This is a genomic window from Rhizobium sp. BK661 (genome assembly GCF_024808825.1).
Classification (GTDB): domain Bacteria; phylum Pseudomonadota; class Alphaproteobacteria; order Rhizobiales; family Rhizobiaceae; genus Rhizobium.
Map to the genome: position 1 here is coordinate 1 of NZ_JANTYT010000016.1, position 100,753 is coordinate 100,753.

Genomic DNA, 100,753 nt, shown 5'->3' on the forward strand with positions numbered 1-100,753 from the left:
CAGAACCTCCTCAAGGACAACAAGCTCATCCCCGGAATGCCCGTCGAGGTCTTCGTCCAGACCGCCGAGCGAACCGCCCTCTCATACCTCCTCAAACCATTCACAGACCAAATGATGAAGGCATTCAGAGAGGAATAGGGGCAAGCGCTGGCGTGACAACACAACACGGCTGAGTTGACCGGACCCCGCCGGTTCGACGTCCCAAATTCCGTTTCGGGGACCGGTACGCTTCAAGCGCAAGAGCTGGTTGCTCTGTGCAGTCTCCATATCGCGTCTGTATATACTCCTATCGGGGTAGGGTCCGGCAGAGATTGGCGATTTTGCAACGGTGCGGCGAGTGCTATTATTAGAGAGCTCTAAGGAATAGTCTCGACAGGCTACGGCATTCTTCGGGTTTTGGGTATACGCGTTGCCGCTGTCTCCATTGGCGTAAAACTTCGATTTTACGAAACGTCGTCTCAACCATTTCTAACGGATGGAAATGGTGTTCTTCGAGATAGCGCATATTTACTTCTGAAACATAATTTGTAGGAAGTGACACTATCCAGTAGTGCGCTAACTTAACTATTACTTAAGTATTAACTTCAAAATTGCATTGCGATGGGCTAGGGTAGTACTTGCAACGGGAGGGACTGGCATGGCGATTTCAGTAGCGTTCGTCGATGATCATCCTATACTACTCGAGGGATTGGTCAGTCTTTACTCGAACAAGGAAGATTTGGCGATCGTCGGCAAGGGCGAAAATGCCGTCGATGCGCTAAAGCTGGTCGAAGAACTTGATCCTGATGTGGTCGTGGTCGACCTGAGCATGCCGGGCGATGCGATTGCCGCAATCGAGATCATGTTGCAGCGCTACAAGCGCACCCGGATCATCGTATTCACGGCCAGCTCGAGCATCGAGACGGCAATTCAGGTCCTGGGTCTGGGGGTTTCCGGTTACGTGTTGAAAGGTAGCTCTGCCTCCGATCTGCACGAGGCCATCCGAACCGTCTACTCCGGCAACACCTTCATCACACCAGGATTTGCCACCAAGGTGATCATGTCGATGAAGACCGAGGCGCTGCGCCGCAAGACGCAGGTGCATCTCCGGCTGAGCGCCCGCGAGGAGCAAATTGTCGGCTATCTGATGCGCGGCAACACCAACCGTGAAATCGCGACCGGTCTGGATATCAGCGAGAAGACGGTCAAGCATTACATGACGGTCCTCATGCAGAAGCTTGATGCGCGAAACCGGCTCGAGGTGGTCTTGGCCGCTCAAAAGCTCAGCATGGCGCACGAGGCTAGCGCTCCGGCCTACAACTGACCAGGTCAGTGATGGGGACAGCTATGCCGTCAGGCGGCGCGTCGACAGGATCTGCCGACGCTCCCACCACACAAGCGTAAGGCTGGAGGCGACGATCAGCACGGCTCCTGTCACGACATTTGTGGTCGGGACCTCCGACCAGATGAGATATCCATAGAGAAACGCCCAGACGAGGCCGCTGTATTCCATCGGCGCAAGCGTCGAGGCCGGCGCATGGCGGAAGCCCTCATAGAGGAGATACTGCCCTGCAGCAGCGACGAAGCCGAGCCCGATCATAAGCACCCACCCGAAAAGATCCGGCGTTTTCCATAACCAGGGCAGCATCGCCCCGCAGGCGACAACGAACAGAAAGCTTGTCGCCAACATCTGATTGAGCGTGCTTTCAGTGCGGCTGACCAGGCGGACGAGCACGGTGCTCCACGCCCAGCAGAAACCCGCGAAGATCACCATGGCCGCAGGCGCGAGGCTTGGCGCTTCAGCAGGATTGGCGGCAAGAAGAACGCCCGCGAAGCCTCCCATGCATGCCAGCCAGCGCATCGGTCCGACGTTTTCCTTAAGCACCAGGATGGACAGAAACACCACCATGATGGGGGCCGAGAAATACATCGTTGTAATCTCGGCAAGGCCGAGATGGCGCGCCGCCGAATAATAGGCCATCCAGGCGGCAAGCATCAGCCCTGCGCGCAGCAGCAGCGATTTCCGGTGCGGACTCTTCAGTATCGAGGGATGCCGCAGCCGGCGCACCAGGATGCCGGAAATCGCAACGATCATGATGCTGCGCATCAACAGGATCTGCGGAACGGCGTAGTCTGCGACCAGCCACTTCACGATGGCATCCTGTATGGCAAAAAGCGAATAGCCGGCGCAGGCAAGTGCAATGCCGAGGAGCGGGCTTGTGGATGGGTCGGAGGATCTTGATTGCATCGACTTGCGAGGGTACAGGGTGTGACTGACGGCGACGCCTATCAGGAAGCAGGCTGGGTTACAATTACGATATCTGACGTTGCAAAATCGCGCTTCACGGCATCGGACCACTTGGCCCAGCGTTTCAAGGCTTGGGCCCGGATACACCATATCCTGCGTGTGACCATCTGACACAAAGTTCCCTTTGGCCCTTGGCGGATGGCGAAATTTGCGATGTAACATGCGCTTCAGATTTTGAGAGTCAGGGTGACTTGAGATGACTGAGGGCAAGTCGCAGCTATACATCGCGACGTCATGGGCTCTTTGGCCATGGCTTTTTGTCGGGGGACTGGTCGGGGCCGGATGGGCCTTTTCGACAGGCGCTCCGTTGTTGTGGTTCAACGTGGTCTATCTCACGATCGTCGCCCTCATCGCCGGCTTCGAGCGGCTCATGCCCTATGAACGGCAATGGCTGAAGCGCGATGGCGAAGCCCTCAACGACATTGCCCACACCTTGCTCAGCAAAGGCGGCGTACAGATCGCAGCGGCGATCGGCGCATCGGCGCCAATGGCGGTTGCGACGGTGCTGCAACCGTCGCTGAGCTCTCCCCTGGCCATATGGCCGCATCAATGGCCCCTCGCCCTGCAGGTTGTGCTCGGATTGACGATCGCGGAATTCGGCCTCTACGTCGCCCATCGCGCCGCGCACGAAATTCTTTCCCTGTGGCGCTTCCATGCGCTCCATCACAGTGTCGAACGCCTGTGGGTCGTCAATACGGGCCGCTTTCATATCGTCGACTCGCTCTTCAAAATCGCGCTTAGCCAACTTCCGCTTTACCTGATGGGCGCTCCCTTACCGGTCTTTCTCTGGATCGGCGCGGTGACGGCGTTCATTGGCCTTCTGACCCACTGCAACATGGATGTGACCACTGGACCGCTAGACTGGGTCTTCAGCACGCCGCGCTTGCACCGCTGGCACCATTCGAAGGTGCTTGCCGAAGGAAATACGAACTACGGTGAGAACCTTGTCCTTTGGGATCAGATCTTCGGGACATACTTTAATCCGCCACGCAGACCGCCTGTGGACATCGGCATCAGTGGTCGCGTTGCCGAAGGATTTCTGGGGCAACTCGTCCAGCCGTTTTCGGCCAAGGGTTTCAGGCAGATATTGGGTCGTCGGCACGACCGGCCAGTCCCTGTCATGACTGCAAACGAGCAGCAGAGCCACAGTGAGGTTGGTAACGCGCCCTGATGGTTCCGGAGGGAGCGATGGTGGCGATGCTGCAGACGGCGGCAGTCTCGACTGCGCGCCATCTGTAGAGGTCTTACTGTTGATGTAGACAAAAACGAGCAGAAAAAGAGCTATTCGGCTGCGGTGCTCCAACGACCGTCGTTCTGGAACATGTCGTTGAGCTTGTAGGCGACTTCCGTCCGGTTGGTTGCCTTGAGCTTCTTCATGATGTTCCGGATGTGGACCTTCACCGTGCTCTCGCGCAGATTGAGTTCATAGGCGATGATCTTGTTCGCCTTGCCCTTGCGAAGCGCCTGCACGACCTCGGCTTGTCTCAGCGTAAAGATGCGCGTGAGCTCCTTCGGCCGCTGTGGTTCCGGCATCTTCTCGACACTCGCTGTGGCGACCGGCGCAGAAAACGCGTGACCGGCGAGAATGAAGGTGCCACCTGCGATCGCCAGGGCGATGGCCTCGACACATACCTCGATGCCGACTGAAGTCGGAATGAAGCCGCGTGCGCCGTACTCGAGCATTTTCAAGGTCTGGCTAAGGTCGTCACCATCGGCCAGAATGACCACCGGAGCCGGTGCCACTTCTTCGGTAATGTTTGCGATTTCTTCGGACAGTGCGGCGTCATTTGCCTTGCGCCCGGCGATATTGAGAAGTACAGCGCCAACGGGCCGGCAATGGTCCTTCTTCCTCCGCCAATCCGCGATCGAGCCAACGGCGACAGCGGCCATGCCCAGTCCATTCGCCATCAATGTCGTCGCAAGGCATTCACGCTCGAGTGTCCTTGCGTCGATGATCAGCAGGCACTTGTCGTCCTGCGCACCGGCTGACATTGCCGTTGTGGGCCGAAGGCCACTCAATGCTATTCTCCCATTCTCAAATTCCGGGTGTACGTAATTCATACTAGCCTCATACCCCTAGATGCGCGACATGGTTCGCAGCAAGTATTGAAATACTTGAACGGCAGTTACATGAACGCTTTGATGATCCCCAATAGTCAGTCTAAAAGTAGAAACTTGCCTCCAGCGCTATCACGGAACTGTGAATGCCGCATTTCTACTTTATTAAGAAACTACATACTCATTTACTAATACGCAATACAAAAATATTTCCAAAGGTTAACGGCAAAAATTCCAACAAATAAATTTCTACCTAGCAAGAGGTAATTCTGAAATTGCATTTCACTATACTCCCGCAATAGCAGTCTACGCCGAACGGCTAGCTAATCAACAGGAATAAAATTTCTGAAAAATGTTACGAGATCGTCCGCGAAGACATGAAGCTACGCCTAAAGATCGCGTTTTAAAGGCACCTATGCTTTCAGTTGCGGTCGAACGTTCTACAAAGAACGAAGTTGTTTCCGGATATACAGCAAGTCGGTCGACTTCATTATTGACCATAGGTCACCGCTTCCAGCGACATCAAGGTCCGGCAGTCCATCGCTCGTCGTGAGGCTTTTCTTGCATCGAAGTATTGTTTTCTCGCAGGAATGAAATGCCAAAGTCCTGGTAGGGAGATGGATCAGCGCACGAATCCCGTTAGAAGGTCAACCGGTCGGGCCGCCAGGTGCGGTGTTCGACCGGCACATTTGGGAGGAGACTGACATGGCGCAACTTCATTTCGCGCTCAATCACATGGTGGCGCCACAACTTTCTGTCCAGGATTTCTTTGGGCTCGCAACGTCGCTCGATGTCGATGCCGTCGAGATCCGCAATGACCTTGCCGGCAACGCCATTCTTGACGGCACGTCGCCAGACGCCGTTGCGAAGGCTGCGCGGGAGCATCGGCTGACGATCCTGTCGATCAACGCGCTGCAACGGTTCAACGACTGGAGCCTCGAGCGCAAGGACGAGGCGAAGGACCTGATCGGTTATGCCAGGGACTGCGGCGCCAGGGCACTGGTGCTCGTCCCGAAGAACGACGGAACCGGGCGGGCCGACGGCGAGCGCCAGGAGAATCTGCGCCGGTCGCTGATCGAATTGAAACCATTGCTTGATGCGGCTGAGATCATCGGGCTGGTCGAGCCGCTGGGTTTCGAGATTTGCTCACTCCGGTCAAAGGCGGAGGCGGCTGCTGTGATCGATGCGCTCGAGGCGCGATCGACGTTCCGGCTGGTCCATGACACGTTCCACCATCATCTCGCCGGCGAGGACAGGCTGTTTGCAGAGCTGACAGGCCTGGTGCACATTTCCGGCGTCATTGACCCCTCTGTTTCGCGGTCAGACATGCGCGATCCGCACCGTGTCCTGGTGGACGGGGAAGACCGGCTGGACAATCTGGGACAGATCAAGGCCCTGCTTGCAGCCGGCTACCAGGGACGATTTTCGTTCGAGCCCTTCGCGGCAGAAGTTCACGGGCTCGAGGACCCGTCGAGCTCGCTTCGCGCCAGCATGGACTTCCTCTCGTCGAGCGTTTGACGAGAGCCCCCTCCCCTACTCCCGACCGCGAAAGCGCCTTTGATACGAGACGTCATAGAGCGCGCTTTCGCGGAAGTCGGTGATGTCGAACGACGGACCGACGAAAATGATCGCCGTGCGTTCGACCGGGGTTTCAGCAAACTTTGCCTCGATGTCGCCGAGCGTGCCGCGGATGACCATTTCGTCGGGCCAGGATGCCTTGGCGACAATGGCGACGGGACAGGCGGCGCCATAAATCGGGGTCAGCTCTTTCACAACGCGATCAAGCGCGTGAATGGCGAGATGGATTGCGAGCGTGGCCCCGGTCGCCCCGAACTTCTCAAGGGTTTCTCCGGCCGGCATTGGCGATGCGCGTCCGGAGACGCGCGTCAGCACGAGGCTTTGCGCCAATGCCGGGATCGTCAGTTCTCGACCAAGTGTGGCGGCCGCGGCTGCAAAGGAAGGAACGCCCGGCGTCATTGTATAGTCGATCTCGTGTCTCTGCAGCCGACGGATCTGCTCGGCAACAGCACTCCATACGGATAGATCTCCCGAGTGCAGCCGAGCCACATCGTGGCCGGCCGCCGAGGCGGCAACGTACTCCGCTTCTATTTCATCCAGCGACATAGGGGCGGTATCGATGATGCGGGCGTCCGGCGGGCAATATTGCAGCAGCTCGGGCGAGACGATCGAACCGGCATAGAGACAGACCGCGCAGGATGCGATGAGATCGCGACCACGGACCGTGATCAGGTCGGCGGCGCCCGGTCCAGCGCCAATAAAATGAACCGTCATCTCTTTTTCCTTACTACTTTGTCCAGCGCCACTGCGTGACGGGCATGGCGGGCCGCCAGCCGTTCATTTCGCCGATCGGCGCTACGCGCGCGATATCGATCCGCGTCAGGCAACCGCCATGTTGCCTGTGGAGTGAAAGAAGCAGTGCCTCCATCTCCAGGGTGACCGCGTTGGCGACAAGCCGGCCGCCGGGTTTCAGAGCGCCGATCGCGGTCTCCATGACACCGGCCCCACTCCCTCCGCCGCCGACGAAAATCGCATCGGGTTCCGGCAGGCCCCCAAGCGCCACAGGTGCTGCGCCTTCGACGATCGACAGTCCCGGAACGCCGAAGGCAAGCGCATTGCGCGCAACCCTTGCCGCCCGTTCGGCAGACTGCTCGATAGCGATTGCCCGCAGCGACGGGTTGGCGAGCATCCACTCGATGCCGATCGAACCGGACCCTGCGCCAACGTCCCAAAGCAATTCGCCATGCCGTGGGGCAAGTGCTGACAGCGTGAGGGCCCGTACCTCCTTTTTGGTGATCTGGCCATCATGCTCGAAAAGGCTGTCGTCGAGACCAGGCGTGAAGGCAAGCTGCCGGGCCCCCTCCCCTGCCACCACCTCGATGGCACAGACGTTCAACGGGTTGACGTCAGAAAGATCGAAATCGTCGGCAATCACGCTCCGCTGCCGTTCATGCTGTCCACCAATCGCCTCGAGAAGATGAAGCCGCGACAGGCCGAAACCAAGATCGCGCAGCATCTTGGCCAGGCGGAGCGGCGTCTCGCCATCAGAGGTCAATGCGATGATCCGTCTGTCGTGATGGAGATGCGGCAAAAGCAGCTCCAAAGGGCGTCCATGCAGGGAAAGGCATGTGGCCCCCTGCAGCGGCCATCCGAGGCGGGCGGCAGCGAGGCTGAATGAGGACGGTGCGGGAATGGTTCGGATCTCGCCGGCGCCGATCGATCGGGACAGGGTTGCCCCTATCCCGTAAAGAAACGGATCTCCGGAGCCGAGGACGACAACTGGCATTCCACGGCGCGCGATGACCGCCTCGATTGACCGTTGGAATGGACTTTCCCAGGCCAGCTTAGTGCCGTTGATGATTGGCGAAGCCAGTTCAAGATGCCGTGTGCCGCCGAAGACGATGGTCGCAGCTGATATCAGCGTCTTTGCTTCGTCACCGAGCCCGGCTGGACCATCCTCGCCGATACCGATAATAGTCAGCCAGCGTTCAGCCGGAGCAAAAGACACGTCAGACATGGAAAAGGCCCGTATCCTGATACTGGGTGGCACGGGGGATGCGCGGATCCTGGCGCAGGCGCTTGCCGCGACCGGAGCATACGAGATTTTGCTGTCCTTGGCTGGCCGTACCGAGAAACCGGTGAGCCAGGCCGTACCTGTCCGCATGGGTGGCTTTGGTGGCGCGGAAGGATTGGCCAGCTTTCTCGCCACAGGTAAGTTTGATCTTTTGATCGACGCAACGCACCCCTTCGCCACGCGGATATCGAAGAACGCCGGTGAGGCGTCCAAGGCGGCCGGCATACCCGCTCTCGCTTTGCGTCGGCCGGAATGGAGCGAGGAACTCGACGACCGGTGGACACATGTTGCGTCTATCGCAGACGCGATCGATGCGCTTGGCCCCTCCCCTCGCCGTGCCTTTCTGGCTATTGGTCGCCAGGAGGCGCAGTTGGCGGAAGCAAAGCCCCATCATTTCTATCTCGTGAGAAGTGTCGATCCCGTTGATCCGCCGCTCGCCCTGCCTGCTGTCGAGCTGATCCTCGATCGCGGCCCCTACGTGGTGGAGGACGAGGTAGCGCTTCTGAAGGCCAACCGTATTGATGCGGTTGTCACCAAGAACAGCGGGGGATCGGCGACATACGCCAAGATCGTCGCCGCCCGTGCGCTCGGCATCGAGGTCATCATGGTCAGGCGGGCTGAGAGCGCTGACATGCAGGCGCTTGCCACGGTGGAACTGATGCTCTCGGCGGTCGATCACCTCTTTGCTCCTTCCAGGAAGCGGGGTGTGTAGACGAGATCCGGTCTGCCGTTGCGGGCGATGACACGGGTCTCCTGCGAGCCGATGATCACGCAGGTCGCCATGTCGGCGATGTCGGCGTTAGCGTCCTGAAGCGGTTGAACGGTGATGCTTTCATCGGGCCTGCCAGCTGCCCTTCCGAAAATCACCGGTGTCGTCGGCGGCAGGATGGGGCGGAGGAGCTCGAGCGCCCGGCCGAGCTGCCAGGGACGGGCTTTGCTAATCGGATTGTAGAGAGCGATGACGAAGCCTGCCCGCGCCACCGTTTCAAGCCTATTTTCTATTATATTCCAAGGCTTTAGATTATCAGACAGGGAGATCGCGCAAAAGTCGTGGCCAAGCGGCGCGCCGACGCGCGCGGCGACCGCTAGCATAGCTGTGATGCCCGGCAGGATGACAAGATCGATGTCGCGCCAGCTGGCCGGCCCATTGTCGACAGCCTCACAGACGGCGGCAGCCATTGCAAACACGCCGGGATCGCCGCCTGACACGACGCAGACGTTGGCGCCGTCGGCAGCGGCCTTCAGGGCCTCGGTGGCGCGGTCAAGTTCCTGACGATTGTCCGATGCGCGCCGACGCTGGTCCGGCCTCAGTTCAAGTCGATCGAGATAGGGACCATAGCCATAGAAATCCGTTGCCTCCGAAACGGCAGCGCGCGATTCCGGTGTCATCTGCTCGGGGTTGCCCGGGCCCGTGCCGATTACGAAAAGCTTGCCCGTCATCGCCGTGTTTCCCAACCCGGCACCAGCACCAGCGAAAAATACGGCGCTTCGCCGTCGGGCCGGTCTGCCAGTTTCGTCATTGCCGCATTGGCCATCGTCCCGCGTTCAACGTAGACCGCGTCCGGAAGGCGCCCGGACGCCTCCAACGCACGGCGGATCTTCGGAAGGTTCCGTCCGACCTTCATGATCACCGCCGCCTGGGTGTCAGAAAGCCTGCGCCGCAGCTCCCCCTCCTCCATTGTACCAGGCAGTACGGATAGCACGTCGTCCCCCTGCACGATCGGCAGGCCGGCAAGCGACCAGCATCCGGACATGGCGCTGATGCCGGGTATGACCTCTGTCGGGTAGCGGCTCGCGAGGCGGACGTGGAGATGCATGTAGGAGCCGTAAAACAGCGGGTCGCCCTCGCTAAGGACGGCAACGGTCCGACCGACGTCGAGATGATCGGCGACCGCGGCGGCCGACTCGTCATAGAAGGACGTGATCTGGTTGCGGTAGGACTCGTGCGAGGTCTCGATCTCGGTCGTGACCGGATAATAGAGAGGCAGCAGGATCTTGTCGCCAAGCAGGTGCTCGACGATGGCCTTGCCGTTGCCGCCCCTGCCCCGCTTGGCAAAATAGGCAACGACCTTGGCGGCATCGATCGCCTTGATGGCCTTGACGGTCAGAAGTTCGGGATCTCCCGGTCCGGTTCCGACACCGATGAGACGGCCAGTACCGGTCATAGGCCAGGCCTCGCCAGAGCGTTGATGGCAGCGGCAGTCATGGCGCTGCCGCCGAGGCGACCACGTACGATTGCAAAGGGCACGCCGTAGGCGTTATCGGCAAGTGCATCCTTCGATTCCGCGGCACCGACAAAACCAACGGGCATGCCGATGATCGCAGCCGGCTTAGGCGCGCCGTCTCGCAGCAATTCGAGGAGGTGGAACAGGGCCGTTGGAGCATTGCCGATCGCCACAACGCTGCCTGCGAGGCGGTCCAGCCAGAGGTGGAGTGCGGCGGCTGAACGCGTGTTACCGGTCTGGTTCGCAAGGCCTGGCGTTCGTGGATCATGCAATGTGCAGATCACATCGTTGTGGGCGGGCAGGCGGGTGCGGGTGATGCCATGGGCAACCATTTCGGCGTCGCAAAAGATCGGCGCCCCGTCCTGAAGGGCCATGCGTGCAGCCTTTACCACGCCAGGCGAGAACAGGAAGCTGTCGGCAGCCTGGACAAGGCCGCATGCGTGAATCATGCGAACGGCAACATCGGCCTCCTCTGTCGAGAACCGCGACAGGTCGGCTTCACTGCGAATGATTGCGAATGATCGCTCGTAGATGGTGTCGCCACTCTTAATGTAGTCGTAGTCTGGCATGTCTATTCCTGTCGCAACGCCCGGATGACGGCAGCCTTTCCTGCCCTTGAAAGGCAGGACCTAGCCGATTCGCCAGCACGTCTCTCGTTTTTGATGAAGCGAGCGATGTTCTCTATAGCGGATTCGGCGCCGCCGCTAGCGATCTGTGCGTCCGGGGCGTCGAGCGGGGTGCCATCAAGCATCAGGCGATAGCCGTCTTCGGAGCCGACAAGGGTGAGGGCGCGCGAACGAAGGGCGCATCCTTTGGCGCAGCCGGAGAAATGGACGACCATGGAGCCATCGAGGAGATCGGCCGACGTCGCAACGATCGCTTCGGCGAGCGTCCTTGTACTGTAATGGCCGCAGGCGCAGGCGCCGGCACCCGCGCAAGCAGCAATGTGGGAGGAGGGGTCATGGCTGTCGGCAGAAAGACCGTGATCTGCAGCGGAGCCGGCAATCGCCAGGGCTGCGTCAGCCCGAAGGCCGGTGAGGAGCAGGACCCGACCGGGGGCGAGCCTGACCTCGCCGGCACCGATCGCCTCCGCACGGCTAAAGAAGGCAAGCAGCTGATCGGCCCGGATCTGTCCAAAGCGTGGCCTGAGACCGACAGCGAGCGACCCGTCGGCAAGCGGAAAGCAGCCTGTCAGGGATATGTCGGATCTATCCCGGTCGACAAGATGCTGGGCAGGCATCAACGGGAACATCGACTGAAGCGTCAGCCGTGGAATGTCGCGACATCGCCTGTGGCGACCAAGAGAGATCAGCAGGTCAAGAAGATCGGCGACAGCACGCACGCAGGCCTCGGCATCGCCTGTCAGAAGCGGGATCGCGGTCTTGCCATTGCCGTCGATGGCAAGTTGCCAGTTGTCCGGCGAGACTGCCATAATCCTGATATCGGCGAACAGGGGTGAGATCCCGTCGCCACCGCCGCCGTCGAGCAGAACAGAGAGTTTCGGGGCGATTAGGGGTGAGGCGAGCTGCGCAGAAAGCCTTGCCCTCAGCATCGTCTCGACCGGAGCGGGATTTCCGATTTCTTTTGGCGCGAGCCCATGAAGTGGCGACAGCTCGATCGCCGGACCACCGGGGATCAGAAGGCCCGCAGCTTCGGCCTCGTTTGCAAATTGGGTGGCGGTTTCCCCGCGAAGGCCGCGCACCTGCAGGCTGCCGCGTGAGGTGATTTCCAGAAGACCGTTTCCAAGGCGTTCAGCCGCTTCGGCCAGGAGCGAGAACTGCCTCAACGAAAGGGTTCCTGCAACTGGCCTCAAACGAGCGAGCAGACCATCGCCGGTTTGCATCGGCTCGAAAAGCGTGGGGCAGGCGCCGCGCCGGATCCCATGCGGGTGCGCATTCCCGGGGCTTTCTTCCTCCAGCTGTCGGTGCGTCGTCATCATCATATTGCCTCGGCCACGTCCTTACATGATCGGACCGTGGAGCAAAACCGGGATCTGGTCAAAGATCGTCGAAGTCCTGCCCCTTGCGCAACAGATAGATGTCCATGATCCAGCCGTGGCGTGCACGCGCTTCTGCCCTGGACCTGACAATGTCGTCTGCGACATCCGCCAGTCGCCCGGCATGGGTGATTTCGTCGGGGGTTCCGAGGTAGGCGCCCCAGAAGATTTCGGCCTCCGGATCGTCGATCTTCGAGAAGGCAAGCTCGCCGTCGAGCATGACAACCGTGGTGTCCGCCTGGTTTCCGAACTGGGCGAGGCGGCGGCCGGTGGTGATTTCGACTGGCTTGCCGACAAGGTTGAGGGGGATGCGATGGCTGGCCGCGAGCGCCTGCATGCTGGTGATCCCCGGAATGACGGAGACATCGAATTCGACCGTCTGGAGCGAGTAGGCGCGCTCGAGAATGCGGATCGTGCTGTCGTAGAGACTTGGATCGCCCCAGACTAGAAATGCGCCGACAGCGGTTTGTGGCAACGCCGCGATCAGTTTGGTGTAGACCTCGGCGAGGGCTCCGTGCCAGTCGTCAACGCTCTCCAGATAGGCCTGCCCTGTGGTGAGCCGTTGGGGCACGGCAAATTCCACGATGGCGGTGGTGCCATTGGTGAGGTAGCGGCTGCAGATCTCGCGACGGACCGCGGCAAGCCCGTCCTTTGCGGCTCCCTTGGTGGGGATGAAGATCGTATGGGCACGGTTCATGGCGTTGATCGCCTGTACCGTCACATGCTCGGGGTTACCCGTTCCTATGCCGATGATCTCGATATGTCGCACGGCGCCTTCCTTTGCTGAACCAGGTCCTTCTGGCCGATTGCCAGGGCAACGGCAAGGGAGGAGGAGAAAAGTTGGCCGCGGCCAACTCGCATGCTGAGGCCTGATCGTATTGTTGCGATTCGCGAATCATGGCATCTTCGATACGCTTTCTAGCGCGATGTTGATAAAAAAGCGCATTGATAGGGATCGGGTGTTTTGGACAACATTAGCGTATCGACAACCGACGTGCGCATCGAGCGGCACGCCAGTCAGCTCTCGCGTCAACTGAAGCTTCTGCGTGAGAAGCTCTTTCCGCCCCTGTCGCAGAAGACCCTGCGCACATTCACCTCGGGTGAGGCGGCACAGATGATCGGTGTTTCCGATGGCTATCTCCGGCAGCTTTCACTCGACGGCAAGGGGCCGCAGCCGGATATCGCCATCAATGGCCGCCGATCCTACACACTGGCGCAAATCAATGAGCTGCGAAATCACATGGCGCGCATCAAGCCGAAGGATGCCCTGTCCTATCTGCCGCAGAGGCGCCCCGGCGAAAAACTGCAGACGCTGGCTGTGACGAACTTCAAGGGTGGCTCGGCCAAGACGACTACGACGCTCTACCTTGCCCAGTATCTGGCGTTGAATGGCTACCGGGTCCTGGCGATCGACCTCGACCCGCAGGCGTCGCTGTCGTCCATGCTTGGCGTGCAGCCGGAATTCGACCTTGCCGATGGCGATACGCTCTACGGAGCCATTCGCTATGACAGCAGCCGCCGTTCACTGAAGGACATTGTGCGGAAAACCTATTTCGACGGCCTGGATCTCGTCCCCGGCAATCTCGAGCTCATGGAGTTCGAGCATGAGACGCCGCGTGCCCTTGGCGACCGCCAGCGATCCGGAGAGCTTTTCTTTCGGCGCGTGGGCGTCGCCATATCGGAGGTCGAGGCTGACTACGACATCGTTGTCATCGATTGCCCTCCGCAGCTCGGCTACCTGACACTTGGCGCCGTCTGTGCCGCGACCTCGCTGCTGATCACGGTGCATCCACAGATGGTCGACGTCGCCTCCATGTCGCAATTCCTGCTGATGACGTCAGACCTGCTGTCGGTGGTTAGAAAGGCTGGCGGCGACCTGCAGCACGACTTCATCAAATACGTCGTCACCCGCCACGAGCCATTCGACGCACCGCAGTCTCAGATCGTCGCACTGCTGCGCAATCTCTTCGGGGAAGACGTGCTGACGGCGACCATCCTGAAGTCAACGGCAATTGCCGATGCCGGGCTGACCAAGCAGTCCCTCTATGAGATCGAGCGCGGCCAGGTACGACGCTCGACCTATGACCGGGCACTGGAATCCGTCAACGCGGCGAATGGCGAAGTGCTGGCAGGAATTCACAAGGCGTGGGGCCGCTCATGAGCAGACGCGATCGACTGAAGGGACTGTTCGACGATACGGCGCAGGAGTTGGCCGCGGCCAACCTGGATGACGACGCTTCCACCCGTGGGCCGGCTGGCCCGGTCCGTTCGATGGCATTGACGCTCGGACGGATGGAGGAGGAATGCCGGGCAATGCAGGAGGCCCTGCTATCCGGCGAGCGCGTTGTGGAGCTCGAACCCGATGCCATCGACATGTCCTTTGTCCGGGACCGACTGGCCGACATGCCCCGGGACCTCGACGACGAGCTGGTCCGTTCGATCGGGGAAAATGGCCAGGAGGTGCCCATCCTGGTTCGGGTGCATCCTGACGACGACCAGCGCTACCAGGTGGTCTATGGCCACCGTCGACTTCAGGCCGTCCGACTGCTCGGGCGAAAGGTCCAGGCCATCATCCGAAAGCTCGACGATGTCGATGTCGTCATCGCACAAGGGATCGAGAACTCCGCGCGGCGCAACCTCTCCTATGTCGAGCGCGCCGTCTTTGCATTCAATCTCGAGAGCAAGGGGTTCGAGCGACCCGTCATCATGAAGGCCTTGTCGACCGACAAGACGGAACTGTCGAAGCTCATCTCGGTCGCCAAGACCATTCCGATGGACGTCATCGTCGCCATCGGCGCTGCTCCCGCCGCCGGACGCCGCAAATGGCTTGCGCTGGCGCAAGGCTGGACAAGTGCGACAGCCTCGAGGCTGCGGACGTTGCTTGCGTCGGAGCAGTTCACCAGCGAGGGCACGGATCGTCGCTTTGATCTGGTGGTCGCAGAGCTCGCAAGGAAGTTGGAAAAGCAGGATGCGACGGAGTTCGAATGGACACCTCAGGACAGCAAGATCAGGGGGCGCATCCGCAAGACCGGAGATTCCTTCACGATTGCGCTGAAGACCGGCGATGCGGCTGATTTCGGCGACTACCTCTCTGGCCGGCTCGATGAACTCTACGACGCGTTCAAGAGCGCGAAGTAGCTTCAACCGACCAGATCAGTGGTTTATCCACTGCCGTTGCCTTTTCCCCCTGAAAGGCTCTGTTCAAGCGCCGCCAAATCATGTCATCCATGAGTGAAGTTAAGCGTGATTTGAGTTCCGTTGTGAGGAAATAGAAAAAGCTAACAATGCGCTATGAAATCGACAGTCCGCTGCTGATCAGCCTGTTGCCGGCCGTCGTTCAGGCCGAGGACAGTCTGGCGAGGCTGGACGAGCGCGCCGCGCGTGAATCCGTTTCCGACGGTTTTGGTGAACGCCGGCACTTTTTCGATGCCGTTGGGGCTCTCTGGGTGGCGGGGGAGCTCGTTCACGTCGAGGACCTGGTGCTGCACGACGCCCATATGGATTCACGCACGCCGAGCCATGAGCTGACGATCGCGCACGCGGTTCTGCGTTTGCGAAGGCGAGTCTGGTTCGCCGCACCTGACTGGGCCTTGAGTCCAGCCGGTCTCGCCGTCCTTGCCGGTGGCGTGGAAGGGGAGGGTGGGGGTGAAACGTCAAAGTTCGACGAGCCGGTCTCAGGCGAGGCGGAGGCGGACGACGAGGAGGACGCGCTTTCCGCCGAGCTGGCAGAGATCGATGCCATCCTGGAGCGCTCACAAAGGCTGCTGGACAGCCATAGGAACACCGCTGCACCGGCGCCAGCCGAACCGCGTGATGAGGCCCGCGAAAAGCGAATTGATGATCCGCTCGGCCTGTTCGACGACGAGGAATGGGATGAAGCGGCGCGGCTGCGCGCCTGGCGCAAGACTGTTGCCATTGCCGACGCGCTGCCCGTCACATTGGGTGCAGCCGTGATTTTCGAGGCCTGGGAGCGGATCGAGCCGCTGCGTCGCCAGCACTGGCTTGGCGGCCTGCTTGTCTCGAGCTACCTGCGCTCCCGCGGCAAGGTTACCTCGCATCTCTTTGCCTTCTATGCCGGCCTGAAGATGATACGGCACGAAAGACGAAGGTCGCGTGATCGGCTGACCAGGCTGCAGGCATTTCTGGAAGCGATGGTGGAGAGCGCTACCGCCGGCCTGAAGGAAATGGATCGTCTGGTTCTGGCGCGCACACAGATGGAAGTCCGCTTCAGGGACCGCCGTTCGAACAGCAGCCTGCCGCAGCTTGCCGATTTTGTCCTGTCACGACCAATGGTGTCGTCGGCAATGGTGGCGCGCGAGTTGCGGGTGACCAGCCGCGGGGCCCTCAATCTTCTGAACGACATCGGGATCCGCGAAATCACCGGGCGAGGGCGCTATCGCGCCTGGGGCATCATCTGATCAAAAGACAAAAAAACGGCCAGGTTTGAAGCCCGGCCGTTTTTCCAGGTGAGCACCCGGTCCGCGCATCCTGTCACAGAAGTGCGAACCGGGCGCAGAAGCGCTTCCATTGCCCCCAGAAGCGCTTGTCCCTTTATTCCCGCTCGCCCGTGAAATTGAGGAGGAGCTGGAAGATGTTGACGAAGTTCAGGTAGAGCGAGAGCGCGCCGAAGACGGCAAGCTTCTGGTTCGATTCCTGATCGTAGTTTTCGGAGTACTGTTCCTTGATGTTCTGCGTGTCGTAAGCCGTCAGGCCGACGAAGACGAGGATGCCGATGACGGAGATCGCGAACTGGAGGGCGCTCGAGCCGAGGAAGATGTTCACGATGCTCGCGATGATCACGCCGATCAGGCCCATCATCAGGAACGAGCCAAAGCGGGACAGATCCTTCTTGGTTGCGTATCCATAGAGGCTCGTCGCACCAAACATGGTTGCAGCGATGAAGAATGTCCGTGCGATGCTGGTGCCGGTGAATACCAGGAAGACCGATGCGAGCGACAGGCCCATGACTGCACAGAACGCCCAGAAGGTCATCTGTGCGGCGCTCGCCGACATCGTCTGGATCTTGAAGGAGAAGAAGAAGACAAATGCGAGCGGCGCAAGCATCACGACCCACTTCAGCGGGGACTGGAAGATCGGCACGTAGAGCGCCGGCGTGCTACCAACGACGAGTGCGACGATACCTGTGATGACGAGGCCAAGGCCCATGTAGTTGTAGACGCGCAGCATATGCTGGCGCAGTCCCTCATCGAACAGCGCCTGCGAGCCAGCGGCCGAGCCGTAGCCAAAACGCGGATTGGTCGGGTTCATACTGATCTCCTCGGTTGAACTAGCTAGTAGAGGGTGCGGGCGAGCTTGTCGGCTGCCGCATCCAGATTGATGTCACGGTCGCCGGCAACGAGCGCATAGGCGACGTCGCCGATCTGCCAGTAGGCGGCTTCCGCGCGATGAAGTGCGACATGGTGGACAGGCTGTACGGCAAATCCACCGGGCCGAACGGCAAACAGCGAGAGCGGTTTGCCTTGGGCAGTCTTGATGGCCATCTCGACGCTCGGCCCGAACTCGGACGGGAATATCTGCACGTCGGCGATCGCCCAATCATCAGGCAGTTGCGGCATGACGATCGCCGTTGCGGCGCGAATGTCCTCCGGCCTGTAGCTTGCCACCGTCTGTGACGGGACGGACTGGCGAAGCAGGGCGGTCTGATAGGCGCGCACCGCATCCTCGACATAGGCGGGCGCGGGAACCGAGGCGGCGACCTCGGTTGCGGTGAAGGCACCGAAGGAGGTGTGGGCGATCCACCCGGCCGCCACCAGGATACCAACGGCTGCGATCCGCTGCACCGAGTGCAGGATCCGGCCATAGGCAAGTCCACGCTCCAGGCGTCTCGCTGCGTCGCGCGTCTCCGGACGGCCAAAGGCGCTTCCGCTGGCAAGTGCCAGGCGCAATTCCCCGCGCATGCTGAGATCTGCCATGACCTTTGCCGCGATGGCGGGGTTTTCGGAGAGGAACGTCTCGACCTGGATGCGTCTTGCCACATCGAGTTGTCCGTCGACATAGGCGTCGAGATCAGCGTCGATGATAGGATCAATTGCCTTCATTGCCGTTCCCTCCGATCAGTCTCAAATGGGGCGCACGGGGTGTCTTTTCCTCGAATTCCCGCAGCTGGGCACGGGCGCGCGAAATACGCGACATCAACGTGCCGATCGGAATTCCGAGGGCAGCGGCCGCTTCCTGGTAGGACAGGTCCTCGATGGCCACCAGGTGAAGGGCCTCGCGCTGTTCCTCCTGAAGCTTGAAGAAGGCGTCTCGCACTTGCTGCAGGCGCACGGCGTGTTCCTGGCCGGCTTCTATCGACTGGTCCGCTTCAACCGCTGCCTCGTCGTGCCTGCGGGCAAGCGAGCGGTTCTGGCGCACCCGGTCGATATGGGCGTTATGCATGATCGAAAGCAGCCAGGTGCGGAGATTGCCGCCGCGACGGAAGCTCTGCTTTTTTTCATAGGCCCGCACCAGTGCGTCATGAACAAGATCTTCGGCGTCATCCGAATTGCGCACGAGCGAGCGCGCGTAGCGGCGAAGCGCTGCGAGCTGGCCAATGACATCGAATGAGCGTTCTTTCCGTTCCATGATTGAGTATACGGATGCCCGCGCCGATTTATTCCCGCAGCCAGAAAAAAAAGAAGGCTTCGCTCATGGAGCGCGCGAAAGGGGGCGACAGGGGTGAGGTCGAGGTTTGCCCAGACAGGTTTTATAGACCTTTCAGCCATTGGAAGGTCAAGGGGCATGTCGAGCAAAAATCACAGCAGGAACGCTTCAGAAAAAATAAGTGGCCCGCCGGAGGCAGGCCATAGTCCGTCGCCAAACAATTTAGCAGGTACTGAAATGATACCCGAAACAAATATCCCTCTTGCCAGAGTATAAAAGCACGACCAGGCGTTGATTGCACGTCAGGCAAAAGCGGTAGCATGCCTCACCTTTGCGCGTGAAAAAGTTCAGTTCGACCGCTGTCGTCCGTCGTCCTCAAGGCCGCCTTTTGCCTGGCGGAGAAGAAGCTTTCCCAGGGCCTTGGCAGACTCGCGGGGAAGGGCATAGTGCAACCAGCCATAGCGGGGATCGCGAATGTGGAGGAGCGATTCTTCCAGCAAGGCGTCGGGCTCCGAATACCACCGTGGATCGAGGACGGCGTCGACCATTTGACCTGCCTGCCAATCCTCGGAATGGGGCGTCGCCATCTTCGCCCTGACCTGGCCGGCACCCTCGATGAGTTCCGAAACAGCTGCCGCGTCGAGAACGAGTGCGACCGGTGGATCCGTCGGAAAGCTGATCGTCAATGTCGAGAGCTCTTCATCAAGCTCCCACAGCGGTTCGTCGTTTTCGTTCATGCTCACCTCTTTGGGGGCCGTGTGCCGGTCATGACGCAGGTGGAAACAGAACGCAAACAAGGGGACCCAGACGATTCCAACAATCAACCGATTAAGGTCGGTCTAATATAGCCAGAACACTTTTTCGTGACACGTACCTCCTTCGGCTTACCGCGGCGACAGCGCAGCCAAGGTATTGAATAAAAAGAGAAAATCAGACGGAGCGGTGAAATATCGGTCATTCTCGCCCAAAAATGGTTTCAGCAATTCGACTGACTGGAGGCCAGAGGTCCTGTCGGTTATCGTGCGCCGATGGATCGACTGATAAAGACAGCAGCGTGGCTGTGGCTTGGCGCTATTGTGTTCGTGACCGTTTCACCGATCGGGATGAGACCGCATGACGTGATGCCGGTCAATTATGATCGGGCCCTTGCCTTCACGCTGATGGCCGGGCTTTTCGTCATGGCTTATCCTCGCCAATTCCTGACCTGCGCGATCCTCGTGATAGCAGGGGCAGCGGCAATGGAACTGCTGCAATATTTGTCCGCCAGCCGTCATGCCAGGCTCGACGATGCTGCCGTGAAGGCTCTCGGTGCAACGATCGGTGTCGCTTTTGGCTATGCAGCCAACCGTCTACGCCGACTTCACCCGTTCAGTCGCTAGCTGGAGGTGTCACGTCCAGAGCAGGGGATTTCATCCTGCCTCCGACACCGAAATCTGGCCCCTGGTTGATCCAGGGGCGACCCTTCTCACTCGATATAGACGCCGACACTTGCTGCCCGACCCATGGAGTCGATCACGGTGAGTTTTGAATAGCCGGCACCGTCCGGGATCCACTGGTTGGTCCGCCGCTTCGACACATCCGGCAGCGGCTTGCCATTGGCTAACCACCGGAAGGGTGCCCGCCCGCCCTGCAGCTTCAGCATCAGCGGCGAGCCATCTCCGCGCCGTGCCCCAAGATCAACGTGCGCCCCCTCGGGCGGATACACGATCTGCGGTGCCTGCTCGCGGCCCGATATCGCAAGGAGGCCACCCGGATTGATGGCAAAGCGCCGTTGGCTGATCGGCAGGTCGGCCTGGGCAATGCGAACCGCTCCCGAGGGCGGGCGGGGAAGGGGCGTCGTCGCAATTCCTGATTTTGCAAAGGCTTCAAACAGGATGGGGGCAGCAGTTCCGTAGCCCGTCAAGCCCGGCACGGCACCATTGTCGGGTCGACCGACCCAGACGCCGAGCACGTAACGGCCATCATATCCGACGGACCAGGCATCACGATAGCCGTAGCTGGTGCCCGTCTTGTACGCGATGCCGCGTTTGTGAGCGCCAGCCGGCGGAATGACGCCCGAGAGGACGTCGGCGACATTCCAGGTGGCCACCGGATCCAGCATGCCCTCGCCATCGATCTTGCCCGGCTGGTCGTTGACGCCATCGCCGATGCGGACTGGCTGGCCGCGGTTTGCGAGGGCGGTGTAAAGCTGCACCAGATCCTTCAGCGTGATGCCGAGGCCCCCGAGCCCGATTGCGAGGCCAGGTGTTTCGTTCGGTGGCAACAGTGGCCGCACCTCGGCACGGCGAAAGCGGATCAGCAGCTTGGCCGGATTGATGGAATCGAGCAACTTGACCGTCGGAACGTTCAGCGACAATTGCAGCGCTTCGCGCACCGTGACATCGCCCTGATAGCTCATGTCGAAATTGCGCGGCCGGTAGCCGAAAAAATCGGCGGGGCGATCCTCGATGATCGTCTCCTGGCTGACAAGACCTTCCTCGAAGGCGAGGCCGTAGATGAATGGCTTCAGGGTGGAGCCCGGCGAACGGCTGAAGCGCGTCATGTCGATCCAGCCAGACCGACTGGCGTCGAAATAGTCGGCCGAGCCAACCTCACCGACGATGTCGCCGGTCTGCGCATCGGCCATGACCATGGCAATCGACAGTTTCGGGCCGAGTCTCGGGGCGGAGGCGCGGGCGACGGCTTCCAATCCGGCCTGCACCTGTTTCTTCAGGGTTGTCTGGTATCGCAGCGCCATTGGATCCGTGCGTCGTGCTGCTTCGCCAACATGGGCCGCAAGCGCCGGGAGCTGCATGCGTCCCGATGGCACGGGGACGACGTCCGCACGCGCCGTCTCACCTTCGCCGACAACGTCGGCAACGGCGACGCGCTCCAGCACCCGTTTGCGAGCCGTTTCGGCTGCCACCAGATTGCGGTCCGGCCGGCGCCTTTCCGGCAGCTGTGGCAGCGCGACAAGGAGAGCGGCCTGCGCAACAGTCAGCCGTCGCGGCTCCTTGCCAAAGTAAGCAAGGCTTGCGGCGCGCACTCCCTCGAGATTCCCGCCATAAGGCGCATGCGTCAGATAGAGATTGAGGATCTGTTCCTTGGAAAGCCGCCGCTCAATCTGGATGGCGCGCGCCATTTGCAGGAGTTTCGCCGACAGCGAGCGGCCCTGCCGCGGCTCGATGAGCCGGGCGACCTGCATTGACAGCGTCGATGCACCTGAGACGATGCGGCCATGGGTGACGAGTTGGAGAGCGGCACGTCCGATGGCCTGCAGGTCGATGCCCGCATGGGTGTAGAACCGCCGGTCCTCATAGGCGACCAGCATCTTGAGAAACCGCGGATCGACGTCGGCCACGGTCGTCTTCAGACGCCAGAGGCCCCCGGGAATTGCGAAGGCGCGCAGCAGCTGACCGTCCTGGTCGAGCACTTCGGCCGAGACCATGTCCGCCGTCGTGAGAGGCGGCGGATAGGTCCGGTCGGCGGCATCGAGCAAAACCAGTCCGGCACCGGCAAGGACGATGCCGGCAGCGCTTCCGATCGCAAGCTTTCTTCCAAGCCTCATTTCGACGCTGCGGTGACCTCCATCTTGCCGGTTGCTGTACGCGCAGACAGCTGCGGCCGATACATGTCCTCGACCACGGCCGCCGGATGATCGTAGGTGCCGGGGGTCACGGCACGCACGACATAGGCGACATTGATCTCACGATTGTCGTCCGCCGACCGATTGAATGCGGCCACGAAGCGGTCATTGCGAAATTCGGTATGGGCAGCCGTCACCTCGCCGATCCAGTCGAAGTTCGTCAGTTGGGCGCTGTCGACCAGGCTCGGATTGTCGATCTGGAAGCCGGCAGGCAGCAGGTCCGTCACGACGATCCGCGACGGCCAGTTGTTGCTTTCCGTGATGTGCAGGACAACGACATAGCGTTCGTTCTGCGTGGCCCCGGTGACATTCGCCTCCTCGCCATCCATCGTGTAGTAGTTACGCTCGATGGCAAAGCCATCACCACCCGCGGGCGGCGGCACGACGGGGGCTGCAACCGTCGTCACGACAGCCGATAGGGGTTCGCCGGTTTGGTTGATGAGCGCAAGGCTGTTGCCGAGCAAGGCGTCGCCTGTCATCTTTGCCATGTAGGCGCCATTGTGCAACGCGCCGTTGACATCGATCTTGATCGAATCATCACCGCCCTGGATGGCCCGCGCGGCAAGCAGCATCCAGGCTTGTTCCTGCGTGCTTGTGTACTTGCTGCGGTTCCATTCCTTGGCGACTGCTTTCGCCAGTTCCGGAACCACGGGTGGAACAGGACGGCTCTCGGCGGCAAGCGCCAGGATTGCAGCCCCATCCCGCAGGATCGAGCCGTAATCCGTCCTCGAAAGGTTGACGCGCGTTACCATCGACTGCTCAGACATCTGCAGGGCGTCGACGAAGATGTTTTTCGAACGGATCGCATCGCCGTAGAGGGCCAGTGCCGCAGCAATATGAGCCTTGGCTAGTGGCGTCGGGAAGTCGTTGATGGCAGTGTCGGCATAGTAGCGCAGGTCGCTGATCGCGGCTTTCTTGTTGCGGGCAAGAACATAGAGCGCATAGGCGATCTGGTCGCCCTGATCCTTGACATTGACGTCGTAGCTCAGCGCGTTCTGAAGGTTCTCAAGTGCCTGTGCGAAAGCACGCTCGGGGACATCATATCTCTGCTCGCGTGCGCGGGTCAGGAAGTCGGTGACATAGGAATCGAGCCAGAGGTCGCCGCTATCCGGTCCCCACAAGCCAAAACTTCCCGCCGAAGCCTGATAGGAAAGCACGCGGTAGATCGCATCCTGTACCCGTTTCTTGACATCCGCATCATCGTCCAGGCCAGCCTGTCCTGCCAGCTCGCTCAGATATAGGAGTGGCAAGGCCCGGCTGGTCGTCTGCTCGGCGCAACCGAACGGATAACGGTCGAGCGACATCAGCAAAGCCGGAATGTCGAAGGCGGCCGAACGAGTAACGCTGACGCTGACGGAGGCGCCTGGCAGTACGCTGTCTGCCAGCAATGCCTTGTCGACGGTCAGCTTGGTGGCCGGATTGAGCGCGAGCACGCGGCGTTCGGTGATCGGCAGGACAGCTGGTCGGACAGGGACGTCGACCGTCTGATCCAGCGACAGCCCGGCCGCGTCAGCGAGATTGATCGAAACGCTGCCATTGCCCGGCTGCTTGCCGACGACAGCCAGCGTGACGGCTGATTTGGCTCCCGCCTCCAGATGGATCGTCTGGGCGGCCTGATTGATCCCCACGCCCTCATTACCGACAACAGTCAGCTTGAAGTCGCCTGCTGGCGCATCCGTATTGCCAATATCGAGCCGAAGCTCGGACGTATCTCCAGGTGCCAGGAAGCGCGGGACGCTCGCCGTCACCACGACCGGATCTCGGATGACGACGTCCTTCGTTGCGTGGCCAACGCCGACTTTCGACCAGGCGACCGCCATCACGCGGGCCGTTCCGTTGAACTGCGGAATATCGAAGTTGACCGTCGCCTTGCCCTCGGCATCGAGTTTCACGGGGCCGGAGAAGAAGGCGACAAGCTTTTGCGTCGGCGGGCTTCCCTGAAGTGCCACGGCACCTCCGTCCCCACCCGTTCTCAGCTTGCCGGTAGCACCGAGCGAACCGTCAATCAGCCGTCCGTAGAGATCGCGGATCTCAAGCCCAAGCTGCCGCTGCCCGAAATACCAGTCTTCGGGGTTGGGCGGTTCGTAGCGGGTCAGATTGAGAATGCCGACATCGACCGCGGCAACGGTCACATAGGTGTCCTCGCTGGCGTTGGCACCGGCAACGGCAAGGGTGATCGGCAACGACGCGCGCGGGAGCATCTTTTCAGGCGCATCGATCGCAACCTGAAGTGCACGCTCCGCCGGATCAACCTTCAGCCATTTCACGCCGATCGAGCGCATCGGCATGTGGCTTTCCTGCGCATCACCCGGGCGAAACAGCGTCGCGGTCACGTAGGCACCGGCACCCCAGTCGGAGGTGATCGGAATATCGACTTCGCCGCCCTTCTCGCCGATTGACGCGTTCTGCACGGCCACGAGATTTTCCGTTCCTGCGGCGATCATCAATTCGCCGGCGTAGCGCGACGAGACCTTCAGCTTGGCCGTCTCACCAATCTTGTAGCTGTCCTTGTCGAGCGCGATCTCAAGGCCGTCGGGCGTTTCCGTCGATGTCGCCTGGACGAACCAGCCTGCGTCGAATTCCACGCTCGTCACAGGGCCATCGGTCTCGGTGCTTTCGACTTCGAGGCGGTAGCGCCCCCAGGCGACGGCCGACGATATTTTCGCACCATCAAGAGACGCATCGACATTGCCGTTGGAAACCTGCTCGGCAGTATAGATCGGCTCGTACTTCCAGGCTGTACCGTCGCGGTACCATTGATAGTCCCGGTTCAGCCTATAGAGCTTCCAGCGCAGCCCACTCATCGCCTGCTTCTGACCATCCGCATCGAGGCCGATAACGGTGAAATTCGCCATCGAATTTTCGCCAAGGTCGCCGGAGAATTCCGGCTTGATGCCGATCATTGGACCCTGGTTCTTGACGGGAAGAATGAGCGATCGCTCGATGGCGCGACCACCGGCTTCCTGCATCCTAATGTAGACGGTGGCGCTCAGAAGTTGCGTCGTCGCCGGCAGATCGCCGACCGTCAACTCGGTGATGGCTTCGCCGTTGTCGTCGAGGTCGGGCAGGCCTTCTATGGTCTGGCGTGTGTCTTCGGCGGCTTCCTCGTCGGCGAGGCCAAAGAAGTAGCCGGGGAAGGCCTCCGCCTGGCGGGTTGGCTTGATCACGACATCGCCTTCGAGAGACAGACCCGCCGCTGGGGCGCCATAGAGATACTTGCCGCTGATGTTGATAGTCGCCGAGGTCTCCGGACCGATGATTTTTGCATCGGTCCTGATCTCCATGTCGGTGCGATCGGGCACGAAATCATCGACAAGGAAGGTTTTTGTCGCGATCGGCGAGCCCTTTGGGTCGGTATGAATGTTCATCGTCCAGGTACCGCGCATGGCGCTTTCCTGAACGGGCAGGTCGACGGCATAGCCGCCGACATTGCTGGTCTGGCTGACGATCCGACGATCCTCGACACCATCGGGGCGCAGGAAGATGAAGGTTAGCGGCAGGTTCTCGATCGCCTTGCCATCGGTATCGCGGGCAAGAGCCGCGGCATGGACCGTCTCGCCGGCGCGGTAGATGCCGCGCTCGGTCCAACTCAAGACGTCGATTGCGCCAGGAGACGCGCGCCCTGTGACGCCCCGATCGGAGAGGTCAAATCCCGCTCGGGTCATGTCGAGGAAGACGTAATCTGCATCATTTTTTCTGGCGGTGATAACAGCAGGCGTCAGGGCAGCTGTCGCGCGCATCAGACCCGCGGTGAACTTTGCGCGGCCGTTCTCGTCCGTGGTCGCGGTGCCGAGCACCTCATTGTTCTTCGCCAGAAGCTGCAGCTCTACGCCAGCGATCGGTTTTGCCGAAGCCAGCGAGCGGGTGAAGACATTGAGGCCATCCGTACCTGCATATGTCGTGATGCCGATATCGGAAACGACAAACCATTGCGTCGCCTCGGCATTCCAGTCCTGGTTCGGGGCATTTGGCGCCGTTGCCGTCAGAACATAGACGCCCGGTTTGCGCTCTGGCAGCGCCTCGTCCACCGGGAAGCTGGTGACGACATCCTTGTTGAGATCATTGGCGACGTCGATCGAGCCTTGCCAGACCAGTTCGCCGCTTTCGTCCTCGATCCGCTGCGCGCTATAGCCATCGAGCTGAGTCAGGAACTGCGAGCTCGTCAAAAGCGGCGCGATACCGCGATCGCCAATGCGATAGAGCTTGAGGTTGGCGGAAGCCATGTTTACCGAAACGATCGGGATCCCGCGACGGACGGTCGAAGGCAGGACGAAACTGTCGCCCGTGAAGCGCACGCTTGCCGTGCGATCCTTGACATAGATATCGAGGCTGACCGGCGCCTCCAGGACCTCGTCCACGGAAGACGGAAGGCCAGTACGAAAGGTGATCTTGTAGTTCTCTCCGTGTGCCAGCCCCTCGATGCAGATCTGCTTGTCCTTGGTCTCGAGAGCCTTGGGCGCGGCGCCGTTCAAGGTCACGAAGGCGGTGTAGTCGATCGTCTTGACCAGCGTTTCGGAGAATGTCGCACAGGCGCGAGGGTTTGCACCGTCGGCATCGACAGTGTGCTCGGTCATGCGAAACCCTTGAGCCGCCTTCAGCTGCAGGAACGCCGCCTGGACATCCTTCGAGCCGACCAGTGCCAGGCTCGCCTTGTAGGCGTTGAGTGCGGCGCGATAATTTGCGTTCTTGTCGAGGGCGGCGGCAAGGACGGCCAGCGCCTCCGCACGGCTCGTCGTCGTCCGCGTCAGCTCATAGCCGTTGACGGCGGCAAGGACGGCCTGTCCGTAGAGGTCGCTGCCATTGTTGTCGTCGGTCTTGACGAAGCTGTCAGCCGCGCGGGCCGTCTCCAGCCACAGGGCGGCATCATCAGCGGAGAGAGCGAGCGCACTTCGAAAGGATTTCACGGCGTCGATGGCGTTGCCTGACGTCAGGTCGAGGCGACCATTGGCGATCAGGCTTTCGGCACTCTGGCCCTGCTGATCGTCAGCCACTTCAAGATTGGACTTGTCGTCGCGGGCCTGCTGGATAACGTCGCCGGACAGGAAGGTGAGGCGGGGAGCCGCACCAATATCCGGTTCCTTCTTAGCGGCCGAAGTCTCGACGATCTTGCCAGCGATGGCGCCGGGGAAAGCATTCATCGTCTTGAAGTCGGATTTCAGGAAGCACCATTTCACCTTCGGATTGTAGGTGAAGGCTTTGCAGGACTTGTCGCCTATGCAGGACGACTTGCACTGATCCAGGGTGAGGTTCTGTTCCGTGCGCAGGTCGAAGCCGAAGTAATCGGCATCCTGTATCGTCTGTATGGTACGTGTGGTCTCGGCAGCTGCTGCCGGTGAGCTGACCGAGATAAGGGTCGCGGCGACGACAAAAAGCGCGCGTACAAACATAGGTCCCCCAAGATGCTGGCGCTGATCAGGCCTGCACTCTCGGCACTCTCTATCCAGTTGTCAACACTGGCAAAACGCTGTCTGAGAGACATCCCACGGACCGCAAGCCTGCATAGCCGGCGCTCGTCCAATCCGACCGGTTTTGCAGCAACAGCTCTGCATACCCGGAACCATTTCGCCCTCGTCCCGTTTTTTGAAAGGCCTACCCAAGGCGGTCAAGTGGATGTGGATGTTTTGAGTTTAAAGGGGCACTTATGTTCGGCCGTGTGGAAAACAAGTTCACCGAAGACGGCGCACGCAAAGTCATGATTGTGGAAGACGAGTTCCTGATCGCGCTTGATCTGGAAGCGACCGTTACGGAAATGGGCCTCGATGTGGTTGGTCTCGCACGAGACACGGAGCAGGCTCTTTTGCTTGCGCCAAACGCCGACATTGCGTTTGTCGACGTCAACCTTGCAGACGGCGCGACGGGGCCTGATATCGGTCAGCGTCTTGTCGACGAGTTTGGCGTTACGGTTGTGTTCATGACAGGAAATCCTGAGATGGTAGAAGGTCGCATCCGCGGTGCTCTCGGTGTCGTCAAAAAACCGGCGACACCGTCAATCGTGCAGAGGTCCCTCCAGGAAGCACTCGAGGCGCGCCGCTTGATATAGAGCTCGGATTGGCCGGGATTATTGTCGCCGAATTGTCAGATAATTCCGGTGAGCAGGCCGAAACCGGCCAGTGCTGCAATGCTTCCGCCCGCGCGGGTGACAATATTCCCGTGAATATCGGTTGCTTTGGCTATTAACCCGCCCGTCAGCATTCCAAGCCCGTGCAGTGTTGCGGTTGCCACCAGGAACCCGACCGCATAGGCGGCGCTGCCTGCTTGATCAGGCATCTCAAGGCCATGGGCATGTCCATGAAAGACTGCAAATAAACCAACGACTCCCATTGCGACGGCAATAGGCGCGCGTATTCTGGTCGCAACAGCGGCACCAAGCACGATGACGGACAGGGCGATGCCGGTTTCAACAAAGGGAACCGAAATCTTCGTTACTCCAAGTGCGCCGCCGAGGGCCATCAACGACAGGAAGGCGGTCGGGACGGCGAATAGCGCACGACCGCCGAGCTGCCATGCGAGCGTGCCGACCAATACCATCGCGAGCACGTGATCAAGTCCCGCTACCGGATGAAGGAAGCCATGAAAAAACCCGATCGTTTGGCCATCGCCCGGATGGGCGAAGGCAAGCGAGGGAACAAGAACGCAAGCCGTGAGTGCGATGCTGAATCTTTTCGTCTTTGAAAACATGTGGGAACCCCTATCAATACAGCTTTGCCGGGAAAATGGCACGGTGAACGGCAAGGATAAAGTTAAAAATGCGCTGCCACCGTCATTTGACGTAGGTCTCTGGAGAAGCTCACGTCGGTTGCAACGTGCCGAAAACGGCAACCAGACCAAGGACAAGGAAGCCCAAAGCGATTTCGCAATGGAGGCCCACTTCAACCATCCCAGGGTCGCCCTCCGGCCGAGCCTTGGAACAAGGATATAGCGATTGCTGATCGCGATCCCGACCAGAAGGCAGACGATCAAGATCTTGATGCAGAGCAGACTTTGATAGTCTATCTGCCAGTCTATTGGAGGGGCTTTGACGACAAGGATGGTATTGGCGATACCTGTTGCGATCACCAGCCCGACGGCCACATGTCCCGCTGTCGAAAACCGTGTCAATGCAAGACGAGCGTCCCGCTGCCACATTGGTTCACGAAGTTTAGGCAGGATAACCACAACGGCGGGAAGCGTACCGATCCAGGCGCCTCCCGACAGGAGATGAAGACCGTCGTTGAGGCGGTGCAGGGGTCGTAGCCAGCCACTGTTCATGGCGGCATGACCGGTCATCGTCGCGCTGATCAAAAGCAGTGCTGCACCGACGGCTATCGCGCGTCGCCCAGCAAATGGCACCACGAATGACAGGAGCAGAAAGACGGTCGCGCAGGCCTGGCCAATCCAGGCCTGGCCAACGTTGGTCTCGCTGAGGATAGACTTAAGCATCTCCGGCTGAAACGTGTCGGCCCACCCCTCGCCAATCGTGGCAGCCTGCAGCGGAAGCGTCAGGGCGGTCGTGATGATGACCAGGAACAGTGCGAGCCGATACCAGGTGTGCAACTGCTGGCCCACCTGTGCAGACAATCCCGATGGAACGAACCAGCCGAGGTACGCGGACGCTCCCCACAAGAACATGGCAGAGCCATAAAGGGAAAAGCGGCACAGGATGAGCGCAGCGTCGGGCGTCACGGCTTGACCGTGAAGCTATAACTGCCGTTTGATTTGTGTCCGTCCGTCGAAAGAACGTGCCAGTCCACCGAGTAAGCCCCTGGACCTAGCGGCTCCGAAAGTGGGACCTTTAGCGTCTTGCCTTCGTCGAAGAGAACAGGATCGGCCGTTTTGACAGATGCCTTGCCAGGGCCGATGATCTTTACGCCCGAGAACTTGATGTTGAGTTCCTCGGAAAAATGCAAATCGATTTCCACGCTCGCTGCCGCGACAGTTGCCTTGTCGGCGGGGACGCTGTCAGTCAAATGGGCGTGTGCCAAGGCGCGGCCTGCAGTGCAAAGAAGCGCTACGAGCAACAGGGCTGTGAAACGAGAATGGGTCATTGAAATTCCCCTTGCTGAGACATTTTGAATCTCGCCGTCAAACACACTATTGCGGTTTTGACATATCCATTCCGCCCATATCGTGATGATCGTTCGGAGAAGTCGACTTTACACCTCCAGCGTTTCCGACAGTAAATTCTACGTCGACGGAACCGGCCTTTTCGAAGGTCAGGGTCGCCTTGATCGTTTCGCCCTCCTTGAAGGGTTTGGCAACATCCATGAACATGACGTGATAGGCGCCCGGCTTGAGTTCTACCGTTTTGCCGGCTGGTATCGTCAGTCCGTCAACAACCGGCCGCATTGTCATCACTCCATTGGCGATGCTCATCTGGTGGACCTCCGCCGTTGCCGCCCGTTCGGTCGTAATGCTAATTAGCCTGTCATCGGTGGAACCGGTGTTGGTGAGTACAAGGTAACCGCCACCCACCCTTGCTCCTGGCACCATGGCGCGGGCATGCGGGTGACCTATCTCGATGTCGCCTGCTTTGACGCTTTGAGCGGCCACAGCGGTGGCGAACAGGGCAGCGACCAGGAAGGCTGTCATGACTGAAATGAGTTTTTGCATAGTGTACTCCTGCAGGAGAAACTCCGGGCTCGCGAGCGGATTTTGCCGGCGAGGTTCTCGTGAAATAAATGGAATGCGCTGCGCGAGGGCGAGCGGCTGCCTCAATTGATTCTTTGCCCCAAATGCTTGCGGCGTCGGTCGTCTGTGAGAGGCTACGGCCGAGGAGGTGCCCGCGGTCCCATGTTGGGGGTTGGCGCTCGCCACGGGAACATTGCGCTGCCGAATTCGGGCGCAGCAGCGGCAAAGGCAAGGAGACGACTGCCACGGGAAGGGTCGGGGGCTGGCAACAGGAGTGAGGTGCTAAGACGACAGGCTTCGCATACTTGCGCGAACACCTTGTCAAGCTTTTGCATCCGCCCTGGGTCCGGACTACATAAAACGGGTAGCGTCCCGTCCGGCAAAATGAAGCGAGAGAACTCTGCAGGGGCGAGCGTCCCTTTGGCAAAGGATGGTGCTTGATGAGCAAAGCCGACAAGTAGGAGCACCATGGTACAGGTCATCTGCACCACCCATTGCCCGATTTTCACTTGCCTCGCTCTCAACGACATCCTCCCAGACAGTACGTCAGTATGGGAGCCTTCCATAGATCTCAATGCGGCAATTTGAAAGAGGTAGTTTGGGAACTGTTTGGGGCCAAGGAGTGGGGGACTATTGCGACCAACAGGTTGGACGGGGTTTTTGCGAAGCCGAAGTGCAACAACGGGCCGGAAAAAATGCAAGGCCGTTCCGCGTGTGGACAGTGTCTCAAATGCCGGATGGTCACGCCTTCCTGGAAGACGTCCCAGTCATGGATTGCGGATTCCAGCGACCGCTCAGCGTCGTCGCGTCAGTCGCGCCGCAGGCAAGAGAAAGCATTATGGCGGCTCTATAGCTTCGGATGAGAACAAGGCCCACAAAAGCTAGCCCGCGCGCTCTCCAACTATTCAATCGCTCTGAAACGCAGATCCGTCTTACTTCCGCGACGGGCGACAGCGTAAGAGCCGCCGCCCGCGCGATCCAGAGCAATCTCCATCCGCGGCGGCCTTTTACCCGGGCAAGATCGTGGGCGGTGTGTCGCTGCCACTTCAAAGCCAATTCCGAAAAACTCTTGCGGGCAGGATGGTAGGCAATCATATTCTCGCAATAGTGGGTCTGATAGCCGCTTTTTAGAGCGCGCTGACCCCAATCACGGTCCTCGGCAATATCGATACCGCCAAATTCACCGACCGCGGCAAAGACCTTTGCGCGAACTGCCAAGTTGCCAGTCCCCGTGAAACCCTGCTTCGCTATGTATTCCTTCATTCGATAAGCGAACACACTTTCATAGGCTTCCAAAAGCGTTGGGCGGTCTGGATTTTCGCACCCGATCCGTACGTCTCCGCCAAGGATTGACTTGTCGGCATCGAGCGAGAATTCGTGCTCGATCTGATTCAGCCACCCGCCCCCCGCGACACAGTCAGCGTCGATGAATGCAAGGGTATCTCCAGTAGCGTTTGCCACGCCGAGATTACGGGCCGGACCGGGGCCGGGCACAGGCTGCGATAAAAGTCTGACATTTCGAAAGGCAGAGCAGACCTCTACCGGCATCTGTTTCGAGCCGTTGTCGACCACGATGATTTCGACCGATAGCCGCGGGTCAGCGCCGTTGGCCAAAGACGACAGGCACCTGCGGAGCATTTCCGGCTGGTTAAGATGCGGGATAATGACGCTTATCATTGACGTCCAACCTCCTACGGAACACGGTGCGGTAGGCAGTCAAATAGCGACGCGCCTCGTTTGCCCACTGGAATTCTCGTTCGGCGACGGCTCGTCCAACTGCTGACATCTCCGTACAGCGCTGGGGATCATCTACAAGCGCTAGAATTCCGTCCGCGAGTGCTTTTGGCGAGTGCTCTTCAATAACAAAGGCCGCTTCGGCAGCATCACGGGTTGCTTGCCGGAGATTGAACTGGACGATGGGGAGGCCCAGCATCATGTATTCGAATACCTTGTTCATCGATAGCTTGTCATTGAACTCATTCGGCGGATCGGGAATGATTCCAATGTTGAGGGCAGACAAGTGAGCCATCAGCGGCTGACCACTCTGGTAGCCACTGAAGCGTACGACCTCGCCGAGGTTTAGGTCGGTCGCGAGCTTTTTCAGCCTACCAAGTTCTGGACCATCGCCAATGATGAGCGCATGGACGTCGTCTCGTTTTCGCACGTGAACAATCTCGTCGACGGCTCGGATCATGGTTTCCACACCATCCTGCTCGCCCATGATGCCGAGGTAGCCGATCAGGTGCTTGCCAGGGACAACGAGCGATTGGTCAGCATCGGTACGTCTGAACCGAGATGCTTCCGGGTAGCTCTTGACGACGACAACCCGATCAGGAGCCATGCCACCGCGCGAAATGGCAATGTCACGGAAGGTTTCGTTTGTCGCAATACTGACGTCCGCCATCCTGAAAGTCTGCCTCTCAAAAAAGCAGAGCAACCGATGAAATATGTCCTTGCGCCCGAACTTGGTGACATAGAGCTCGGGGCTTAGATCGTGATGGTCGAATACAAAGCGTGTGCCGAATAGCAATTTATGGACCAAGGCCACGAGGAACATCAGATCTGGAGGGTTGCACGCTTGAATAGCGTCGATCGATTGACGTCGGCGAACGCGGAAGGAAAGATAAGTCTGGTGAAAAAGCGCAAGGCAGTACTCTTTGAAGTATCCCGCCGCACTGGTGGCCTCCCGGAGCGTATGCCGGTATATATGGACACCATCGAGGAATTCGTAGCTTTTCTCGTACCCTTTTCCCTTGGGGCAAATGACGGACACTTCGTAGCCGGTCTCAATCAATGCCTTGGCTTCTTGCCATACCCTACGATCAAAAGGGACCGGCAGATTCTCGACCAGGATCAGAATGTGATGGTTGCTAGGAATGGCAGCCTCCCGCGTGTTGAAAACACATCAAGGCTCGATGATACGGTCCCGCCGCCGCGCCGTTCTAGTTATCAAACCGGTTAAAAAGGATGGCTTTTGGTTGATCCTTGGTTCAACCATATGGGTATCTATGAATCGAAACAGTAATATATGTAAAGATGTTTTGAGATTTGCTTGTTTACACGAGTAGCAAAAGGGAATGACATCAGTGCTGCAGGCTTTTCCCGAGAAAAAAGATGGAAGTACATTGCTTCGTCCGATTTCTTCTGGCGATGTGCAGCAAGTCGCAGAGTTCCTCCACGCCGAATTGAATGGGCGACTTTCGCCATCGACCTGGGCATCGGCAATCCGACCATCGTGGCAGGCAACATCCCCCAATCACGGCTACATGCTGATCAGTGGAGAGCGAATAGTCGGTGTGCATCTCGCCTTTTATTCGGAGCGACGCGTCAGGGACCGTGCAGAGAGGTTTTGCAACCTGGGGGCTTGGTGTGTCCTGGATGGGTATCGAGCCCATGGGTTGCGCCTTCTAAAAGCACTCCTTGACCAAGATGGTTGCACGTTCACCGATTTCTCGCCCAGTGGCAATGTCGTTCCCCTCAATCGTCGGCTCAAATTCCAGCAAATCAATACGGCCGCGAGCCTGGTGATAAATCTTCCTCGCCCGAGCTGGGGAAGCGGCATTTCGATTGTTACGGATCAACGTCTGATCGAAAGTCATCTCGACCAACGCAACCTCGATATTTACAGGGACCATGCGCGCGCTCCCGCCGCACATCATCTGGCCGTGATAAAGGGCAATCGCTGCTGCTACGTTATGTTCCGCAAAGATACCCGCAAAAGGCTACGGGTGTTTGCGTCGATCCTGCACGTAGGGGACCGCGATCTTTTCGCTGAGACTGCTCAGCAGGTCTACAGTTTTCTGCTGACGCGATTTGGAGCCGTGGCGACATTTGTCGAAGAACGCTTTGCTGTCGCGAACCCAAGACTTTCCATCTCGCTTCGTTCGCCGCGCCCAAAGATGTTCCTGAGCGACCGAGTGTCTCCGGGCGAGGTCGACTACCTCTACAGCGAACTTACCTGTGTGCCCTGGTAGTAAGGAGTTTGAAATTCAATGCAGCCGCCGATCAAGATAAATATCTCCGATTTGCTTCGCAACGGGGCAGCGTTGTTCGGCGACTCTCCTGCGCTGACATACAAAAGCATTACCAATAGCTATATTGGACTATGGAAAAGCACGTGCGGTTTTGCTTCAGCCCTTGGTGCATTGGACAGCAGTCCGGGCGACCGAGTGGCGGTTTTCCTCGATAAACGGGTGGAAACGATAGTCTCGATATTCGGTGTGGCAGCGGCACGTTGCGTGACGGTACCAATTAACCCCATACTGAGAGCACAACAGGTCGCCTACATACTGGCGGACTGCGATGTCCGGGTGTTGGTCACATCAACAGATCGCTTGGCTCAACTCCAGGATCACCTCGCCGACATTCCATCGTTGAAACATGTCGTTCTTGTCGACTGGCCGGGATCGGAGATTGAGGATGATAGTCGGTTTCCGGCCATCCATTCGTGGGTCGAAGTGGTTCCAGTGGAAGCTGACGAACCTCCCTCGGCAGGCGTCGACTGTGATGTTGCGGCGATCCTCTACACCTCCGGAAGCACGGGAAAGCCAAAGGGGGTGGTGCTCAGTCATCGCAACATGATCGTTGGCGCTGAGAGCGTTAGTCACTATCTCGGAAACGGTCCGCATGACACGATCCTGTCGGTCCTGCCGCTGAGTTTCGACGCGGGCTTCAGCCAGTTGACGACGGCGTTCAATTCCGGTGCCCATGTCGTACTTATGAACTACCTTCTGCCGCTTGACGTTGTGCGACTGTGCGAGAAGCACAAGGTGACCGGGATTACCGGCGTTCCACCTTTTTGGATTCAGGTCGCGGGCCTCAACTGGCCATCCGAAGTCGGCGCGCGAATGCGCTACTTTGCGAATACCGGCGGGAGGATGCCCAAGTCGACACTTGACCGACTGCGTTCTTCCTTTCCCGATGCACTTCCATATCTGATGTATGGACTAACGGAGGCTTTCCGATCCACCTATCTCGATCCATCTGAAATCGATCGTCGGCCGGACTCGATTGGAAAGGCGATTCCCAACGCAGAAGTCCTGGTTGTGCGGCCGGACGGGACACTCTGTGGTCCCGACGAACCCGGGGAGTTGGTCCACCGAGGTCCGCTTGTAGCGCTGGGCTATTGGAACGATCCCGCTCGCACTAGCGAGCGCTTTCGGCCGTGGCCAGGAACCGGCGCCACGTGGCGGCAACCAGAATTGGCTGTGTTTTCCGGAGACACGGTGGTCAGGGACGAAGACGGGTTCCTGTATTTCGTCGGCCGGCGCGACGAAATGATCAAGACGTCTGGGTATCGAGTCAGCCCAACCGAGATCGAGGAAGTGGCCTATGCCACGGGTCTGGCGCGCGACGCCGTTGCCATGGGAATAGATGACAAATCTCTCGGGCAGCGAATCGTCCTTATTGCGAGTCCGGTTGCCGAAACGCTGGACGTTGGCGCATTGCTGACAGCATTCAGACATCGATTGCCGCAATACATGGTGCCGTCAAAGGTAATCGAGATGGCGTCAATTCCCACCAACGCAAACGGCAAGTTCGACCGCGTACTCTTGAGGGAGCAATTAGGGCAGTGAGCGCACATCCTTCCATAGACATGTTCGACGTTGCTGAAGACTGCTTGGCTGTCGGCGGAGTCCGCCTGGACCGTCTCGCCGACCGTGTTGGAACGACACCCTTCTTCGCCTACGACCGTCGATTAATAACTGCGAGAGTGGCCTATATCCGCTCGGTTCTGCCGAAGGACGTCAAGCTCAGCTATGCCATCAAGGCGAACCCGATGCCGGCAGTAGTCCAGCACCTAGCGGGCCTTGTAGATTCATTGGATGTCGCTTCCGCTTTCGAAATGAAAACCGCACTGGATACGGTGGTACCTTCCTCCAGCATCAGTTTTGCCGGACCCGGCAAGACATCGACTGAGTTGGCGCAGGCTGTCGCTGCTGGCGTGACGATCGAGATGGAATCGGAGTCAGAGGCTTTGCGCATTATCGAAGCTGGCAATCGACTTGGTATTCGACCAAGGGTCGCCTTGCGAGTAAACCCGAATTTTCAGGTCAAGGGCTCGGGAATGAAGATGGGTGGCGGACCGCAGCAATTCGGCGTTGATGCCGAAGAGGTGCCGTCGCTGCTTGAAAAGCTGGCAAGCGCAGACCTGGATTTCCTCGGATTTCACGTATTCGCGGGCTCACAAAATCTCCACTCGGATATTCTCTGCGAAGCTCTGTCTCGGAACGTCGAACTGCTGCTGGATCTTTCGGGAAAGTATGGTCACTCCGTTCGCTACCTAAATCTCGGTGGAGGGTTCGGGATCCCGTACTTTGAAAAGGACTGTTCTCTCGATCTCGTTCCCGTAGGGACAAGGCTTGCTGAGCTGGTTGAAAACAAAATCCGCCCTGTATTGCTCGGTGCCAAAATTGTCATCGAGCTCGGCCGATACCTTGTCGGCGAGGCTGGGGTCTATGTCACAAGAGTGGTTGACCGCAAGGTTTCCCGAGGGCGGGTCTATCTAGTCGTTGACGGGGGGCTGCATCATCAACTGGCTGCATCAGGAAATTTTGGGCAGGTAATTCGTAGGAACTATCCCATCGTCATCGGCAACAAAATGAACAGTATCGAGCGGGAGGTCGTTTCGGTTGTCGGGTGCCTTTGCACCCCGCTGGATCTACTCGGGGACAATGTCTCTTTGCCGCCCGCAGACATAGGGGATCTCGTCGTTGTCTTCCAAGCCGGCGCTTATGGCTTGACGGCAAGTCCGACCGCATTTCTGGGGCATCCCATGCCGCCGGAGGTGCTCATTTGATCCGTCGTGAACAGCATTCGCAATCACTGGAGGCATCATGAATTCGTCAACACTCGAGTCCGTAAAGGATGTTATCGCCGAAACCCTCGAAATCGAGGACAGGGGCCGCATCGCCGACCCATCAACCCCATTGTTTGGAAATCTGCCGGAACTTGATTCATTCGCAGTGCTCAGCTTGGCGGCCGCTCTTGAAGCTCGGTTTGGGATTAAGATCGACGACGACGATTTTAGCGCTGAACTCTTCGAATCGGTTGGGTCGATTGCTTCATTCGTCGATCTGCATCGGCCAAAGGCCGACGTCGCCGTCGCCTAATGCGTTCCGAACGCGCGGAGGGTTTCGATGAGGCGCGAGCGACTGGGCAAACCGAACTGCGGGAGGCAGACATGAAATCGTTGGCGGACAATGTCCTCTACCCCTTTGGCCCTATTGCAGCCGCGAGCGTCGCCGTCGTCATCGTAACGTTCAACAGTGCCGATGCCTTGCCGGCGCTCCTGGATTCTCTTGTCGACGGCCTAGAGGGCGTGGATCGGTTTGAAGTCATTGTCGTCGATAACGATTCCAAAGACGGATCCGCAGAGATTGCTCAGCAGCATCCCCTGCGCCCAACAGTTATCCAAACGGGTCGAAACGCAGGCTACGCGGCGGCGATCAATATTGCTTCCCGCAAAGCAAACGTTGGTGCTCATCTTCTTATCTTAAACCCTGACCTTCGGCTCTATCCAGGCGCAGTCAAGCCGCTGGTCGAGGAGGTGGCAACATCGAAAGCGGGAGTGGTCGTTCCGCTGAATTATAAGGAGGATGGATCCATCGATCCCACTTTGAGACGCGAGCCCTCGATCATCACAGCTTGGGCGGATTCAATTTTAGGCGGCAAGCTGGCTGCACGCCTGGGGCTTGGCGAGATCGTTGGCGAGGTTGGCCAGTATGATCGCCGCCGTTCTGTCCAATGGGCGACAGGATCAGCGCTGCTAGTATCGTCAGAGGTCCGCAAAATTGTCGGCGCGTGGGACGAATCGTTTTTTCTCTACAGCGAAGAGGTGGATTACCAACGAAGAATCCGCGAGGCGGGATATGATATTGTCTATGAGCCAAGATCGAAGGTGGTGCATGCATGTGGGGGAAGCGGCACGGGACCCAGACTGTTCGCGTTGCTGACGGCCAACAGAATTCGTTACTACCGCCGTCACCACGGGGCACTGCGAACATCAGTTTTCAAACTGGGGGTGGCCATTGGACACGCGGCGCGGTCGTGGCGGGGAGCGTCGCATCGTGCAGCGTTGGTAAGCGCATTGGTTCCGATCCGGTCAGTTGCTGCATTTTTGGAAAGCACGCGGGGCTAGGATGGCGAGAGTTGGTGAGTACCGCATCGTTAATTTCCACGGGATTGGAACGCCGATGCGCGAGCTTGAGCCGGGCGAAGCCGACTATTGGATAAGTCGGGATCGCTTCGTGACGATTCTTGATCGGATTGCTTCTCATCCCGCACGCGAAAGAATATTGATCACGTTCGATGATGGAAATGCCTCTGATCTCGAGATTGCGGCACCCGAACTCCGCCAACGCGGCCTTTACGCGGAGTTCTTTGTCTTGACCGGCCGTATTGGGAAGGAGGGTTCTCTTTCCGCTGACGATATTCGTACGCTTTTTGCTTTGGACATGCGCATAGGCAGCCACGGCGTTGGCCATCGCGACTGGACGCGATTGACGACCAACGATCTAGTTCATGAACTGGAATCGTCAAAAGCTCACCTGGAACAAATATGTGGTTGCCCAGTCAATGCGGCTTCAATGCCGTTTGGCTGGTATAATAGCGCTGTTCTGCAGCAGATACGAAGTGCGGGATACAGGGCAGCGTACTCAAGCGGAGGAGGGAGCGCAAAAGTTGACGGGTTTCTCAAGCCTAGAAACTCGATCCGATCAGAGACCGCCGACCGTTGGCTGGACGATGTTCTGTCGGGACAGATCCCTTTCTGGAGAAAGATTCGTAGCGCAGCGCGGACGAAGCTTCGGGTGTAGGTATCGGCCCATCAGGGTTTGGAAAAGTCTTCGCCGAAGAGCGTTGATAGGGAGGGATAGACTGAGATGGCAAAGTTGCTCCTGGTGGCACCCACATGCAACGGTGAAGATGTTGGCGAGGCGTGGGTCGCATTTCAGTGGGCTCGGCGGCTCGGAGAACGCCACGATGTTACGTTGCTGACCTATCACAAGAAAGGCGCGACACCTGCCGCTCGGCAACTTAGCAACGTTGAGATCGTGGAATGGAGTGAGCCCCCGGTCCTTGGTCGGGCGGAGCGATTGAACAGCATCATGAAGCCTGGCTACATTCCGTTTTATTACCGTGCGCGACGTTGGATACGGCAAGCACTTACCGCTGGCATGAGGTTTGACATTGTGCATCAGCCCGTCCCAGTCGCGATGCGGTACCCATCGCCAGCGGCAAGTCTCGGTTTGCCGCTCGTCATCGGTCCAGTTGGAGGCGGCCTCAATACTCCTCCCGGGTTTGCAGGGGAGGATGCTTCCTCCCCTTGGTACACTCGGTTACGAAATTTGGATCGCCACCGTCTTCGTTGGGACCCACTTCTACGACGAACCTATGGAAGTGCCGACTGCGTCCTGGGTATAGCGGGATACGTTGAAGAACACTTGTCGGCAGTTCCAGTAAGACGATTCGAAGTCATGAGTGAGACCGGTATCGATGTGATGCCTCCGCCTCTGACGAGATCGGCTAACGCGGGTCCGCTGAAGCTCCTGTACGCGGGACGACTAATCCGGACGAAGGGCGCGCGGGATATCATCAAAGCAATGGCGCTATTGCGTGATCTACCTATCGAGCTTGCCATCGTCGGAGATGGTCCTGACCGTGGCGCATGTGAAGCGTTGATTGCGTCTCTTGGTCTTTCCGATCGGATTTCCCTCTACGGATGGCGCCCAAAAGACGAGCTTCCCGGATTCTACCGACAAGCGGACGTGTTTGTTTTTCCGAGCTACCGCGAACCGGGTGGAAACGTTGCACTCGAAGCAATGAGTTTCTCACTGCCGCTTGTCGTCGTTGATCGCGGCGGACCCGGTAGTGCGACGTCAGATCTCTGTGCAATCAAGCTTGGAATTTCCACGCCGGACGCGCTGGCCGCCGACATTGCCGGCGCCATACGAATGCTTTCTGTGGACCCAGACTTGCGCGCGCGTATGGGCGCTGCGTCGTACGCACATGCGAGGCAAACTGCTTTATGGTCCGCCAAACTCGACCGCATGGACGCAATTTATGCCGATCTCATGAACAAGCATTGAGTAAGAGGTGCATAGCAATGCGCGGGCTGAAGACACGGCGAACTGGTCGAAATTAACTCGTATTAGTCAATTTGGACGACGCAAATATCAGAAGTACTAGTCGCGCCTGGAGGCGATTGTGTCTACTATTTCGGGAGAGGTCGTTGATTGATTTTCAACGCTGTTGAGCGTGAGTGAGTCCGGGCAGAAGATGATTAGCAACAACCAAAGGCCCCGCTCAAGACTGACAACTCTACGCACCACGGCAATTGATCAAAGCGCGCTGCATCCAGTCAATCGCGTCGCCACGACCCGGAAATCAACCTCCGCTAAAGCAGACCAAACGCGATTGGGTTGGCCGGTCAAGGTATTCCTTGTGGGCCTACTGATACCATGGGTACTTCCAATCGGGCCGCTCAATCTTTCTGTCTATCGGATCATCCTCCTCATCGCGCTCGTGCCGTGCATCATCAAGTGGTCGCAGGGGAAAGCGGGAAAAAAAAGAGTGGCCGATTTTGGCCTGATGGCTTTTTGCTTGTGGGCAGCGATTTCTTTCGTCGTCGTGCAGGGGATCGACAAGTCCATTGAGCCCTCGGGCAGCCTTTTCATGGAAACGATCGGTTCGTACTACTTGGCGCGGGTTTGCATTCGCAATGCTGACGACTTCCGCAATATGGTGGTGTTTGTCGCCAAACTCATCATAGGCCTCTTGCCATTCACCGTTTATGAATGGGTGACGGGGACTAACTTGCTGCTTCTTGCTTTTGGAACAGTATTCCGAACCGAGGCGATAACATGGATGGCGCCCCGGATGGGCTTTTCGCGCGTCCAGGGACCATTCAACCATTCGATACTGTTCGGTACTTTCTGTGGAAGCATGCTAGCGTTGACATGCCTAACGACGAACGGAAAGGTGTCGGGTATTTCGCGCGCCGTGTTGACAGGTTTGGTGGGATTCTCCGCGTTCCTGTCGATGTCTTCCGCACCGCTCGCAGGGGTGGTTGTCCAGATTGCTTTAATGCTGTGGAACAAGGTTCTTGGCGGCTTCACTGCTCGCTGGAAGCTGCTTTGGGCCGTCGCATTTGTTGGTTATCTCATAGTTGAGCTTGGTTCAAATCAGACGCCGGCGCAGTTCTATATTTCGCATTTCACGTTTGATCAGCAGACGGGATGGTACCGGCTTTGGATCTGGGAATACGGGTCTGCATCGGTTGCCAATCATCCAATTTTTGGAATTGGGCTGGGGGATTGGGCGCGGCCACTATGGATGCCAGGAGACAGCGTTGACAACTTTTGGCTTTTGATGGCTATGCGGCATGGCCTGCCAGGCTTCCTGTTTATGGTGCTGTCCCTGCTTTCTATCTGGCTCTCTGTCGCAAGGAAAACCGATATCGATCCTGATAATGATCTTTGCAGGACGTCCTATCTCATCTGCATGGTCGCGTTTGTTTTCGTTGGCTCAACCGTACATTTCTGGGTGGCCGCATACGCCTGGTTTTTCTTCCTCGTCGGCTCAGGTGTGTGGATTCTCGATTGCCACCGCCAGCGACAAGAACTTCCTAATCAATGTCCTCAGGCCGCGGGCCGGCTATCGACTTGTGGAGAGCCAAGAATCGGCAATGAGGCAGTAGTTCGCCGGGGGCCTTTATTTGACTTGGCGCCAAATAACGGGCTCCCGCGTTGTCGGTCGAGAGGCGGCGGCTATCACTGATGGCGAACGCGGCCGCCACACGGGATCATGGCTGACAGAGGGCCACGACACTCTCGAAATTGATGGTTGAACGCGGTCACGCGGATTTGTGGCACGTGGAGGTAAGGACCTACCTCGAGGGGTGTGGATTCGTCGCGCTGCAGGTCTGGATGGGGGTGATGCGGATCGACATGCGAGTCCGTTTTCCGAGTCTAGGCCGTTCTGACGCTCATCCCGTTGAATAGCCTCATGCGCGTCCACAGCACGAATTTCGAAAGCCCTATGCGAACCACTCGAGCTGGCGTTGCGATGGACGCCGCAGAGATCATGCCCCGCTCTTTTCGGCGGTCCCCGATCTCCAGGCACCGACGATCTGCATCACTTTCCTTGAAGCTCGTTTCGGATGTCGGATTGCTTCCTTGGCCGGCCGTAGCATATCTTTGTAGTTCCCGTATTTGTTTATTGGAACCTCCGATACTTCTTTCCACAGTGCTTCGATGGCCTGGAAATATATGTCGCCTTTGCGTCGCACGTCCGGCGGAAGGGACAGCATGTCCACATAGTTTGCTCTCGATATCATGGGGTGAATTTCGAGTTGCTTTGGCTTTACGTACGAATCGCAAAATCCCCACGAACTCATCCGCAATTCAAGATAGGCGAGGTCAAGAATGAAAAAGGCGTCAAAATGGGCAAGGGGAGCAAGCCACTTATCAACCGCGGTTGCCACCTCGGCGGTCCGTGACAACTTCAACCTTGCCACCAGACCCCTGGCGTCAATGACTGTGTCAGGTTTGGCATTTAGCCAGAGGAAGCCTCGGCCCACTTCTCCTCCCAGACCGCCTACAAAGGGTCGTCCCTCGAGCGGCCTGACACTGGGATGCATCTTGACGTTGTTGCCACCAACGCAATGACCAGCCCTGAACCGCCAGAGATCCGCCTCCCCTTCGGTTGCCTCGCGATACGGCAACACTTGATGCCGCAAACTGAACTGGCGCGCCAAGCGCTTAGCACAGGCGACGTCCAGATCTGCTGTCGGCGCCGCCACGGTCACAAAGGTCAGGTTCGCAAGCATGTGCCTGGAACATGCCAGCAAAAGGCGCGAGTCATTGCCTGCAGTCAGTGCCACACTCGTACTTCCACTACTTGCTAGGATCTCTATTGTCTTAGAAATGCGGTCGCAGATTCTGGCGCAGGTTGACGCTGGATTGGGCGAGACCTCGATCGTGGCGACCGGCCAATGGCGCCTTGCTGTCCAGCTATCTAAATCCAGGTAGTGATTGCAAAGAAGACGATCGATACGCTCGTGTGCTGTGAGGCCAGCCGTGAACCAACCCGCATCCTCTACATCGAGGGTTTTGTAAAGTTCTCCTCTAAAACGCTTCCTGTATTCGACGGCGTCGAGCAGTACAGAAGCGGTCGCGCCGGCAACTCTTGCCTCTGGATCATACACCACAGAGAGTGTGCCGTTGGCATCAAGGTAGATGCGTCTCGATCCGAGAGCGCTGAGGACAAACAAAAAGCTCCCGGCCAATCGATAGATTTTTTCCTCAACAAAATCATCGAGGTCTTGGATGTCATCCAGCCTACAATCGACACTGTACTGCTTGTCGACAATAACGCCTCGATCAAGGTCGATGGGAATACCAAGAAGCAAGCCGATGGATTGGTTGTCGGCATCCACCACCGGCACAACAGTCGTTGCGGGAGCCAAGTTCAGAAAGAGTGTGCCGAGTTGGCGTTGCTGCCAGCCGTGCGGGCACGGCTTGGCGACAGTCGAAATGACGAACTGGCCATCAAAGTTATCTGGTCCTGGCAAGAACATGTCTTTTTCCTCGGAGAAGAGACCCAATTAATGCGGATCCAGCCGCATTCCTGGGCGAGCGTTCAAAGTTTACCCGATAGTGTTGATGAACGTAAACGCATGCGGGTTCATCTATTTGGATGAAATCGCGAGTAGGCAGAGGACTATACCTCTAAGAGGCTGCCCTCGCGTGTTTTAGAAGCGTGACGCCAACAGGACAGCTATATCCGGGATGAGCCCGCATCTGGCCGCAATCAGATGACCTTGGAGCACGTTCGTTGAACACGGAATTCGAATTTTGGTAACAGGCGTTGTTTGCCGGGATCGCTCCTCCGAGCAACGAGTATCGATATCGCGTGCTCCAAGCCGTGCTCTTGTGATTTCTGCAGTCGGTTTGTCAGGCCCGTTCGGGAGCGTTGCGGTTTGGCAATGCGATTTCGACTACGAGTGACTAGATCGCCTACTCGCGGCAGGGCGCCCCTAGTTGGCGGGCGGAACGGTCGTGCCGTCGTCCCACAGGTTGTTTTGCCAGAGGCTGCCTTCAGCCTTGGAATCGAACGAGGTGACTGGTCCATATATGCCGCACTTGCCCATGCCGCGCCGGAAAATGTTATCGGTGAATACGATGTGATGCGCGTTCGGGTAAGGCTTTCCGGTGGTGGAGCCGCCATAAACGCAATAGGAGCTGGCAGCATTGCCCGTGCGTCCCTCGCGGGATTCGATAAGGTTGTCGATGAAGGTATTGTTGTTTACCGTGCCGAAGTCGCCGTAGCCGGAGATTGCGGCAGAGCAGCCCGATCCTTCGCCACCACTGGGGTTGGGGTAAGCGATGGCGTCACAGGAAATAGTGTTGTGCACGAACGTGCCATGTGAGTCCTGCCGGATGCCGGACTCATGATCGATGCCGCGCTTGTCACCGTACTGGCCGTGTATATAGGAGTCACGGATCTCGCAGCTGGTGTTGCAGTTCACCGAACGAGAGCCACCTGACACCTCGACGCGGAGGAGTTTGAACCTGGCCTCACCAACCACTGTTGCTGTGGAGTTGGGCCCACGAACTTCGGAGTCTGTCAGGCTGTAGGAGCCATTCAGATAGCAACAGTCCGAGTACACCGTGCCGTTGATGATGGAGTTTGTGATGGCGATGTTAGGGCCGAGGAGTCGGAGTTGGTCGCAGGTGATTATCTTGCGGTCGATCGTCACGTCTGCCGCGGTAATAGTGCAGGATCCGGTATAGGGAGTAAGGCTCGACTTGAGCTCGTCAGGGACACCCGTGTTGGTCTCGTTCGGGAAGCTACGTTCGAGAACCACGATGCCGCCCGTCGCTGAAGGCCCAGAGGTCGGGGTAGGAATGTTGTCTGCCAACTGTCCCTGTGACACGGGTATGCGGCCAGTGGGCGTCAGTCTGCCGACGTCGAGGGGCAAATCGGGGAGTGCGTCCCGATCCAGTCGCAAGAAGTCCATCTGTGTCGCGTTGACGTCAGCGATAACGACCGGATCAGTATTGTTGTGTACGACGGCCTGTCCATAGTGTGTTGTTGCGTCACCGCTAGCTTTGAGCTCGGTAAACGCTGGCCAGTTGGTGAACTGTGGCCCGAAAAAAGTTAGCGTCGCAGCGTTGCCCGACCATGAGCCTCTCGACCACGGCGGTCCGTAGGGTCCCGCGCGATTAATGTAGTTGCCTTCGAACCCGTCGTGGTCCAAAGAACCGGGCGTGCACCTGGCCCCGCCGTCATCGCATACAGAGAGCCAGTTTCCGTCAAGGATAGCTCCGGAGCTGCCATAGTTGCTTGGCCCAGGATGAAAACTGATTGTAGCATTCCCGCCTGACGGGACTGCATCGGCGTTCGTGGCGAATATCAATGCCGACACTATGAAAGCTGCAAGTTTCTTCATCGGCCTCTCCGTCGCGACCGCCTGCAAGATCGTCACGCTCCCGCTCGGCTTGGTCGCCAGGAGCTGAAATGCATAGCCCTCTTGACCATTGGCGGTACGAGGAGCCTGATATTCGGCGGATTATCCAAGAAACTTGCGACAAGAAACTTTCTCGCAGTGGATTTTTTCCCAAGCTTTAGGAAGTATCTACTTGCCCCGATCATCAGCAGTGATCGTTGAACCTTCAATTTTTTAAGGATGGTTCTGTTCTTCCTTAGTATGCGTAGGTATCCAATCAGCTCTCTGCGATCATTCATGGATATGCTGTCAGCTGAGATAAAGCCAAGTACGACCGGTTCAATGTCCTCGTAAATGGTTGTGTGCTGAGCCAGCCGAATTGCGAATTCCCAATCCTCATTGGCACTCGCGCACTCATCAAACCACTCCGTTCCGGGGAAGCAACCCTTACGGAACAGCGCGTTTTGGACGCTGATCCGGTTCTCCGTCAAAAGTCGGACCAGCTGGTTCTCATCAGTCCGAAGCGGTCTTTGTGGTGGTGGCGCCTGCAACATGCGAGTGGGGCTATAGTAAACAATTTTTGCTCCCGTCACGACCCGGACGTGCTCGGGTTGTGACGTGAGAAGTTGGAGCTGTCGTTCGAGTTTGTTTGGCAGCCAAATATCGTCGCTGTCTTGAAAGGCTATGTAATCACCTGTGGCATGAGTAAGGCCCGTATTGCGCGCAGCACCTGCACCGCCGTTTTGTGTTCGCCTTACGTACCTGACGCGAGTATCCCCTACTCCCAGCACCAGGCTCTCAATATCCTCGGACGAGGCATCATCAACGACTATCAACTCCAGGTCCTTGTGTGATTGGGTAAGGACACTATTCATCGCAGCGACTAAACTGTGACTTCTATTGTAGGTTGGAAGTATCACCGAGACAATGTTTGGCATAAAGGCTCCTGTGCGCAAGTCGGCATTCGCAACCATCGTAATCTTCTTTGGCCGGCAATGTAATTTGCCCAATAGGTGGTAGCCGTTCTGTCCTTCCAAAGAAATAGGGCCGAAATCGCACGTCCGGAACTCGGCAGGCCCCGCAACGAAGATGGGGCCCGGCAAGGGGCAAACTGACGGCGTACGCATGGACCACGCTCGCTCCAACCCCGAGAGATGTATCGAGATGTGCGATGGAAGGCAGGCCGACTGGATATTGGGGACTACGGTCGAGCTTCGTACCAGCGGCAGAGGCTCAATGCCGAGGTGTTCGAAGGCTTCCGAGGATACGGCAGCCGCTAGCCGACGTCCACTCCATATCGTGCTGCAGTCACGCTCACGAGGCAGGGATCATGGGTCTCCGTTGACGACAACACCTGTCGCTTGTGATTTTCGACCCCGGTCATCAAACATCAAAAGGCTGGAGGCCATTCACCGGATCGTGCTGCTGATAGAATTGTCTTTTGCAGGTTTCGATTCCGACGCTTTTGGAAAGGGTTGTGATTGGCGATTTCCACCGACGCTGCCAAGCCAGCTGCCCGGACTGCTTCGCTGATCCGAGCTGCGGGTGAGGCACTGAGAACGGCCTTGTACACATCCAATTGAAAATCGACAGCTCGGTGTAATGCAAAACGCTTACTCACGAATTCTCTGCCAAATTGACCAAGTTCATTGCGTCGGTCTGGGTTGTGAATAAGGGGCGCGATTTGTCCCACCAATCGACTCGGGCCAGACGCACTATCCGCCAGTCCGTAGAAGCCTTGTCTCAAGAAGAGCTCGCAGCTAGTCTGGTCGAACAGTTCAGAGAAAGCTTGCTCACCTTGAACGATGAGCGGGCGCCCGATTGCCAACGCTCGCAGCGCTGAACTTCCCATGGCAATTACAAGATCGGCTGCCGCATATGCGCTACGCGGATCGGGGTCAGCGCCAATTAGCGCAACCACTTCTCGCCCGTGGCGCCCATTTACGTCATCCGCACGACATTGTAGCGCACCACGGGCCGGGCCATCTCCGACCAGAATAAGTTTCACAGGGTGTGAGCTTGCAAGCTGGTCCACAGCGTCAATGCCTCTGACTAGTGCATCCAACTTAAGATCGAGTGCCAGACGTGAGACGCTTACGATCAAGAACTCTTCGTTCCCTACGCCGTGCGCGGACCGAAACTCTCTTCCACTGATTTGCGGATTGTCACGTTCCACGTCGATTGGCGGCTCGAGCACCCAGACCTTTGCCCGGTGACGCTTACGCGCTTCTTCGCCGAGGTCTGCCGTTCCCATTATCAACGGAACCGATGCCGGAATGTGTGGCATGACCTGCATGCTCAAGACCGTGCAGAGAAGCGGAACACGCAAAGCCAAAGCTGCGCCAAAATAGGAATCGAGACACGGCGGCCATTCGTAAGCATGGATGAGATCAAGACGCTCTCTCCGGGATATTGCCGCAATTTGCGCAATTCGCGACGGCGCAGGTCGGTATTTAAGGTCGTGAGCTGGCAGGAAGCGAAGCCCCCTTTCCTCTATGTAATCAACGAGAGGGCCGGGAACGCCATAAACGATGACCTCGTGGCCCCGTTCGGCAACTCCAGCAGCAAGATCAATTGCATTTATCTGGCTGCCGCCGAGCGTCAAATCGTGCGGATATACAAGTATACGCAATACATCCCTCCATTAGGGCACTTTCGACAGATTTTTTTGGTCACTTATTTGAGCAGTATAATTTCTGCGTGCCAAAGTAACATCAATACCAACTTTCGATAATTATTTTCGGAAAATATGTATTTAAATTACAGCAACATGGTCCTGCGAGATGTGTTTCATCTACGACTTTCGGTTATACTAAATACCGATTTTTGCTCGCTTTACCGCGGGAACGCAAAGTTGTCTTTTTGTACAGGCCGACCAGTGACGCAACGGCAAAGGCATTTTCCGGCTCACTGATGCTCCTACGTTTATGTTTTGTCTAATAGGGGACCTTAACGACATGATCGCACCGAGCGTTACCTTGGGTGACGGCGTCGTTATTCATCATCCGGATCTCGTCAATTTGTATGGCTGCTCGATCGGACGCGGTTCACGCATCGGAACCTTCGTCGAGATCCAGAAGAATGCAACAATCGCGGAGAACTGCAAAATCTCCAGCCACTCCTTCATTTGCGAAGGCGTGACCATCGAGGACGGGGTCTTCGTTGGTCACGGCGTGATGTTCACCAACGATCTGCATCCACGCGCAGTGAACGTCGATGGTTCCCTCCAATCCGATGCGGACTGGTCGGTGGTGCCGACGCTTGTCAAGCGTTACGCCTCGATCGGTAGCAACGCGACTATCGTTGCCGGCATAACAATTGGTGAGGGTGCGCAGATCGGCGCAGGCGCCGTCGTTACCAAGGATGTGCCTGCCTACGCAATTGTTGCTGGAGTGCCAGCGAAAATCATCGGTCGCGCAAAAGATGCGCCAGTCGAAGTCATTTCATCCGGGAGAGCAAGATGATTGGGGTTGCCGTTGTCGGTTACGGGTATTGGGGACCGAACCTGGTTCGAAATCTTGCAGAGACACCCGGCGCGAAGCTTATCTGGGTGTGCGATCTCAAAAAAGATCGCCTCGCCGGCGTCCAGCTGCGCTACCCAACGGTCCAGATCACAGAGGATTTCGACGAGGTGTTGCGCGACCCCCGGGTTGACGCGATCGCGATCGCGACACCCGTTTCGGCCCATTATATGCTGGCGATGAAAGCTTTGATGGCCGGCAAGCACGTGTTTGTCGAAAAACCCATGGCATCCAATTCCGAAGAAGCGCGCAGGATGGTGGATGAAGCTGCGCGTCGCCGGTTAATTCTTGCGGTAGACCACACCTTTATTCATACGGGTGCAGTTCGCAAGATGCGTGAAATCATCGAGAACGGTCTCGGAGACATTTATTACTATGACTCGGTACGCGTGAATCTCGGCCTTTTCCAGCATGATGTCAGCGTCATCTGGGACCTCGCTGTTCACGACCTGTCGATCATGGACTACGTCCTGCCTGAAAAACCGGTGGCGGTCTCAGCGACGGGAATGGGACATGTTGCAGGCGAGCCTGAGAACATTGCCTACCTGACGCTCTTCTTCGAGAGCAAGCTAATCGCGCATATCCATGTCAACTGGTTGGCGCCGGTCAAAGTGCGTCGCACGCTGATCGGGGGCAGTAGCAAGATGATCGTCTATGACGACCTGGAGCCGAGCGAGAAGATCAAGGTCTACGACAAGGGCATCACTCTCAACGGTAACCCGCAGACTGATGGTGAAAAGGTCTATGACATGCGCGTCGGATATCGGACCGGCGACATGTATGCGCCCCAACTCGATATGACAGAGGCGCTCGGCCGTGAACTCAAGCAGTTTGTGGACTGCGTTGTCACCAACACCCAACCAATCGCGGATGGCCACGCAGGACTTCGGGTTGTCCGCATCCTCGAGGCCGCCACACAGTCGCTCGCTCAACGTGGGCGCGTTATCGAGCTCGAACAGGCGAGGCTAATTGCATGATTCCGCTTCTCGATCTACAGGCCCAGTACGCATCGATCAAGGATGAGGTTGAACCCGCCGTGCTGCGTGTTCTCGCATCGGGTCACTACGTTCTCGGCGTGGAAGTCGCTCGTTTCGAAGAGGAATTCGCGACCTATTGCGATGCCAGTCATGCCATCGCTGTGAACACCGGTACAAGCGCATTGCATCTCGCGCTGCTAGCCGCTGACGTTGGTTCAGGAGACGAAGTCATCACCGTCGCCTTCACATTCGTCGCGACGGCGTCCGCAGTCTGCTACACCGGCGCTCGTCCGGTCTTTGTAGACGTCGATCCAGTCACACTCACCATGGACCCGGCCAAGCTGGAAGCCGCGATTACCTCGAGAACGAAAGCTATCATGCCTGTCCATCTTTATGGACAGATGGCCGACATGGACGCAATCAAGGAGATTGCTGACAGATACGGAATTCCTGTCATTGAGGACGCGTGCCAGGCTCACGGCGCCGAATACAAGGGACGGCGCGCCGGAAGCATCGGTGCCGCGGGCTGCTTCAGTTTTTACCCAGGCAAGAACCTCGGGGCCTGTGGCGAAGGGGGCATCGTCGTCACCAACAACGACGAGCATGCCAGGAAAATCAGAATGTTGAGGGACTGGGGCCAGGAACAGCGATATCATCACGCCCTTAAGGGCTTCAATTATCGCATGGATGAAATACAGGGAGCGATACTTCGCATTAAGCTCCGCCATCTCGAGGCATGGACAGAAGCACGCCGTGTGCGCGCCGAGCATTACTCCGCTCTTCTGGCCCAATCGCGGTCGGTGCGGACCCCAATTGCGGCAATCGACCGTCGTCACGTGTACCACGTTTACGCCGTACGCACCGGTGATCGCGAGCACCTTCAACAAACACTCCGGTCAGAGGGCATCCATTCGGGCCTTCACTATCCGATCCCGGTGCACCTGCAGAAAGCCCATCTGGACCTTGGGTATCAGCCGGGAGACCTTCCCGTATCGGAAGCTGCAGCCCGCGAAGTCCTTTCGTTGCCAATCTACCCGGAGCTGACATTGAAGCAGGTCGAACGAATTGCTGCCGTCGTGGAGCAGGATGCCTATGTCAGTTGATTCCATCACCGGTGCGCGCCTTGTCCTTGCCGTTCACGGCCGTCAGAAAACGGCATCGGATCCCGACTATGTCGTCCAATTGGCCGAGGAACTGAAGGAGTCCTATGGTAGGGCAGGGCTTGTGGAGCTCTACGCGCGCTTTGCCACTGGTGACGGTTTTGTTGACAGTTTCATGCGCAGGGCAATCTGGAAGAGCCTTGCGCGCGAATGCGGCAGCGGTTTGCAAGTCGGAAGTGGTGCCGGTTTCAAGCATCCCGAAACCTTCGAAATTGGTGACGGCGTGTTTATTGGCGCACAGGCCTACATCCAGGGACGCTTTGACGGCACTTGCCGGATCGGCAACAACGTCTGGATCGGGCCCCAAGCCTACTTCGATGCGCGTGATCTCGTCCTTGAAGATCACGTCGGATGGGGACCCGGCGCGAAGGTACTCGGCTCAAGCCATACGGCGACACCGGTCGACATGCCGATCATTCGGACCGATCTCGAGATAAAGCCGGTCCGTGTCGGCGCATGGGCAGACATCGGCACGAATGCGACCATTCTTCCCGGCGTGACCATCGGCAAGGGTGCGATTGTTGGCGCGGGCGCGGTCGTTGTCGATGATGTCGCTCCCTTTTCTGTGGTTGCCGGTGTTCCCGCGAAATTTCTCCGCTGGCGAGCGGAACAGGATTCGAGCGAAACAAATTCGGAGTGTTGAGTATGAAAGACAAGAGAATACTGATCACCGGCGGCGCGGGTCTTATCGGCTCGCACATTGCAGATCTCGTCGCTCGCGAGGAGCCGCGGGAAATCCTGATCCTGGACAATTTCGTTCGCGGCCGGCGTGAAAATCTCGCTGATGCCATCGCGATGGCTCCTGTAACCATAGTCGAGGGTGACATCAGGGACCGGGCGCTTCTCAAAGAGGTCAGCCAGGGCATCGACGTTGTCTTTCACCAGGCAGCGATCCGGATTACGCAGTGCGCGGAGGAGCCCAGGCTAGCATTCGACGTCCTTGCAGGCGGGACATTTGACGTGCTCGAGGCAGCGGTGCAGGCAAGCGTTTCGAAAGTCGTCGCGGCCTCATCCGCCTCTGTGCTCGGGCTGGCGGACTCTTTCCCCACCACCGAGACACATCACCCCTATAACAACAGGACGATCTACGGGGCTGCTAAGGCCTTTAACGAAGGGCTGCTGCGCAGCTTTACGGACATGTATGGCCTTCGCTACGTCGCGCTCCGCTACTTCAACGTCTACGGTCCGCGAATGGACGTCTACGGCGCCTATACCGAAGTCCTCATCCGTTGGATGGAACGCATTGCCGGCGGTTTGCCGCCGATCATTCTCGGCGATGGTACACAGACCATGGATTTCGTGCATGTGCATGACATCGCACGGGCCAACCTCCTTGCCGCAAAGTCCGACGTAAGCGACGAGGTGTTCAACGTGGCGAGTGGCACGGAGACGAGCCTTCGAGATCTTGCGGCTCTGCTGACCAAGGTCATGGGCTCGTCCCTGGAACCGCATTTCGGGCCGGCGCGCAAGGTCAACGCTGTGCCGCGGCGTCTGGCTTCCACCGAGAAGGCGGAGACCATGCTCGGCTTCCGATCTGAGGTGACCATGGAAGAGGGCCTGCGGGATCTCGTTGAATGGTGGCGCCAGGAGAAAACCCTGACTGCAGGAGAAGCTGCATGAGCCAGATCCCGGTTGCCAAGCCTGTCCTGGACGAGCAGGAGGTTGAAGCTGTCCGCCGTGTCATTCTGTCGGGGTGGGTAACGCAAGGCCCAGAAGTGGCAGCGTTCGAGCAGGAGTTCGCAGATTATGTTGGCGCGCAACACGCATGCGCGGTTTCCAATTGTACGACGGCACTCCATCTTGCCCTGAGGGCTGTCGGTGTTGAGGCCGATGACGAAGTCATCACCGTCAGCCACACATTCATCGCCACTGCGAATGCAATCCGCTACTGTGGCGCTATGCCTGTCTTTGTCGATATCGAAAAGGACGGCTATAATATCGATCCGGATCTTATCGAGGCTGCCATAACGCCTCGTACAAGAGCCATAATCTGCGTCCACCAGCTTGGAATGCCCTGCGACCTACATCGCATCGTTGGCATTGCATCCCGGCATGGAATCCCTGTGATCGAGGACGCCGCTTGCGCAACAGGCAGTGAGATTCTCTGGAAGGGACGCTGGGAAAAGATTGGGAAGCCGCACGGCGACATTGCCTGTTTTTCCTTCCATCCCCGAAAGGTCGTGACCACGGGCGATGGCGGCATGCTGACGACCGCCAACCCGGACTACGACCGGAGATTCCGTCTGTGGCGTCAGCATGGGATGAGTGTCACCGACGCGGTACGGCACGGGTCCAGACAGGTTATCTTCGAATCCTACCCTGAGTTGGGGTACAACTACCGGATGACTGATATGCAGGCAGCGGTCGGTCGCGAACAACTCAAACGCCTTCCGGGCATCGTCGCGCGACGGCGCGAAATTGCGCGCCAGTATACCGAACAACTTCGCTCAACAGCCAATGTCATGCCGCCAGTTGAACCAGCCTGGGCGCGGAGCAACTGGCAGAGCTTCTGCGTCAGTCTGCCAACATATCTCGATCAGCGGGATATCATGCAGGAATTGCTTGATCGGGGAATATCGACGAGGCGTGGGATCATGAACGTCCATCTGGAGGAATCTTATGTCGAGCCCGGGCTGTCTCGCACTGCCGCGAGCCTGAACGAGAGCGTCGCAGCGCAGGAACATTCCATCATACTTCCCCTGTACGCGCAGATGACGGACATCGAATTGACGTCTGTCGTTGATGCCATCAACGCGTCGTTTTATTCGTTCCAGATGGTGGTGGAACGGGCAGGTTGATCCGCCGGCCCTCTCTCACAAGAGAATAGGGAGGCATTGGTCGCAGCTGCGAGCTTTGCACATGCCTCCACGAAATGGTGCGTAGGGGACTTATAAAGTCCCTTGCGCACCCGGCGTGCCAATTCCTGCAATCTCATGCGCGGCAAGCAACGAGCGCCAGAAACCTCTTCGATAGACTGAACACGACATCGATCGACAAATATTGCAGACACCTCGCCGCGAGCTTCAAGAAGTGGTGGGATCGGTGTTGCGACAAGCCTATTGTTGTCGAATTCCAGCGGCCGGAATGACGTCACAGCGACGGGAGACCCAGAAATTTCTTCAAATCCTTCCAAGGGCTATCTGGGAAGGCAGTGTCGTGACTCGTTGCGCTGTCTAGGTTGCGTGGGATGAGCAGAACCTGCATTCAGGCGAGGTGTTCGTGCGTTTACTGCTGCGGCAGGATTCGCAGTGTTTATATAATTTCCCTCCGTGCCATGGCGATAGCTCCACGTATGCTAGGTTTTTGCCGCCTGGCACCGTCAACAGACACCAAGCGCCTGTCGCCGCCGGTACCAGAGGAGTGTGGCGCACTAGCCGCCACGAGGAACGAGGAGCGGGCGGATCATTCTCGGAAACATGTGTTCTGGCAGCAGGCTGGCAAGTGTCCTCAGGGAGAAGAAGCCCACAACAGTCGTGATGGCCAGCCCGACGGCTGTCGCCTCCCATAGCGGCAGAAGCTGAAAAGCCCCGAAAACCATTGCCGAGATAGGAAGATAGGCAAGTATAAGCTTACGATTGGCGGGTGACCAGCGGAAGTCGGTATACCGTCGCGCGACGTAATAGACCAGACCGGTGTGCCAGACATAAAGGCAGAAGAACGCGAGGCCAGCTCCCGAAGGTCCCAGTATTGGCACGCACAGCCATGCGATGCCCACGTGGACAACGGTAGCAGCAACTTCCGACCAGAAAAATATCGCTTTAGCACCTTTCGCCAGGATGATGAATCCAATCGGCCAAGCGACTATTCGAAGCATCATTCCGAGACAGATCCAACGAAGAATGTCGACCGCACCCCTAAATTCGGAGGAATAGAACAATGCCATCACCGCCGGGGCAAGGGTCAGTGTTGCGATGAGACCTGGGCCGGCCAACATGATGCTGATTTCAGTTTGTTCGTTGACGAGGCGGTTACACTCAACGTTATCACCGGAGACCGCAGTCAGCCGGGGGTAGAAGTCCGTTCCCATCGCCTGCAAGATGAAGCCTGCGTAAAGACCCCCCAGAGACCATGCCGCCTGATACAGGCCGGCTGCGTGCAAGCCGTCCTGTGATGCCACGATCAAACGGATTGCATAAGCGCTGCCCATTGTCAGGAAACCGCTTGCCATGAATACGATACCCAACTTGAATAATGCGGCTGTTTCCTGGAACGCCCGTCGCGCCGTAAGAGAAATGCTCGGGATATCGATCCGACGGCTGAACCACCAGGATGCGACAAAGCTTGCGCATGCCCCTGCCGCCACCGAAACCGCAATGCCTGACGTTCCGAGAAAATAGACAAGTGGCACTCCGACCACAAGGCTGAAGAACCCCCCAAGAACGCTCATCCAGGCGAGGCCGGGGATGTCACGCGTCCCCTGCATCAGGGCGGTGCGGCCTCCTGCTGCGACCTGGAAAAAGATGGCGAGCGAAAGGATCATGACACCGGCGGCGTGTTGTCTGTCCCCAAAGGTCAATTGTGCCACAAGCCCGGAGAATGGGAGCAGCAACGCTGCTCCTAGAATCCCGAGAAGTAGCGAGACGCGTCTCAAAACTGTTACGACCTCTGCAACTCGGCGAGTATCTTGCGCATTGACAGCGGCGATCTGGCGCACGCCGCTTGCATTGATCCCCATTCCCGCAACGGTCTGGGACATGTCCAAGATCGAGTTATAGAGTGCCATCAAACCGATGCCTTCAGGCCCAAGGAGCAATGCCATCGCCTTGTTGCGAAGGATCGAGAAGACCACGTTTATGACGGACGACCCGCCAATGAGGATGGTTGATCTGATAATCTGGATGTAACTTCTGTTACCGTCACCATCAGGGAGGGTCATAAGCGTTCGTCCAGATTTGATCGAGTTCGCCAGGATTGCATTGTTACCGCAGGTGGATCATTGACTCGTGGTCGGCGCAGTGACTTCACCAGCGTCTTGGGAAATTGACGCCAAAGGTTGCAAGTCGGCGCGTAGGGTCACCTTCAACACGTCGCCGGGCGCCATTGTTGACGTTTCAGATGCGTCGATCTCAGCATTCTTCTCACTCTTGCCAGGTCGAACAATGGTGAACTCAAGCCTCGGTGGTTCTCGTGCTTGAACGGCGCTGCCTGACGACAGGGCCTCAGTCAACACTTTCTGGATAGTCTCTTTCTTCAACATGAGCTGACTCATCATTGCCTGCTCCGCCTGCAAGTCAGACGCGATTTGCGTTTGTCTCTTGTCGTAGAGTCCTTCCAAATCCCGCGTCGTCTGGCTTATGCTTTGGCGCGCACGCATGATTGCAACGGTCAGGTCGAGGCGATCGCCCTGATAACCTCTAATGACACGCTCGGCGTCTGCTTGACGGGTTGGGACAAGAACGCCTTTCTCGATGAGGGAGACCGTGCTTTCAAGCTGTTGTTGCATGGACGCAATGTTGAGGTCCGCGCTTTTGGTTTTTTCCTCGAGTACTTTTATCTCTTCTGACAAGAGGTCGCGCAGGGCACCAAGTGATTTGGACTGTCTAGAAAGTTCGTTGGCCCTGGCGGAAAAAATCGTTTGCTCCTGTGTGTAAATGGCGTCCGAATAGGCCGTCGCGTCAGAGCTCTGCTTTGGAACTTGAAAAGTCTTTTCCCCCGCCAATTCGGCCTTGAGGCGGGCGATCTTCACTGTGCTGCGGACGATCGAATTATCGATCTCCTTCAGGTCTCCCACCATTTTTGTAACATCGGCGGAGTTCTGTAAGGTACTTGCAGCGCGACGCTGGCCCCCACCCATTGCAAAGGCCTGAAGGACGGTGATCCCGCCGTGGAACTCATACTCCCCGGGCTTCTCGACATCGCCAACGACATAGATCGGCGGGTACTTCAAGACTTCGACAGTGGCGGCGGGTTCATCTACCAGTCCAATCTTTTCCTTTAGCCGCTTTGCTATAGTAGAGGCCAGGGTCACCTCATCCAACTGGTCAACCGAAATAGGCCCAAGGAGTGGAACAGCAATGGTTCCTTCCTCAGACACGGTGTACTCGCCTCCTACGGTTGCCCATTGCTCGTAACTACCCTTTGTCGGCATCCACTGCACGAGCGTCAGACGAATTTTCGTATTGGGAAAAAGAGGGCCTGCAACAGCGGAGCCGACACCGGTCAGGAAGGAAGCGGCCACGGCAAGGGTGATGGCCCGGGAGATTCCACGAAGAAGCTTGCTGCTGCGTGCCCGACGTTGCTTTTCTTGCATCAGCTAGGTTCCGGATTGTCTACAATACTCAAGATACGCCAAACGGGTCGATGTATACCAACACGATCCAGCGTTATATTAGTGTTCCAAGCTTTTAATGCGCAAGTGCGCACGTATTACCAATAATGCTTACAGTTTTAGCGCGTCCACGGGGAATGAAGACTAAAGGTTATTGGCATGGGTCGAGGAAAACGACTTGGTTGCGATACTGCATCACCCAAATGGACTAACAGGCACCAGGTGATGTCTCCACTATAGATCAACTATCGTCGCCTCGAGAACTGAATGAAGATGGGGTCAACTCCGCCGCTCTGGTTCTCAAGTTCGGATGAAATTGTAATGGGTGACATTGATGTTGGTTTCTATCTTTCCATTCTGCGACGGAGGCTGCCCTATATCGTTGCGTGCGTGACTGCGACTACGCTGATCGCTCTTGCTATTGCTACCCTCATGCCGCGTAGTTACATGTCGGCTGCCAAAATCCTTGTCGAGGCACCACAAATTCCAGCAGCTCTGGTCCAGTCTACCGTCCCTACAAGTTCACTTGGCCAATTGCAGATCATCCAGCAGCAACTGACAACACGTGACAATCTCGTCAAACTGGCGGCCAAACTGAATATCTTTGCGGGTGAAAAGGAACAGCCTCCGGTCGATTCTCTTGTTAAGAATCTTCGCTCGAGAATCACTTTTGAGCAAACCGAAGTCAGCAGTGCCGACGGCGCGTCTGTCTTCACGATCGGTTTCGAGGCCAGCAGCCCGGCCTTGGCGGCAAGTGTCGCCAATGAACTTGCAACGTCCATACTGACCAGCAATCACAAGCAAAGAAACGACAGTGCCGGCAACACGCTGAGGTTTTTCGACGACGAAGTAAAGAGACTGGACGGCGAGCTCAATCACATCGAGGCTGATCTCCTCAAATTCAAGAACGACAACAGGGACACGCTGCCTGAAAGCCTCACGTTTCGCCGTACCGAGCAGGGTGGTTTACAGGAGCGGTTGATATCGCTTGATCGTGAGCAATCGGACCTGCGCACCAGGCGCAGTCTCTTGGTCGAAACCTACATGGTTACCGGGAAGTACCCGACAGGGGAACCGCTAACGGCCGAACAACAGATGTTGCTCGATCTGAACAAGGCGCTCTCCGATCAGCTGACGGTATTTGAAGAGACCAGCCCCAACATCATTTCACTGCGAGCTCGTATCGCCGCCGTTCGAGCGAAGGTCGTTCCGGAGAAACAGGGGAATGGAGATTCCAAGGCCCAGTCCGGGCTGGACCTTCAGTTATCCGATGTCGACCGGCGTATAGACGCGATCGATAAGGAAAAAGCGCAGATCAGTGCAAGGATCGCGGCTCTCAATCAGTCCATCGTTGCGACGCCGGCAACTGATATTCGATTGAATGCCTTGGAGCGAACGCTCGCGAACACGCAATCGCTCTACAGCACGGCGATCTCCAAGCGGGCGGAGGCATCGCTCGGCAAGCAGATTGAGACGCGGTCCGATGGTGGGCGCTTCTCGCTTCTGGAGGAGGCCACAGAGCCGCTGCAGCCGATGCGATCCAAGCGCCGCCTCATCGTTTTCGGCGGTTTTGCCGCGGGGCTCGCATTAAGCTTTGCGATCATTGCATTGCTCGAATTTTTGAACAAGACGATCCGCCGGCCAAGTGAACTCGTCCAGATGCTTGAGGCACAGCCGTTAGCGGTGATCCCATTCATCCCCACACCTTACGAAAATCGAACGCCGCCCTTGAAACGAAAGCTCAACAGCGTCACGCGAATGTTCCGCTGACAGAGAATGAGGCACGGATGACGTGCGTTAATGTCAAATTAAAAACCGAGTAACGTCATGGTTCGACGTAGGGATCGAGGACAGGTAATGGAATCTGTTGGCAGATCGTCGCGTAGTAGAGGAATTTCCGAGATGGACGATCGCAGTCTTGTCATGTCCGAGCCGCTCGGAATTGTAAGGGGGGCATGGGAAGGGCTTTCTCCGCTGGTCGTTGACCATGAGGCAGCCGCCAATAATCGCATCATCACCTTGAATCGATCGTCTTCGGCCCACGCCGCTTTCGACATGATGCGCACGAAGCTGTTGCGTATCCTCAAACAAAACAACTGGACCTCGGTTGCGATAACATCTCCCACGCCGGCCTGTGGCAAGACCTGCATTGGGCTGAATCTTGCCTTCAGCCTCGCCAATCAAAAGGATTGCCGGACGGTCCTGATTGACCTTGACCTCAGGCGCCCGCAGATCGGCAAAACGCTCTCGATCAGAAGTTCAGGCTCTATCGAGAGCTTCTTGAAGGGCGATGCGGGTTTGCGAGAGACATTCTTTCGTTACGGAGACAACCTGGCAATCGGACCAAACCGGCATCCAGTGCAATTTTCGGCCGAGCTCCTTCAAAGCGCCGCGGCCGCAAAGTCCCTCGAAGAGATGCGTCAGGAAATGAAACCAGACGTCATCCTGTATGATTTGCCCCCGATGCTCTCTACCGACGATGTGCTCGCCTTTCTTCCGAACGTGGACGGGGTCATTCTTGTTGCCGCATCCGAACAGAGCACGGTCAGTGAAGTCGATATCTGCGAGCAGAGCCTGCGTGAAAAGACAAACGTGCTCGGTGTTGTGTTAAACAAGAGTGCCTATAGCCAGGAACAATACGGCTACTAGACCGGTGCGGAATCCATAGAGGCGAAGTCGACGACGAAGAAGTTAAACACCTTCGGTCAAAAAAGGCGTGCAGTGTAGGGGGATCCATCCTCGCTGCTGCGAGCGTGTCGAGCCTTGCAGCGACCCTCGGGCCAGTTCGCGGTCTTCGGCACCGTCCGCCAGGCCATAGCGCGACTGCGCGGGAAGCCGTGGCCTTGTTTTCGAGGACGTTGAGACGCGGTCCCGTGTCGTTGCCGCATTGATTCTGCCTCATTGGCCACGACGTCGGCGTTTCGATCACCATTTTGCTAACTGTAACTTCCGACGGCACTCCCATTCGAATGTAGCTCGTCAATGTCATTGGCAGTCCCCGCTCGCCTTGGTTGAGGGAAGGCAATCACTGGCGCGGGGTTGCCAAAGCGTAGGCCCGAAAGCTGCAACAAGAGGGGCCCGAATTGCGGTCACGACAGCCGCCTCCCTCTCCCAAACCCGGTTCGCTAGGCCAGTGTGTGTCGTTGATCTGAACCGGACGGTCTCCGACCTCAGTGCCAAATCGCTTCCCTCTCAATAGGAGTGCGGCTTCTGGCGGATAGTCACTATCGCCGAAAAAGCGGCCTTGGTCTCAGACCAAAGTCTCGACAAAGAGCGACCATAGTGCCGTCGATGGCTGGACGGTTGTCCAGATGATTATGCGACCTAGTCCCCTCGTGCACTGACCCCTGGAACTGCATAATCATCGAAGGGTGGTCCTTGAGGACCGACCAACTGTCTCGGCCATAGCTTCGGCGACGTAAGCAGCCCGCAGCGCACTTCGTTTGTGCGAAGGGCGAAGCTTTGTCCAGGGCGAAGGGCAACTTTGGGGAGGGTGTTATGGTACAATTCATTCGTTCAGATCTGGATTTCATCCTGCAGCAAATCATTATTGCGGAGCGCAATGCTAACGGCGAGAGCCTCACCGACATCCTGCCAAACGCCGAGGTGCCCCTGGGCCTCCGGACCGTCGACGGATCTTTCAACAATCTGGTTCATCCCGAATTCGGCGCCGCAGATCTGGCTTTCCCGCGCCTTACCGACCCATCCTTTCAGGCCGCGGAGAGCGGCACGAGCTATGCGACACCGGGAACGACGGTTGTGGATTCCGAGCCGCGCACGATCAGCAACCTGATCGTCGATCAGACGGACAACAACCCGGCAGCTCAGGCCGCAGCCGCCCAGACGCCCGGATCAAGCGTCGTCATGAGCCCCGGGCTGGACGGTCTGTTCGGTACAGCTGACGACACTCCAGTCAACTTCATCCCGAACGTCACCGCTGATGCAGGCCTGTCGGCGCCGTTCAACGCCTGGATGACCTTCTTCGGCCAGTTCTTCGACCATGGACTCGATCTGGTGACCAAGAGCCAGAGCCAGACCGAAGTTGTCTTCATCCCGTTGAAACCGGATGATCCTCTTTTCAGCACGGCGCCTGGCGCTCTTAATTTCATGGTCCTGCAACGAGCTGCGCGCGGACTGGACGCGACCAACACGACTTCACCCTTCGTCGATCAGAGCCAGACCTACGCCTCGAACCCCTCGCACCAGGTATTCCTGCGCGCCTATGAGCTGAATGCCAATGGCGATCCCGTGGCGACTGGCGAACTTATTACCAACCGCAATCTCGGGGCGGACGGCCTGTTCGGGACCGGCGACGATGTCGAGATCGGTGGCATGGCAACCTGGGCCGTGGTGAAGGCACAGGCTCGCGACATCCTCGGCATCAATCTCACCGATGCTGATGTCGGCAATGTGCCGGTTCTGGCTGTCGATGCCTATGGGAATTTCATCAAGGGGCCGAACGGGATGCCGCTGGTCATGATGACCGACGGTTCCTTCACCGAGGGCAACCTGGCCGCGCCGATCAGCCTCGCCGGCGCGGCCCGCACCGGCCATGCCTTCCTGAACGACATCGCGCACAATGCCGATCCCACCGGCAAGACCCCGGATGCGGACAACATCGTCAACACCGGCCCGCTTGCTGCCGGCCAATACGACAATGAGCTTCTCGACGCGCACTACATCGCCGGCGACGGCCGTGTGAACGAGAACATTGGCCTTACCGCCGTGCACGCTGTGTTCCACTCCGAGCATAACCGGCTGGTCGAGCAGACCAAGGACACGGTGCTGACATCCGGCGATCTTGCGTTTCTCAAGCAATGGCTGATTCCCGATACAGGGCCAGACACCTTCCCGACTACATCGGAAGAGATCGCCGCCCTGCAGTGGAATGGCGAACGCCTATTCCAGGCTGCGAGATTCGGCACGGAGATGCAGTATCAACATCTTGTGTTCGAGGAGTTCGCTCGCACAGTCCAGCCTCAGGTCGATGAATTTCTAGCGCCGAACGGCTACGATACCACGATCAACCCGGCGATTCTTGCCGAGTTCGCACATACGGTCTACCGCTTTGGCCATTCTATGCTGACCGAGACGGTCGATCGCCTGGATCCAAACTTCAATACCGTCGGTGGCGACCCGCAACTCGGCCTGATCGCGGCGTTCCTCAATCCGCTTGCCTATGCCAATAGTGGCCTGACGCCCGAACAGGCGACCGGCGCGATCGTTCGCGGTGTAACCCGCCAGGTTGGCAACGAGATCGACGAATTCGTCACCGAGGCATTGCGCAACAACCTGCTTGGCCTGCCGCTCGACCTGCCGGCGCTGAATATCGCGCGCGGCCGTGACACCGGCATTCCCTCGTTCAACAACGCGCGGGCCGAATTCTTCGCCATGACCGGCGACAGCCAGCTCAAGCCTTATATCAGCTGGGCCGACTTTGCCGATCATCTCAAGCACGCGGAGTCGCTGATCAACTTCATCGCGGCCTATGGCACGCATCCGTTGATCACCAGCGCGACGACATTGGTCGACAAGCGCGCGATTGCGACCGCGATCGTCCTTGGCGGAGCCGGAGCTCCGGGCGACCGCTTAGATTTCCTGAACGCCACCGGCGCCTATGCCGGTGGCTCGCTTGGCGGCCTCAACGACGTCGATTTCTGGATCGGCGGCCTTGCGGAAGAAAAAATGCCGTTTGGCGGCATGCTCGGCTCGACCTTCAACTTCGTCTTCGAGACCCAGCTTGAATCGCTGCAGAACGGGGACCGCTTCTACTATCTGTCGCGCACGGCTGGCATGCATTTCGGCACTGAGCTGGAAAACAACTCCTTTGCCAAGCTGGTGATGCTGAATAGCGACGCGACGCATCTGCCGAACGCGATCTTCACAACACCTGCCTTCACGCTCGAAGTCGACCAAACACGGCAGCACACCGGGCTCGGTGCCGATGGCCGCGCGGATCCGACCGGCGGTCTCGAGATCAATGGCATCGAAGTTGTTCCTCTTGTTATTCGCGACAATCCGGCGACGGGTGGAGTGGACACGAACTATCTCCACTACACGGGCGAGGACCATGTCGTTCTCGGTGGTACGGCTGGCGATGACATCATCATCTCGAGCGAAGGCGACGACACTCTTTATGGCGATGGCGGCAATGACCGGCTCGAGGGGGGCACGGGTAACGACACAATTCTCGGCGGCGACGGCGACGACATCCTGTCCGACTCGTTTGGCGACAATCGCATTGAAGGCGGCGCCGGCAACGACGTCATTGTCGTCGGCAGCATGTCGGTTCTTGGCAACCTGATCCTCGGCGGTGACGGCCAGGACTTCATCATCACCACGGAAGACATCTCGACGACGTTCGGCGGCACCGGCGACGACTTCATCCTCGGTGCCAAGACCAATCTGCCGCCGACCGGCAATGAAGGCGACGACTGGATCGAAATGGGTACTCAGGACGGAGCGCCCGGCGACAACTTCTCGCCTGTGCTGGCCGACGACGTGATCGGCAACGACATCTTCATCGGTGGCGGCGGCTTCGACGAAATGATCGGCGAAGGCGGCGACGATATCTTCACCGGCAGCGACGCCCAGGACAAGATGGACGGGATGTCGGGCTTCGACTGGGTCACCTATCTGAATGACCGCTTCGGCGTGACCGTTGACCTGACGCTGGCTGCGTTGGCGCAACCACACGGCGCACCGGCGACCAACATCGGCGCTTTCCAGCCCATCGGCGCTTCGCCTGCCTCGATCCTCGACCGTTTCGCGGAGGTGGAAGGCCTGTCAGGTTCGAGGTATGCCGACGTACTGCGCGGCGACGACGTTGACGCCGTCACGATCGTCAACCATGGCGGCGCCACCGGTGGCGCACTGACCAACGTTGCACTGATCGACCAACTCGACGCGCTGCTCGGGGGTGCCGGGCTGTCGACGACGGGATTTGCGACCGGCAACATCATCCTCGGTGGTGACGGCAGCGACATCATCGAGGGCCGCGGCGGCGACGATCTGATCGATGGCGACAAGTGGCTGAACGTGCGTATCGGCGTCTATGCGGCCGATGACATAAATCACACCGGCACGCCGATTGCCTCATTCGACAACATGGTCCAGTTGATGCCGTTCATGCTGGCGGGCACCTACAATCCGGGCCAATTGCATGCGATCCGCGAGATCATGGATGGCAGCTCGACCGGCGGAAACGCCTTCGACACGGCCGTCTTCTCGGGCAACAGGGCCGACTATACCGTCACCATCAACGACATGGGAACGGCAGACTTCAGCGACGACATCGTAACGGTCGCCGACAGTGTGGTTGCCCGCGATGGCACGGATACGCTGACCCATATCGAGCGGCTGCAATTCGCGGATGAGGCCCAGGTCGTCGTGCCCGGCCTCAACGCGGAACCGGTTGGATTGCTTGAGATTCGCGATGCTACAACGCATGCCGCAGACGGCACACCGACAGCCGGCCAGTTGCTTGAGGTGTCGATTGCCGGCGTGACCGATGGAGACAATCCCGATTCTGGGGCAATCACCGAGTCCGTCTCCTACTACTGGCAAGTCGATCGCAATGGCGATGGCGTCTTTGAAGACATCATCCTCCTGCCAGCGGGCGACCTTGCTTTCCTGAGCGCGGATGGCGTCAACTTCCGCGTGACGCCAGACCTTGTTGGCTTACCTATCCGTGTCAAGGCCTACTACCAGGACGCCCATGGTGTGACGGAAACGGTCTTCTCGGCACCGACAGCAGCGATCGCCGCTGCACCCGTCGTCCCGCCGACCGTCGCAGCTCCGCTCAACGAAGTCACCGCCGGCGGCGCCGGCATTCATATGGCGGTCTCCGACCTGCAGTTCATTCTTGATCAGATCAAGATTGCCGAAGCCCACGCGAACGGTGCGAGCCTCCTGTCACTGATCCCGAACGTTCGCTCGCCGCTTGGGCTGCGTGCTGTCGACGGCTCAAACAACAACCTCGTGCATCTCAACGGTATCGACCAGAGCGAATTCGGGGCGGCCGACAACACGTTCCCGCGGGTGGTACCACCGAACTTCCTGGACGAGCAGGATGAAAGTCCATTCAGCCTGGGACCAGGCGGGCCGCCGCCCGTCACCAACACCAACTACAATTCATCGATCAGTGTCGTCGATTCGGATCCGCGCACGATCAGTAATCTCGTCGTTGACCAGACCGCCAACAACCCGGCGGCCTACGCTGCCGCGTTTGATCCGGGCCTGAACGGACAACTCGACTTCGGCGCCCCGGGTAACGACGACGTCCTGAAGGACGGTGTCTCGATCGTCAAGAGCCCTGGAATCGACGGTCTTTTCGGCACGGCTGATGACCGCGACGTCTTCAAGATCGACGCGGTCGCGCCTGACGTCGGCCTTTCGGCACCGTTCAATTCCTGGTTCACGTTCTTCGGCCAGTTCTTCGACCACGGCCTCGACCTCGTCACCAAGGGGGGGAACGGCACCATCTACATTCCCCTGCAGCCGGACGATCCGCTTTATGTCCCCGGCGGCAATTCGAACTTCATGGTGGTGACGCGGGCGACGCAAGCAGGCCCAGACGGCATCCTGCTCGACAACCCGGCGACCGCCGTTGACGAATCCGCCGACAATACCCACGCTGGCACCAACACTACGACGCCATTTGTCGACCAGAACCAGACCTATTCCTCGCATCCATCGCACCAGGTCTTCCTGCGTGCCTACAGTCTGGACGGTACCGGGGCGCACGCCACCGGCAAGCTGATCACCAACTGGGATCTCGGCGCGGATGGTCACTTCGGCGGCGGTGATGATCGCGAGATCGGCGGCATGGCGACCTGGAAGGTTGTCAAGGCACAGGCCAACGACATCCTTGGCATCAATCTCACCGATGCAGACTTCGACAACGTGCCTCTGCTGGCGACCGACGCCTACGGCAATTTCATCAGGGGGCCGAATGGCTTCCCGCAGGTGGTGATGAAGGGGGCTGACGGCATCGGCGGGACGAGTGACGACGTCCTTGTCGAGGGTAATCCTCTTGCGCCGATCTCGCTTGCCAATGCCGTGCGCACCGGCCACGCCTTCCTCAACGATATCGCGCATAACGCCGTGCCGGTGTTCAATGCCGGTGTTCTCGCGCCCGATGCCGATACGGATACCGGAAATGCCGTTCCCGTCGGACCGGGAGGCAACAACCTTGCTTACGACAACGAACTGCTCGACGCCCATTACATCGCCGGCGACGGACGCGTGAACGAGAACATCGGCCTCACCGCCGTGCACTCGATCTTCCACCACGAACACAACCGGCTGGTCGACCAGACCAAGGAGACGGTCCTCGCGGCCAACAACCTCGACTTCCTCAAGGAATGGCTGGTTGAAGGTACCGGACCAGCTGCCTTCCCGACGACACCTGCAGAGATAGCGGCCCTGCAGTGGGACGGCGAACGCCTGTTCCAGGCAGCCAAATTCGGCACCGAGATGCAGTACCAGCATCTGGTGTTCGAGGAGTTTGCGCGCACCATTCAGCCGAATGTGGACCTGTTCTTCGCCCCGACGCAGGTCTATGACGCCGACCTCGACCCGTCGATCGTGGCCGAGTTCGCCCATACCGTCTATCGTTTCGGCCATTCGATGCTGACCGAGACGGTCGACCGCTACGATGAGAATTTCAACGTTGTGGGCGATGGAAACCCGACCGAAGCCGGCAACCAGCAGACCGGCCTGATCGCAGCCTTCCTGAACCCGCTGGCTTTCGCCGCGAGCGGGACCACTCCGGAGGATGCAACCAGCGCTATCGTACGCGGCGTCACCCGCCAGGTCGGCAACGAGATCGACGAGTTCGTGACCGAAGCGCTTCGCAACAATCTGCTTGGTTTGCCCCTCGACTTGCCGGCGATCAACATCGCGCGTGGCCGCGATGTCGGCATTCCCTCGCTGAATGCCGTTCGCCGCGACATCTACCGGCAGACCGGAAACTCCGACCTTAAGCCGTACACGAGCTGGGCCGACCTGGTGCAGCACCTGAAGCACGCGGAATCGGTGATCAATTTCATTGCCGCCTACGGCACGCACGACTCGATCACCACTGCCACGACAACGGCGGCCAAGCGCGCGGCAGCTACACTCCTCGTGCTCGGCGGAGCTGGCGAACCTGCCGACCGGCTCGACTTCCTCAACTCCACCGGTACCTGGGCGAGCCTCGCTAGCGGCGTGACCACCACAGGTCTCGACGCGATCGATCTGTGGATCGGCGGCCTTGCCGAGGAGAAGAACCCGTTCGGGGGCATGCTCGGTTCGACCTTCAACTTCATCTTCGAGAACCAGCTCGAAAAGCTGCAGGACGGCGACCGCTTCTATTATCTGGAACGCACCGCGGGCCTGGCCTTCAACGCCGAGCTGGAGGGGAATTCGTTCGCCAAGCTCATCATGGCTAACACAAGCGCGACGCACCTGTCGGCACTTGTCTTTTCGACGCCGACCTGGACACTCGAGGTCGATCCGACCAAACAGTTCACCGGGCTTGGCGCGGACGGTCGCGCTGACCCGACAGAAGGAGGCACGGATCTCAATCCGCTGGTCGTTCGCGACAATCCCGACACTGCCGGGCCTGACAGCAACTACATCAAGTATACCGGCGAAGACCACATCGTGCTTGGCGGCACCAACCCTGGCAGCCTCGCCAATCCGAGTGGCAACGACATACTGATCTCGGGTGCCGGCGACGACACCGTTTATGGCGACGGAGGTAACGACCGCATTGAAGGCGGCTACGGCAACGACCAGCTTCGCGGCGGTGACGGCAACGACATCATCACCGACATCGGCGGCGACGACAACATCCAGGGTGGCGACGGCGACGACGTGATCCAGGGCGGCAACGGCGTCAACCTGATCATCGGCGGCTTCGGCAGCGACTTCATCATCACCGGCGAGGACGCCTCGGAAGCAATTGGCGGCCAGGGCAACGACTTCATCCTGGGCAGCAAGGCCAACGAACAGGATATGGGCAATGAGGGTGATGACTGGATCGAGAAAGGAACGTCGGACGGAGCGCCTGGCGACAATTTCGACCCGCTTGGCAACGACCCGATCATCGGCAACGACGTCTTCATCGGCGACGGTGAAAACGACAAGTTCAATGCCGAAGGCGGCGACGACATCATGGTCGGCAAGACCGGCTTCGGTGACCGCTACATCGGCGGCTCCGGCTACGACTGGGCCGACTTCAAGGACAACGAACGCGGCGTCTACATCGACATCTCGGATCGCTTCTTCGACTCGCCCCAGATGCCGGGTTCGCAAACGCCGCTGATCCGTTTCGATATAGTCGAAGGCATCTCCGGCTCGCATTTTGGCGACGTGCTGCACGGCAACGACGTCGACGCTGCAGCCCTGCCCACAGAAGGCGCAACGGGCAGCGTGCTGACCAACATCGCGCTGATCAACGGTTTGCAGGAGCTGCTCGATACAGCCTACGCGGCCGATCTCGCGCCCGGGGCACACAAGACTTTCTACGACGGCGGCAATATCATCCTTGGCGGTGACGGAAGTGACATCATCGAGGGTCGCGGCGGCGACGACGTCATCGACGGCGACAAGTGGCTGAACGTCCGCATCGCCGTCTACGCGGCAGGCGACACCAACCACACCGGCCCGGAAATTGCCTCCTTCGACAGCATGGCCGATCTGGAATTCCAGGCGAGGATGCTGGATGGCACGTGGAGCCCTGGCCAGTTGAACATCGTGCGTGAGATCAAGACCGGCACGGCCGCCTTTGACACGGCGGTCTTCTCGGGCAGGCAGGCGAACTACACGATCACGACGGTCGGTGGTCTGACGACGGTGACGGACAATGTCGGCACCGACGGCACCGACCGGTTGACGAACATCGAGCGGCTGCAGTTCTCCGATGGCTCGGTCTTGCTCCCGAATGCGGCTCCCGGCGTTACGAATGCTGCGCCTTCCGGCGTGATGTCGATCCTCGACGGTGTAACACCTGTCGAGACGGCTGCTGCCGGTACGGTATTGACGGTGTCGTTTGCTGGAATCACGGATGCCGACAATGTGAGCGCCACCAATCCGACCGGGACAATCACCGGACCAGTCGACTATTTCTGGCAGGTCGAGACGGTTACCGGATCCGGCGTCTACGAGGACATCCTTACCTTCGGTGCCGGCGAGGTGGAGCGTGCCCATGGCACGAGCTTCACGGTGACTGACGGGGAGGCAGGGCTTAACCTGCGTGTGCGTGCCCTCTACCAGGACGGCCATGGGACGTTGGAGCAGATCTATTCGGCGCTGCCGCCAATACCTGGTGTTGGCGTGACCCTGGTCGGCACGCGTGCTGCTGACACACTCACAGGCACAGCGTTCGCAGACACGATCACCGGCGACCGAGGCGATGATATCATCCTTGGCCTTGGCGGCAGTGACACGATCGACGCAGGCCGCGGGGCCGATACTGTCGACGGAGGCGACGGCGACGATACCATCCTCGGCGATCGCGACAACGACATTCTCAATGGCGGTGCTGGGGACGACACGATCGACGGCGGCCGTGGTGACGACATCATCAATGGTGGCCCGGGCAATGATACGATCCTTGGCGATCGCGGCAATGACCTGATCATCGTTGGCTCCACCGACGGACGTGACATTATCGACGGCGGTCGCGACACCGATACCGTCCAGATCGTGGGCGACGCGACTACCGAGAACTTCAAGGTCTATGCCAGCGCCGATGCAATCGCGGCCGGCATCACGATTGCGGCAGCGACCCAGATCGTGATCACGCGCAATGATGTGGTCGTGGCGGAACTTGCGAATATCGAGGAGATCCAGATCACCGGCGGTGGTGGTGGCGATACGTTCCAGGTCATCGGCAATTTCGCTCCGACCACATTGCTTACCAGCACCATCACAATCGACGGCTCGGCCGGTGACGATACAGTGGACATCAGTTCGCTGACGTCAGCACACCGGATCGTGTTCACCTCGAACGGCGGCCATGACACCATCGTCGGCACTCTGCGTCCGCAGGACGTGATTAAGCTTGCACCAGGTTCGACCCTGGCTGATTACACATCGACGACGGCCAATGGCATGACCACGATGTCGAACGGCACGCACTCGGTCACCTTTGCCAGCGCCGGCACGCCGACCTTTGAGGCCGGCTCCGGTTCCGGCTCCGGCAGCGGCGGCGACACCGGTGGAAACGGTGGCGGCGGCAATGATGGAGGCGGCGGCAACGACAATCCCGGAGGCAGTGGCGCCTTCCATCTGACGGCCAGCGATCTCACCGCCCTGAAAAACCTGGTGAACGGCTTGCCGGGTGGGGAAGACAACGACGCGGTCGGCATTCGTGACCTCGAAGGCACGGGCAACAATCGCGCGCATGCCGACTATGGATCTGCCGATCAGCCCTTCATCCGTCTCACGGGTGCGCATTTCGGGGATTACAACGACACCATCCACAACCGGGATATCAACCCGCTTTTCAACGGGCTGGATCCGCGTGCGATCAGCAATGCGCTCGGCACCCAGGAACCAAACCTGCCGACCAGTGCCGAACACGCCAACAGCCTGTTCATGGCGTTTGGCCAGTATTTCGACCATGGACTCGACTTCCTGCCGAAGGGTGGCAACGGCACGATCCAGATCGGCGCAGCAGGTGCCGGACATACGCCTGGTACCGACAATCCGGCGGATCTGACCCGCGGAACGGTTTCCGGCTTCGATGCCAACGGCATTCCGGAGAACCTCAACAAGACCTCGCCCTTTGCCGACCAGAACCAGGCTTACGGCTCCGATGAGCTCGTCGGTCAGTTCCTCAGGGAAGGCGACGGTCATGGTGGGTTCAGCGGTCGGCTCTTGGCCGGTGCACCCGATCCATCCAACCCGGACTTCAACCTGCTGCCCAACCTGCGTGAACTGATCATGCATCACTGGGCCAACAACACGGTCTTTACGGCAGCTTCGTTGCCGGGTGGCCATATTGCCTTCCGCGACTACTTCGCCGGTCTGGTGGATGCTACCGGACACATCGATGAGACGATGCTGCCGCAGATGACGAAGAACTTCATGGGCAGCGGTTTTGCACTGCTGCTCGACACAAACCCCTTCATCAGCCTGCTCGATCACTATGTGGCCGGCGATGGACGGGCCAACGAGAACGTTGCCCTGACGGCGATCCATACCATCTGGGCACGCAACCATAACTTCCATGTGGCCGGGTTGCTGGAGGCTGGTTTCGCCGGTACGGCCGAGGAACTCTTCCAGGCCGCCAAGGTGATCAACGAGGCCGAATACCAGCGTGTCGTCTATACCGAGTTTGCCGACAAGCTGCTCGGTGGGATGAAGGGTGACGGCGAGCATGGCTTCAACGAGTACAACCCCGACGTCGATGCCCGCGTGTCGCACGAATTCGCGACGGCGGCCTATCGCTTCGGCCACTCGCTGATCGGCCAGAACCTGACCGTTATGGATGCGCAAGGCCATCCGACCCAGGTTGCACTGTTCGACGCCTTCCTCAATCCGACGAATGACGTCAGCGCGTTCACTGCCCCGTTGCCTCCCGGCTACGTGCCACAACCGGGTTATGAACAGCTCGGAATCAACGGCATCCTTGCCGGTGGCGTCGTGCAGCCGGCAGAAGAAGTCGATGTCAACCTCGTTGATGCTGTGCGCAACGATCTCGTCCGCAGCAGCGCTGACGTGTTCGCCTTCGACGTTGCCCGCGAATGGGATGTGGGCCTCGGCTCGATGAACCAGGTCCGCGCGGATCTCCTGGCATCGACCGATCCCTATGTGCACGAGGCTGTCGGCTTCGCCGGCGACCTCAACCCTTATACGTCCTGGGAGGACTTCCAGACCCGCAACGGCCTGTCGGACACTGTCATCAACCAGTTCCGCCAAGCCTATCCGGACCTCGTACTGCAGGCGGGCGACATTGCGAAATTCAAGCAGATCAATCCCAATATTGACGTCGCGATGCAGCCGGATGGCACTGGCGTCGTCAAGGGCATCGACCGTGTCGACTTATTCGTCGGCGGCCTTGCCGAGAAGCACATCAACGGCGGTGTCGTCGGGCAGACCTTCTGGGTCATCTTGCACGAACAACTGGACCGCATTCAGGAAGGCGATCGCCTCTACTACCTCGACCGCGTGGAAAACCTCGACTTCTACGACATCGTTGAAGAACAGGGCTTTGCCGCGATCATTGCACGCAACACCGGGCTGACTGGCCTGCCCGAAGACATCTTCGGAACCAACCAGCAGGATAATCAGGGTGGTGGCGATGATGGTCAAACCGGTGGGGGCGATGATGGCCAGACTGGTGGTGGCGATGATGGCCAGACCGGTGGTGGCGATGATGGCCAGACCGGCGGTGGCGACGATGGCCAGACCGGTGGGGGCGATGATGGCCAGACCGGTGGTGGCGATGATGGCCAGACCGGTGGTGGCGATGATGGCCAGACCGGCGGTGGCGACGATGGCCAGACCGGTGGGGGCGATGATGGCCAGACCGGTGGTGGCGACGGTGGCGGCAACGGTGGCGGTGACGATGATGGCCAAAACCAGGGCGGCGGCGATGACGATGGCTCCGGTGACGGCGGCACGGATCCGCTTCCTGTTGCGGCTCGGACATTGATCGGGACTGTTGCTGGGGATGTTCTGATTGGCGCGGCTGGTGCCGATACGATCCTTGGCGGTGGTGGTGGGGATATCGTTGCCGGCGATGCGGGCAATGACATCCTGCGCGGCGAGGACGGCGACGACGTGGTGACGGCCGGCGACGGCAATGACAGCGTCACTGGTGGAGCCGGCGACGACGAGCTGCATGGCGGGGCCGGCGACGACATGCTGTTCGGCAATGCCGGCAAGGACATGATCCATGGCGAAGCGGGCAACGACTTCATCGAGGGCGGGGCCGGCGAGGATCAGGTCTGGGCTGGTGACGGCGACGACACGGTGATCGCCTCTGCCGGTGACGGCGACGACCAGTACTGGGGCGGCTACGGCAACGACACGCTGGACTATGCGGTGGCGACGGCGAACCTGACGGTCGACCTTGGCAACGGCTTCATGCAGCGTGGCCAGGTGTCGGGCGGCAGCACCGGGACGGATGTGGTCTACGGCTTCGAGAACGTCATCACCGGTTCCGGCCACGACACGATCACGGCCACGGCTGCGGTCAACGTCATGGACGGCGGGCTCGGCAACGACACCTTCCGCTTCCTGTCGGCAGGGGCTGCCGACGGCGACGTGATCCACGGCTTCCAGCCCGGCGACAAGATCGACTTTGCGGCGATCGACGCCAATACCGGGATGGATGGGGTGCAGCACTTCTCGCTGGCCTCTGGTGGTGCGCTGACGGCGGCCGGCCAGGTGGTGGTGACGCACGAGGTGCTGAACGGCGACGAGTTCACGGTGATCCACGGCAATGTCGACAGCAACACCGATGCCGACTTCGTGCTGATGCTGAAGGGCAACTACAACCTGACGGCCAGCGACTTCAACGGCGTCTCTTGAGGGGTCGAGCGCGCCTCCCCGACCGGGGCAATCCCGGTCGGGGTTTTATTCAGGCTTATATCTTCCGACATCCGGGTTTGTCGCGCGGTTCCCGAATGATGCGAGCCGCGCGTCCGCATTTCGCTTCACCCGCGCCGCCATGGGACGACCGTGGCGGCGCAAGTGCTCACAAAACCTCGTGGCTTACCGCTCACTGCCTTCCAGCATGTCGAGCCGATGGTCCGTCCCTTCGGTCCACGCCGGCAGCGAACCGGATGCCGTGACGAACCTTTCGGCGACATAAGCGTCGGCCTTGGTGGAAAGGTGTCGGTAAAGCTTCGCGAACAACCGCCTCGCCGCGCCCCCTGGCCAGTTGTCCGGGAGTGCCGAGACCGGCAATCTCGGGTCATGCAGGTGAACGGTGCGGAAGCGATGGACGAGGAGCAGGCGCATTGTCAGCGCTGTGGCTGGCGGCACGTTGAGAGTTGAAAGGCCGTCAAACTGCGCCAGGAATACCTTATAGGCTTCTTCGTGCGCAGACAGATCCCAATACTGGGACGCGAAATCCCTCAGAGCCTTGGGGTCGTGTGGCGAATCCGCCCGGAATACAAGGCCGGGAACTGCTGTTGCCATCACATGCGCGGGGCCGACGGCCAAGCGGTTGTTGATGCGCGCATGTCCGGATCGCTTTAGCATCTGCATTGCGTCTTCGACTGCTTCCCCAGTGACGTGGACAAACTGCCATCCGTCGTCCTCGGGTGCGCCGAACAGTACGCCTGCCGCAGCGGCGAATTCGCTTCCTGCCGATTCTGACAAGCGGTAGTAACTACGCCGACCTTCCCGTTCCCCTGACAATTGACCGGCAGCAACGAGGCGGGAGACGGCGGTGCGCACCAGTGTTTCGCTGATGCCGACGCCTGCGCAGGTCTCGATCAAATTTCCGATCCAGGCGATGCCGCCGCGCGGCTCTACGACATCGCCGTAGATCGTCACGATGAAACCCGCGGCCTTCAGCGGGGTTTCCTCGAGAATCCGCTTTATCAACCCGCTTGCTTCTGCATGTGCCGAATTCGCCGCTGCCGTCACCGGTTCCTCCTTGGGTGGTGGAACTGCGACTATCATATTGCGACGACCGTTTGCACCCTCGTCGTGGACTAAGGCGCAGACGGCAAGCGCCGATCAGCGTTGATCGTTTTTCATTTTCCCCGGCCGGCGCGTATCACGGCTCCCGGATTGCGCTGTCGAGCCCGCGCAGGATGGGATAGAGGAAGTAGGAGATGACCGTGCGGCGCCCGACCATGATCTCGGCTGACACCGTCATGCCTGGAAGCAGGCGGACGGGTTCGTCCGACCCTTTCAACCTTGGATCTGCCAGCGGGATGCGGGCCTTGAAGTAGGGAGCCGCAGTTTGGGTCGCAGCCTCCTGCTGTGTTGGCGTGAAGGCGTCGCGGCTCACGGTCCTGACTGTTCCAGATGCGGTTCCGAACTTTTGGAACGGATAGGCATCGAACTTGATGCGAGCTTCCTTGCCGGTCGTGATACGACCGATGTCGCGGGTATTGACCGAGACCTCCGCCTCAATCGGCACATTGAGCGGAACGAGGGTGACGATTGGCTCCGCCTCACGTACCACGGAGCCGACCGAGCGCGCGGCGAGATCAAGCACGACCGCATCGGCGGGCGCCGTCATCGCCACCATGTCTCGCCGCAGCTCCATCTTCTTCACTTCCTCGGAGGCAGTATCGCGCTGACTGCGCAGATCGACGAGTTGCTCCATGGCCGCGCGCCGGAAGTCTTCGATGAAAGCCTGCCTGTCAGCTCTGAGCTTGGCGAGGGTATGCTCGGCCTCGTCGGCCTTACCCTGCACGGCGGTTAATGTTGTCTCCACATCCAGGCGCGCGTCGCGCGAGCCGAGCAATGTGATCAGTGATCCGCTCTCCTTGTTGTAAAGCCGCTCCCGGGCGTCTTCGATCTGGGACAGCGTGTCGCGTCGGTTCGTCAGAACCTCCTCCTGGCTTCTGCTCGACGCGATCGTCGCTGACTGTGCAGCGATCTGCTGATCATAATTTTGAAGCTGGGCGGCGCGGTAGGCGCGACGCTGGTCGAACAACTGCATCTGCAGCAGTTCGTCCCGCGTGGATCCCGCGGCCTTGGCGTAGTCCGTCCCGTCAAGCTCCGCCTCAAGTCGCCTCACCTGCGCGTCGAGTGCCATGAATTTGGCGCGCTGCTGATCGACATCAGACTGGCTGAAGGTTGCATCGAAGGTCGCCAGCACCTGGCCCTTCTTCACGATCTCTCCGGCCGTGACATTGATCGTCCTGATGATCGAGGTTTCGAGGGGTTGCACAACGATGGTTGGCTGCGTGGTTATCAGCTTTCCCGGTGCCACGACGACCTCGTCGATCGATGACACGGACGCCCAGACAATGGCCACCGTGATCAATGCGGTGATGCCATAGAGGGTCATGCGGGCGATCCTCGGTGGAGCGCGCTCCTCCAACTCAACGGCATCGGACTGGAACTCTGCGATCGCGGCTGGCAGCGAGCGCCTGAGCGCCGGTTGAGTGACCGGGGCGGGTGCTGGAACTGGAAGGTTCTCTCTTGGTTTTTCAGCGCGCGCGTTCATGCTACCTGCCTCATCTGCTGGGACCACAGGTGACGGTATGTCATGCAGCGTGTGACCAGTTGATCATGCCTGCCGATATCGGCGATCTTGCCGCGTTCGACGACGAGAATGGCGTCCGCATCCACAAGCGTGGAGAGGCGGTGAGAAACGATGACCACCGTTCGCCCGGCCGCGATCTGGCTGAGGTTTTGGCGAATGATCGTTTCGCTGTCCGGGTCGAGCGCGCTGGTGGCCTCGTCCAGGATCAGCAGTTTCGGATCGGTGATGAGTGCCCGGGCAATTGCCAGACGCTGTTTCTGCCCGCCCGACAGGTTTGAGGCGTTCTCCTCCAGCATCGTGTCGAAACCGCGGGGAAGCCTCTCGATGAACTCCTCGGCGCCGGCAATGCGTGCCACCTCCATGATTTCCTCGATACTTGCGTCGGGCTTTGCCGCCGCGATGTTTTCGCGCACCGTGCCGCGGAAAAGGAAGTTGTCCTGCAGCACGACACCGGTGCTCGTCCTGAGATGCACAAGGTCGATTTCGCGACTGTCGTAGCCGTCCATTCGGACAATGCCCTGCTGGTTCTGATAGAGCCCCTGGATGAGCCGGGTAATCGTCGTCTTGCCGGAGCCGCTCTTGCCGACAACACCAAAGACCGAGCCTGCAGGAATATTGAAGGAAACCTCATCGAGCGCAGGGGGGCCATCGGGACCGTAGCGGAACGTGACCTTGTCGAATTCGATGTTGCCTCTGAGGTGCGGGCGAATACCGCGGCCGCGCCCGGCTTGCTCCGGACGTTGGTTCATGATTTCGCCGAGCATCCGGACCGAGAGTGCGACTTCCTGGTACTCGTGCACCATGGTCACGATCTGGACGAGAGGACCCGAGACCCGGCCGGCCAGCATGTTGAATGCCACCAGTGCACCGATGGTCATTGCGCCGTTGAAGACATCGAGGGCGCCGAGCCCGATGATGGCGACGCTCATCAGCTTTTCGAGGAGCCCGGTCATCGATTGGGCGACGGTCGAGATCTTGTCGACCCGGAAACGAACGGAAATCGATTGCGCGGAATAATCATCCCAGGCACGGCGCTGGCGGGGTTCAAGCGCCAGCGACTTGACGGTGCGCATCCCGTGCACAGTTTCCACAAGCAGTGCTTGTCGGTCGCCCTCGGCCTTGTAGAGGGCCTGGAGGCGACGTTGGAAGGGTCCGACCAGCAGCGCGACGACCAGGCCGACGAGTGCTGCAAAGCCAATGACGACCAGGGTGAGCTTGACGCTGTAGAGAAGCAGGATCGGAATGAAGACCAGGAGCGACACGCCATCGAGGAGGGTCAGAAACAGGCGACCCGTCAGAAACTCGCGGATCCTTCCCGTCTGTTGCATGTGCTTGACAAGGACCCCAGCTGACGCCTGTTCGAACAAGGCGATTGGAAGATTGAGCAGATGCCCGAACGTGCGTGTCGCGATGCGGATATCGATCCGGTTCGTGGCATAGAGCAACAGGTAACGGCGTAGGAAGCTGAAGGCAGCATCGAAGACAAGGGCAATGGCGATGCCAATCGTCAGGACCGTGAGCGTTGCATAGCTTTGATGCACCAGCACCTTGTCGATGACGAGCTGGAAGAAGATTGGCGTCATCAGACCGAGGCCATAAAGGACGATGGCGGCAAGCGCAACGTCGCGGAAGAAACTGCGCTGCTTGATGATTTCGGGAATGAACCAGCGGAAACCGAATGGCTGATCGGCATCGTTAAGGCCGTAGTTCCGCTTCATCATCACCACGGATCCGTGCCAGGATCGGGTGAATTGCTCTTCGCTCAGGTGAATGAAGTCGGGGCGCTCGGCCAGGGGATCGAGGACCCTGATCATCGGCTCCTCTTCGCCCATTGCAGGCCCGGCAATCACGACCCAGTTGCCGTTCTCGAGCTCCGCCAGCACAGGAAAGGCTTCGCCGAGCCCAAGAAGCGAAGTCCAGCTGAGGCTGATATGCCGGGCGCGCAGCCCGGCATCTTTGGCCATGCGCAACAATTGTCGGAGCGCGACGGGTTGGTCATTGACTGCGTAATCGTGTTGCAGGCGCTCGGGTGACAGGTCAACGCCATGGTGGCGTGCCACGAGAGCAAGGCAATGTAGGTTGGTGTGCAAAAACGTACTCATGGCCCACCCGGGTGTCTGCGTTGATGGTTCGTCAGTTGAAGTTCGGCGACGCGTTGCCCGAGGCACCGGAAGGAGGGATGATCTCAGCCTTCTGATTGGGGTCGTTGACGCGCCGCACGGCGCCGGCCTCGACCAGTCCGCCCAATGCCTTCTGCATCAGGTCGACTGCATTCGCGAACGCATCGACGGGCATGATGATCCTCTGCCGGAAGACCGGTTTCGGATTGTTGCTGGCATCCCGTTCGGTGGCCGACAGCGACATCAGGTCGATGCGGACGATCGTGCCGGTTACCGTGATCTCGCCGATACCGTCGGCATAAAGTTCGTTGCTCATTGTCGATCTCCTCGTTTGGAACGTGCTCATTGATGGTGATGGTGCGCCTGCTGCCAGGCAGGGAAGGGGTCGGCAAGCTGTCTGCCGAGTTCCGGGTCAAAGTGGGTCTCTTCCCCGAAAAGGCAGTCGTCGAGCGCTGTGCTGATCGCTTGCTGGTCAAGCCCGGCGCCGATGAACACCAGTTCCTGGCGGCGATCGCCGAAGACCAGATCCCAATGGCGGTCAAGCAGCTGGCGAAACTGCGGATAGCGTGGCCAATGCGCCTTTGACACGCTTGCCCACCAGAAGCCCTTGGTATCCATGCGTCGCTGTGTACCGGCAATCGAAAGGAGCCCGATCTCGTTCGGCCGCGTCGCCAGCCAAAAATGTCCCTTGGCGCGAATGAGGCCCGGCCACTGCTGCGCGAGAAAGCGGTCGAGCGCAGCGGGGTCGAAAGGACGGCGTGCGCGATAGACGAAGCTTGAGATCCCGTACTCCTCGGTTTCCGGAACATGGTCGCCCCATCCGTAGAGCTCCTTATGCCAGTACGGGTGGCGGGCCGATTTGGCCTCGCTGAAGAGGCCGGTATCGAGAATGGTCGACAGGGGAAGCGCACCGAAGTCGGTTTCGATGACACGCGCATCCGGATTGAGGGCCGCGACGATCCGGCGAACGGCCGTCCGGGTCTCGGCGGCCACTTCGGAAACCTTGTTGATCACGACGACATCGGCAAATTCGATCTGCTCTACGAGCAGGTCTACAAGCGTTCGTTTGTCATCGTTGTCGCGAGTTTCGCCACGATCGCTCAGGAAATCGGCGCTCGAATAATTTGCAAGCAGGTTTGCCGCATCGACCACCGAGACCATGGTATCCAGCCGCGCGACGTCACAGAGCGCAAGGCCGTTCTCGTCACGGAAAGAAAACGTAGCGGCAATTGGCAGCGGTTCGGCAATGCCGGTGCCTTCGATCAACAGATAGTCGAAGCGACCGTCGGCGGCGAGACGGCGGACCTCGGTCAACAGGTCGTCACGAAGGGTGCAACAGATGCATCCGTTGGTGAGTTCCACCAGGGTTTCATTGGTGCGCGACAGGTTGGCACCGCCATCACGAACGAGCTCGGCATCAATATTGATTTCGCTCATGTCGTTGACGATGACGGCAACCCGGCGTCCTTCCCGGTTACGCAATACATGGTTGAGGATGGTTGTCTTTCCTGCGCCGAGGAAACCCGCCAAAACCGATACTGGGAGGCGCTTGTCGCCACCTGTCATGTACACTCTCCCCACTCGCCGCTACGCTGCGAGTTGCTGCTTGAATGCGACGTCGACGTAGTAGTTGGTGCTGTTGAATGTGCTTGTCGGGAACAGCCCGCTGGAGCCGTATGCATAGAGACCGTTGCCGCCACTTAGCGCCGAAGACATGGCCTCGAGATTGCCGTTGGTCGTGCTGTTGCTGAAGTAGTTGCCCGTCGCCGAATAATTGCCGTTGGTGCTGTAGGACACGACATAAGTGGTGTTGGCATCGATCGCCACCTGTTGAGCCAGGTTGACCGACTGCCAACCACTTGCGCTCTCGTTGGTGAAGGTCGCGCTTGCAAGAAGAGTACCGCTTGCCGTCCAGAGGTAGCCTGTGTGAGAACCGGTATTCTCGGCGCTTTTGTAGAAGCGAATACCGGTAATCCAGCCAGCCGCATCCGACTGGAACTTCATGCCGAGATTGACCGGGCTGTTGTCGTTGACCGAGACGATCGCCGGCGTCGTACCGGCGGCGAAGACATTCTGCTCGCTGCCTTCGTTGGAAATGTTGAGGGATGCCTGCGCAGTGGACGTTGCACCCTTCGTATCGGCGATGGTGTAGGAAAAGCTCGCAGATCCGGTGTAGCCCGTTTCCGGCGTGAAGGTGATCATATTCGACTGGCTGTCGAAGGACACCGTTCCGTGCAGCGCGTTGCCGACACTGGTGACGGAAATCGCGTCGCCATCTGGATCGCTGTCATTGGCGAGAAGTGCCGAGGCGAGGATCGTCAATTGGGTATTTGCAACACCTGATATCCCGGAGTCGTTCGCGGCGATAGGGGAAGCGTTTTGAGTCGCTGTCTGATAAAGAACGTCGACCCAATAGTTGGTTGAATTGTAGGTTGCGGTTGGAAACAGGCTGCCTGTGCCATAGGCATAAACGCCATTGCCCGTAGAAGATGCGGTCAGAGTGCCGTTTGAGTGGCTGGTCGTGAAATAGTTTGGCGTGGCCGCATAGAAGCCGTTCGAATGATAGCTTGCCACATAGGTAACGCCTGCGGAGATGCTGACAGGTTGTGAGAAGGTTACCGTTTGCCAGCCGCTTGTTGTCTCGTTCGAGAAGGTTGCGGACGCAAGCAAGACGCCGCTGCTGGTCCATAGCGAACCGACGTGCGTACCGGTGTCTTGCGCGCTCTTGTAGTAGCGCAAGCCAGTAATCTCGCCCCTTTCGGAAGTGGTAAACTTGACGCCGAGCTCCACCGATCCTGGGTCATTGCCCGCAACAATGGTGGGCGCGTCGGTCGATGAAAACAGCCCTGTACCGCTTGGCTGTGCGCCAACCGTCAAGCTGACGGTTGCAGAGGCGGTACCGCCGCGGCCATCCGCGATCGTGTAAGAGAAGTTTGCTGCGCCGACGTATCCTGCTGTCGGAGTGAACACGATCGTATTTGTCACGCTATCGAAAGTGACTGTGCCGTTTGCCCCGTTTGCAACGCCCGTGATCGACAACGGGTCGCCATCCGGGTCGTTGTCGTTCGCCAGGAGGGCTGCTGCCGCAATGGATAGTGCCGTGCTCGAGTAGGTGCTGAAGCCGTTATCGTTGGCTGCAACAGGCACCGAATTCACCGTCGATTGATTGAATACGACATCGACCCAGTAATTGGATGCCTGATAGCTGGATGTTGGGAAGGTCGTGCCGGTGCCGTAGGAAAAGACGCCGTTCCCTCCGCTCGCCGTCGCGGAAACGCCGGTGAGGGCTCCGTTGGTATGCGCTGTGTTGAAGTAGCCGACAGTTGCCACATAGGTCCCGGTCGTGTGATACGATGCGACATAGGTTACCCCGGCCTGGATCTGGATCGGGCTGGAGAACTTTGCGGTTTGCCAACCGCTGAGAGACTCGTTGGTGAAAGTTACAGTCGTCAGGAGCGTGCCGTCAGTGCTCCAGATCGAACCAGTGTGGGTACCCGTATCGCCGGACGCCTTATAGAAACGAATTCCGGTGATCGAACCGCTGCTCGATGAAGTGAACTTCATGCCCAACTCGATAGCGGAATTGTCGGTAAACGCCTGCCCCGTGGGACCTTCGTTCGGCTGAAACAGCGACACGCCGGCCGCAACTTCGTCCACGGAAAGGCTCACGCTCCCCTGGTCCGTGCCACCTCGTCCGTCCGAAAGGGTGTAGCTGAAGCTTGCCGGCCCGATGTAGTTGGCATTCGGTGTAAAGATCACGTTGCCGGTTTGAGTATCCAGCGCAACCGTTCCGTTGACTGCATTGCCAACGCCGATGATCGTCAGCGCATCACCATTGGCGTCAGTATCGTTGGCTGTCAGCGAGGCAAATGACACTGTCAAAACGCCATTGCGGGAGATGGTAAAGCCGCTGTCGTCGGTTGCCACGGGTGTGCTGTTCGGACCAGCGTCAAACACAACATCAACCCAGTAGTTTGATCCGCCAGGGTTGTTGCCCGGGAAGGTACTGGTGGCGCCGTATGCATAAACACCACCACCATCAACTGCCTTCAGCACGCCATTGGTATAGGTCGAGCCAGGAGTGAAATAGTTCTCGGTGACGGAATAGAAGCCGTTGCTGTGATAGGAGGCAACGAAGGTCGTCCCCGCGGGGATATGAATTGGAGTGGAAAAGGTGACTGTTTGCCAGCCTGAAAGGGACTCGCCCGTCGATACGCCCGTGGCAAGCAGTGTCCCATTGGCGTCCCACAAACTGACTTTATGTTCACCAACGTTGTAGAAGCCTTTGTAGAAGCGAATCCCCTCGATATAGCCGCCGGTGGTGGACTGAAAACGGACCCCGAGCTCGACGCCGTCGCGGTCGACCGCAGTCTCGAGCGTGGGCTTGGAGGCCAGTGTCCAAAGACCGGTCGTGTCCGGCAGTGTGACAGTGACCTGCTTTCCAGACGATGGCGTCTCCAGGTTGACGCTGTCGTCGACGGCACGCGACATGATCGTGTAGGTGCCGCTCGCCTGGACGACCCAGTTGTAGCTCCAGTTTTCACGGCCGGTTGCCTTGAACCAATGCTGGCCGCCGTCAGTAGACACCTCGATCCCGGCGATAATGCCGCCGCCGAAGTCCTGGGCCGTTCCAGTGATCGTGACGTGCTGGCCTTCGACAAAACTCGCACCGATGATTGGCGACGTAATCGTTGATGTTGGCTTCAGGTGGTCAGTGGACTGCGTCGCGAGAATAAGGCTGGCATCCAGAGTCGTTGGCTGGATTCCCATGTCTGCAAACATGTTGACCATAGCCTGCTGGACGTTAGGGTCGGTTGGCGTCTCGGCGCCTTGGTGTTGATCGTTCAATCCCCAGGACCAGAAAACGGTGCCTGCGCCGAACACCAAAGCTCCGCTTGCGGCTCTGTACATCGTCAGGCTGTGGTCGACGACGGCATCGCCAACGCTTGTTCCATAATCCCGGAGGTAAGTGTTCACCGCCACCGTAGACAGAGACAGGTTGATCAGCCCGTCTGGCCGGAACCCATTTTCGACGTCGGAATCCCATTCATAGCCAAGCAGGTTCTGGACGAGATTGTATGTTTCTCCGGGCTGGAGGTTGGCAACGTCGGTGTTTCGCCAGAAACGCAGGTTCGAATAATCATAAGGTATGGAAATGGTATCGGAGCGATAGCTGTCGACCGTGAACATGGTTCCGGTCAGTGAGTTCTCCGGCTCCTGTCCGGGGTCGGCATAGCGTGGATCGCGCCAAGTGCCGGTGCCGATATCGCTCGGATCCGTGCTTGTCCCCCAAGTCTCCTTGTAGCAAACCATGGTCCGGTAGGCTTGGCCGTTGCCGTCAATGCTGCTTTCCCATCGTACTTTCCAGTAGCATTCATTTCCGCTCCAGAACGCCAGGTTGACGCCACTATCGCGGGCTGCTTCGACGTTCGCGCGCTGTTCGCCTGACCAGTATTCGTCGTGGCCAACGGAGAGGTAGGCTTGATGGTTAAGGAGCAGATTGCCATTGCGAGACGCATCAACGCCGGAGATGTAGGAGACGTCATAGCCGTTCTGCTCAAGCCATTGGATTGCTGAGTGCTCGGCGCCAAAGATGTAGTCCCAGGTTCCGCCGGTGGGACTGGTGTTCGTGATAATGGGGCGGTTGTAGCTGATGGCCGAGGCGCGGCCGATCGCGGTCAGGCCGCAGCTGCAGTTAGGCGGCAGGTAGCCGATCATGTTTGCTGGATCGACCGGCACCTCTCCGTAGTAAAGGCTTGCTCCACCCCATGCGTTGTAGGCCTGCCAGGTCGTATCGGAGGTCTGGAAGACGATGTCGCTGTGCGAAGCATCGTCGCGCACGACAAACGGAATGATGCTTGCGTCTTCGGTCCCGTCCTCCCGCACCAGTTTGGCGATGTACACGCCCGATACTGCGTCATCCGGAATCTGCCAGCTCGCTGAAACCGACCAGTTGCCACAGTCGATAAGGCCAAGCGACATGTCGACGATGGGGTGCGGCTGGATCTGGGCCGTCGTCAGCGACTTGTCAATCGACGCAACCTTGCGCGCGCCATCGCCGCCGTAATAGCCGAGACGATAAATGTCGATGCGGTAGTGAGTCGAGTCCGTTGCGATCTTGAAGTCTACGGTGCCGCCGACATTGGTGCTGATTTCGGTAGCAAAACCCTGAATGGTCCCGCCGCCGTCGCCGTCGAGGCCCCATTCACTAATGGGGTTGCCCTGCTTCATGTTTTCGAGGGCAATCTTGTTCAGGGTCGGGGTAGCCGCTACCGTCTGAGTGACGGCCACCACCGTTGTTGTTGATGCGGTCGCAGCCAGGGTCATCGGCGCTGGCGCGGCGGACGCATCTTGCTCAGTGGTTCCCACGTCAGCCGTTGCCACGCCAGTGGTTCCGACGATTGCAGCCGAAAACGTCATGGCCGGAATACTCGACGTATCGGTCATGCTTGAGACCGGCAGCGTGACGTCAGAGGCAACCGACAGAGAGGACTCTAGCGAGATCGCGGCAAGCGGCGTGGAAGGATCGGGGGGCAATACGGTACGGGGCTGAGCTGTCGTCTCTGGATCAGTAGCGGAGGAGCTTGCCGTCGATGTCGCATCGGCGGTCAGCGTCCGGCTGGCTCCACCGGTCGCGTCGCTTGTGGAGGTAGCGCTTGAAGCCGGCGACATTTGCGTCGCGGCTGGATCATTCGTCAAAGGAGACAGAGTGGTTTGCGATCCCGTGAGCGAGTTCACGGAGCCGACAGCGCTGGGATCAGTAATCTGCGGAGCACCGGCTGACGAACCAACAGCTGCGTTCGCGAGAAGAGAGCCGCCCGTTGCCACTGCGCTGTAAACGGTCGACGTGCCGCCGAACGCGCTCAGATAGTCACGGTTCTTGATGTTGATCCTCAGCATGAAATCCACCCCCCAGTCGCAAATGCAGCAGGTGTCAATCGTGTCATGTTTGCCGCGAAAGTGTACGACAGCAATGAGCGGTACTCGACGTTGCAGACCCTACGCCGATAGGATGATATGGCACTCGCCGACCTGAGCTAGCGAGGAATTGGTCGAGAAAACCGACATGCCTCGATGCTTGCATGTTGCCTCCGCGAAATGATCCGGAAGCACGCTTCAGGCTCGTCTATAGTTCATTTTTCCAGGTTGCTCAGGCGCTGCTGCAGATCGAGACTAAGTAACTAAACGCTCATCGCCGCAGCGAGCGAAGGCGATGAAGCGAGCTGCACAATTGGGGGGATCCAGGTGCCGTATCACTTCGATTGGAGGCCGGGAATCGGTGATCCCACGATTGGCGGATGGATTACCGTCGCACTCTACTTTGTTGCATGCGTGAGCTGCCGCAGGACGATGGCAACCGTCCTTTCACCTGGCTCGAGCAAGCAATTTGACGGCTTCATCTGGCGTGGAATTGCCATCATGCTTTTCTTGCTGGGCATAAACAAGCAACTCGACATCCAGTCCGCTTTCACGGAGATTGGCCGAATGATCGCTGCATCAGAAGGGTGGTATGGCGAGCGTCGAGCGGTACAATTCTACTTTATCGTCGGCATTGCCGCCCTTTGGGCGGTTGCGTTGCCAATAGCTGGTTTTTGCCCAAGAAAACTATCGCACCAAACTTGGCTGGCCCTCGCGGGATCGATGCTTGTGGTGGGCTACGTCGTCATTCGAGCAGGATCTTTTTATCATTTCGACCAGTTCATCGGCAGCCACCTATGGGGCCTCAAGTGTAACTGGGTCCTTGAGATGACGGGTATTGTCATCGTGCTGCTCGCGAGCGAATGGCGGCGAGCAGAACTCCATCGTCAGATGCGGCGACAGACGATTCTCCAATAGACGATGCGATGATCAGCGCATTTCGCGGACTTAGCGGGCGCGGCCCAGCATTGATCCGCCTCTGTCAAAAAGAGAACGAACGCCGCAAATTCAATCCAAGGGTCTGCGTAAGGCAGAGACCGAGAAATGTCGGGTCCCTATCACGCTCATGCGCTCGTTCCACAGGATGTTCCCAATATGCAAACGCGTGCAAGTGTAGGCGAACCCAACAGCGACTTCGACCAAGACCGTCATAAAAGTTTCATCCGGAACTGCCGGCGGGAGGCTTGCACGCTTTTGCAGCAATATGCAAAATCTTGCAAATGGAGATCGAGCCGTGTCCGCAAAAGTGTTTGTGAGCAGCCAGGAAGTGGCTGAAAAGGCGGGGTCTCACGATCTGCGGTGTCGCGGACATTTACGCCGGCGCCAGCGTGTCCCAAGAGACGCGCCGGCGCGTGCTCGAAGCAGCCGAGGCGCTTGGGTACCACATCAATGAACTTGCTCGCGGTCTCATGCGAAATGAGAGCGGCATCGTCTGCCTGATCGTCTCCGACGTTGCAACGCCCTACCGTTCTGCCCTTTTTGGAACAGCTTACACTGCTGGTTCAGAACGCTGGCAAGGTCGCGATGCTTGTCAATACGGACCGTGCCGATGGCAGTGTTGATCGTACTCTCAGGCAAGCGATCCGTTATCGCGCGGATGCGTCAATCATTCTCTCCGGCATGCCTGATAAGTCCATTGCCGAGCTTTACCTGCGCAACGGGCAGCGTCTCGTCCTCATCAATCGCGACGATGAGCAGCCCGGCCCGCTGCGGATCAACCTCGATGACTACGAGGCCGCTGGACGCGTGGTGACGGCGTTCGTCCGGGCCGGATGTCGAAAGCTCGAATTCGCCAAGTCCAACGCGGGAACACCGAGCCTCATAGCCAGAGAGCGGGGCTTCATCGCTGCGGCAAGGGCCCTTGGAATGGAGGTTTCAGTCGAGCGTCATGGGTGGACGGGCTGCGAAGCGGGCAGGGTCCTGGCTCAGCGAATATTGACGCGCGCAGAGCGCCCGGATGCGGTCTTCTGCGCAACCGACCTCCTGGCTTGCGGTTTCATGGACGCAACGCGTCAATACCGGGCGAGTTATGCATCGCGGGCTTCGACGATATCGAGCAGGCCTCGTGGTCTTCCTACGACCTGACAACCGTTGGCCGTTTTCTACGATCGCTTCAAACGCAGTCGAATGGTTTTCGAGGGCCACAGTCGGAGAATGGGGTGCAGTCGATCAAGCTTCATGCCGAACTGATCTGGCGGGGATCAATCAGGGGGGCATAGCGCCCACGGCCTCTCAGAATAACGGGAGGTTGCTCCACTGTGCCAGGTACCACCCGGCCCAGATGGCAGGTGCCAGAAACGACGCGTAGGGGATGCGAGCCGTTGCGGGCCAATGGCCCTGGTGCCTGCTTTTGGCGAGAACAAAAAGAAGTGCGGCAAGGGTACCGAGAAAGACGACAAGGGCGAATTGCTGCCATCCGACCCATACGCCGGCAGCCGCACCGAGCTTTACGTCGCCAAGCCCAAGTCCCTCGATACCACGCAGCCTCAAGTAAACCTCACGTACCAGAAGCAGTGATCCGCCGGTGAGCGCTGCATCTGCAATGATACCAAGCAATGACCTCTCCACATCGTCACCCAGCGGATCGAGACCGAGCAGGAATGCGCCGACCCCGATCGCTGCCAGCGCGAGATTCAGAAGGTTAGGAACCCTGAAATTGAGCCAGTCCTCGATTGTAACCAAGGTCACCAGGGCGGCAAGCACCGCGCCGAGGGTTGCGCGCGGCAATGGCAGGGTCGTCAATCCGACCACAAGGGCAGCCAGTGCCGCGATCGCCACTGCTGCCAGACGTGTATCGATGGTTTTTGGCCACTGCACTATTTGACCTTGCGCCCGCCCATTCCCCACATTTTCGACTGCAGCTCCTCGGCGACGCTTTGCGCATCGCGACCGTCACGAATGACCATGGGCCTGATCAGGATCAGAAGCTCTGTCCGGGTATTGGCGCGGTTCTTGCTGCCGAACAGATTGCCGACGACCTTCATCCGATTGAGGCCCGGGATGCCGTCCTTTGCGCGCTGTGCCTGTTCGCTGATCAAGCCGCCGAGCAGCACAGTCTGGCCGTCGACGACGGACACGGAACTCGAAATGCTCCGGTTGGAAATCGTCGGCGTCAGGCTGTCCGGCGACGAAGACGAGGAGATCTCCTGTTCGATGCGCATTGCTACGACACCGTTCTCGGCGATGCGTGGGCGGACATTCATGATGATGCCGGTATCGCGATATTGCACCTCGTTGCTGACAGGCGCATCAGCCGCGTCTACAGGGGTAACGGTGCGCGTGATGATCGGGATCTGGTCGCCGACCTGGAAGCGCGCAACTTCGTTTTCCAGCACGACGAGAGACGGGGACGACAGGATCTGAACGTCTGTGACCTTGTCGAGGGCGCTGATGATGATGTCAGGGCTGCTTTCGGAGCCAAGAACGAAATTGAAGCCGGGCACTTCGCGCGCGATATTGTCGGCGAGCACGTTGAAGAGGCCAACCGAACCGTTGTCCGATCCCGCTCCGAGGTGATGGCTCTTGACGAAATACTGGACGCCGAAACGCATGTCGTCGGTCAGGCGCACTTCGGCCATCGTGACGCTGATTGCCACCTGTAACTGCGGCACGTCAATCCGGGTCAGCGCACCGAGCACCCGCTGGCGCATTTCGAGATCGCCGTAGATCACAATGGAATTGTTCGAAGGGTCGGCACGAATGCGCACCGCGTCGGCACCGAGTTCGTTTGATGTCGGTTGACCGAAGCGCGCAGGATCGATCTCGGCCGTGTCGGTTCCGCCGCCGCCGGTTTGGCCGGCACTTGCCTCCGCTGGCTGGGCAGCAGCATCGGCGGTGTCAGCAGACGCTGGAGTTGCCCCTGGTTTTTCGTCGCTTTCCGTGTCGTCGCCAGTCGAGAACAGCTTTTGCAGCAGCTCGGCAATCTTCGTCGCGTCCCGGTATTTCACGCGGTAGACATGCACGCTCTGCCCGAAATCGGGGTTTTCCCGGTCGAGCCGACGAACCCATGTCTGCGCGCGCTCCGTCAGCGTGCGGCTTTGCGACACCGCCAGAATTGCGCGAAGACGCGGCATCGGCATGAACTGGATTGCACCGTTCTCGCTGCCCTTGGCCGCGAATATGCGTTCGAGTTCAGGTATAACAGCCTCGGGCCGGGCATTCTGCAGTGGTAGAATGCCAACCGCCTGATCCTTCATCCAGTCGACATCGAACGCGCCTGCCGTTTCGATCGCGGCCTGGCGGTCAGCACCACTGCCGGCGATGACCAGCAGATTGCGTGTCGTTTCCACACGAATTGCGCCAGGCCTTGCGCCGAAGCCATCGATCAGACGGGCAAGCGTCTGTGCGCCGATATAGCGGACGGGAAGGATGGTGATGCCGAAGCCAGGGCCGCTTCCCCTGACCGTTGTCTGCCCAGCTACGGCCGAACCGGCTTCAACGATCTGGTAGGCGTTGCCACGCTTCACGAGGTCGGCGCCATTCATGTTCAGGAGCGTTTCCAGGATCGACAGCAGTTCGCCCTTTGCGACCGGGCGGGCCGTCGAAAGCGTCACCGAGCCCGAGACCTTCGGATCGATCGTATAGGTCTGGCCAAGCGTGTCGCCGAGGATTGCCTGAACCACTTCACGCAGCTCTGCGCCCTGGAAGTTCAGGTTGACCTCGCCTGCGGCCGGGGTCTGCCCCGTATGGATAGGGTCTACGACCCCATCGCCCGGCGTCACAAATGTAACTGCCTGGAGGGGGCCCGAGCTCGTTGCGTTGTGAGACGCCACCGATCCGTCAGGGCGCGGCGAACGAGCGGACAGGTCTGCATTCGTCACGGAACCGAGGATAGACTTGGGGCTATCCATGGAACCATGATCGGGCAGCACGCATCCGGTGGCCAACACACACCATCCGAACAGCAGGCCTGCACGACCAATTGCACTGCTAGGTCCCATCTCCCCTCAACTGATTCTCTAGCTTCCAGTATCCGAACCTAGCATTTTTCAGGGGGCGCGTTATCGCTAATGGCGACTATGCACATCTTACAGTAGGCAAACCGTAACGGCCTGATATCTTACCCAAAGGTCGGCATGGACTTGTCGTTCAACTTGGCGGACGCTGTTGCAAATCGCAGGAAGGACGCAGCGCAGACGAGGCGATATCTGGATGGCCACTGCAACGACGTTGACGGACTTTGTCCGATATCTGACGACGAACGATAATCTGGTCGGGCCATCCGAGAGGGTGTCGCTTGAGCGGATGTTGAAGGCTCCCCCTTCGAGCTACAGTCAAATCTGGGAGACCGGCGTACTGTCGGGAGATCAGCTCGCCGAGGCAATTGGCGAATTTCACGGGCTCGGTCGCGCCGCCGTCGACCAGATAGAGTTCCGGCCCGAGCTTACCGCCGATCTGTCGCCGCGATTCCTGCGCGCGGCATGGGCGCTTCCGGCACTGGAGAAGGGCCAGCAGATTCTGGTGATCGCCGACCCGACACGCGAGGAGGCGATCGAGGCGGCGGCGGCCGCGCTCGGACAACGCGTGGAAATGAGAGTGGCGACGTTCGAAGAGATGGCGATGCTTTTCGAACGGTTGCTTTCTAAGGATCGGGCAAACGTCCTTTCGCCTGCCGACCAAACGGCAGCGCGCTCGCAGAGTGCGGCCGAAGAGGATCTTGATCGCCTTCATGATCTCGCGAGCGGCGCGCCCATCGTCAGGGCCGTCGACCAATTGCTGGAAACCGCGTTGAACTTGTCGGCAACCGATATCCACATCGAGCCCCAGCCGGATGGCGTGCGGGTGCGAATGCGGGTGGATGGCATGCTGAGGACCATGCAGCCGCTCTCGAACGATATCGCTCGTGGTGTCGTTTCACGCATCAAGATTCTCGCCGGACTCAACATCGCCGAGCACCGGCTGCCGCAGGACGGGCGCGCTCGTATCACCATCAACACGACGCGCGCCGATTTTCGTGTAGCGACGATGCCAACCTTGCATGGCGAGGCGCTTGTTGCCCGAATTCTCGTCAAGGGTGCCGAGGCACTTGATCTTTCCCGACTTGGCATGGCCGCCCGCGATTTTTCTATTCTGCGCACCCAGATCGCCGAGCCGCATGGGCTGATCGTCGTTGCCGGCCCGACGGGGTGCGGCAAGACGACGACGCTGACGGCGGCGCTCTCCAGCCTCAACAGTCCCGAACGCAAGATCATGACCATCGAGGATCCGATCGAGTATCAGATCGCCGGCGTAAGCCAGACGCAGGTGAAGCCATCGATCAATCTGACCTTCGCGAATGCGATGCGCTCCTTCCTGCGCCAGGACCCCGACATCATGATGGTCGGCGAGATGCGTGACAGCGAAACCGCGTCGATCGGCATCCAGGCAGCGCTCACGGGGCATCTAGTGCTTACGACGCTGCACACCAACAGCGCAGCCGATGCGATCATCCGGCTGATGGATCTCGGCGTCGAAACCTTCCTCCTTGCGTCCGCCTTGCGGTGTGTCATCGCACAGCGACTTGTCCGCAGGCTCTGCGAACGCTGCAGGGCGCCTGTGAACGATGGTGCCGGCGCTGAGCATGCCGCCCTTGCGCGTCGCGGCTTCGTCCCGCGCCCTGGGGACAGCTATTTCCGTGCAGTCGGTTGTGCCTATTGTGGGGAAAGCGGTTATCGAGGACGCGTCGGGATATTCGAGGTCCTGCCCGTCGATGCCGAGCTCAGCGGGCTCATGCGCGATGACGTCGATCCCCAGAAAATCCAGACAGCGGCGGTGCGTGCCGGCATGACCACGATGCTCGACGATGGCTTTGCGAAATACCGAAAGGGCATCACGTCGATCGAGGAGGTTCTGCGCGTTACGATCTGAGCGTTAAGATCTGACGGGCGCTATTGGGTCGGGGCAAACATCCGATAGTCCTGGCGCTGGCCGTTCTGTTCGAGCTTGACCGTACGGTTGTCGACGATGGAGACGACCCAGTTCTGAAGCCTGTCGCCGTCCTTCAGGCGATGGATCTGGCCGCTCGCGGGGTCCTGCAGGAGTGCCTGGCGGTTGCCGCTGATCGAAATGATCCCCACGAGCTTTATCTCAGGTGCAGATGGCGACGTTTCGGAGACACTGGCAATGACTGGCGCAACGTCTACGACCGGCTCATCAGCGACCGGGGGCTGCCTTGAGGGTGAAAACAGCGGGTGAAGCCGGGTCGCTTCGAGCTTATCAAGGGTCACGCCACTCAGCCACGGCGTCGCTGGAGCGCTGGGCTCCGATTGGGACAGAGCCGCGCCCGCCATCGCCACCAGGGCGACGCCCGTCACAATTCCAGATCTTTTCAAGCCGGTCACAGCTTGCTCCTTCGCCAGTAGCCCTCGACCGAGGCTGAAACGCGCAGTACAGGCGGCTCCCTGCTGCTGACGCTTGTTTCCGCGCTCTCGATCGTGATCGATTTGAAGAGCAGGGCTGTCGGGTTGCTTTCCGTCGCAAAGAGAATTTGCTGCAGCGGCTCCGTGGTCGTCTCAAACAGAACGCGCATTTCGACGGCGCCGTCGTCGGGTGCATCCTCTCCGGGGTCGACGAATTCAAACTGAGCGATCTTTGCTCCGGTCTCGCCGATCACATCGGTCATCAGGCGTTGCAATTCGGCGGCTGCGACAGCCGGCGTGTCGCCTGGGAGGTAGATCGCGGCACCATCGCCGTCTTTGTCATCCGTGTTGCCTTCGAGCGCCGCGAGCCTGGTCTTGAGTGCCTCCAGGGACAGCCGCTGCTCGGCATTTTCCTGCGACAGCCCACGTGCTTCCATCACGCTCCATGCCGCTATCGCCCCAGGAACGAAAAACAGGCCAGCGAGCACAGCAATCGTTGCCATTCTGACGTTTCTCGCGGCGCCCTGCTTCCGGTTCATTGTGTTTTGGCTCCTGCAAGATGGGCCAGGATTTCGAACCGCTCTTTGCCGTTGTCGCCATCGCGGACGACCGGCGCGGAGAAATTTGCGGCTTCGAGCATCTCTGAGTCTTCGATGATACTGATCAGCCGCGCGGCATTGGCGGAAAATCCTGCAATACGCACATTTCGATCTGCAACATCAAGCGTGGTGAGATAGGTCGTATCGGGGATGATCTTCGAGAGTTCATCGATCAGGACAACCATGGAGGCGGCATCCCATTTGCGCGCCAGTTTCGCGCTGGAACTGTCGGCCTGTTCCGCCTTCTGACGCGCCTTGTCAATCGTGCCGCGAAGGCTGGCGAGGGAGGCTTCTATCTGCTTTTTCTCCTGCGTTGCCTGTTGGAGCTGAAAGCCGCCAACTGACAGCATGGCTGCCCCAATTGCCGCGAGGACGCAAAGGGACGCGAGAGCGATGCGCGTACGTCTCGCCGTAAGTGCCGCTTTCGCGCCCGGTAACAGATTGATCCTACTCGACTTCGCGAGTGGATCGGTCGCAAGTCCGACGACGACGGGCTTGATGCCGACAGCCTCGAGGGGATCGATCGCCGACCGCATCGCAGCGAGCGAGACCGCGACGACGCGAACATCTAGCTGATCGGCGGTGTCGGTCGCTTCGCCGTCCTCAAGATCGTAGTCGAACGTCATCTTGTCCGCGGGCCATGGAAGAAGCTGTTCGAGCTGATGGCGGATGATCGCATCGACATGGTGTCTGCTTGCCGCCGGGAGTTTGAGCGATCGCACGACCGAACGATCCGCGCCAAGCCGCATTTCGACTGGCTGTGTTCCGACGACGCTGCTAAGCCAGCCGAGCTCATCACGGGGTCCCTCGGCCTTGTGGATCGGCCCCGCCCTGGAGACGCGGTAGCAAACGAGCCTCGCCGGCTCCTCGACAACGAGAAATGTTCCACGGTTCCTGCGGGGGATGTTCGCTGCGGCCTGCCAGGAAACCATCTCGCCGAGCAAGGCTGAAAAGCTTCGTTTGATCGATGTGGTTATCCCGGTCATTCGATACATCTCGCCATCAACGTCCCCCCGTTCCGGTAAATGTCCAGGCATAGACGACATAGCCTTTGGGGGTGTCGGTTGCGTCGGCGACGACCATCTCGGCGGTTCCGACCCGGCCGCTTTTGCTGTGGGCAACGAGGTTCACGCGAAAGACGGTCGGCCTCTCCACCGTGAGGAAGCCTTCATATCTCTTTACCAGGGCACGCCGCTCGTCGCTGTCTTCGTCGTTACGCAACGCTGCAATGGTCGTGGCGTCCGCCTCGCTCATACCCGGGATCGCAAGCAGCGCCTTCCGGGAGGCCGCTCCCGGATCAAGCATGCCAGTCCGGTTGTGCACCGTGAGAAACGACTCGAGTTTCATGTAGTCATTCTCGCTCAGTCCCTTGAGAAAGCGCAACTCGCCAACCGACTGGAATTTTGCGTTCATGGGCAGGCCGCGCGCTCCGTTTCCCCTGTAGTCGGAGCGCTCGGCGCCTTCGGGTGTCCGCTCGTCGTCTCCGTCGCGCCAGTCAACCACCCGTGCCGCAAACGCGTCGGGGGAAAGCGACTGGCCATCGACTGCCTTGAATAGCCCTTTCAGCAGTTCGGGCGGAGAGGCATTGAGATCGAGCCGTCCTGCTTCTGCGGCAACCTGTAGGGTGACACTTCCGGTCGAAAGCGTGATGATGCGGCCGTCGACGAATGCAGCGTCTCTGTCTTCGGTAAAAAGAAGGTAGGCGGACGCCGTGGCGCCGCTGTCGAGCAGGTTCTCGGTCACGAGATCGTCCACGCCCAGACGCGTGAGAACCAGGGTCGGCTGCGCCGACAGCACCAGCGTCGATACGATTCCTGCCAGCAAGCCGCATACGACAAGGGTTGCCAGCGTGACATATCCGCCATCACGTCGCATCTGGACCTCCCTCGCAGCTCGCGCCTTCCGGGCATAGCCGTGGCGGATCGACATGGGGGGAAACCACCAGCGTCAAAGGTGCGCGCCGCGAATCCGACTTGCTCCATATCTGCAGGCGAATGACATCGGGAAGCGTCGGGCGATCGGACCAGGAATTGCTCCACACGAAGCCTTTCCGGGTGTTTTCAGCAAACGAGAAGCGATAGTCCCATGCTCCCTGCAGCAGTGCTGTCGGTGGAGCGGCGCTCACCTTTTCAAAACTGGTTGCCGAGGGAAATCGCGCGAGGGCAGACCGGACGAGAGCGCCAGATCTGACTGAAATCCAGACCAGTTGATCGGATGCGGAGCCGGTCGCGAGACCGACTGCAGTTTCACTGCCATAAAACAGGAGGGGCGCGCCGGCCTGCTCGCTGGTCTTGATGGCAGCAACCTCTGACAGGTCGCGCCTGAGGGCAGTGAGCCCTGTGGCAAGACGCTCGATGTTTCCGGCGTCGCGACTGGCCGCCGCAGAAGACCGGGTCACGAGATAGGCCGACAACAGCAGCGCCTGAAAGACGAGCGCGCTGAGCAGGAGGACAACCAGGGCCTCCAGCATGGCAAAACCACCCTCTGAACTCTTGCGCTCCTTCCTCATTCAGCCACTCCGACCAACAGTCGATCGACCGCCAGCCGTCGCGAAGACGATACGTCGACGGAAAGCCTCGCCTCGAGCAGTGTCTGTCCCTCCGGCCCCCGCCCATCGGCCTCGGGAGATCGTGTGATGACGGCACGCCACCTGCGTCCGTGGCTCACGCCAGCAAACGTGCCGGGACGAACGATCTTTCCCTGCAGTTCCTCGGCGAGGACTTCCTCGGCGACCAGCCGTGCTTCGAGCCAGGCATGCGATTGAACGACGGAGGCGCGCGCCGAGACCAGGCTTCTCGGGACCACGTATAGAACAGCTGCGAGGATGGCGACGGCCACCAGAACCTCAAGCAGCGTAAATCCTTGATCGCGCCGGTCGTGTGCATTCGGGGCACTCTTAGTGGGGGCCGCACACATGCCGGGCCTCATTCGAGTGCTGACAGCGCAATGCCTGACGTCAGCGGGTTGACCGAGATGCGGAAGGTCGCGCGCGGTCCCGAGATATCGAAGGTCCCGCCGGAGGAGCGGCCATTGGCCTGAAAGGATACCATGCGGCCGTGCGCGGCGCGCTCCACCCGGATCGCAGATCCTTCGCTCAGCATGACCCGTCTTGCGGAGGAACCGGACAGGACCGTGCCGCGACGCGTGTCGATGGTCGATACGACGGTGCGGCCTTCCGCCATCGCGATGTTCCGGTCCTGTCGCAGGAGTGCCGCGATCTCCGCTGCCTGAACCTTCAGGCTCATCGCCTGGCCGGCGTTGATCATGTAGGGCAGTGCCATCGCCGCCACGAAAGCAATGATTGCGAGTGCTGCCAGAAGTTCCAGCAGCGCAAAACCGCCATCACTCGAAGAATGGCTACTGGATCGCGATGTCTGCGGCATTGTCGGCCCCCCCTTCAACGCCATCGGCACCAAAGGAAATGATCTGGGGTCGCCCCTTGTCACCAATGCGGTATTGATATTCGTGGCCCCAAGGATCCAGCGGAACCGAGGCCTGCTGGATATAAGGGCCCTTCCAGCGCTTGATCGCCGAGCCGCTGACCAGCGCGGTGAGGCCCTCTCGTTCTGTGGGGTAGCGCGAGGTGTCGAGGTAGAAGAGATCGAAAGCCGAGGTCAGGGCTTCGATTTGCAGCCGTGCGGCACGCACACGAGCCTCCGAGAGGTAACCAAGAACGCGCGGAGCAGCAATGCCAGCAACCAGGCTGAGGATCACGAGCACGACCAGCAATTCCAGCAGGGTGAAGCCTCCGTCGCCCCTGTCCGTGCGGCGCCGGGGAGATTTGCGGGTGGTCGGCAGTGGGTGTTGCAGCGGCTTTTTCATGGCGGTCACATCAGTAGATCGTTCAGGCTGAGCAAAGCCGTGATGACCGAAACGATGATCCAGGCGATCAGGGCACTGACAGTCAGCAGAACCAGCGGGCCGATGATCGCTGTGGCACGGGCAATCGAGCGGTCGAGCCGGGTCTCGTAGTAGGTTGCAACACGCAGCGCGGCCTTGCCGGTGTCTCCGGTGGTTTCACCGACCCGAAGCATCTGCAGGCCGTAGGGCGGAAGGAAGGAAACGCGGGAAAGGGCATCGGTGAGCTGACTGCCGTCTCTGACCCTTGCCAGAACTTCGGCCACGACCTCTGCGGAGTGCTCGTCACGCATCAAGCCGCGTATAAGGCGAAGGGATGTCGGCAGATCGACGCCACTCTTGTTCAGCATGGCAAATGTCGAACAGAAGACGACGGCGCGCTCCTGCATCAGCAGCGTATCGAAGCCTGGGAGATAACCGAGCAGGGAGAGGAGGATCGACTTTGCCGTCTTGCTGCGGGTGATGACGAGGGCAAGGCAGAGCGCACCGACACCGATGGCCGATATCAGCGTGCTGTTGGCCGCGACCGCGCGCGACAGGGTAAAGACGATCGAGGTCGATGCCTTCGCGTCCGCGCCCATGCCGACCAGCGCGTTGTCGAATTCGGGAATGACGACGGTCAGAACGAAAAACAGGACGCCCACGGCTGCAAGGACCAGAAATGCAGGATAGGCGAGTGCCGAGGTCAGGCGGCGTCTGAGTTCCCGACCCCGCCGCCGCTCCTGGGCAATCACCTGCAGCGTGACGTCAAGGTTGCCGGCAACCTCGGCGACCTCGACCATCTTGATATAGGTCGGTGGAAATGCCGCCGGATAGGCCTCGATCGCTTCGGCGAAGCTGTGTCCCTTTGAAACCACGTCCAGAAGCGAACGCGTCATGTTGCCGAGCGCATGCCGCTTTGTCGATTGATGGATGATCTGTAACGCCCGGTCCAGGGCAACACTTGCAGAAAGGAGGGCAGCGAGATCTTCCGTGAAAGCTGTTACATCGTCGTAGGACGGAGTCGACTGGAACGACAGGCCCAGTCCTGCGCCTGTTTTCTTCACTTCCTCTATATCAATTGGAAACAGGGACCGACGCTCAAGCTCCGCGGCCATCAGCGCGCTGGAGTTTGCCTGCAGAATACCCTCGAGCATGTGCCCCGAGAGATCGATCGCCCGGTACCTGAAGTTTGGCATTTTCGTACATCGCCCCTGATGCGTCGAAAATTCATACAGTATCGATCGAGTTCATATCTGGAAATAAGTACAGGGTAATTATACGAAATTCGGGAAAACATTCAACCGTCCCACTATTTAGAAAATATAAATTCGACGGTTTGTTTCTGAAAAAATCTGAATATTTTAAAAATACTACGATCCTGTTTGTTTTCACAAGTTTTAGGGTGTATTGTAGGGCCACCGTCACGCATTGATGGAACTCGTTACATTTGATTGGGGGCTGGTCGAATGTATATCTCTAAAAACGCGTCAAGAATCCGTCAACGAGAAGCACAACTTGCTCGAGATAATCGGGCAGAGATAGTTTGGGCATTGAACCAGGGGCAGGTCACCCGTCGAGAATTACTCAAATGGGGGATCTTTACGGCAAGCGGATATCTCGCCTGCAAGAACGGGCTAAGCCCGTTTGCAACGAGCGCCTATGCGTCGGTTCCGACAGGAACACCGCGAACACCGCTGTTCGGCATCCAGAAATTTTCTCAGCCGATGCATCGGCTGAACCATCTGAAACCGTTGCCGATCACACGGACGGCTGAGGGCCATGCGGCCTTTCCGGCCGGCCTTGGCGAACGGCCGGCCAAGCGGCTTTCCTATCACACGGATTTTTCCGCTGACCCCGCGAATGGGGCGTTTATCAATCCGCTGACGCATCACGGGCCGATCGAGGGGCGTCCGCCCGGCGAAGTGTTCGCGCACCAGCGATGGGACGAGTTCTTCCCCAAGGTCGGCTACATCATGCGGCTTGGCCAGATTTCGCAAACGGGCGGCCACAGCTATTTCCACGACCATTTCCCGGTACAGGAGCCGAACAGCTGCTGGACCTATGCGTCGGGTCGCGCTGGCGAATGCGGCTTGCCGCCATTCCTGATCAAGGGGCGCTATGGCGAGCCGATCATCACGCGCATCTACAATGACCTGCCGACCGACCGGAAGGCAAACAACGGCTTCGGGCGCAATGAAACCCAGTTGCATTTCCATAACGCTCATAACGGTGCGGAAAGCGACGGAGCCGCGAATGTGCATCACTTCCCCGGTACGTTCTACGACTACCGCTGGAGTACAGCGCTGGCGCGGCGCGACAAGATCAATACCCAGGCCGGCGACCCGCGTGCTTCCGGTCCCGACGACAATATCGGCCTCGTCAATGTGGCTGGTGA

71 protein-coding genes and 4 pseudogenes are annotated in these 100,753 nt (G+C 59.0%); 31 read left to right on the plus strand and 44 right to left on the minus strand.

The annotated features are described in order from the left end of the window. Together FHX16_RS24045 and FHX16_RS24050 are read left to right on the plus strand one after the other, a co-directional pair. A pseudogene (locus FHX16_RS24045) lies at positions 1 to 138 on the plus strand (HlyD family type I secretion periplasmic adaptor subunit); the annotation flags it as partial. A 499-nt stretch (positions 139 to 637) separates the two neighbouring features. Continuing rightward, a complete protein-coding gene (locus FHX16_RS24050; protein ID WP_183756560.1) occupies positions 638 to 1,303 on the plus strand; it encodes a response regulator transcription factor in 666 nt (221 codons plus the stop codon). Between the two features lie 21 nt (positions 1,304 to 1,324). Here the strand turns inward: FHX16_RS24050 and FHX16_RS24055 are convergent, their stop codons facing one another. Then, a complete protein-coding gene (locus tag FHX16_RS24055; protein WP_259130746.1) occupies positions 1,325 to 2,227 on the minus strand; it encodes a DMT family transporter in 903 nt (300 codons plus the stop codon). 256 nt (positions 2,228 to 2,483) lie between these two features. Here FHX16_RS24055 and FHX16_RS24060 point away from each other — a divergent pair, with 256 nt between their 5' ends. Further along, a complete protein-coding gene (locus tag FHX16_RS24060; RefSeq protein ID WP_183864835.1) occupies positions 2,484 to 3,458 on the plus strand; it encodes a sterol desaturase family protein in 975 nt (324 codons plus the stop codon). Between the two features lie 110 nt (positions 3,459 to 3,568). Here FHX16_RS24060 and FHX16_RS24065 read toward each other — a convergent pair whose 3' ends face one another. Next, entirely contained in the window at positions 3,569 to 4,348 is a 780-nt protein-coding gene (locus FHX16_RS24065) for a response regulator transcription factor (protein ID WP_183864834.1), read from the minus strand. Positions 4,349 to 5,050: 702 nt separating this feature from the next. Between FHX16_RS24065 and FHX16_RS24070 the strand changes: the two genes are divergently transcribed. After that, on the plus strand, positions 5,051 to 5,863 hold the full coding sequence (locus FHX16_RS24070) for a TIM barrel protein (RefSeq protein WP_183756556.1): 813 nt from the start codon (positions 5,051 to 5,053) through the stop codon (positions 5,861 to 5,863). Positions 5,864 to 5,878: 15 nt separating this feature from the next. On the opposite strand, the gene cobM is transcribed toward FHX16_RS24070, so the two are convergent. After that, complete coding sequence (gene cobM, locus FHX16_RS24075) at positions 5,879 to 6,637, minus strand: precorrin-4 C(11)-methyltransferase (protein ID WP_259130750.1); 759 nt, start codon at positions 6,635 to 6,637, stop codon at positions 5,879 to 5,881. A 13-nt stretch (positions 6,638 to 6,650) separates the two neighbouring features. Beyond that, positions 6,651 to 7,880 (minus strand): precorrin-6y C5,15-methyltransferase (decarboxylating) subunit CbiE, encoded by a 1,230-nt coding sequence (cbiE, locus tag FHX16_RS24080; RefSeq protein WP_259130752.1) that lies wholly within the window; start codon positions 7,878 to 7,880, stop codon positions 6,651 to 6,653. Here cbiE and FHX16_RS24085 point away from each other — a divergent pair. Then, entirely contained in the window at positions 7,879 to 8,649 is a 771-nt protein-coding gene (locus FHX16_RS24085) for a cobalt-precorrin-6A reductase (RefSeq protein WP_183756553.1), read from the plus strand. The genes cbiE and FHX16_RS24085 overlap by 2 nt on opposite strands. On the opposite strand, the gene FHX16_RS24090 is transcribed toward FHX16_RS24085, so the two are convergent. The 5 genes from FHX16_RS24090 to cobF are packed head-to-tail and all read right to left on the minus strand — an operon-like array spanning position 8,613 to position 12,927. Then, a complete protein-coding gene (locus tag FHX16_RS24090; protein ID WP_183756552.1) occupies positions 8,613 to 9,377 on the minus strand; it encodes a precorrin-3B C(17)-methyltransferase in 765 nt (254 codons plus the stop codon). The genes FHX16_RS24085 and FHX16_RS24090 overlap by 37 nt on opposite strands. Beyond that, positions 9,374 to 10,102, minus strand: coding sequence for a precorrin-2 C(20)-methyltransferase (locus FHX16_RS24095; RefSeq protein ID WP_259130755.1), 729 nt, complete (start codon positions 10,100 to 10,102; stop codon positions 9,374 to 9,376). The genes FHX16_RS24090 and FHX16_RS24095 overlap by 4 nt, the downstream gene beginning before the upstream one ends. After that, positions 10,099 to 10,731 carry a precorrin-8X methylmutase gene (locus FHX16_RS24100; protein ID WP_183756550.1) on the minus strand — a complete coding sequence of 211 codons (633 nt, stop codon included), beginning with the start codon at positions 10,729 to 10,731 and terminating at the stop codon, positions 10,099 to 10,101. Before FHX16_RS24100 ends, FHX16_RS24095 begins: the two co-directional genes overlap by 4 nt. A gap of 2 nt (positions 10,732 to 10,733) precedes the next feature. Further along, positions 10,734 to 12,104, minus strand: coding sequence for a precorrin-3B synthase (gene cobG / locus FHX16_RS24105; protein ID WP_183864830.1), 1,371 nt, complete (start codon positions 12,102 to 12,104; stop codon positions 10,734 to 10,736). A 55-nt stretch (positions 12,105 to 12,159) separates the two neighbouring features. Beyond that, positions 12,160 to 12,927, minus strand: coding sequence for a precorrin-6A synthase (deacetylating) (cobF, locus tag FHX16_RS24110; RefSeq protein ID WP_183864829.1), 768 nt, complete (start codon positions 12,925 to 12,927; stop codon positions 12,160 to 12,162). A 195-nt stretch (positions 12,928 to 13,122) separates the two neighbouring features. Between cobF and repA the strand changes: the two genes are divergently transcribed. From repA to FHX16_RS24125, 3 genes are all read left to right on the plus strand, one after another. Next, positions 13,123 to 14,319, plus strand: coding sequence for a plasmid partitioning protein RepA (gene repA / locus FHX16_RS24115; RefSeq protein ID WP_183756547.1), 1,197 nt, complete (start codon positions 13,123 to 13,125; stop codon positions 14,317 to 14,319). Beyond that, complete coding sequence (gene repB / locus FHX16_RS24120) at positions 14,316 to 15,296, plus strand: plasmid partitioning protein RepB (protein WP_259130760.1); 981 nt, start codon at positions 14,316 to 14,318, stop codon at positions 15,294 to 15,296. The genes repA and repB overlap by 4 nt, the downstream gene beginning before the upstream one ends. Positions 15,297 to 15,442: 146 nt before the next feature. Beyond that, entirely contained in the window at positions 15,443 to 16,576 is a 1,134-nt protein-coding gene (locus tag FHX16_RS24125) for an RHE_PE00001 family protein (RefSeq protein ID WP_183864827.1), read from the plus strand. 133 nt (positions 16,577 to 16,709) lie between these two features. Here FHX16_RS24125 and FHX16_RS24130 read toward each other — a convergent pair whose 3' ends face one another. The 4 genes from FHX16_RS24130 to FHX16_RS24145 all read right to left on the minus strand — a co-directional run bounded on the left by FHX16_RS24130 (position 16,710) and on the right by FHX16_RS24145 (position 19,498). After that, on the minus strand, positions 16,710 to 17,426 hold the full coding sequence (locus FHX16_RS24130) for a Bax inhibitor-1/YccA family protein (RefSeq protein WP_183756544.1): 717 nt from the start codon (positions 17,424 to 17,426) through the stop codon (positions 16,710 to 16,712). A gap of 23 nt (positions 17,427 to 17,449) precedes the next feature. After that, positions 17,450 to 18,217: an anti-sigma factor gene (locus FHX16_RS24135; RefSeq protein ID WP_183864826.1), complete on the minus strand. Its 768-nt coding sequence runs from the start codon at positions 18,215 to 18,217 to the stop codon at positions 17,450 to 17,452. Continuing rightward, positions 18,204 to 18,743, minus strand: coding sequence for a sigma-70 family RNA polymerase sigma factor (locus tag FHX16_RS24140; RefSeq protein ID WP_183756542.1), 540 nt, complete (start codon positions 18,741 to 18,743; stop codon positions 18,204 to 18,206). Before FHX16_RS24140 ends, FHX16_RS24135 begins: the two co-directional genes overlap by 14 nt. A gap of 365 nt (positions 18,744 to 19,108) precedes the next feature. Beyond that, a complete protein-coding gene (locus tag FHX16_RS24145) occupies positions 19,109 to 19,498 on the minus strand; it encodes a hypothetical protein (RefSeq protein WP_183756541.1) in 390 nt (129 codons plus the stop codon). Positions 19,499 to 19,789: 291 nt separating this feature from the next. On the opposite strand from FHX16_RS24145, the gene FHX16_RS24150 reads away from it, so the two are divergent. Next, positions 19,790 to 20,140: a VanZ family protein gene (locus tag FHX16_RS24150; protein ID WP_183756540.1), complete on the plus strand. Its 351-nt coding sequence runs from the start codon at positions 19,790 to 19,792 to the stop codon at positions 20,138 to 20,140. A gap of 86 nt (positions 20,141 to 20,226) precedes the next feature. Here FHX16_RS24150 and pbpC read toward each other — a convergent pair whose 3' ends face one another. Both pbpC and FHX16_RS24160 read right to left on the minus strand, forming a co-directional pair. Next, on the minus strand, positions 20,227 to 22,308 hold the full coding sequence (gene pbpC, locus FHX16_RS24155) for a penicillin-binding protein 1C (protein ID WP_183756539.1): 2,082 nt from the start codon (positions 22,306 to 22,308) through the stop codon (positions 20,227 to 20,229). Further along, a complete protein-coding gene (locus tag FHX16_RS24160; RefSeq protein WP_259130768.1) occupies positions 22,305 to 27,773 on the minus strand; it encodes an alpha-2-macroglobulin family protein in 5,469 nt (1,822 codons plus the stop codon). The genes pbpC and FHX16_RS24160 overlap by 4 nt, the downstream gene beginning before the upstream one ends. A 254-nt stretch (positions 27,774 to 28,027) precedes the next feature. On the opposite strand from FHX16_RS24160, the gene FHX16_RS24165 reads away from it, so the two are divergent. Then, positions 28,028 to 28,426, plus strand: a complete 399-nt coding sequence (locus FHX16_RS24165; RefSeq protein WP_259130770.1) for a response regulator — start codon at positions 28,028 to 28,030, stop codon at positions 28,424 to 28,426. A gap of 35 nt (positions 28,427 to 28,461) precedes the next feature. Here the strand turns inward: FHX16_RS24165 and FHX16_RS24170 are convergent, their stop codons facing one another. From FHX16_RS24170 to FHX16_RS24195, 6 genes and pseudogenes are all read right to left on the minus strand, one after another. Further along, positions 28,462 to 29,064 carry a HupE/UreJ family protein gene (locus FHX16_RS24170; RefSeq protein WP_259130843.1) on the minus strand — a complete coding sequence of 201 codons (603 nt, stop codon included), beginning with the start codon at positions 29,062 to 29,064 and terminating at the stop codon, positions 28,462 to 28,464. A 219-nt stretch (positions 29,065 to 29,283) separates the two neighbouring features. Then, positions 29,284 to 29,994: pseudogene (copD, locus tag FHX16_RS24175) on the minus strand (copper homeostasis membrane protein CopD); the annotation flags it as partial. 50 nt (positions 29,995 to 30,044) lie between these two features. Continuing rightward, positions 30,045 to 30,410: a copper homeostasis periplasmic binding protein CopC gene (gene copC, locus FHX16_RS24180; protein WP_259130772.1), complete on the minus strand. Its 366-nt coding sequence runs from the start codon at positions 30,408 to 30,410 to the stop codon at positions 30,045 to 30,047. Between the two features lie 46 nt (positions 30,411 to 30,456). Further along, the gene (locus FHX16_RS24185; protein WP_259130774.1) at positions 30,457 to 30,975 is read right to left on the minus strand and encodes a copper chaperone PCu(A)C; all 519 of its coding nucleotides are present in this window, start codon (positions 30,973 to 30,975) and stop codon (positions 30,457 to 30,459) included. A gap of 759 nt (positions 30,976 to 31,734) precedes the next feature. Further along, positions 31,735 to 32,670, minus strand: coding sequence for a glycosyltransferase family 2 protein (locus FHX16_RS24190; RefSeq protein WP_259130776.1), 936 nt, complete (start codon positions 32,668 to 32,670; stop codon positions 31,735 to 31,737). Further along, positions 32,642 to 33,871, minus strand: a complete 1,230-nt coding sequence (locus FHX16_RS24195) for a glycosyltransferase family 4 protein (RefSeq protein WP_259130846.1) — start codon at positions 33,869 to 33,871, stop codon at positions 32,642 to 32,644. Before FHX16_RS24195 ends, FHX16_RS24190 begins: the two co-directional genes overlap by 29 nt. A gap of 199 nt (positions 33,872 to 34,070) precedes the next feature. Between FHX16_RS24195 and FHX16_RS24200 the strand changes: the two genes are divergently transcribed. The 8 genes from FHX16_RS24200 (at position 34,071) to FHX16_RS24235 (ending at position 42,771) form a co-directional block, all read left to right on the plus strand. Further along, on the plus strand, positions 34,071 to 34,967 hold the full coding sequence (locus FHX16_RS24200) for a hypothetical protein (RefSeq protein ID WP_259130778.1): 897 nt from the start codon (positions 34,071 to 34,073) through the stop codon (positions 34,965 to 34,967). A gap of 18 nt (positions 34,968 to 34,985) precedes the next feature. Next, on the plus strand, positions 34,986 to 36,569 hold the full coding sequence (locus FHX16_RS24205) for an acyl-CoA ligase (AMP-forming), exosortase A system-associated (RefSeq protein WP_259130780.1): 1,584 nt from the start codon (positions 34,986 to 34,988) through the stop codon (positions 36,567 to 36,569). Next, the gene (locus tag FHX16_RS24210) at positions 36,566 to 37,792 is read left to right on the plus strand and encodes a pyridoxal-dependent decarboxylase, exosortase A system-associated (protein ID WP_310503148.1); all 1,227 of its coding nucleotides are present in this window, start codon (positions 36,566 to 36,568) and stop codon (positions 37,790 to 37,792) included. Before FHX16_RS24205 ends, FHX16_RS24210 begins: the two co-directional genes overlap by 4 nt. Before the next feature lie 37 nt (positions 37,793 to 37,829). Next, on the plus strand, positions 37,830 to 38,105 hold the full coding sequence (locus tag FHX16_RS24215) for an acyl carrier protein (protein WP_259130783.1): 276 nt from the start codon (positions 37,830 to 37,832) through the stop codon (positions 38,103 to 38,105). 71 nt (positions 38,106 to 38,176) lie between these two features. Continuing rightward, positions 38,177 to 39,133: a glycosyltransferase family 2 protein gene (locus FHX16_RS24220; RefSeq protein ID WP_259130785.1), complete on the plus strand. Its 957-nt coding sequence runs from the start codon at positions 38,177 to 38,179 to the stop codon at positions 39,131 to 39,133. Position 39,134: 1 nt separating this feature from the next. Continuing rightward, entirely contained in the window at positions 39,135 to 39,809 is a 675-nt protein-coding gene (locus tag FHX16_RS24225; protein ID WP_259130787.1) for a polysaccharide deacetylase family protein, read from the plus strand. A 66-nt stretch (positions 39,810 to 39,875) separates the two neighbouring features. Next, complete coding sequence (locus tag FHX16_RS24230) at positions 39,876 to 41,081, plus strand: glycosyltransferase family 4 protein (RefSeq protein WP_259130789.1); 1,206 nt, start codon at positions 39,876 to 39,878, stop codon at positions 41,079 to 41,081. 190 nt (positions 41,082 to 41,271) lie between these two features. Beyond that, positions 41,272 to 42,771, plus strand: coding sequence for an O-antigen ligase (locus FHX16_RS24235; RefSeq protein WP_259130791.1), 1,500 nt, complete (start codon positions 41,272 to 41,274; stop codon positions 42,769 to 42,771). 304 nt (positions 42,772 to 43,075) lie between these two features. Here the strand turns inward: FHX16_RS24235 and FHX16_RS24240 are convergent, their stop codons facing one another. The 4 genes from FHX16_RS24240 to FHX16_RS24255 all read right to left on the minus strand — a co-directional run bounded on the left by FHX16_RS24240 (position 43,076) and on the right by FHX16_RS24255 (position 49,076). Then, positions 43,076 to 44,599: a hypothetical protein gene (locus FHX16_RS24240; protein WP_259130793.1), complete on the minus strand. Its 1,524-nt coding sequence runs from the start codon at positions 44,597 to 44,599 to the stop codon at positions 43,076 to 43,078. A gap of 432 nt (positions 44,600 to 45,031) precedes the next feature. Then, positions 45,032 to 46,447: a hypothetical protein gene (locus tag FHX16_RS24245; protein ID WP_259130795.1), complete on the minus strand. Its 1,416-nt coding sequence runs from the start codon at positions 46,445 to 46,447 to the stop codon at positions 45,032 to 45,034. Between the two features lie 32 nt (positions 46,448 to 46,479). Then, positions 46,480 to 47,382 carry a glycosyltransferase family 2 protein gene (locus tag FHX16_RS24250; protein ID WP_259130797.1) on the minus strand — a complete coding sequence of 301 codons (903 nt, stop codon included), beginning with the start codon at positions 47,380 to 47,382 and terminating at the stop codon, positions 46,480 to 46,482. A 452-nt stretch (positions 47,383 to 47,834) separates the two neighbouring features. Next, positions 47,835 to 49,076: a glycosyltransferase family 4 protein gene (locus FHX16_RS24255; protein ID WP_259130799.1), complete on the minus strand. Its 1,242-nt coding sequence runs from the start codon at positions 49,074 to 49,076 to the stop codon at positions 47,835 to 47,837. A 325-nt stretch (positions 49,077 to 49,401) separates the two neighbouring features. On the opposite strand from FHX16_RS24255, the gene FHX16_RS24260 reads away from it, so the two are divergent. Genes FHX16_RS24260 through FHX16_RS24285 form a run of 6 tightly spaced genes read left to right on the plus strand, consistent with a single transcriptional unit; the run spans position 49,402 to position 54,900 of the window. Continuing rightward, on the plus strand, positions 49,402 to 49,908 hold the full coding sequence (locus FHX16_RS24260; protein WP_259130801.1) for an acyltransferase: 507 nt from the start codon (positions 49,402 to 49,404) through the stop codon (positions 49,906 to 49,908). After that, positions 49,905 to 50,942 (plus strand): Gfo/Idh/MocA family protein, encoded by a 1,038-nt coding sequence (locus tag FHX16_RS24265; RefSeq protein ID WP_259130803.1) that lies wholly within the window; start codon positions 49,905 to 49,907, stop codon positions 50,940 to 50,942. Before FHX16_RS24260 ends, FHX16_RS24265 begins: the two co-directional genes overlap by 4 nt. Then, positions 50,939 to 52,045 carry a DegT/DnrJ/EryC1/StrS aminotransferase family protein gene (locus FHX16_RS24270; RefSeq protein ID WP_259130804.1) on the plus strand — a complete coding sequence of 369 codons (1,107 nt, stop codon included), beginning with the start codon at positions 50,939 to 50,941 and terminating at the stop codon, positions 52,043 to 52,045. The genes FHX16_RS24265 and FHX16_RS24270 overlap by 4 nt, the downstream gene beginning before the upstream one ends. Continuing rightward, entirely contained in the window at positions 52,035 to 52,745 is a 711-nt protein-coding gene (locus FHX16_RS24275) for a DapH/DapD/GlmU-related protein (RefSeq protein ID WP_259130805.1), read from the plus strand. The genes FHX16_RS24270 and FHX16_RS24275 overlap by 11 nt, the downstream gene beginning before the upstream one ends. A 2-nt stretch (positions 52,746 to 52,747) precedes the next feature. Beyond that, positions 52,748 to 53,722: an NAD-dependent epimerase/dehydratase family protein gene (locus tag FHX16_RS24280; RefSeq protein ID WP_259130807.1), complete on the plus strand. Its 975-nt coding sequence runs from the start codon at positions 52,748 to 52,750 to the stop codon at positions 53,720 to 53,722. Next, positions 53,719 to 54,900: a DegT/DnrJ/EryC1/StrS aminotransferase family protein gene (locus tag FHX16_RS24285; RefSeq protein WP_259130809.1), complete on the plus strand. Its 1,182-nt coding sequence runs from the start codon at positions 53,719 to 53,721 to the stop codon at positions 54,898 to 54,900. Before FHX16_RS24280 ends, FHX16_RS24285 begins: the two co-directional genes overlap by 4 nt. Positions 54,901 to 55,472: 572 nt before the next feature. On the opposite strand, the gene FHX16_RS24290 is transcribed toward FHX16_RS24285, so the two are convergent. Both FHX16_RS24290 and FHX16_RS24295 read right to left on the minus strand, forming a co-directional pair. After that, a complete protein-coding gene (locus FHX16_RS24290; protein WP_259130811.1) occupies positions 55,473 to 56,978 on the minus strand; it encodes an O-antigen translocase in 1,506 nt (501 codons plus the stop codon). Between the two features lie 57 nt (positions 56,979 to 57,035). Further along, complete coding sequence (locus FHX16_RS24295) at positions 57,036 to 58,352, minus strand: polysaccharide biosynthesis/export family protein (RefSeq protein ID WP_259130813.1); 1,317 nt, start codon at positions 58,350 to 58,352, stop codon at positions 57,036 to 57,038. 339 nt (positions 58,353 to 58,691) lie between these two features. Here FHX16_RS24295 and FHX16_RS24300 point away from each other — a divergent pair, with 339 nt between their 5' ends. The 3 genes from FHX16_RS24300 to FHX16_RS24315 all read left to right on the plus strand — a co-directional run bounded on the left by FHX16_RS24300 (position 58,692) and on the right by FHX16_RS24315 (position 74,900). Beyond that, a complete protein-coding gene (locus FHX16_RS24300) occupies positions 58,692 to 60,140 on the plus strand; it encodes a Wzz/FepE/Etk N-terminal domain-containing protein (RefSeq protein WP_259130815.1) in 1,449 nt (482 codons plus the stop codon). A 132-nt stretch (positions 60,141 to 60,272) separates the two neighbouring features. Continuing rightward, positions 60,273 to 61,019: a CpsD/CapB family tyrosine-protein kinase gene (locus FHX16_RS24305; RefSeq protein ID WP_183756515.1), complete on the plus strand. Its 747-nt coding sequence runs from the start codon at positions 60,273 to 60,275 to the stop codon at positions 61,017 to 61,019. An 849-nt stretch (positions 61,020 to 61,868) separates the two neighbouring features. Continuing rightward, the gene (locus tag FHX16_RS24315; RefSeq protein ID WP_310503149.1) at positions 61,869 to 74,900 is read left to right on the plus strand and encodes a peroxidase family protein; all 13,032 of its coding nucleotides are present in this window, start codon (positions 61,869 to 61,871) and stop codon (positions 74,898 to 74,900) included. Between the two features lie 183 nt (positions 74,901 to 75,083). On the opposite strand, the gene FHX16_RS24320 is transcribed toward FHX16_RS24315, so the two are convergent. The 6 genes from FHX16_RS24320 to FHX16_RS24345 form a co-directional block, all read right to left on the minus strand. After that, on the minus strand, positions 75,084 to 75,965 hold the full coding sequence (locus tag FHX16_RS24320; protein WP_259130817.1) for a PaaX family transcriptional regulator C-terminal domain-containing protein: 882 nt from the start codon (positions 75,963 to 75,965) through the stop codon (positions 75,084 to 75,086). 133 nt (positions 75,966 to 76,098) lie between these two features. After that, entirely contained in the window at positions 76,099 to 77,505 is a 1,407-nt protein-coding gene (locus tag FHX16_RS24325; protein ID WP_259130819.1) for an HlyD family type I secretion periplasmic adaptor subunit, read from the minus strand. Continuing rightward, positions 77,502 to 79,646 (minus strand): peptidase domain-containing ABC transporter, encoded by a 2,145-nt coding sequence (locus tag FHX16_RS24330; RefSeq protein WP_259130821.1) that lies wholly within the window; start codon positions 79,644 to 79,646, stop codon positions 77,502 to 77,504. The genes FHX16_RS24325 and FHX16_RS24330 overlap by 4 nt, the downstream gene beginning before the upstream one ends. 31 nt (positions 79,647 to 79,677) lie before the next feature. Continuing rightward, positions 79,678 to 79,980, minus strand: a complete 303-nt coding sequence (locus FHX16_RS24335; protein ID WP_183756510.1) for a hypothetical protein — start codon at positions 79,978 to 79,980, stop codon at positions 79,678 to 79,680. A gap of 26 nt (positions 79,981 to 80,006) precedes the next feature. After that, entirely contained in the window at positions 80,007 to 81,230 is a 1,224-nt protein-coding gene (locus tag FHX16_RS24340; protein WP_259130823.1) for a GTP-binding protein, read from the minus strand. Positions 81,231 to 81,251: 21 nt separating this feature from the next. Beyond that, positions 81,252 to 86,564 carry a DUF4082 domain-containing protein gene (locus tag FHX16_RS24345; RefSeq protein WP_259130825.1) on the minus strand — a complete coding sequence of 1,771 codons (5,313 nt, stop codon included), beginning with the start codon at positions 86,562 to 86,564 and terminating at the stop codon, positions 81,252 to 81,254. Between the two features lie 450 nt (positions 86,565 to 87,014). Here FHX16_RS24345 and FHX16_RS24350 point away from each other — a divergent pair, with 450 nt between their 5' ends. Both FHX16_RS24350 and FHX16_RS24355 read left to right on the plus strand, forming a co-directional pair. Then, positions 87,015 to 87,500, plus strand: a complete 486-nt coding sequence (locus tag FHX16_RS24350) for a hypothetical protein (protein WP_210280963.1) — start codon at positions 87,015 to 87,017, stop codon at positions 87,498 to 87,500. Positions 87,501 to 87,816: 316 nt separating this feature from the next. After that, a pseudogene (locus tag FHX16_RS24355) lies at positions 87,817 to 88,801 on the plus strand (substrate-binding domain-containing protein). Positions 88,802 to 88,814: 13 nt separating this feature from the next. Here FHX16_RS24355 and FHX16_RS24360 read toward each other — a convergent pair. Further along, a complete protein-coding gene (locus FHX16_RS24360; RefSeq protein ID WP_259130829.1) occupies positions 88,815 to 89,399 on the minus strand; it encodes an A24 family peptidase in 585 nt (194 codons plus the stop codon). Beyond that, positions 89,399 to 91,432 (minus strand): type II secretion system secretin GspD, encoded by a 2,034-nt coding sequence (gene gspD / locus FHX16_RS24365; RefSeq protein WP_259130831.1) that lies wholly within the window; start codon positions 91,430 to 91,432, stop codon positions 89,399 to 89,401. The genes FHX16_RS24360 and gspD overlap by 1 nt, the downstream gene beginning before the upstream one ends. A gap of 301 nt (positions 91,433 to 91,733) precedes the next feature. On the opposite strand from gspD, the gene FHX16_RS24370 reads away from it, so the two are divergent. Then, positions 91,734 to 93,428, plus strand: coding sequence for a GspE/PulE family protein (locus FHX16_RS24370; protein ID WP_183756505.1), 1,695 nt, complete (start codon positions 91,734 to 91,736; stop codon positions 93,426 to 93,428). Positions 93,429 to 93,448: 20 nt separating this feature from the next. On the opposite strand, the gene FHX16_RS24375 is transcribed toward FHX16_RS24370, so the two are convergent. Genes FHX16_RS24375 through FHX16_RS24415 form a run of 9 tightly spaced genes read right to left on the minus strand, consistent with a single transcriptional unit; the run spans position 93,449 to position 99,554 of the window. Beyond that, positions 93,449 to 93,901 carry a hypothetical protein gene (locus FHX16_RS24375; RefSeq protein WP_259130833.1) on the minus strand — a complete coding sequence of 151 codons (453 nt, stop codon included), beginning with the start codon at positions 93,899 to 93,901 and terminating at the stop codon, positions 93,449 to 93,451. Next, complete coding sequence (gspM, locus tag FHX16_RS24380; RefSeq protein WP_183756504.1) at positions 93,898 to 94,458, minus strand: type II secretion system protein GspM; 561 nt, start codon at positions 94,456 to 94,458, stop codon at positions 93,898 to 93,900. The genes FHX16_RS24375 and gspM overlap by 4 nt, the downstream gene beginning before the upstream one ends. Continuing rightward, positions 94,455 to 95,504 carry a PilN domain-containing protein gene (locus FHX16_RS24385; protein WP_183756503.1) on the minus strand — a complete coding sequence of 350 codons (1,050 nt, stop codon included), beginning with the start codon at positions 95,502 to 95,504 and terminating at the stop codon, positions 94,455 to 94,457. Before FHX16_RS24385 ends, gspM begins: the two co-directional genes overlap by 4 nt. 16 nt (positions 95,505 to 95,520) lie before the next feature. After that, complete coding sequence (locus FHX16_RS24390; protein ID WP_259130837.1) at positions 95,521 to 96,393, minus strand: general secretion pathway protein GspK; 873 nt, start codon at positions 96,391 to 96,393, stop codon at positions 95,521 to 95,523. After that, on the minus strand, positions 96,383 to 97,027 hold the full coding sequence (locus tag FHX16_RS24395; protein ID WP_183756501.1) for a hypothetical protein: 645 nt from the start codon (positions 97,025 to 97,027) through the stop codon (positions 96,383 to 96,385). The genes FHX16_RS24390 and FHX16_RS24395 overlap by 11 nt, the downstream gene beginning before the upstream one ends. Further along, positions 97,024 to 97,434 carry a prepilin-type N-terminal cleavage/methylation domain-containing protein gene (locus FHX16_RS24400; protein WP_183756500.1) on the minus strand — a complete coding sequence of 137 codons (411 nt, stop codon included), beginning with the start codon at positions 97,432 to 97,434 and terminating at the stop codon, positions 97,024 to 97,026. The genes FHX16_RS24395 and FHX16_RS24400 overlap by 4 nt, the downstream gene beginning before the upstream one ends. 8 nt (positions 97,435 to 97,442) lie before the next feature. Further along, complete coding sequence (locus tag FHX16_RS24405; RefSeq protein WP_183864491.1) at positions 97,443 to 97,901, minus strand: prepilin-type N-terminal cleavage/methylation domain-containing protein; 459 nt, start codon at positions 97,899 to 97,901, stop codon at positions 97,443 to 97,445. Beyond that, a complete protein-coding gene (gene gspG, locus FHX16_RS24410; protein ID WP_259130839.1) occupies positions 97,876 to 98,340 on the minus strand; it encodes a type II secretion system major pseudopilin GspG in 465 nt (154 codons plus the stop codon). Before gspG ends, FHX16_RS24405 begins: the two co-directional genes overlap by 26 nt. A gap of 5 nt (positions 98,341 to 98,345) precedes the next feature. Continuing rightward, a complete protein-coding gene (locus FHX16_RS24415; RefSeq protein ID WP_183756498.1) occupies positions 98,346 to 99,554 on the minus strand; it encodes a type II secretion system F family protein in 1,209 nt (402 codons plus the stop codon). Positions 99,555 to 99,908: 354 nt separating this feature from the next. Here FHX16_RS24415 and FHX16_RS24420 point away from each other — a divergent pair. After that, a pseudogene (locus tag FHX16_RS24420) lies at positions 99,909 to 100,753 on the plus strand (copper oxidase); the annotation flags it as partial.

Excerpts from the sequence above, each read along its gene's own strand:
- FHX16_RS24050 (WP_183756560.1), top strand. The coding sequence starts at position 638 with ATGGCGATTTCAGTAGCGTTCGTCGATGATCATCCTATACTACTCGAG.
- FHX16_RS24055 (WP_259130746.1), bottom strand. The coding sequence starts at position 2,227 with ATGCAATCAAGATCCTCCGACCCATCCACAAGCCCGCTCCTCGGCATT.
- FHX16_RS24060 (WP_183864835.1), top strand. The coding sequence starts at position 2,484 with ATGACTGAGGGCAAGTCGCAGCTATACATCGCGACGTCATGGGCTCTT.
- FHX16_RS24065 (WP_183864834.1), bottom strand. The coding sequence starts at position 4,348 with ATGAATTACGTACACCCGGAATTTGAGAATGGGAGAATAGCATTGAGT.
- FHX16_RS24070 (WP_183756556.1), top strand. The coding sequence starts at position 5,051 with ATGGCGCAACTTCATTTCGCGCTCAATCACATGGTGGCGCCACAACTT.
- cobM (WP_259130750.1), bottom strand. The coding sequence starts at position 6,637 with ATGACGGTTCATTTTATTGGCGCTGGACCGGGCGCCGCCGACCTGATC.
- FHX16_RS24085 (WP_183756553.1), top strand. The coding sequence starts at position 7,879 with ATGGAAAAGGCCCGTATCCTGATACTGGGTGGCACGGGGGATGCGCGG.
- cbiE (WP_259130752.1), bottom strand. The coding sequence starts at position 7,880 with ATGTCTGACGTGTCTTTTGCTCCGGCTGAACGCTGGCTGACTATTATC.
- FHX16_RS24090 (WP_183756552.1), bottom strand. The coding sequence starts at position 9,377 with ATGACGGGCAAGCTTTTCGTAATCGGCACGGGCCCGGGCAACCCCGAG.
- FHX16_RS24095 (WP_259130755.1), bottom strand. The coding sequence starts at position 10,102 with ATGACCGGTACTGGCCGTCTCATCGGTGTCGGAACCGGACCGGGAGAT.
- FHX16_RS24100 (WP_183756550.1), bottom strand. The coding sequence starts at position 10,731 with ATGCCAGACTACGACTACATTAAGAGTGGCGACACCATCTACGAGCGA.
- cobG (WP_183864830.1), bottom strand. The coding sequence starts at position 12,104 with ATGATGATGACGACGCACCGACAGCTGGAGGAAGAAAGCCCCGGGAAT.
- repB (WP_259130760.1), top strand. The coding sequence starts at position 14,316 with ATGAGCAGACGCGATCGACTGAAGGGACTGTTCGACGATACGGCGCAG.
- FHX16_RS24125 (WP_183864827.1), top strand. The coding sequence starts at position 15,443 with ATGCGCTATGAAATCGACAGTCCGCTGCTGATCAGCCTGTTGCCGGCC.
- FHX16_RS24130 (WP_183756544.1), bottom strand. The coding sequence starts at position 17,426 with ATGAACCCGACCAATCCGCGTTTTGGCTACGGCTCGGCCGCTGGCTCG.
- FHX16_RS24135 (WP_183864826.1), bottom strand. The coding sequence starts at position 18,217 with ATGAAGGCAATTGATCCTATCATCGACGCTGATCTCGACGCCTATGTC.
- FHX16_RS24140 (WP_183756542.1), bottom strand. The coding sequence starts at position 18,743 with ATGGAACGGAAAGAACGCTCATTCGATGTCATTGGCCAGCTCGCAGCG.
- FHX16_RS24145 (WP_183756541.1), bottom strand. The coding sequence starts at position 19,498 with ATGAACGAAAACGACGAACCGCTGTGGGAGCTTGATGAAGAGCTCTCG.
- FHX16_RS24150 (WP_183756540.1), top strand. The coding sequence starts at position 19,790 with ATGGATCGACTGATAAAGACAGCAGCGTGGCTGTGGCTTGGCGCTATT.
- pbpC (WP_183756539.1), bottom strand. The coding sequence starts at position 22,308 with ATGAGGCTTGGAAGAAAGCTTGCGATCGGAAGCGCTGCCGGCATCGTC.
- FHX16_RS24160 (WP_259130768.1), bottom strand. The coding sequence starts at position 27,773 with ATGTTTGTACGCGCGCTTTTTGTCGTCGCCGCGACCCTTATCTCGGTC.
- FHX16_RS24165 (WP_259130770.1), top strand. The coding sequence starts at position 28,028 with ATGTTCGGCCGTGTGGAAAACAAGTTCACCGAAGACGGCGCACGCAAA.
- FHX16_RS24170 (WP_259130843.1), bottom strand. The coding sequence starts at position 29,064 with ATGTTTTCAAAGACGAAAAGATTCAGCATCGCACTCACGGCTTGCGTT.
- copC (WP_259130772.1), bottom strand. The coding sequence starts at position 30,410 with ATGACCCATTCTCGTTTCACAGCCCTGTTGCTCGTAGCGCTTCTTTGC.
- FHX16_RS24185 (WP_259130774.1), bottom strand. The coding sequence starts at position 30,975 with ATGCAAAAACTCATTTCAGTCATGACAGCCTTCCTGGTCGCTGCCCTG.
- FHX16_RS24190 (WP_259130776.1), bottom strand. The coding sequence starts at position 32,670 with ATGATAAGCGTCATTATCCCGCATCTTAACCAGCCGGAAATGCTCCGC.
- FHX16_RS24200 (WP_259130778.1), top strand. The coding sequence starts at position 34,071 with ATGACATCAGTGCTGCAGGCTTTTCCCGAGAAAAAAGATGGAAGTACA.
- FHX16_RS24205 (WP_259130780.1), top strand. The coding sequence starts at position 34,986 with ATGCAGCCGCCGATCAAGATAAATATCTCCGATTTGCTTCGCAACGGG.
- FHX16_RS24215 (WP_259130783.1), top strand. The coding sequence starts at position 37,830 with ATGAATTCGTCAACACTCGAGTCCGTAAAGGATGTTATCGCCGAAACC.
- FHX16_RS24220 (WP_259130785.1), top strand. The coding sequence starts at position 38,177 with ATGAAATCGTTGGCGGACAATGTCCTCTACCCCTTTGGCCCTATTGCA.
- FHX16_RS24225 (WP_259130787.1), top strand. The coding sequence starts at position 39,135 with ATGGCGAGAGTTGGTGAGTACCGCATCGTTAATTTCCACGGGATTGGA.
- FHX16_RS24230 (WP_259130789.1), top strand. The coding sequence starts at position 39,876 with ATGGCAAAGTTGCTCCTGGTGGCACCCACATGCAACGGTGAAGATGTT.
- FHX16_RS24235 (WP_259130791.1), top strand. The coding sequence starts at position 41,272 with ATGATTAGCAACAACCAAAGGCCCCGCTCAAGACTGACAACTCTACGC.
- FHX16_RS24245 (WP_259130795.1), bottom strand. The coding sequence starts at position 46,447 with ATGAAGAAACTTGCAGCTTTCATAGTGTCGGCATTGATATTCGCCACG.
- FHX16_RS24250 (WP_259130797.1), bottom strand. The coding sequence starts at position 47,382 with ATGCCAAACATTGTCTCGGTGATACTTCCAACCTACAATAGAAGTCAC.
- FHX16_RS24260 (WP_259130801.1), top strand. The coding sequence starts at position 49,402 with ATGATCGCACCGAGCGTTACCTTGGGTGACGGCGTCGTTATTCATCAT.
- FHX16_RS24265 (WP_259130803.1), top strand. The coding sequence starts at position 49,905 with ATGATTGGGGTTGCCGTTGTCGGTTACGGGTATTGGGGACCGAACCTG.
- FHX16_RS24270 (WP_259130804.1), top strand. The coding sequence starts at position 50,939 with ATGATTCCGCTTCTCGATCTACAGGCCCAGTACGCATCGATCAAGGAT.
- FHX16_RS24275 (WP_259130805.1), top strand. The coding sequence starts at position 52,035 with ATGTCAGTTGATTCCATCACCGGTGCGCGCCTTGTCCTTGCCGTTCAC.
- FHX16_RS24280 (WP_259130807.1), top strand. The coding sequence starts at position 52,748 with ATGAAAGACAAGAGAATACTGATCACCGGCGGCGCGGGTCTTATCGGC.
- FHX16_RS24285 (WP_259130809.1), top strand. The coding sequence starts at position 53,719 with ATGAGCCAGATCCCGGTTGCCAAGCCTGTCCTGGACGAGCAGGAGGTT.
- FHX16_RS24290 (WP_259130811.1), bottom strand. The coding sequence starts at position 56,978 with ATGACCCTCCCTGATGGTGACGGTAACAGAAGTTACATCCAGATTATC.
- FHX16_RS24295 (WP_259130813.1), bottom strand. The coding sequence starts at position 58,352 with ATGCAAGAAAAGCAACGTCGGGCACGCAGCAGCAAGCTTCTTCGTGGA.
- FHX16_RS24300 (WP_259130815.1), top strand. The coding sequence starts at position 58,692 with ATGGGTGACATTGATGTTGGTTTCTATCTTTCCATTCTGCGACGGAGG.
- FHX16_RS24305 (WP_183756515.1), top strand. The coding sequence starts at position 60,273 with ATGGACGATCGCAGTCTTGTCATGTCCGAGCCGCTCGGAATTGTAAGG.
- FHX16_RS24315 (WP_310503149.1), top strand. The coding sequence starts at position 61,869 with ATGGTACAATTCATTCGTTCAGATCTGGATTTCATCCTGCAGCAAATC.
- FHX16_RS24325 (WP_259130819.1), bottom strand. The coding sequence starts at position 77,505 with ATGAACGCGCGCGCTGAAAAACCAAGAGAGAACCTTCCAGTTCCAGCA.
- FHX16_RS24330 (WP_259130821.1), bottom strand. The coding sequence starts at position 79,646 with ATGAGTACGTTTTTGCACACCAACCTACATTGCCTTGCTCTCGTGGCA.
- FHX16_RS24335 (WP_183756510.1), bottom strand. The coding sequence starts at position 79,980 with ATGAGCAACGAACTTTATGCCGACGGTATCGGCGAGATCACGGTAACC.
- FHX16_RS24340 (WP_259130823.1), bottom strand. The coding sequence starts at position 81,230 with ATGACAGGTGGCGACAAGCGCCTCCCAGTATCGGTTTTGGCGGGTTTC.
- FHX16_RS24345 (WP_259130825.1), bottom strand. The coding sequence starts at position 86,564 with ATGCTGAGGATCAACATCAAGAACCGTGACTATCTGAGCGCGTTCGGC.
- FHX16_RS24350 (WP_210280963.1), top strand. The coding sequence starts at position 87,015 with ATGGCAACCGTCCTTTCACCTGGCTCGAGCAAGCAATTTGACGGCTTC.
- gspD (WP_259130831.1), bottom strand. The coding sequence starts at position 91,432 with ATGGATAGCCCCAAGTCTATCCTCGGTTCCGTGACGAATGCAGACCTG.
- FHX16_RS24370 (WP_183756505.1), top strand. The coding sequence starts at position 91,734 with ATGGCCACTGCAACGACGTTGACGGACTTTGTCCGATATCTGACGACG.
- gspM (WP_183756504.1), bottom strand. The coding sequence starts at position 94,458 with ATGAACCGGAAGCAGGGCGCCGCGAGAAACGTCAGAATGGCAACGATT.
- FHX16_RS24385 (WP_183756503.1), bottom strand. The coding sequence starts at position 95,504 with ATGACCGGGATAACCACATCGATCAAACGAAGCTTTTCAGCCTTGCTC.
- FHX16_RS24390 (WP_259130837.1), bottom strand. The coding sequence starts at position 96,393 with ATGCGACGTGATGGCGGATATGTCACGCTGGCAACCCTTGTCGTATGC.
- FHX16_RS24395 (WP_183756501.1), bottom strand. The coding sequence starts at position 97,027 with ATGAGGAAGGAGCGCAAGAGTTCAGAGGGTGGTTTTGCCATGCTGGAG.
- FHX16_RS24400 (WP_183756500.1), bottom strand. The coding sequence starts at position 97,434 with ATGTGTGCGGCCCCCACTAAGAGTGCCCCGAATGCACACGACCGGCGC.
- FHX16_RS24405 (WP_183864491.1), bottom strand. The coding sequence starts at position 97,901 with ATGCCGCAGACATCGCGATCCAGTAGCCATTCTTCGAGTGATGGCGGT.
- gspG (WP_259130839.1), bottom strand. The coding sequence starts at position 98,340 with ATGAAAAAGCCGCTGCAACACCCACTGCCGACCACCCGCAAATCTCCC.
- FHX16_RS24415 (WP_183756498.1), bottom strand. The coding sequence starts at position 99,554 with ATGCCAAACTTCAGGTACCGGGCGATCGATCTCTCGGGGCACATGCTC.